101 protein-coding genes, 1 tRNA gene and 1 pseudogene (2 of these 103 running past the window's edge) are annotated in these 115343 nt (G+C 62.9%); 63 read left to right on the top strand and 40 right to left on the bottom strand.

Annotation, left to right across the window (positions count from 1 at the left end; genetic code table 11):
- Positions 1 to 870, bottom strand: the 5' portion of a protein-coding gene (locus RQH14_RS02420) for an FUSC family protein (RefSeq protein WP_311211740.1). Its footprint begins 258 nt before the window's first position; only the first 870 of its 1128 coding nucleotides appear in the window; it begins with the start codon at positions 868 to 870; the stop codon falls past the left edge of the window.
- A gap of 247 nt (positions 871 to 1117) precedes the next feature.
- Here RQH14_RS02420 and pstS point away from each other — a divergent pair, with 247 nt between their 5' ends.
- From pstS to pstB, 4 genes are all read left to right on the top strand, one after another.
- Positions 1118 to 2239, top strand: coding sequence for a phosphate ABC transporter substrate-binding protein PstS (gene pstS / locus RQH14_RS02415; protein WP_311211739.1), 1122 nt, complete (start codon positions 1118 to 1120; stop codon positions 2237 to 2239).
- A 138-nt stretch (positions 2240 to 2377) separates the two neighbouring features.
- Positions 2378 to 3310 (top strand): phosphate ABC transporter permease subunit PstC, encoded by a 933-nt coding sequence (gene pstC / locus RQH14_RS02410; protein WP_024819033.1) that lies wholly within the window; start codon positions 2378 to 2380, stop codon positions 3308 to 3310.
- On the top strand, positions 3311 to 4414 hold the full coding sequence (gene pstA / locus RQH14_RS02405; RefSeq protein ID WP_311211738.1) for a phosphate ABC transporter permease PstA: 1104 nt from the start codon (positions 3311 to 3313) through the stop codon (positions 4412 to 4414).
- A gap of 71 nt (positions 4415 to 4485) precedes the next feature.
- On the top strand, positions 4486 to 5265 hold the full coding sequence (gene pstB, locus RQH14_RS02400; protein ID WP_011772968.1) for a phosphate ABC transporter ATP-binding protein PstB: 780 nt from the start codon (positions 4486 to 4488) through the stop codon (positions 5263 to 5265).
- 172 nt (positions 5266 to 5437) lie between these two features.
- Here the strand turns inward: pstB and RQH14_RS02395 are convergent, their stop codons facing one another.
- Together RQH14_RS02395 and RQH14_RS02390 are read right to left on the bottom strand one after the other, a co-directional pair.
- Positions 5438 to 6454, bottom strand: coding sequence for an inorganic phosphate transporter (locus RQH14_RS02395; protein ID WP_311211737.1), 1017 nt, complete (start codon positions 6452 to 6454; stop codon positions 5438 to 5440).
- A gap of 1 nt (position 6455) precedes the next feature.
- Complete coding sequence (locus tag RQH14_RS02390; protein WP_311211736.1) at positions 6456 to 7073, bottom strand: nuclease PIN; 618 nt, start codon at positions 7071 to 7073, stop codon at positions 6456 to 6458.
- 213 nt (positions 7074 to 7286) lie between these two features.
- Between RQH14_RS02390 and RQH14_RS02385 the strand changes: the two genes are divergently transcribed.
- Positions 7287 to 8003 (top strand): hypothetical protein, encoded by a 717-nt coding sequence (locus RQH14_RS02385; protein ID WP_311211735.1) that lies wholly within the window; start codon positions 7287 to 7289, stop codon positions 8001 to 8003.
- A gap of 234 nt (positions 8004 to 8237) precedes the next feature.
- Here RQH14_RS02385 and RQH14_RS02380 read toward each other — a convergent pair whose 3' ends face one another.
- Entirely contained in the window at positions 8238 to 8897 is a 660-nt protein-coding gene (locus RQH14_RS02380; protein ID WP_311211734.1) for a hypothetical protein, read from the bottom strand.
- A 238-nt stretch (positions 8898 to 9135) separates the two neighbouring features.
- Here RQH14_RS02380 and RQH14_RS02375 point away from each other — a divergent pair.
- From RQH14_RS02375 to RQH14_RS02355, 5 genes are all read left to right on the top strand, one after another.
- Positions 9136 to 9208: transfer RNA gene (locus tag RQH14_RS02375), tRNA-Lys, on the top strand.
- Positions 9209 to 9334: 126 nt separating this feature from the next.
- A complete protein-coding gene (locus tag RQH14_RS02370; protein ID WP_311211733.1) occupies positions 9335 to 11353 on the top strand; it encodes an alpha/beta hydrolase in 2019 nt (672 codons plus the stop codon).
- 62 nt (positions 11354 to 11415) lie between these two features.
- The gene (locus RQH14_RS02365) at positions 11416 to 11970 is read left to right on the top strand and encodes a hypothetical protein (RefSeq protein ID WP_311211732.1); all 555 of its coding nucleotides are present in this window, start codon (positions 11416 to 11418) and stop codon (positions 11968 to 11970) included.
- Positions 11971 to 12062: 92 nt separating this feature from the next.
- Positions 12063 to 12665 (top strand): hypothetical protein, encoded by a 603-nt coding sequence (locus tag RQH14_RS02360; RefSeq protein WP_311211731.1) that lies wholly within the window; start codon positions 12063 to 12065, stop codon positions 12663 to 12665.
- Between the two features lie 84 nt (positions 12666 to 12749).
- Positions 12750 to 13340 carry a hypothetical protein gene (locus tag RQH14_RS02355; protein ID WP_311211730.1) on the top strand — a complete coding sequence of 197 codons (591 nt, stop codon included), beginning with the start codon at positions 12750 to 12752 and terminating at the stop codon, positions 13338 to 13340.
- Positions 13341 to 13407: 67 nt separating this feature from the next.
- Here the strand turns inward: RQH14_RS02355 and RQH14_RS02350 are convergent, their stop codons facing one another.
- Positions 13408 to 14028, bottom strand: a complete 621-nt coding sequence (locus RQH14_RS02350; protein ID WP_311211729.1) for a class I SAM-dependent methyltransferase — start codon at positions 14026 to 14028, stop codon at positions 13408 to 13410.
- Positions 14029 to 14231: 203 nt separating this feature from the next.
- Here RQH14_RS02350 and RQH14_RS02345 point away from each other — a divergent pair, with 203 nt between their 5' ends.
- On the top strand, positions 14232 to 15767 hold the full coding sequence (locus RQH14_RS02345) for an alpha-N-arabinofuranosidase (RefSeq protein WP_311211728.1): 1536 nt from the start codon (positions 14232 to 14234) through the stop codon (positions 15765 to 15767).
- 3 nt (positions 15768 to 15770) lie between these two features.
- Here RQH14_RS02345 and RQH14_RS02340 read toward each other — a convergent pair whose 3' ends face one another.
- Positions 15771 to 16145, bottom strand: a complete 375-nt coding sequence (locus tag RQH14_RS02340) for a hypothetical protein (RefSeq protein WP_311211727.1) — start codon at positions 16143 to 16145, stop codon at positions 15771 to 15773.
- Between the two features lie 151 nt (positions 16146 to 16296).
- Between RQH14_RS02340 and RQH14_RS02335 the strand changes: the two genes are divergently transcribed.
- The 4 genes from RQH14_RS02335 to RQH14_RS02320 all read left to right on the top strand — a co-directional run bounded on the left by RQH14_RS02335 (position 16297) and on the right by RQH14_RS02320 (position 19726).
- A complete protein-coding gene (locus tag RQH14_RS02335) occupies positions 16297 to 16704 on the top strand; it encodes a RidA family protein (RefSeq protein WP_311211726.1) in 408 nt (135 codons plus the stop codon).
- 57 nt (positions 16705 to 16761) lie between these two features.
- Positions 16762 to 17766: a LacI family DNA-binding transcriptional regulator gene (locus RQH14_RS02330; protein WP_311211725.1), complete on the top strand. Its 1005-nt coding sequence runs from the start codon at positions 16762 to 16764 to the stop codon at positions 17764 to 17766.
- Between the two features lie 33 nt (positions 17767 to 17799).
- Positions 17800 to 18900, top strand: a complete 1101-nt coding sequence (locus tag RQH14_RS02325; protein ID WP_311211724.1) for a D-TA family PLP-dependent enzyme — start codon at positions 17800 to 17802, stop codon at positions 18898 to 18900.
- 112 nt (positions 18901 to 19012) lie between these two features.
- The gene (locus RQH14_RS02320; RefSeq protein WP_311211723.1) at positions 19013 to 19726 is read left to right on the top strand and encodes a biliverdin-producing heme oxygenase; all 714 of its coding nucleotides are present in this window, start codon (positions 19013 to 19015) and stop codon (positions 19724 to 19726) included.
- Here RQH14_RS02320 and RQH14_RS02315 read toward each other — a convergent pair.
- On the bottom strand, positions 19658 to 20179 hold the full coding sequence (locus RQH14_RS02315) for a flavin reductase family protein (RefSeq protein ID WP_311211722.1): 522 nt from the start codon (positions 20177 to 20179) through the stop codon (positions 19658 to 19660). The two genes, RQH14_RS02320 and RQH14_RS02315, sit on opposite strands and share 69 nt — an antisense overlap.
- A 200-nt stretch (positions 20180 to 20379) precedes the next feature.
- Between RQH14_RS02315 and RQH14_RS02310 the strand changes: the two genes are divergently transcribed.
- The 9 genes from RQH14_RS02310 to RQH14_RS02270 all read left to right on the top strand — a co-directional run bounded on the left by RQH14_RS02310 (position 20380) and on the right by RQH14_RS02270 (position 26846).
- Positions 20380 to 20682 carry an urease subunit gamma gene (locus RQH14_RS02310; protein ID WP_311211721.1) on the top strand — a complete coding sequence of 101 codons (303 nt, stop codon included), beginning with the start codon at positions 20380 to 20382 and terminating at the stop codon, positions 20680 to 20682.
- Positions 20683 to 20690: 8 nt separating this feature from the next.
- Positions 20691 to 21044 carry an urease subunit beta gene (locus RQH14_RS02305; protein ID WP_311211720.1) on the top strand — a complete coding sequence of 118 codons (354 nt, stop codon included), beginning with the start codon at positions 20691 to 20693 and terminating at the stop codon, positions 21042 to 21044.
- A complete protein-coding gene (ureC, locus tag RQH14_RS02300; protein WP_311211719.1) occupies positions 21041 to 22771 on the top strand; it encodes an urease subunit alpha in 1731 nt (576 codons plus the stop codon). Before RQH14_RS02305 ends, ureC begins: the two co-directional genes overlap by 4 nt.
- Before the next feature lie 16 nt (positions 22772 to 22787).
- A complete protein-coding gene (gene ureE / locus RQH14_RS02295; protein ID WP_311211718.1) occupies positions 22788 to 23261 on the top strand; it encodes an urease accessory protein UreE in 474 nt (157 codons plus the stop codon).
- Complete coding sequence (locus RQH14_RS02290; RefSeq protein WP_311211717.1) at positions 23242 to 23445, top strand: hypothetical protein; 204 nt, start codon at positions 23242 to 23244, stop codon at positions 23443 to 23445. The genes ureE and RQH14_RS02290 overlap by 20 nt, the downstream gene beginning before the upstream one ends.
- On the top strand, positions 23442 to 24110 hold the full coding sequence (locus RQH14_RS02285) for an urease accessory protein UreF (protein ID WP_311211716.1): 669 nt from the start codon (positions 23442 to 23444) through the stop codon (positions 24108 to 24110). The genes RQH14_RS02290 and RQH14_RS02285 overlap by 4 nt, the downstream gene beginning before the upstream one ends.
- A 21-nt stretch (positions 24111 to 24131) precedes the next feature.
- Positions 24132 to 24749: an urease accessory protein UreG gene (gene ureG / locus RQH14_RS02280; RefSeq protein WP_311211715.1), complete on the top strand. Its 618-nt coding sequence runs from the start codon at positions 24132 to 24134 to the stop codon at positions 24747 to 24749.
- Positions 24750 to 25092: 343 nt separating this feature from the next.
- Entirely contained in the window at positions 25093 to 25794 is a 702-nt protein-coding gene (locus RQH14_RS02275) for an urease accessory protein UreD (RefSeq protein ID WP_311211714.1), read from the top strand.
- The gene (locus RQH14_RS02270) at positions 25794 to 26846 is read left to right on the top strand and encodes a nickel transporter (protein ID WP_311211713.1); all 1053 of its coding nucleotides are present in this window, start codon (positions 25794 to 25796) and stop codon (positions 26844 to 26846) included. The genes RQH14_RS02275 and RQH14_RS02270 overlap by 1 nt, the downstream gene beginning before the upstream one ends.
- Before the next feature lie 57 nt (positions 26847 to 26903).
- Here RQH14_RS02270 and RQH14_RS02265 read toward each other — a convergent pair whose 3' ends face one another.
- The gene (locus RQH14_RS02265; RefSeq protein ID WP_311211712.1) at positions 26904 to 27881 is read right to left on the bottom strand and encodes a serine hydrolase domain-containing protein; all 978 of its coding nucleotides are present in this window, start codon (positions 27879 to 27881) and stop codon (positions 26904 to 26906) included.
- Between the two features lie 149 nt (positions 27882 to 28030).
- Between RQH14_RS02265 and RQH14_RS02260 the strand changes: the two genes are divergently transcribed.
- Positions 28031 to 28540, top strand: coding sequence for a sigma-70 family RNA polymerase sigma factor (locus tag RQH14_RS02260; RefSeq protein WP_311211711.1), 510 nt, complete (start codon positions 28031 to 28033; stop codon positions 28538 to 28540).
- A gap of 5 nt (positions 28541 to 28545) precedes the next feature.
- The gene (locus tag RQH14_RS02255) at positions 28546 to 29583 is read left to right on the top strand and encodes a hypothetical protein (protein WP_311211710.1); all 1038 of its coding nucleotides are present in this window, start codon (positions 28546 to 28548) and stop codon (positions 29581 to 29583) included.
- Between the two features lie 83 nt (positions 29584 to 29666).
- Here RQH14_RS02255 and RQH14_RS02250 read toward each other — a convergent pair whose 3' ends face one another.
- Positions 29667 to 32150: an alpha-amylase family glycosyl hydrolase gene (locus RQH14_RS02250; protein WP_311211709.1), complete on the bottom strand. Its 2484-nt coding sequence runs from the start codon at positions 32148 to 32150 to the stop codon at positions 29667 to 29669.
- A 307-nt stretch (positions 32151 to 32457) separates the two neighbouring features.
- Between RQH14_RS02250 and RQH14_RS02245 the strand changes: the two genes are divergently transcribed.
- Positions 32458 to 32655: a hypothetical protein gene (locus tag RQH14_RS02245; RefSeq protein ID WP_311211708.1), complete on the top strand. Its 198-nt coding sequence runs from the start codon at positions 32458 to 32460 to the stop codon at positions 32653 to 32655.
- Complete coding sequence (locus RQH14_RS02240; protein WP_311211707.1) at positions 32652 to 32882, top strand: hypothetical protein; 231 nt, start codon at positions 32652 to 32654, stop codon at positions 32880 to 32882. Before RQH14_RS02245 ends, RQH14_RS02240 begins: the two co-directional genes overlap by 4 nt.
- A gap of 74 nt (positions 32883 to 32956) precedes the next feature.
- On the opposite strand, the gene RQH14_RS02235 is transcribed toward RQH14_RS02240, so the two are convergent.
- The 5 genes and pseudogenes from RQH14_RS02235 to RQH14_RS02215 form a co-directional block, all read right to left on the bottom strand.
- Positions 32957 to 33997 (bottom strand): beta-propeller fold lactonase family protein, encoded by a 1041-nt coding sequence (locus RQH14_RS02235; RefSeq protein WP_311211706.1) that lies wholly within the window; start codon positions 33995 to 33997, stop codon positions 32957 to 32959.
- A gap of 2 nt (positions 33998 to 33999) precedes the next feature.
- Positions 34000 to 34830: an aldo/keto reductase gene (locus RQH14_RS02230; protein ID WP_311211705.1), complete on the bottom strand. Its 831-nt coding sequence runs from the start codon at positions 34828 to 34830 to the stop codon at positions 34000 to 34002.
- 60 nt (positions 34831 to 34890) lie between these two features.
- A complete protein-coding gene (locus RQH14_RS02225) occupies positions 34891 to 35940 on the bottom strand; it encodes an NAD-dependent epimerase/dehydratase family protein (protein ID WP_311211704.1) in 1050 nt (349 codons plus the stop codon).
- Positions 35937 to 36908, bottom strand: a pseudogene (locus RQH14_RS02220) (aldo/keto reductase). The gene RQH14_RS02225 and the pseudogene RQH14_RS02220 overlap by 4 nt, the downstream one beginning before the upstream one ends.
- 35 nt (positions 36909 to 36943) lie before the next feature.
- On the bottom strand, positions 36944 to 37765 hold the full coding sequence (locus RQH14_RS02215; protein WP_311211703.1) for an aldo/keto reductase: 822 nt from the start codon (positions 37763 to 37765) through the stop codon (positions 36944 to 36946).
- A gap of 218 nt (positions 37766 to 37983) precedes the next feature.
- On the opposite strand from RQH14_RS02215, the gene RQH14_RS02210 reads away from it, so the two are divergent.
- On the top strand, positions 37984 to 38868 hold the full coding sequence (locus RQH14_RS02210) for a helix-turn-helix transcriptional regulator (protein ID WP_311211702.1): 885 nt from the start codon (positions 37984 to 37986) through the stop codon (positions 38866 to 38868).
- Positions 38869 to 38941: 73 nt separating this feature from the next.
- On the opposite strand, the gene RQH14_RS02205 is transcribed toward RQH14_RS02210, so the two are convergent.
- Entirely contained in the window at positions 38942 to 39151 is a 210-nt protein-coding gene (locus RQH14_RS02205; protein WP_011773002.1) for a dodecin, read from the bottom strand.
- Between the two features lie 106 nt (positions 39152 to 39257).
- A complete protein-coding gene (locus RQH14_RS02200; RefSeq protein WP_311211701.1) occupies positions 39258 to 40064 on the bottom strand; it encodes an SDR family oxidoreductase in 807 nt (268 codons plus the stop codon).
- Positions 40065 to 40226: 162 nt separating this feature from the next.
- Between RQH14_RS02200 and RQH14_RS02195 the strand changes: the two genes are divergently transcribed.
- Complete coding sequence (locus tag RQH14_RS02195; RefSeq protein WP_024819067.1) at positions 40227 to 40658, top strand: universal stress protein; 432 nt, start codon at positions 40227 to 40229, stop codon at positions 40656 to 40658.
- Between the two features lie 89 nt (positions 40659 to 40747).
- On the opposite strand, the gene RQH14_RS02190 is transcribed toward RQH14_RS02195, so the two are convergent.
- The 4 genes from RQH14_RS02190 to RQH14_RS02175 are packed head-to-tail and all read right to left on the bottom strand — an operon-like array spanning position 40748 to position 45972.
- Positions 40748 to 42727, bottom strand: a complete 1980-nt coding sequence (locus RQH14_RS02190) for a pectinesterase family protein (RefSeq protein WP_311211700.1) — start codon at positions 42725 to 42727, stop codon at positions 40748 to 40750.
- 44 nt (positions 42728 to 42771) lie between these two features.
- The gene (locus RQH14_RS02185; protein ID WP_311211699.1) at positions 42772 to 43668 is read right to left on the bottom strand and encodes a carbohydrate ABC transporter permease; all 897 of its coding nucleotides are present in this window, start codon (positions 43666 to 43668) and stop codon (positions 42772 to 42774) included.
- A 9-nt stretch (positions 43669 to 43677) separates the two neighbouring features.
- On the bottom strand, positions 43678 to 44628 hold the full coding sequence (locus RQH14_RS02180) for a sugar ABC transporter permease (RefSeq protein ID WP_311211698.1): 951 nt from the start codon (positions 44626 to 44628) through the stop codon (positions 43678 to 43680).
- A gap of 33 nt (positions 44629 to 44661) precedes the next feature.
- Positions 44662 to 45972: an extracellular solute-binding protein gene (locus RQH14_RS02175; RefSeq protein ID WP_311211697.1), complete on the bottom strand. Its 1311-nt coding sequence runs from the start codon at positions 45970 to 45972 to the stop codon at positions 44662 to 44664.
- Between the two features lie 308 nt (positions 45973 to 46280).
- On the opposite strand from RQH14_RS02175, the gene RQH14_RS02170 reads away from it, so the two are divergent.
- From RQH14_RS02170 to RQH14_RS02160, 3 genes are read left to right on the top strand one after another with little or no spacing between them, the layout of a single operon-like run.
- Positions 46281 to 47147, top strand: a complete 867-nt coding sequence (locus tag RQH14_RS02170) for a PmoA family protein (RefSeq protein ID WP_311211696.1) — start codon at positions 46281 to 46283, stop codon at positions 47145 to 47147.
- Complete coding sequence (locus tag RQH14_RS02165; RefSeq protein ID WP_311211695.1) at positions 47144 to 48724, top strand: family 43 glycosylhydrolase; 1581 nt, start codon at positions 47144 to 47146, stop codon at positions 48722 to 48724. The genes RQH14_RS02170 and RQH14_RS02165 overlap by 4 nt, the downstream gene beginning before the upstream one ends.
- Positions 48721 to 49752 (top strand): LacI family DNA-binding transcriptional regulator, encoded by a 1032-nt coding sequence (locus tag RQH14_RS02160; protein WP_311211694.1) that lies wholly within the window; start codon positions 48721 to 48723, stop codon positions 49750 to 49752. The genes RQH14_RS02165 and RQH14_RS02160 overlap by 4 nt, the downstream gene beginning before the upstream one ends.
- An 8-nt stretch (positions 49753 to 49760) precedes the next feature.
- Here the strand turns inward: RQH14_RS02160 and RQH14_RS02155 are convergent, their stop codons facing one another.
- The 6 genes from RQH14_RS02155 to RQH14_RS02130 are packed head-to-tail and all read right to left on the bottom strand — an operon-like array spanning position 49761 to position 57818.
- Complete coding sequence (locus RQH14_RS02155; protein ID WP_311211693.1) at positions 49761 to 51446, bottom strand: thiamine pyrophosphate-binding protein; 1686 nt, start codon at positions 51444 to 51446, stop codon at positions 49761 to 49763.
- Positions 51443 to 52234 carry a cyclase family protein gene (locus RQH14_RS02150; protein WP_311211692.1) on the bottom strand — a complete coding sequence of 264 codons (792 nt, stop codon included), beginning with the start codon at positions 52232 to 52234 and terminating at the stop codon, positions 51443 to 51445. The genes RQH14_RS02155 and RQH14_RS02150 overlap by 4 nt, the downstream gene beginning before the upstream one ends.
- Before the next feature lie 7 nt (positions 52235 to 52241).
- Positions 52242 to 53900 carry an NAD(P)/FAD-dependent oxidoreductase gene (locus RQH14_RS02145; RefSeq protein WP_311211691.1) on the bottom strand — a complete coding sequence of 553 codons (1659 nt, stop codon included), beginning with the start codon at positions 53898 to 53900 and terminating at the stop codon, positions 52242 to 52244.
- 32 nt (positions 53901 to 53932) lie between these two features.
- On the bottom strand, positions 53933 to 55708 hold the full coding sequence (locus RQH14_RS02140) for a flavin reductase (protein ID WP_311211690.1): 1776 nt from the start codon (positions 55706 to 55708) through the stop codon (positions 53933 to 53935).
- Between the two features lie 30 nt (positions 55709 to 55738).
- Positions 55739 to 56977: a styrene monooxygenase/indole monooxygenase family protein gene (locus RQH14_RS02135; protein WP_311211689.1), complete on the bottom strand. Its 1239-nt coding sequence runs from the start codon at positions 56975 to 56977 to the stop codon at positions 55739 to 55741.
- A gap of 52 nt (positions 56978 to 57029) precedes the next feature.
- Positions 57030 to 57818: an SDR family oxidoreductase gene (locus RQH14_RS02130; protein ID WP_311211688.1), complete on the bottom strand. Its 789-nt coding sequence runs from the start codon at positions 57816 to 57818 to the stop codon at positions 57030 to 57032.
- A 443-nt stretch (positions 57819 to 58261) separates the two neighbouring features.
- Here RQH14_RS02130 and RQH14_RS02125 point away from each other — a divergent pair, with 443 nt between their 5' ends.
- Complete coding sequence (locus RQH14_RS02125) at positions 58262 to 59230, top strand: AraC family transcriptional regulator (protein ID WP_311211687.1); 969 nt, start codon at positions 58262 to 58264, stop codon at positions 59228 to 59230.
- A 14-nt stretch (positions 59231 to 59244) separates the two neighbouring features.
- Here RQH14_RS02125 and RQH14_RS02120 read toward each other — a convergent pair whose 3' ends face one another.
- From RQH14_RS02120 to RQH14_RS02110, 3 genes are all read right to left on the bottom strand, one after another.
- The gene (locus RQH14_RS02120) at positions 59245 to 60393 is read right to left on the bottom strand and encodes a Fic family protein (RefSeq protein WP_311211686.1); all 1149 of its coding nucleotides are present in this window, start codon (positions 60391 to 60393) and stop codon (positions 59245 to 59247) included.
- A 136-nt stretch (positions 60394 to 60529) separates the two neighbouring features.
- A complete protein-coding gene (locus RQH14_RS02115) occupies positions 60530 to 61231 on the bottom strand; it encodes a FadR/GntR family transcriptional regulator (RefSeq protein WP_311211685.1) in 702 nt (233 codons plus the stop codon).
- Between the two features lie 72 nt (positions 61232 to 61303).
- Positions 61304 to 62107: an alpha/beta hydrolase gene (locus tag RQH14_RS02110; protein ID WP_311211684.1), complete on the bottom strand. Its 804-nt coding sequence runs from the start codon at positions 62105 to 62107 to the stop codon at positions 61304 to 61306.
- A gap of 129 nt (positions 62108 to 62236) precedes the next feature.
- Between RQH14_RS02110 and RQH14_RS02105 the strand changes: the two genes are divergently transcribed.
- From RQH14_RS02105 to RQH14_RS02085, 5 genes are all read left to right on the top strand, one after another.
- Complete coding sequence (locus tag RQH14_RS02105; RefSeq protein WP_311211683.1) at positions 62237 to 63736, top strand: four-carbon acid sugar kinase family protein; 1500 nt, start codon at positions 62237 to 62239, stop codon at positions 63734 to 63736.
- 25 nt (positions 63737 to 63761) lie between these two features.
- Positions 63762 to 64664: an NAD(P)-dependent oxidoreductase gene (locus RQH14_RS02100; RefSeq protein WP_089593287.1), complete on the top strand. Its 903-nt coding sequence runs from the start codon at positions 63762 to 63764 to the stop codon at positions 64662 to 64664.
- A gap of 101 nt (positions 64665 to 64765) precedes the next feature.
- A complete protein-coding gene (locus RQH14_RS02095) occupies positions 64766 to 66232 on the top strand; it encodes a GntP family transporter (RefSeq protein ID WP_311211682.1) in 1467 nt (488 codons plus the stop codon).
- Positions 66232 to 67107, top strand: coding sequence for a class II fructose-bisphosphate aldolase (locus RQH14_RS02090; protein ID WP_311211681.1), 876 nt, complete (start codon positions 66232 to 66234; stop codon positions 67105 to 67107). Before RQH14_RS02095 ends, RQH14_RS02090 begins: the two co-directional genes overlap by 1 nt.
- A gap of 51 nt (positions 67108 to 67158) precedes the next feature.
- Complete coding sequence (locus tag RQH14_RS02085) at positions 67159 to 67551, top strand: DUF1304 domain-containing protein (protein WP_311211680.1); 393 nt, start codon at positions 67159 to 67161, stop codon at positions 67549 to 67551.
- Between the two features lie 15 nt (positions 67552 to 67566).
- Here RQH14_RS02085 and RQH14_RS02080 read toward each other — a convergent pair whose 3' ends face one another.
- Together RQH14_RS02080 and RQH14_RS02075 are read right to left on the bottom strand one after the other, a co-directional pair.
- Positions 67567 to 67986, bottom strand: a complete 420-nt coding sequence (locus RQH14_RS02080) for a VOC family protein (protein WP_311211679.1) — start codon at positions 67984 to 67986, stop codon at positions 67567 to 67569.
- Positions 67987 to 68049: 63 nt separating this feature from the next.
- A complete protein-coding gene (locus RQH14_RS02075) occupies positions 68050 to 69084 on the bottom strand; it encodes an Lrp/AsnC family transcriptional regulator (RefSeq protein WP_311211678.1) in 1035 nt (344 codons plus the stop codon).
- A 111-nt stretch (positions 69085 to 69195) separates the two neighbouring features.
- Here RQH14_RS02075 and RQH14_RS02070 point away from each other — a divergent pair, with 111 nt between their 5' ends.
- The 4 genes from RQH14_RS02070 (at position 69196) to RQH14_RS02055 (ending at position 73619) form a co-directional block, all read left to right on the top strand.
- Positions 69196 to 70614: an MFS transporter gene (locus tag RQH14_RS02070; protein ID WP_311211677.1), complete on the top strand. Its 1419-nt coding sequence runs from the start codon at positions 69196 to 69198 to the stop codon at positions 70612 to 70614.
- Positions 70611 to 71819: an amidohydrolase gene (locus tag RQH14_RS02065; RefSeq protein WP_311211676.1), complete on the top strand. Its 1209-nt coding sequence runs from the start codon at positions 70611 to 70613 to the stop codon at positions 71817 to 71819. The genes RQH14_RS02070 and RQH14_RS02065 overlap by 4 nt, the downstream gene beginning before the upstream one ends.
- 82 nt (positions 71820 to 71901) lie before the next feature.
- On the top strand, positions 71902 to 73266 hold the full coding sequence (locus tag RQH14_RS02060; protein WP_311211675.1) for an acyltransferase: 1365 nt from the start codon (positions 71902 to 71904) through the stop codon (positions 73264 to 73266).
- Positions 73263 to 73619 (top strand): GNAT family N-acetyltransferase, encoded by a 357-nt coding sequence (locus tag RQH14_RS02055; protein WP_311211674.1) that lies wholly within the window; start codon positions 73263 to 73265, stop codon positions 73617 to 73619. Before RQH14_RS02060 ends, RQH14_RS02055 begins: the two co-directional genes overlap by 4 nt.
- A 3-nt stretch (positions 73620 to 73622) precedes the next feature.
- Here the strand turns inward: RQH14_RS02055 and RQH14_RS02050 are convergent, their stop codons facing one another.
- Positions 73623 to 74240, bottom strand: coding sequence for a hypothetical protein (locus tag RQH14_RS02050; protein ID WP_311211673.1), 618 nt, complete (start codon positions 74238 to 74240; stop codon positions 73623 to 73625).
- A 108-nt stretch (positions 74241 to 74348) separates the two neighbouring features.
- Here RQH14_RS02050 and RQH14_RS02045 point away from each other — a divergent pair, with 108 nt between their 5' ends.
- From RQH14_RS02045 to RQH14_RS02035, 3 genes are all read left to right on the top strand, one after another.
- Positions 74349 to 76007, top strand: coding sequence for a sigma-70 family RNA polymerase sigma factor (locus RQH14_RS02045; RefSeq protein ID WP_311211672.1), 1659 nt, complete (start codon positions 74349 to 74351; stop codon positions 76005 to 76007).
- Between the two features lie 396 nt (positions 76008 to 76403).
- Positions 76404 to 86552, top strand: a complete 10149-nt coding sequence (locus RQH14_RS02040) for a hypothetical protein (protein ID WP_396136303.1) — start codon at positions 76404 to 76406, stop codon at positions 86550 to 86552.
- A 91-nt stretch (positions 86553 to 86643) separates the two neighbouring features.
- A complete protein-coding gene (locus tag RQH14_RS02035; protein WP_311211670.1) occupies positions 86644 to 87069 on the top strand; it encodes a hypothetical protein in 426 nt (141 codons plus the stop codon).
- A 68-nt stretch (positions 87070 to 87137) separates the two neighbouring features.
- Here RQH14_RS02035 and RQH14_RS02030 read toward each other — a convergent pair whose 3' ends face one another.
- A complete protein-coding gene (locus RQH14_RS02030; protein WP_311211669.1) occupies positions 87138 to 87506 on the bottom strand; it encodes a hypothetical protein in 369 nt (122 codons plus the stop codon).
- 298 nt (positions 87507 to 87804) lie between these two features.
- Between RQH14_RS02030 and RQH14_RS02025 the strand changes: the two genes are divergently transcribed.
- The 9 genes from RQH14_RS02025 (at position 87805) to RQH14_RS01985 (ending at position 99599) form a co-directional block, all read left to right on the top strand.
- The gene (locus RQH14_RS02025) at positions 87805 to 89367 is read left to right on the top strand and encodes an aspartate aminotransferase family protein (protein WP_311211668.1); all 1563 of its coding nucleotides are present in this window, start codon (positions 87805 to 87807) and stop codon (positions 89365 to 89367) included.
- The gene (locus RQH14_RS02020) at positions 89364 to 90719 is read left to right on the top strand and encodes a lysine N(6)-hydroxylase/L-ornithine N(5)-oxygenase family protein (protein ID WP_311211667.1); all 1356 of its coding nucleotides are present in this window, start codon (positions 89364 to 89366) and stop codon (positions 90717 to 90719) included. The genes RQH14_RS02025 and RQH14_RS02020 overlap by 4 nt, the downstream gene beginning before the upstream one ends.
- Positions 90716 to 91306 carry a GNAT family N-acetyltransferase gene (locus RQH14_RS02015; protein WP_311211666.1) on the top strand — a complete coding sequence of 197 codons (591 nt, stop codon included), beginning with the start codon at positions 90716 to 90718 and terminating at the stop codon, positions 91304 to 91306. Before RQH14_RS02020 ends, RQH14_RS02015 begins: the two co-directional genes overlap by 4 nt.
- Positions 91303 to 93144 (top strand): IucA/IucC family siderophore biosynthesis protein, encoded by a 1842-nt coding sequence (locus RQH14_RS02010; protein ID WP_311211665.1) that lies wholly within the window; start codon positions 91303 to 91305, stop codon positions 93142 to 93144. Before RQH14_RS02015 ends, RQH14_RS02010 begins: the two co-directional genes overlap by 4 nt.
- A gap of 186 nt (positions 93145 to 93330) precedes the next feature.
- Positions 93331 to 94374 carry a LacI family DNA-binding transcriptional regulator gene (locus RQH14_RS02005; RefSeq protein WP_311211664.1) on the top strand — a complete coding sequence of 348 codons (1044 nt, stop codon included), beginning with the start codon at positions 93331 to 93333 and terminating at the stop codon, positions 94372 to 94374.
- Positions 94371 to 95354, top strand: a complete 984-nt coding sequence (locus RQH14_RS02000; RefSeq protein WP_311211663.1) for an ABC transporter permease subunit — start codon at positions 94371 to 94373, stop codon at positions 95352 to 95354. Before RQH14_RS02005 ends, RQH14_RS02000 begins: the two co-directional genes overlap by 4 nt.
- A gap of 7 nt (positions 95355 to 95361) precedes the next feature.
- Positions 95362 to 96321, top strand: a complete 960-nt coding sequence (locus tag RQH14_RS01995) for a carbohydrate ABC transporter permease (RefSeq protein ID WP_311211662.1) — start codon at positions 95362 to 95364, stop codon at positions 96319 to 96321.
- A 76-nt stretch (positions 96322 to 96397) separates the two neighbouring features.
- A complete protein-coding gene (locus RQH14_RS01990; protein ID WP_311211661.1) occupies positions 96398 to 98005 on the top strand; it encodes an ABC transporter substrate-binding protein in 1608 nt (535 codons plus the stop codon).
- A gap of 85 nt (positions 98006 to 98090) precedes the next feature.
- Positions 98091 to 99599 (top strand): glycoside hydrolase family 32 protein, encoded by a 1509-nt coding sequence (locus RQH14_RS01985; protein WP_311211660.1) that lies wholly within the window; start codon positions 98091 to 98093, stop codon positions 99597 to 99599.
- Between the two features lie 102 nt (positions 99600 to 99701).
- On the opposite strand, the gene RQH14_RS01980 is transcribed toward RQH14_RS01985, so the two are convergent.
- Positions 99702 to 101027: a BNR-4 repeat-containing protein gene (locus RQH14_RS01980; protein ID WP_311211659.1), complete on the bottom strand. Its 1326-nt coding sequence runs from the start codon at positions 101025 to 101027 to the stop codon at positions 99702 to 99704.
- A 285-nt stretch (positions 101028 to 101312) separates the two neighbouring features.
- Between RQH14_RS01980 and RQH14_RS01975 the strand changes: the two genes are divergently transcribed.
- The 4 genes from RQH14_RS01975 (at position 101313) to RQH14_RS01960 (ending at position 107379) form a co-directional block, all read left to right on the top strand.
- Positions 101313 to 103898, top strand: a complete 2586-nt coding sequence (locus tag RQH14_RS01975) for a GEVED domain-containing protein (RefSeq protein ID WP_311211658.1) — start codon at positions 101313 to 101315, stop codon at positions 103896 to 103898.
- A gap of 89 nt (positions 103899 to 103987) precedes the next feature.
- Positions 103988 to 105469, top strand: coding sequence for a SpaH/EbpB family LPXTG-anchored major pilin (locus tag RQH14_RS01970; RefSeq protein ID WP_311211657.1), 1482 nt, complete (start codon positions 103988 to 103990; stop codon positions 105467 to 105469).
- Between the two features lie 118 nt (positions 105470 to 105587).
- Positions 105588 to 106559, top strand: coding sequence for a class C sortase (locus RQH14_RS01965; RefSeq protein WP_311211656.1), 972 nt, complete (start codon positions 105588 to 105590; stop codon positions 106557 to 106559).
- Positions 106560 to 106599: 40 nt separating this feature from the next.
- Positions 106600 to 107379 carry an SDR family oxidoreductase gene (locus RQH14_RS01960; RefSeq protein ID WP_311211655.1) on the top strand — a complete coding sequence of 260 codons (780 nt, stop codon included), beginning with the start codon at positions 106600 to 106602 and terminating at the stop codon, positions 107377 to 107379.
- Positions 107380 to 107386: 7 nt separating this feature from the next.
- On the opposite strand, the gene RQH14_RS01955 is transcribed toward RQH14_RS01960, so the two are convergent.
- On the bottom strand, positions 107387 to 108469 hold the full coding sequence (locus RQH14_RS01955) for an FUSC family protein (protein WP_311211654.1): 1083 nt from the start codon (positions 108467 to 108469) through the stop codon (positions 107387 to 107389).
- Positions 108470 to 108602: 133 nt separating this feature from the next.
- Between RQH14_RS01955 and RQH14_RS01950 the strand changes: the two genes are divergently transcribed.
- Together RQH14_RS01950 and RQH14_RS01945 are read left to right on the top strand one after the other, a co-directional pair.
- Positions 108603 to 109079 (top strand): SRPBCC family protein, encoded by a 477-nt coding sequence (locus RQH14_RS01950; protein WP_311211653.1) that lies wholly within the window; start codon positions 108603 to 108605, stop codon positions 109077 to 109079.
- Complete coding sequence (locus RQH14_RS01945) at positions 109076 to 109591, top strand: GNAT family N-acetyltransferase (RefSeq protein ID WP_311211652.1); 516 nt, start codon at positions 109076 to 109078, stop codon at positions 109589 to 109591. The genes RQH14_RS01950 and RQH14_RS01945 overlap by 4 nt, the downstream gene beginning before the upstream one ends.
- A gap of 14 nt (positions 109592 to 109605) precedes the next feature.
- On the opposite strand, the gene RQH14_RS01940 is transcribed toward RQH14_RS01945, so the two are convergent.
- The 3 genes from RQH14_RS01940 to RQH14_RS01930 are packed head-to-tail and all read right to left on the bottom strand — an operon-like array spanning position 109606 to position 111588.
- Complete coding sequence (locus RQH14_RS01940; RefSeq protein ID WP_311211651.1) at positions 109606 to 110025, bottom strand: VOC family protein; 420 nt, start codon at positions 110023 to 110025, stop codon at positions 109606 to 109608.
- 9 nt (positions 110026 to 110034) lie between these two features.
- Positions 110035 to 110661 carry an FMN-binding negative transcriptional regulator gene (locus RQH14_RS01935; protein ID WP_311211650.1) on the bottom strand — a complete coding sequence of 209 codons (627 nt, stop codon included), beginning with the start codon at positions 110659 to 110661 and terminating at the stop codon, positions 110035 to 110037.
- A 6-nt stretch (positions 110662 to 110667) separates the two neighbouring features.
- Positions 110668 to 111588, bottom strand: coding sequence for a DMT family transporter (locus tag RQH14_RS01930; protein WP_311211649.1), 921 nt, complete (start codon positions 111586 to 111588; stop codon positions 110668 to 110670).
- On the opposite strand from RQH14_RS01930, the gene RQH14_RS01925 reads away from it, so the two are divergent.
- On the top strand, positions 111587 to 113002 hold the full coding sequence (locus tag RQH14_RS01925; protein WP_311211648.1) for a PLP-dependent aminotransferase family protein: 1416 nt from the start codon (positions 111587 to 111589) through the stop codon (positions 113000 to 113002). The two genes, RQH14_RS01930 and RQH14_RS01925, sit on opposite strands and share 2 nt — an antisense overlap.
- Here RQH14_RS01925 and RQH14_RS01920 read toward each other — a convergent pair.
- Positions 112965 to 113444: a VOC family protein gene (locus RQH14_RS01920; protein ID WP_311211647.1), complete on the bottom strand. Its 480-nt coding sequence runs from the start codon at positions 113442 to 113444 to the stop codon at positions 112965 to 112967. The genes RQH14_RS01925 and RQH14_RS01920 overlap by 38 nt on opposite strands.
- Before the next feature lie 53 nt (positions 113445 to 113497).
- Here RQH14_RS01920 and RQH14_RS01915 point away from each other — a divergent pair, with 53 nt between their 5' ends.
- Positions 113498 to 114157 carry a helix-turn-helix domain-containing protein gene (locus RQH14_RS01915; RefSeq protein WP_311211646.1) on the top strand — a complete coding sequence of 220 codons (660 nt, stop codon included), beginning with the start codon at positions 113498 to 113500 and terminating at the stop codon, positions 114155 to 114157.
- A gap of 157 nt (positions 114158 to 114314) precedes the next feature.
- On the opposite strand, the gene RQH14_RS01910 is transcribed toward RQH14_RS01915, so the two are convergent.
- Positions 114315 to 115343, bottom strand: the 3' portion of a protein-coding gene (locus RQH14_RS01910; RefSeq protein WP_311211645.1) for an MFS transporter. 597 nt of this gene lie beyond the right edge of the window; only the last 1029 of its 1626 coding nucleotides appear in the window; its start codon lies beyond the right edge, outside the window; its stop codon occupies positions 114315 to 114317.

Here is a 115343-nt window from a genome sequence, read left to right as displayed (position 1 = left end):
GACTTCGGAGATACTGTCGATCGCTTCATCGGACAGTGCGGCATGGTTGATGGCGCTGGTGAGCCGCCGCGCAAACACGCGGCTGTTACGCAGCGCGAGGTCGATGTACTCCAGGGAGTGCTCCAGACCGGCCAATTCGTCGCGGTGCCTCCGGTGCGCGGGTGCCAGGGTTGCCACCTCGCCCGAGGCGCGCAGCGTCTGCCGCATCCGGTCCACCAAAGGCTGGCAGTTGCGGCCGCGGATCAGGGCGTGCCAGGCGATGGTGGAGTCGCTTTCGATCAGGGCCTTGCCGCATTCGCGCAGCACCTCAGCGAGTTCATGCAGGATTTTCTGGACGTCTTTCCTGGGCTCCCGGCGCGGATCCTTCGGCACCAGGATGGTCACCAACAGCGCAAACACGCCACCGATCACGGCGTCGAGGCTGCGCGTAAAGGGCCCCCCGGCCGGCGCCGGGAGCAGCACCACCAGCAAGGACTGCAGGCCCAGTTGGGTGGTGAAAATGGTTCCGCTGTCCAGGAACCTGGCCAGCAGGATGGAAAAAAGCAGGACGATGGCGGCCTGCCAGATCCCGGCCCCCAGCCAGTGGAGCAGCAGGTCACCAACAACAATGCCCAGGGTGCAGCCGAGGCCCACCTCAATCACCCGGCGAAGCCGAGGATCACGGGAGAATCCGAGGGCAATCAAAGAAGACGTCGCGGCAAACAGCGGGCCCTGGTGGCCCAGCACATACTCAGCAAAAGCGTAGGCACCCACGGCGCACACGGTCATCTGGATGGCCGGCGTCAACGAATTCCGGCTGCGGACCAAACCTGTCCGGACTCTGGCGCGCAGGAACCTCTTGCTTGCAGAAAATCCTTTCGCGGCGGCCATGTCGTCCAGTCTATTTGCCCGGCTCGGGTTCCGACGAAGGCACAAACCGCAAGCCGGGTGCCGCTCAAGGTGGCGCGCGCCACATTACCCAATGGTCCGCCGTCGTTCACCTTCTGTTCACCTTTCACCGCAGGTCCCGTTACCTGCGCTCCTTACCTTCAGTAAAGGAACAAAAGGTCCTCAGCTCGCGCACGCCGAAATCTCCGTTCGGCCAGCATCGAAGAATCCCTGGAAGGGGCACATCCAAGTGAAGGCAACTCACTTCGGCCGCAACGCGGCAATTGCGGTCATCGCAGCCGGCGCTCTCGCGCTCACTGCTTGCGGTTCAGACAACGCAACGGGCACCACTGGCGGCACCCAGACTTCAGCATCCGGCACCAAGGTGACCGGCACCCTGACCGGCATCGGCGCCTCCTCCACCGGCGCAGCCATGGACGCTTGGAAGGCCGGTTTCTCTACCGCCAACTCCGGTGCCACGGTCCAGTACTCCCCGGACGGTTCCGGCGCAGGCCGCAAGGCCATCATCGACGGCTCGGCACAGTTCGCCGGCTCGGACGCCTACCTGAAGGACGAGGAGCTCGAGAGCTCCAAGGCCAAGTGCGGCCCCGACGGCGCCATCAACATCCCGGTGTACATCTCCCCGATCGCTGTTGCCTTCAACATTCCGGACGTCAAGGAATTGAAGCTCGACGCCGCGACGGTCGCCAAGATCTTCCGCGGCGAAATCGCCAACTGGAACGATCCCGCCATCACCGCCCTCAACGAAGGCGTCACCCTGCCGGACCTCAAGGTCACCCCGGTGAACCGCTCTGACGACTCCGGCACCACCACCAACTTCACCGACTACCTCGCAGCAGCTGCTCCCGAGGTCTGGACGGACAAGGCTGCCGGCATCTGGCCCGCAACCCTGGCCGGCGAAAACGCCAAGGGCACCTCCGGCGTCGTCAAGACCGTCACCGACACCCCCGGCGCGGTGACCTACGCTGACGACTCTGCTGTCTCCGGCAAGCTGGGCACCGCCTCCATCAAGGTGGGCGAGGAGTTCGTCAAGATCTCCGCCGAAGCTGCTGCCAAGGCCGTCGAAGCCGGCAAGCCCGTTGACGGCCGCGCCGCCAACGATGTCGCCATCAAGCTGGACCGCAAGACCACCGCATCGGGCGCCTACCCCGTAGTCCTCGTCTCGTACCACGTAGTCTGCACCACCTACGAGACCAAGGAAGTTGCTGACCTGGTCAAGGCCTTCGAAAGCTACGTCGTTTCCGACGAAGGACAGAAGACCGCAGCCGATGCCGCAAAGTCCGCGCCGCTCTCCAAGACGCTGCAGGACAAGGCCACGGCCGCTATCGAAACCATCAAGGCCAAGTCCTAGGGTTTCCCCGCGGGTTTCCTGAACCCGGCTGAACACTGAAGTTCCCTGTCCCGCTCTCCGGTGGCCGCCGCGGCACCGGCGCGGGACAGGGAACTTAGCCATGTAAGACCAGTTCACTCCAGACTGAAGGAACGTGAAGTGACCACCAACTCCCTGACAACCTCCCAAGGCGCAGGACGCGCCGGGGACAAGGTTTTCTCCGGGGCCGCCATGGCCGCAGGGTGCCTGATTCTTGCGGTTCTCTTCGGAGTCGCGTTGTTCCTTGTGGTGCAGGCAATCCCCGCGCTCACCGCCCCCGCTGAAGACATCCAGGGCGGCAACGGCTTCTTCGCCTACATTGCCCCGATCGTGGTGGGCACCCTCATCGCCGCAGTCATCGCACTCGTCATCGCCACCCCCGTGGCCATCGGTGTGGCACTGTTCATCTCGCACTACGCCCCCCGCCGGCTCGCCGCTGGCCTGGGCTACGTGGTGGACCTGCTCGCAGCCATCCCCTCCGTTGTTTACGGCGCCTGGGGTGCCGCTTTCCTGGCCAAGGAAATCTCGCCTGCCTACGACTGGCTGGCCACCTACCTCGGCTGGATCCCCATCTTCGAAGGACCGGCATCGGCCACCGGCAAGACCATCCTGACCGCCGGCATTGTCCTCTCCGTCATGGTCCTGCCCATCATTACCTCCCTGTCCCGCGAAATCTTCCTGCAGACCCCCAAGCTGCACGAGGAAGCAGCGCTCGCACTTGGAGCCACCCGCTGGGAAATGATCAAGATGGCCGTACTGCCCTTCGGCCGTCCGGGCATCATCAGCGCCATCATGCTGGGCCTGGGCCGTGCACTTGGCGAGACCATGGCTGTTGCCTTGGTACTCTCCTCCGGCGTCCTGACTGCCAGCCTCATCCAGTCCGGCAACCAGACCATCGCTGCCGAAATTGCCCTGAACTTCCCCGAAGCCAGCGGTATCAAGGTCAACACGTTGATCGCCGCAGGCCTGGTGCTGTTCGTCATCACCCTGGGCGTGAACATGATCGCCCGCTGGATCATCACCCGGCACAAAGAATTCTCGGGAGCCAACTAAATGACCGCCACAGTAGTCCGGAAGCGCTCCGCGCTCACCAAGGGCCAGCTGCCCAAGTTCGCACCTTACATTGTCCTGGCCGTTGCGCTGATCGTCGGCGCGGCCATCCTGGCGCTCATCGGCTTCAACGCCTTCGGCTGGGGCATTGTCTCGGCCATTCTGTTCGCCGTAGGCCTGGTCTCCTGGAGCGGCGCAGTTGAAGGCGCACGCAAAGCCAAGGACAAGCTCGCTACCTGCCTGGTTGTTGGCTCCTTCCTGATCGCTCTCCTGCCGCTGATCTCGGTCATCTTTACCGTGCTGGTCAACGGCATCCCGGGCCTTATCACCCCCGGCTTCCTCGGCACATCAATGAACGGCGTCACCGGCGCGTTCGACAACAAGGCAGTGGAAGAAGGCGCCCCCGTCCTCGGCGGTATCTACCACGCGCTGATGGGCACCATCCAGATCACGCTGCTGGCTACGGTCATCTCCGTGCCCGTGGGCCTGCTCACCGCGATCTACCTCGTGGAATACGGCAACGATCGTCCGCTGGCCCGCGCCATCACGTTCTTCGTGGATGTCATGACCGGCATCCCGTCCATCGTGGCCGGCCTCTTCGCGGCAGCGTTCTTCTTCGCCATCGTGGGCCCCGGCACGAAGACCGGTGCGGTAGCCGCCGTCGCGCTTTCTGTCCTGATGATCCCGGTGGTGGTCCGCTCCAGCGAGGAAATGCTCAAGATCGTCCCGAACGAGCTCCGCGAGGCCTCCTACGCGCTGGGCGTGCGTAAATGGCGCACCATCACCAAGGTGGTCATCCCGACGGCGATCTCCGGCATCGCGTCCGGCGTCACCTTGGCGATCGCCCGCGTCATCGGCGAAACCGCGCCGATCCTGGTGACTGCCGGTTTCGCCACCACCATCAACAACAACGTGTTCGGTGGCTGGATGGCCTCGCTGCCCACGTTCATCTATACGCAGATCCTCAACCCGACGTCGCCGTCCAACCCTGGTCCCTCTGACCAGCGTGCTTGGGGCGCCGCGCTGGTGCTGATCATCCTGGTGATGCTCCTGAACCTCGGAGCCCGCCTCATCGCCCGTCTGTTTGCGCCCAAAACGGGACGCTAGCCGGGCCGGCCGCCCGTCTTCATGCGGCCCACCCTTCACACTTCCAAACCCCCAAGGAACAAAGGAACACCATGTCTAAGCGCATCGACGTCAAAGACCTGAATGTCTACTACGGCAACTTCCTGGCCGTCGAGGACGTCAACATCAACATCCAGGCCAAGTCCGTGACGGCCTTCATCGGCCCGTCCGGCTGCGGCAAGTCCACCTTCCTGCGGACGCTGAACCGCATGCACGAGGTCCTCCCCGGCGCGCGCGTCGAAGGTGAAGTCCTCCTGGACGGCGACAACCTCTACGGCCCTGGCGTGGACCCCGTGACCGTCCGCACCCAGGTGGGCATGGTCTTCCAGCGCCCCAACCCGTTCCCCACCATGTCCATCCGCGACAACGTGCTGGCCGGCGTGAAGCTGAACAACAAGAAGATCTCCAAGGGTGCAGCCGATGCCCTGGTGGAGAAGTCCCTGGTGGGCGCCAACCTCTGGAACGAGGTCAAGGACCGCCTGGACAAGCCCGGCTCCGGCCTTTCCGGTGGGCAGCAGCAGCGTCTGTGCATCGCCCGAGCCATCGCGGTTGAGCCCCAGGTGATCCTCATGGATGAGCCCTGCTCCGCCCTTGACCCCATCTCTACCCTGGCCGTTGAGGACCTCATCAACGAGCTCAAGGACCAGTACACCGTGGTGATCGTGACCCACAACATGCAGCAGGCTGCGCGTGTGTCCGACAAGACCGCGTTCTTCAACATCGCAGGCACCGGCAAGCCGGGCAAGCTGATCGAGTTCGCTGACACCACCAGCATCTTCAACAACCCCGGCCAGAAGGCAACGGAAGACTACGTCTCCGGCCGCTTCGGATAAGGGTTCTTGCAGGTTCCGGCTTCTTGGGGGGAGTCGGCACAGAACGACGGCGACCGTCGCCTTGGGGGTACGGTCGCCGTCGTTTTTTCTTACCCAACTGGGGGACAGCAAACGTCGCAATGGGCGCTCATTGCGACGTTTGCTGTCCCTTAGTTGGGTGCGTGCGTGAAGGTTAGAGGTCCGCGAGGGGTGAGAACGCCAGCTCAAGGATGAAGGCGGCTGCGGCTGTGATCAGGGGCGTGGCAACCCAGAACAACAGGATCCGCCGGACCAAGCGCCTGTTGACGGTGTGGAACCGTTGGTTGACTCCCGCACCCAGCACGGACGCCGTCAGCGTATGGGTGGTTGAGAGCGGCAGATGGAAGGCGATAGCGCCGATGAACAGCATCACGGAGGTCAGTGTTTGCGACACGAAGCCTCGCAGCGGATCCACCCTGATCAGCTTGTGGCCAAGAGTGTGGGAGATCCGCCAGCCGCCGAACATGGTCCCCGCGGTCAGCATGATGGCTGTGACCAACAGGATCCAGAGCGGCACATCGTTGCCGCCGGACAATCCCGCAGCCACCATGGCCAGCAGAATGACCGCCGCTGTGCGCTGGCCGTCCTGGAGCCCGTGGCCGAACGCCACGGCGGCGGCGGAGATGGCCTGCGCCCGGCGGAACCGCCGGTTGACCACGTTCGGCTGCGTGTAGCGGGCAGCCCACGTCACCGGCCACACCAGCAGGTACGCCGCCACGAACGCGATGACAGGCGACAAGACCAACGGCAGCGCCACTTGGGTGAGCAGGACGTTGTCCATGCCGCCTACCGCGTTGCCGCCCACCAGTACGCTTGCTGCACCTGCACCAATCAGGCCGCCCACCAGTGAGTTGGTGGAGGACAGCGGGATGCCGCGCCACCACGCGTACACACCCCACAGGATGGCTGCCGTGAGGGCCGAGGCGAGGATGGTCAGGCCGCTGGTGCCGCTCGGCAGTGTGATCCAGGACTGGGTGAAGGCCAGGATGAAAGTGCCGCTGAGCATGGCACCCACAAAGTTGAAGATGGCGGCCAGGAGCACCGCAATTGAGGGAGTGAGTGCGCGGGTCCGCGTGGACAGCGCGACGGCGTTGGAGACGTCGCGGAAGCCGTTCAGGAATGCGAACCCGGAAGCCAGGCCAACTACCAGGACCAAGATGGCGATGGTCACGTCATGATTCCTTGACGATGATGCTGCCTACCTGGGTGGCGACCTTCCGCATGTCCTTGGTAACTTCCACCAACTGGTCGGCGATGTCCCGGTGCCGTGCGTATTGCGTGGATTTCATGTCTTTGAGCATCTCGGCCACCCAGATCCGGTGGGTCCGTTCTGCGCGCTTGGCCAGCCGGAGGATCTCGATCCAGTAGTCCTCAAGCTCGTCCAGGTCCTCGAGTTTCCGCATGGCATCAACAGTGAGCTCGGCCTGCCGGCTGATGATCTCCAACTGGTCTGCGGCGCGCTTGGGAAGCCGGTCCAGTTTGTAGATGGCCACCAGGTCACCGGCGGCGTCGAGTTTCTCCATGGCTTCGGTGAGGTGGCGGGACAGGGTGTACATGTCCTCGCGGGGGAGCGGGTTCACAAAGCTGGTGCGCATGTGGGTCAGCAGGGCGAAGTGCAGGTCCAAGGATTTGGACTCGTGCTCGTGCAGTTCTTCGGCGAGGCGCTCGTGCTCGCTGGCGGGGGCTCCAAGAATTTCGGAGAGCGTCCCGGTGCCGGCCACGATCACACTGGCCATCTGCGCGAGGAGGACGAGCCCGGCAGGTTCCTGGGGGAAAAGGCGCAGCTTCATATCGCTTTCCGGGCTGGGGACGGATGGGTGTGGGCGGCTTGACTTGACGCAGCCCATTTCGGTCCCAACTTTACCGGTCCGGTGGGGGCGTCCGCTCAGTACACGGGACGAGGCGGGGAGATGTCCCCATCGCAGCGCCTTCGGCACTGTGAAAGACTGGGCAAGCTCCGGATTAATCCACTCAATGGGGGAATTATGCGACTCAATAATGTTGTGAAAATCACCAGCCTCGCGGCAGCTGGAATGCTCGCGCTCAGTGCCTGCGGCACCACCACGGCGGGCTCGACGACGGGTGGTTCCGAATCGTCGTCGTCCTCGTCTCCTTCTTCGTCCGCTTCGGCGTCGACGTCGGCGTCGCCGTCCGCTGCCTCTTCCCAAGGAGCCGGGACCTCGTCTGGTGCTTACACCGCGGCGGCCTGGGCGCTTCCCATCTCAGATGCAGGGGACAAGCTCGGGAACCTCAAGGGCGATAGCTTCAGCGTGGACATCTACCAGGTGGCCACGGATGTGGCGTCCAAGGACAGCATGTTCGTGGACAAGGAAACCAAGGAGAACCTGCTGAAGAAGGGTGCGCCTGTGGTTTACCTGAACTACGTGGTCACCAACACCTCGTCGGCAGACATTCCCCTGAGCCACTCCCTGGTCACCCCTTCGGCCAAGTACACGGACTGGAAGTACCTCGGCGGCATGCCGTCGGACTCCAGCAGTGACGGCTACAAGAAGCATGGGCTTTCCAGCAGCGGGACCAAGCTCAAGGAAAAGGCCCCGTTCGTGCTGAAGCCTGGGGAGTCGTTCAACATTGCGGAGAACTTCGCCTACACGGCCGGCAAGGAAACGGAGATCAAGGCGACCTTGACGCCCCAGGACGCCGCCGGCGATCTCGATCACGACAAGAAGGAAACGGCGGACACCACGGTCACGTTGAAGTAATTCCGGCCCGCGTTGCCCGGGCCGGCCTTAGCGCCGGCCCGGGCAATCTGCGTTCGGGCATAAAAATGGTGCCGAACCGGATACGCCTCTCGGCGGTAGGCCGCTCGAAGCGGCTATAAGTTGAAGCCCGGGGGTTTCGCGGTTCGACACCAGTTTTAGTTTTCACCGTCCGGCGGGCTAAGTCAACATTGACAGTCCGGCGCCGGCGTGGGTACGTTTCGCCCTGTTTGCTGGCTAGTCCAGCTCGCCCAGGCGCCACGCGTTGGCGGCGTGCTCAAGGTCCTCGGCCGTTTTGACCAGCTGGTGCGAGTTGCGGGTCAGCTTGCTCGCGTGGCCTTCATTGCTGTGCTCTGCGCCGTCGGCGAGGGTGGCTTGGCCGAGTGCTACTACGCGGCAGAAAGCGGCGGAACGTTCCAGCGCGACGTCGAACTCGCCGTCGAATGCGCCGGACAAAATGGCGTCAGCCATGGTTTTCATTTCATCGGCTCCGGGCGGCTCCGCAGCGCCGGCCACCACGTTGGAAACCTGCGCGGTATCGCGGCCGGCCCGGAAGTAGACGGAGATCTTCTCGGGGTTCTGGATGGTGGCGGCGCGGAGGGCGTAGAGCCGCCACAGTGCGCCGGGCAGGCTGCGGGCGGGGCTTTCGGCCCACATCTCGGCTATGGCTTCCAATCCCTGCTCGTCGGCCAGTTTCACCAGGCGGTGGGTCACTTTGGGGTCGTCGCTGTCGCGGCCCCGCCTCACCAAGGCCTGCGCAGCAAGGTGGGCAGCCTCGGAAACCCGCGCGGGGTCTGCCCCGCCGGCGAACGGTTCAAAATCGATCGGAGCAAAAGGCTTGGGCTTGTGGTGCCTGTTTGCTCCGCCGTACGCGCGTGGTCCTGGCTGTTCGCTCATGAGTTCACCGTACTCCTGTGCTCTGGTGGGGTCGAGTAACGGTTGCCGGGCTGCGCCCTTGCCGGCGCTGTGCCTTCACCACCCACTTTGCCCCCGCCCAGGGCCCGACACGCCGCGGCTGCCGCGCGCCGCCGTCGAGCGTTCACCCAAAGAAGGTGACGACGGCGTACGTCACCTTGAGTTCCTCGTCTGCCGTGACGTTGGGGTACAGTATTCATGGCTGTTTCTACAGCTGGAGGGGCCTTTAGCTCAGTTGGTAGAGCATCGGACTTTTAATCCGTGGGTCGTGGGTTCGATCCCCACAGGGCCCACCCTCCAAGACAGGCCGGAGACCTTGAGTCTCCGGCCTGTTTTTTATTTTCCCGGTCACGTCCCACACTCTGGTTCCGTCAGTTATGCTATTCGATGGATTAACTATTCACGTGAGGAGGCTCGGCGTGGGGATCTTTGATACGGCGGTGGAGATTGCGTTCGACGATGGCGCCGCCGACGCTTTGATCAGCGCTGCTGATTCCGCGGATCAGGCCCTGCGCTCCGAAGGTAGCTTCCTGGGTGTCGCCACAGGTTATGCGATGGAGGACTTCAAGGGCGGCTATGCGACCTTGTTCGCCAGCGCTTTGGCCGTCCGGGCCGATGACCGTGGCCGGCTTGCCGGTGTCCTCGCGGCGTTGGCGGAGGACGTCACGCAAGCAAAGGTCAAGGCACGGGAAGAGAAGTCCCGGCTGAAGGAACTTGCTGCCTGGCAGCAACGCGCCGATTTCCGTGAACAACACTTTCAAACTTTCCAGGGTGTGGCGAGCGATCCGATGCCCGCGGAATGGCCGGTGGCTGCTCCGACGATTTCAGCGGTGTTTTCGGCGGGGGCCCGGGACCGGTTCGCCGGCGGAGCGGGGGGCGCTATCAGCTCCGCCGATCCTGGAAAGCTGCGCGAATTTGTGTCCCAAACCCGCGCCTACACCAACATCATGGACGCGGAGCTGGGGAGAATCCGGAACGCGTGGAGCGGTTTCACCTCAGCGTGTTCGTGGGTGAATAGCGGCAGTGTCACGTTTGTGTCGGGGTTCGAGGAACTGCTGACTGAGAACGCCGCTGACGCGACGTGGCTTGAGCAGATCGCCGCGGCATTCGAAGCAGCCGGCAGCGGGCCCATGGCCGACACCATGCTCAATAGCGCTCTCATAATGTACGCACCACCGGGGCAAGTCGGTTTGAACGATATCGGGGCACTGAACGCCGCACAACTGAAAGCCTGGCTCGCCGTACCTGCCAACAAGGACCGACTTCAGGGGCTGCTTGAACAGCCAGGGCAGGACCCCGTGGTGATAGCCGAGTGGTGGGGCGGTCTCGGCCACACGATCGTCGACGGGGCAATTGAACCCGGCGAGGCTCAGTTGCTCCTGATCGAGGCCATCCCCGGAGTCATCGGGAATCTGAACGGAATCACCGCGACCGCCCGGAACCTCGCCAACCGCAAGCGCCTCTTCACCGAGCAGGACCGCATCAACGCTGAACTGGCCAGGACGCCTCAACTACTGCCCGCCAGCCAAGGCATGTCCATGACCAACCCGGCTTGGACACGGCTGCAAACGCAGCAGAAAGCGCTGGATGGCATCACCGACGCACTGAGGAACGCGGGCGGAATCAACGCTGTCCTGCTGGGTTTCGATCTGACTCCCGGCTCACCGAAGGCACAGGTCTCTGCGGGTAATCCCGATACGGCTGACAACGTTACCTACGCTGTGTCCGGCATGCTCATTACCCCTCAAAGCGGATTCAACGACTGGGCAAAGAACGCCGCGAACCTCCAACTGCGGCAAAGCCAGGACAACGTTGGTGAATCTTTCGCCGTGGTGGCGTGGATCAACTACGAACCGCCCGTTGTTCCGACCGTGAACAGTGGCGATGCAGCCCGGGCCGGTGCCACCCGCTTCGTCGCTGATCTCCAGGGCTTCAACGCCGTCAGGGAGAGCTTGGGCAACAGGACGCCGGAGACCTTAAACATCTTGGGCCACTCCTACGGCACCACCGTGACGTCCAACGCCCTTGCCGCCGCGGAACTGAACGTCGCTTCCTTCACGATGCTCGGCTCCGCCGGGGTGGAAAAGGAGATTCGGAACGCCAGCGAGCTCCATGTTCCTGCCGGTCAGGTTTACACCAGCCAAGCCAGTGGTGACGGATTGGCCCAAATGGGCCGCTTCCTGCGCCAGGATCCTCGTGTCGAGTCTTTCGGAGCGAAAGTGTTCTCCTCAGAAGAGGCCACTATTGACGGGACCCACTATCAAGGCGCCACGGAACACAACACGCTGGTTCACAGAAAAGACGGCGACGGCTACGGATACCTCGATCAGGACACCACGGCCCTGTATGAAGCTGCCCTGACAACAACCGGCAATGGAGACCGCATCCTGCCGGGCGCGCGGCCTGTCACGCAACCGGCCGGATTTGCTGGCCGATGAACAAGTCCGAAAGAGTGATCCTCATGTCCTATGAATCCAAGGCCCCTCGCAGGACCCGCTGTATGCTTGCCAGCTTGCTGGTTATGCTCTTTGCGCTGAGCGCCTGCACGCCCACGATCACGGAGAACCCCATGATCGGCTCAAGTAGCTCCAGTGACCCTGCAACTGTCAATGCCCAGGTCGAAGAACTCAAGCAAGCTCTCTCGGATCTCCGCGCCTTCAAAACCGAAACTGAAAACGCTGTCGGGCCCCAGACATGGGCGGATAAGAGCCTTCGAAACATGGACTGCAGCACCCCTAAGGGAGAAGAGGGCGTGAACTACAGCGTCATGAGTCAGACGCTTGAAACCCTCGACATGGAATCGTCGGTCAACGTTGTCAAGACGTTTTGGGAATCCAAAGGCTTCACCACCCGCGTTGAATCAAACCCAAAGGACCCAGCAAACATCCGTCTCTATGCCAATAAGAACGGCGGACATCTCGTATCCTTCACGGCTACCACCAATGGCTTCAGCCTCGAGATGAACAGCGCCTGCGTCGCTGGGAATCAGCATGAAATTTACAAGGAATTGGACAGGCAGGAAGCGAGTGCCAGTCCCACGCCGAGTACCAAGTAGAGCTGACACGGGGTGCTGGCTTCTGGGGGTGTCCTTTTCCTGCCTCGTGCTGACTTGTGGGCTGTGGAACAGTTTCCGGAAGAGTGAACCATATGCCCCATGAACCCAAGGCCCGCATAAAGACCAGCCGCATACTCGCCGCGTTAGTCTGCGCGGCCGTTGCACTGAGCGCCTGCACACCCACCACGGAGAACCCTATGACCGGCTCAGCCAATCCCAGCGACCCTGCGACCGTCAAAGCCCAGGTTGAAGAGCTCAAACAAGCCCTCGCGGATCTCCACGCCTTCAAAACCGAAACCCAACAAGCCATCGGACCCCAAAAATGGGTCGATAAGGGCACTCGTAACATGGATTGCAGAACCTCCGACGGGCAAGACGGCGTGAACTACAGCATCCTGACCCAAACGCCTGACCCCGTGGACCTGGAAGCATCAGTAAGCGTGGTCAGAGCGTTCTGGGAATCGAAGGGCTTTACCACCCGCGTCGAAACCAACCCGTTGGACCCTGGTCTCATCCGCCTCTACGCCAATCAGAACGGCGGAAACCTCATATCCTTCACCGCGAATGTCAAAGGCTCCGGCCTGGAAATGGACACTGTCTGCGTCGCCGGAGACCAGCACGAAATCTACAAGGAGCTGTATCCCGAAATTTACGGGACCCCTTCTAGCCCCGGCTCCTCTCCGTCTGCTAATTAGGCTGTCTGATGCGCCAAAGGAGCCGCCTATGTCGCCTCGTGCTGGCTTGTGGGCTGTGGAACAGTTTCCGGAAGAGTGAGCCGCATGTCCTATGAATCCAAGTCCCGGATAAAGACAAGCCGCATACTCGCCGGACTGTTCTGCGCCGCCCTTGCGCTGAGCGCCTGCACACCCACCATGGAGAACCCTATGACCGGCTCAAACAGTTCCAGCGATCCCGACACTGTCAAAGCCCAGGTTGAAGAGCTCAAACAAGCCCTCGCGGATCTCCACGCCTTCAAAACCGAAACCCAACAAGCCATCGGACCCCAAAAATGGGTCGATAAGGGCACTCGTAACATGGATTGCAGAACCTCCGACGGGCAAGACGGCGTGAACTACAGCATCCTGACCCAAACGCCTGACCCCGTGGACCTGGAAGCATCAGTAAGCGTGGTCAGAGCGTTCTGGGAATCCAAGGGCTTCACCACCCGTACCGAAACCAACCCCCGAGAACCGGGCCTTATCCGCCTCTACGCCAACGAGAATGGCGGACACCTCGTGTCCTACTTCGCAAACATCAAAGGCTCCGGCCTGGAAATGGACACTATCTGCATCGCCGGAGACCAGACCGCAATCTACAAGGAATTGGACAGGCAGGAAGCGAGTGCCAGTCCCTCGCCGAGTACCAAGTAGAGCTGAAGAGCCCCGGCCCCTTGTTGACTCTGGGCCGGTGCACAGCAATCACTGCGCGTAGGTGGGTTTAGCCATCCAAGGTCGGAGTGAGCAGCCGCTTCGCGACGATAGCCGCGTGGGGACGCACTCCAGGGTCGACGCGGGAGTGCGTACCGACAATGCTGAAACCGGCTTCCTGCAACAGTCCCGACAACTCCTCCACAGACCAGAAATAGGCGGACGTCACTGCGTGCGGGAACGGTTCACCCGCCGGGCCATCGAAGAAGCCGAGCAGGAGGCTCCCGCCGGGAGTGAGGCAGCGGGCAAACTCGTCCAAAACCTGGCTGACCCCATCAGGGTGAGTGTGGATCAGGGAGTACCAGGCGAGGATCCCCGCCAATGAGTCATCCGGCGTCGGCAGCCGTTGAAGTGACCCGACAGAGAACCGAGCCTCCGGACAGAACCTCTTGGCCGTCTCAATGAACTCCGGTACGAAGTCCACGCCCTGGACGTCCACCCCGGCGGAGTGCAGGAAAGCTGTCCACTGTCCGGGCCCACAGCCGGCGTCGATAACCTTCCCGGGCAATCCCCGAGCCCGTGACAACACCAGCTCCCTATCGACCGGATGCGTGCTGCTGATGGACCCGAACAGCGAGGTGTACTCGGCGGAACGCGCAGAATAGGCGGCTCTCACTGCTCCAAAGGACATGCGTCTCAGCCTAGAGGCAGTTAGCGCCCGAGCATGTTCGAGTCTCCGGCCACACAACGGCTTGCCCGGCGAACAAAGGCGGGAAGGATGCGTCCCGGCAAGAAATCTCTTGACTCCCAGACCAAGGCCACGTCAGCATAGTTTCTATAACGTTGTAAATCAGCAATGCAGACCACGCAGCACAAGCAGACAAGGACCGCCCTTTGGGAACCCCGGAAAACCCCACGGCCAAAATCACCATCGACCCCGCGTTCGTCGTAGGCCCCGTCAGGAGGAAGACCTTCGGCGCCTTCGTCGAGCACCTCGGCCGCTGCGTCTACACGGGCATTTTCGAGCCCGAGCACCCGAAAGCAGACGACGACGGCTTCCGCACCGACGTCCTCGACCTCACCAAGGAACTCGGCGTCTCCACGGTCAGGTACCCGGGCGGAAACTTCGTGTCGGGCTACCGTTGGGAAGACGGAGTGGGACCCAAGGAGGGCCGCCCAACAAGGCTCGACCTCGCCTGGCACTCCAGCGATCCCAACCTGGTGGGCGTGGACGAATTCGCCAAGTGGTCGGAGAAGGCCGGGGTTGAACCCATGATGGCCGTGAACCTGGGCACCAGGGGGACCCAGGAAGCGCTGGACCTGCTGGAGTACTCCAACATCAAGGGCGGAACGGCCCTGTCCGAACAGCGCAAGGCGAATGGCGCCGTCGAGCCTCACAACATCAAGATGTGGTGCCTCGGGAACGAGATGGACGGCTTCTGGCAGATCGGCCACAAGAAGGCCGGCGAGTACGCGCGGGTTGCCGCCGAAACGGCGCGGGCGATGCGCATGGTCAACCCGGACCTGGAACTGGTGGCCTGCGGAAGTTCGGCACCCACCATGCCCACGTTCGGCGAATGGGAGCGCGTGGTCCTCAATGAGACGTACGAGTTGGTGGACCTGATCTCGGCGCACCAGTACTTTGAGGACTTCGGGGATCTGCAGGAGCACCTGTCAGCCGGGCACCGGATGGAGGCGTTCATCAAGGATCTGGTGTCGCACATCGACCATGTGAAGTCGGCGAACAAGTCCGGGAAGCAGGTCAATATCTCGTTCGATGAGTGGAACGTGTGGCACATGTCCCGCGACGAATCCAAGGCGCCCTCGGGAGATGACTGGCCGGTGGCGCCTGTGCTGTTGGAGGACCGCTACACGGTTGCCGACGCCGTGGTGGTGGGAGATCTCCTCATCACGCTGCTGCGCAACACGGACCGCGTCCACTCCGCGAGCCTGGCGCAACTGGTCAATGTGATCGCACCCATCATGACCGAGCCGGGTGGCCGGGCCTGGAAGCAGACCACGTTCCACCCGTTCGCGCTCACCTCGCAGCACGCCTCCGGCACGGTGCTCAACCTCGCCGTCGAATCCCCACAGCTCGCGAGTGAAAAGACTGCCGGCTTTACCGCGCTTTCAGCGGTGGCGACCTATGACGCAGACGCCAAAGAGGCCGTGGTGTTCGCTGTGAACCGCTCGGCGACGGACGCGCTGACGCTGGATGCCGCCGTCGGAAGCCTCAACGCAAGCAAAGTCATTGAGGCCGTCACCTACTCCAACAAGGACCCGTACTGGCAGGCCACTGCCGACGATTCGACGTCGGTCCTGCCGTCCGAGAACGTCAGTGTGAAGCTCGACGGCGGCCGCCTCACAGCCGGTCTTCCGGCCGTGAGCTGGACCATGATCCGGTTGTCACTGGAGGACCAGGTCAACTGAAAGCTAGGCGATCTGCTGCGAGCCGTCGTGGAACATGGGGTACGCGGAGATCGGTGTGACCGTGGCTGACGGAGTTGGCTCCGGTGCCTGCGCTGCAGGTGCCGGGGCCGGCTGGTCAACCGTCACTATCTCCATGGACTCCATGTCCAGGAGCCGCCTGCTCCCGGTGTCGTCCGTGAGCCAGAAGAGGTCGGTCCCCGCGACGGTTTTCACCACGCTGCCCCGGTGATAGAGGCGGCCGTTATGCCAAGCCTCGATGTAGTCACCAGGGCTCAACGGATGCGGTTCTTCCTTGCTGCCCGGCATGCTGCCGAATGCCTGCGCCAAGCTGGCCTGGGTCTTCAGCGCCTGGAAAAGATCCCTGTTTGCAATGCTCATGTCTGCTCCCCTCAGCTGTCGCCGTCCGTTGGCATCAGCATTACGCATGTATGTTGCAGGCGCGTTGCATGGAAATGAGCGGCGTGTGACGGCTGCTGGGGCTTAGGGCACATGATGGGATGTACCCATTCATCCAAAGCGAAGGACCTCCATGCCGGGCGCTGTCACTCTTATTCATTCCGACCGGCTCAGTTCGGCAGCCGAGTACGCCTATGCTGCAACGGCCCCTGCCGGCGCACGGCTGATCTTCCTGGCGGGGTCCTGCCCGCTGAACGAGGACGGCACCACAGCAGGTATTGGGGACTACAGAGCCCAAGCGGAAAAGTCGGTTGAAAACATGCTGCTGGCTTTGGACGCCGCCGGAGCGGGGATCGGGGACGTCATTTCCACCCGCGTCCTTGTTGCATCGGCGCAGCAGTCCGACTTGGTGGCGGCGTGGGAGGTGGTGCGCGCGGCGTTCGGTGACCATGACGTCCCAAGCACCCTCATGGGCGTCACCGTCCTCGGCTACGACCACCAATTGGTGGAGATCGAAGCCATCGCCGCAGTCATCGACTGACTCCATGCCGGCCTGATCTGCAACGATGTATGCCAACAGGACAAAAGGAGCACTTGAATGGCCGTCACCATGAACGACGTCGCGCGGGTCGCCGGGGTCTCGTTGAAGACGGTTTCCAACGTGATCAACAACTACGAGTTCATCCGGGCCACCACCAAGCAGCGCGTCCTGGACGCCATTGACGAGCTGGGCTATGAAACCAACCTGACGGCCCGGAGCCTTCGCTCGGGCAAGACCAGCATGCTCGGATTGGTCCTGGCCGATCTCTCGATTCCGTACTACGCCGAGTTGGCGTCTGACATCATGAAAGCCGCGTGGACCCGGGGCTACCGTGTCCTGGTGGAGCAGTCCGGGAATGAGCCTGAGCACGAAAAGGCGGCGCTCCAGGGCCAGTTCCGCACCCTGACTGATGGACTCCTTTTCATTCCACTTGCCTTGGATGCTGAGCAGATTATTGATGCGGCGGGCAAGAAGCCGTTGGTCCTGCTGGGTGAGTTCGTTCAGGATCCGCGGCTGGATATGGTCCTCATTCAAAACCACCGGGCCGCCGCTGCCGTCACCGCCCACCTGCTGGCCGGCGGCCGCCGTCGTATAGCCGTTGTGGGGGCGCACGACGGCGACACGACAGGCAGCAACGGCCTCCGCCTTGAGGGGTACAAGGCTGCGCTCGCTGACGCCGGCGTTGCGTACGATCCCGCCTTGGTGGTCGATTGCGATTGGCGGCGCGACGGAGGTGCTGAAGCCATCGGGCGGTTGTTGGACAGCGGCGTGGAGTGTGATGCCGTGTTTGGGCTCAACGATGCCCTCGCGCTGGGTGCGCTGCATGAGCTTCTGGTCCGCGGCAGGAAGGTCCCCGAGGAGATCGCCGTTGCCGGTTTCGATGACATCGATGAGGCGAGGTTTGCCTCGCCGTCGCTGACCACTGTGGCGCCGGGGCGGGCGGAAATTGCGGAGCGCGCCGTCGAACTCCTGATCAACCGGATTGAAAACAAGGATGCCGCGCCCGCTGTTCAACAGCCCGAGGCGTCGTTTGAACTGCGGGTCAGGCAGTCGGCGCCGTAGGGCGCCCACGCCCGGGCCGTTAGTGTTTGAGGAATGAACGTGATCCCCGCTGAAGTTGTTACCCCTGCTGTCATGATCGACCTCGATGTCCTGGACCGGAACATCGAACGCATGGCAGCAAGCATGCTCAGCAGGGGACTCAAGCTCCGGCCGCACGTCAAGACGCACAAGACCCTGGAGATCGCGCGCAGGCAGCTGTCAGCCGGGGCCGTGGGGATCACCGTTGCCACGATCGGCGAGGCCGAGGTCTTCGCAGCGGACGGCGTGAAGGACATCTTCATCGCGTACCCACTCTGGGTTGAGGCCACGCACGCTGATCGCCTGCGGGCCTTGACGGCAACGTGCCGCCTGGCCGTTGGCGTGGATTCGGCAGAAAGCGCGACGGCGATGGGCCGGCAACTGGGCGCGGACGCCGGAAGCGTTGAGGTGCTGATCGAAGTGGACAGTGGTCATCACCGCAGCGGCGTTCTGCCGGATGAAGTGGTGGACGTCGCCCAGGCAGCTGCTGGCGCCGGGTTGATGGTTTCCGGTGTTTTCACGTTCCCCGGCCATAGCTACAAGCCGGGTATGCCCACGGGGGCGGCGAGCAACGAGAATGAGGCGTTGGGTTTTGCAGCAGCGGCGCTGACGTCGGCTGGTTTCGAAGTGAAAACCATCAGCGGGGGATCAACGCCCACGGCCATGATCTCCGGCGATTCCGCAGCCACTGAACTGCGTCCCGGAGTTTACGTGTTCGGCGATGCCCAGCAACTGGAGCTTGAACGGTGCACGTGGGACGACATCGCGTTGACCGTTGCAGCCACGGTGGTCAGCCGACATGAGGCAACAGGCGGGAACGTGCGCCGGGTGGTGGTGGATGCCGGCAGCAAAATCCTGGGCAGTGACCGCCCGGACTGGGCCACCGGCTACGGACGGCTTCCCGGATACCCCGAAGCCAAAGTGACTGCGCTGTCCGAGCACCACGCCACAGTTGTGTGGCCGGAATCCTCGGAACTGCCGCCTTTGGGCACTCGGCTCAGGGTCATCCCCAACCACGTGTGCCTGGCCATGAACCTCGTAGATGAAGTTACTGTGGTGCGCGATGGTGCCGTGGTGGAGCAATGGGCCGTGGCAGCACGCGGGCGCAATAACTAGAAGTCTCCGCAGTTCCGTATTAGCGCACAAAAGCTTTACCTAATACATGTCCTGTGACAGAGTGTCATCAAACGTGCTTTTCCGCCTGTTTCGATTGATGACTGGAGTTTCCATGAACCTCTTCTCCGAAGAGCTCAAGCGCCACACCTCGGCCGCCCATGAGCATGCCGAGCAGGCGGGCTTCGTGACGGAGCTGCTGGCGGGTCGGATGGACTCAGGCCAAGTGGCCGCCATGCTGCTGCAGAACGTGGTCATCTATAGGTCGCTGGAGTCAGCCCTGAAGGTCAATCAGGACCCGCGGCTCGCGGCCTTCGCTGACCCAGCCCTCATGCGGGTCGAGGCATTGGAAAAGGACCTGGATGTGCACTATGGCCACGACTGGGAGTCCAAAGTGGCATCAGGCGAACTTTACGTAACGCCCGGCGCCAAGGCGTACGCTGACGAGCTCGCAGCACTCGGTCCGATGTCAGCCACCTATCTCATAGCCCACCACTACGTGCGTTATCTGGGTGATCTTTCCGGTGGCCAGATCATCTCCGCGCTTGTTCAGCGGCACTACGGACTAGGCCCTGAGGGTCTGAATTTCTACGCGTTTGACCATATCGAAAAGATCAAGCCGTATAAGGACATGTATAGGACCCGCCTGGACGAGGCCGACTTCTCAGAGATCGAGAAGCAGGAAATCCTTCACCATGCCGAAGTTGCTTTCGAAACCAACCGGCAGGTCTTCGTGGACCTGATGGAGCACTACCTGGAGCTAGGCCACGGCCCGCACGGACTGGAACAGGGTGTGGAACTCCCGGTTGTGGTAGACCAGCGGGGCTGAATCGGCGGGGCTGAACCGGATATCCGTAACGGTTGCGGCCAACAGCACGGAGCCACCCAGGGGCGCCCGATGGACGATCTCGCACCGCAATGCCCATGGAGCTTCCCTGAGCAGTGGCTCGCCTGTGGCCAGCACTTCCCAGTCCATGTCGCTGGTGAAGCGTGGGGCTGTGGGGTCGGAGAAGGTGCGCACGAGGTCCACTTGGTCCGCGCCCACCAGGTGCACGACGATCGTTTGCGCGGCAGCGATATGCGAAGCTGACCGGCCGCCGGTGACGGAGAAGGCGAGCGTCGGTGGATCCACCGCCACCGATGCCACCGAGGATGCCGTGAGCCCTACGGCTCCTTCCGGCCCTGACGCGGTGATGATGGCAACTCCTGCTGGGTGAGAGCGGAAGGCGGCCTTGAAGAGCTCGCCGACCGGCTCTGCCGGCAAGGGGGTCTGATGGGACATTCATGAACCTTCGGGGGACTGGTTGGGGTTGGCGCCGTTTTGCGGAAGCGCACCTGAACGATCCTAAGACCTCAAGTTAAGTTGAGGTCAATTCGGGCAAATTCGACCCCCGGTTGAGACAGGTTGGAAACGTCGCCGAAACTTCCGCTCCCTACGCTGGTCACATCTGTCACGGACGTGCCCACGTACAAGGAGAATCCATGCATCTTTTGCCCCGCGAGCAGGAGAAACTCATGATCGTGGTCGCTGCCGATCTCGCGCGGCGCCGTCAGGGGCGGGGGCTGAAACTGAACTACCCCGAGGCCGTGGCGATCATCAGCTACGAGCTCATCGAAGGTGCCCGTGACGGCAGGACCGTCGCCGACCTCATGAGCTACGGAACCACCCTGCTCCGGCGCGAAGACGTGATGGAAGGCGTGCCGGAGATGATCCACGACGTCCAGATCGAAGCTACCTTCCCTGACGGCACCAAGCTTGTCACCGTCCACCACCCCATCCGCTAGGAGCCCCCATGATCCCCGGTGAATACAGGCTCCTGCCCGGTTCCATCACGTGCAACAGCGGCCGTGAGGCAATCGCCGTCGAGGTAGTGAACCGCGGCGACCGCCCCGTCCAGATCGGTTCGCACTACCACTTTGCCGAGGCGAACCGCGCCCTTGAGTTCGACCGCGACGCCGCCTACGGCCGCCGCTTGGACATCCCGGCCGGCACCGCCGCGCGGTTCGAGCCTGGTGACCGGAAGACCGTGCAGTTGATCGAAATTGCGGGGGCGCGCGAGGTCTTCGGGCTCAGTAACGCTGTCAATGGAAAGCTCGACGGCGGCACTCGCCTGAGCGGGTCTGTTTCGGAAGGAGACGCCAAGTGAGCTTCAAGGTTTCCCGCAAGCAATACTCCGAGCTGTACGGCCCGACGACGGGCGACGCCATCCGCTTGGCCGACACCGAGCTGTTCCTCGAGATCGAAAAGGACTATACGGTCTATGGCGAAGAAGTGGTGTTCGGCGGAGGCAAAGTCATCCGCGACGGCATGGGCCAGAACGGCCAACTGACCCGTTCGGAGGACATCCCGGACACCGTCATCACCAACGTGATCGTCCTGGACTACAGCGGAATCTACAAAGCCGATGTAGCCCTCAAGGACGGGCACATTTTCAAGATCGGCAAGGCCGGCAACCCGCAGATCGCCGACTCCGTGGACATCGTGATCGGCGCCAGCACGGAGATCATCGCCGGCGAACGGAAAATCCTCACCGCCGGCGGCATCGACACCCACATCCACTTCATCTCCCCGGAACAGGTTCCGGCAGCGCTCTGCAATGGCATCACCACGATGGTGGGTGGCGGCACCGGCCCGGCCGAAGGCACCAAAGCCACCACCATTACGCCGGGCGCCTGGCACATCTCCAGGATGCTCCAAGCCGCCGAGGGACTCCCCGTTAACATCGGCCTGTTCGGGAAGGGCCACGCATCCGCCGTCGAGCCCCTCGCCGAGCAGATCCGCGCTGGCGCGGTCGGGCTCAAAGTGCACGAGGACTGGGGCTCCACCACCTCGTCCATCGACATGTCCCTGCGCGTTGCCGACGAATACGACGTCCAAGTGGCCATCCACACCGACACCCTCAACGAGTGCGGCTTCGTGGAAGACACCATCAGGGCAATCGACGGACGCGTCATCCACACCTTCCACACCGAAGGCGCCGGCGGTGGGCACGCCCCGGACATCATCAAAATCGCCGGCCTGCCCAATGTCCTTCCCGCCTCCACCAACCCCACACTGCCGTACACGCGCAACACCATCGAAGAGCATCTGGACATGCTCATGGTCTGCCACCACCTCAACCCCGACATCCCCGAAGACGTAGCGTTCGCAGACTCCCGCATCCGTGCCGAAACCATCGCCGCCGAGGACGTCCTGCACGACCTCGGCATCTTCGCGATCACCTCTTCCGACTCCCAGGCCATGGGGCGTGTTGGCGAAGTAGTGACCCGGACCTGGCAGGTAGCCGACGCCATGAAACGCCAGCGAGGCGTGCTGAAAGACCCGACTGGCGCTGCCCACGGATCTGCCGAATCGGACAACTTCCGGCTCAAACGGTACGTGGCCAAATACACCATCAACGCGGCCATCGCCCAAGGCATGGCAGACGTCATCGGCTCCGTGGAAGAAGGAAAATTCGCGGACCTCGTCCTCTGGGACCCAGCATTCTTCGGCGTGAAACCCGAGCTCGTCATCAAAGGGGGCCAGATCGCCTACGCGCTCATGGGCGACGCCAACGCCTCCATCCCCACGCCCCAACCCCGCACCATGCGGCCCATGTTCGCCACGTACGGCAAAGCCCTCCAGCAGACGTCCATCACTTTCCTGTCCAAAGCAGCGATCGACGCCGGAGTGCCCGCCGAACTCGGCCTCGAACGCATCATCAAACCTGTCACCGGCATCCGCAACCTCACCAAAGCGGACCTCAAATACAACGGCGAAACCCCGGACATCGTCGTCGACCCCGAAACCTACAAAGTGAGCGTCGACGGCGTCGAAGTCACCTCCCAGCCCTCCGACGTGCTGCCCATGGCGCAGCGCTACTTCCTCTTCTAAACCGTTTAGGATCCACATGATCATCGAAGAAATCCTGGGCAACCTCCACGAACAGCCCAACGCCTACGCCGGGCACCACCAAGAAAAAGTGGTCCTCCCCAGCGCAATGCTCGTCAAACGCATCCAACGCGTCACCACCGACCACGGCAATGAACTCGGCATCCGCCTCCCCACCGGAACCGGCGACCTCCGTGACGGCGACATCCTCGCCGTCGACGACCACAACGTCATCATCATCTCCGTGCTGCCCACCGACGTCCTGGTGATCGGGCCGCGGAGCATCCACGAAATGGGGGTGGTGGCGCACTCCCTTGGTAACCGGCATTTGCAGGCACAATTCTTCGACGCTGCATCCGAATACGGGGCCGAAGTTATGGTCTGCCAGTATGACCACACTGTGGAGGACTATCTGAAGAGCGTCGGCGTCCCCTACGACAGGCAAGAGCGGGTCATGCCGGTGGCCTTCCGCCATGCTGAGCATTCGCACTAATACCGCGGTCCTGCTGCCGTCCGGGGGTGGCCGTGGCTGGGGCGCCGTTCTCGGCGAGCCTGCGGCGGATGATAGGGGCCGTGCCCGCTTCGCGGTGCCCACCACGCCGCGGCCCCTATCCTCCGCCTCCGTCGAGGTTCGCCGCGGCGGCGTCGCGGTTGACCCCGCCAGCGAGGCAGTATGACCTCCTATCAGCTTGCTCTTCAACAGTTGACCGACTCCGCGTTGCCTACGGGGGCGTTTGCTCATTCTTTGGGGTTTGAGAGCTACATACATCGTGAGTTGGTGTGTGATGAGGGGTCTTTTGGGGTTTGGCTGGGTGCTTTTGTGGGGCAGCAACTGACTTATTCCGATGGGTTGGCTCTGCGCTTTCTTTACGAGGGGGTGGATGTGGGGGCTTTGGATTCTGTTCTTTCTGCGCAGTTGTTGGCTCGGGAGGTTCGGGAGGCTTCGCTCAAGATGGGGGGACGACTGTTGGAGATTGGGGGGGAGGTGTTTCCTTCCGGCGAGTTGGCGGCGTATCGGGGGCTTGTTCGGGAGGGGTTGGCTTCGGGGCATCAGCCTTTGGCTTTTGGGGTGATCGCGCGGTCACTGGGTGTTCCGTTTGAGGCGGCGATCTCTGCCTATTTGTTTGCCACCGTTACTTCGCTGACGCAGAACGCCGTGCGGGCAATCCCGCTCGGGCAGAACGCCGGGCAGCGGGTACTTCGCCAGGCGCACGACGCCGTTGCTGCCGCCGTCGAGGATGTAGCACAGCTGTGCTGGGACGACTTCGGGGCCGTCAGCCCCGGCCTTGAAATTTCACAAATGCGGCACGAACGGCAACGCGCCCGCATGTTTATGAGCTAGCTAGTGCAAAGGACAGAAAACATGACAGAACCCATCAAAATCGGCGTCGGCGGTCCCGTCGGAGCAGGCAAAACCCAGCTCGTTGAACGCATCACCCGGCACATGAGCGGCGACATCTCCATGGCCGCCATCACCAACGACATCTACACCATCGAAGACGCCAAAATCCTCGCCGCCAACGGAATCCTCCCCGAAGACCGCATCATCGGCGTCGAAACCGGCGGCTGCCCCCACACGGCCATCCGCGAAGACACCTCCATGAACACGGCAGCCATCGAAGAACTCAAATTACGGCACCCCGACCTGCAGGTTATCTTCGTCGAATCCGGCGGCGACAACCTCTCCGCCACCTTCAGCCCCGAACTCGTCGATTTCTCCATCTACATCATCGACGTAGCCCAAGGCGAAAAAATCCCCCGCAAAGCCGGCCAAGGCATGATCAAATCCGACCTCTTCATCATCAACAAAACCGACCTGGCACCCCACGTCGGAGCGGACCTCGCTGTCATGGAGAGGGATTCCAAGGAATTCCGCGGCAACAAACCGTTCTGCTTCACGAACCTCAAAACGGACGAAGGGTTGGACGCCGTCCTCAACTGGATCCGGCGCGACGTCATGATGCTCGATCTAGCTTCGTGACGGTTCTTGGGGCGGCGGCTGCGCCGGATTTTGGGCCGTGCCCGCTTCGCGATGCCCGCCACGCCGCGGCCCAAAAATCCGGCTACGCCGCCTCTGTGGTTTCGTCACCACGCGAGATGCGCGTATGAACACGACGACGCAGGTAGGTTTCGGCCCGGACGTTTTGGGGAACGTGGCGCTCGACGCTGGGTTGGCTGTGGGCGAGCGGGATGTGCGGGGGCGGTTGGAGCTGGGTATTAGTTTGCGCGGGGGGAGGTCCGTTGCTTTGCGGCAGTTTCATGAGGGCGCTTTGAGGGTGCTTAGGCCGCATTATCTGGATGAGAGCGGGCAGGTTTGTTATGTCATGGTCAATCCTGGCGGGGCGTATTTGGGGGCTGATCTGTTTGTTGTTGAGGTGGAGGTTGGGGCGGGGGCGGATCTGCTGTTGACCACGCAGTCCGCCACCAAGGTGTATCGGACTCCGGGGTCGTTTGCTGAGCAGCGGATGAGTGTCCGGCTGGGGGAGGGCTCGCGGTTGGAGCTGATGCCCGATCAGTTGATTGCCTACCGGGAGGCGAGCTACCGGCAGAATACGCACATCAGTCTCCACCCGACGTCGTGCCTTGTCATGGCGGAGGTGGTAACGCCGGGGTGGTCGCCGGACGGCGCATCCTTCAGATTCGAAGAGGTCCGGCTGCGGAATGAGATCTGGATAGAGAGCGGGAACGGACCAAAACTGTTGGCCCTCGATAACCTGCTGATTCGCCCACCCGTCAACGACGTAACCGGGATGGGGTTCATGGAGGGCTTCAGCCACTTGGGATCTTTGGTGGTGGTGGACCCGCGGGTTGACCAGGGGCTTGCTGATGACTTGGACCGCATTTCCCGTGATTTTGATGCGTACACGGGAGTTTCCTTGACGGCGACTATTGCCGGGACTACTGGGCTTGTGCTGCGATCGTTGTCCAACAGCACTGAGGAACTCAACACATTGCTGGGTGTTTGCTCCGGCGTCCTGCGGGAACGTTGGTACGGGCAGGGACCCTTGAACCTGAGGAAATACTGATGACTGCACTGACCGAGTTCGCCACCATGTACCGGCAGCGGGAGACGTTGTCCCTGCGGGCCCGGCTGCTGTTCACGTTCGGTGCCGTGGCCGCATTGCACGTTGCCGCCGTCGTGCTGTTGCTTGCGGGTACGGCAGGCGCCGCGCAGCCGCTGGCGCTGGGACTGGTGGTCACCGCATATGTGGCCGGCATCAAACACAGCTACGACTGGGACCACATTGCCGCGATCGACAATTCCACCAGAAAGTTCGTGGCACAGCGCAAGGACCCCGTGAGCGTGGGGTTTGCGTTCAGCCTGGGGCACAGTTCCGTGGTGATCCTGGCGGGGCTGTTGGTGGTGGCGGGTGCCACGTTGATTGGGCAGTTCATGGAGGACGGCACCACCGGCAACAAGGTGCTGGGCTTGATCGGCAGCGGTGTCTCCGGGCTGTTCCTGTTGGCGATGGGCCTGTTCAACGGCTCCGCGTTCGTCCGCGCCACGCAGGTTTACCGGAGGGTGCAGGCCGGCGGGGAAGTGCGCCAAGAGGACCTCGAAGCGAAGGGTTTCGTGGCCCGCCTGCTCGCCAAGCCGCTGTCCAAGGTGGAGCGGCCACGGAACATCTATGTCATCGGTTTCCTGTTCGGGCTCGGGTTCGACACTGCCACCACCATCGGGCTGCTGGTCATCACCACGACGGCGTCACTCGCCGGGGTCTCACCGCTCGCCTTGATGGCCCTCCCGCTCGCGTTCACTGCCGCCATGACCCTGTGCGATTCAGTCAACGGCGTGGCCATGATGAAGATGTACACATCAGCTATTCGCAACCCGCGGCGCAAGCTCGGCTTCAACGCCGTCATCACCGGCATCTCGGCAGTCTCGGCGCTGTTCATCGCGGTCATCACGCTGGGTGGGTTCGTGAATTCCGCATTTGAACTTGAGGACCCGCTGACCTTGTGGCTCGGCGGCATTGACCTTGGCGACGCCGGCCTCATCCTGGTGGGACTGTTCGTGCTCGTGTGGGCCGTATCAGCCTGGCGTGGCCGGCATGGGCGGTCAGCGCAACCCATCTAAGTCGCAGTTGAGCGCGTTTAGCGGCCTCAAAACGCGCTCAACTGCTACCTACTTGGGCTAGGAAGCTGCCACCGCGTTGAACAACTCGTTCGTATCCACGCCCAGGTCCGGGGCGTCCAGCACGTTCGTCAGGAACACGACGCAGCGGTCCTGGTCCGGGAACATCCACCACTCGGTCCCGGACCAGCCGGGGTGGCCGTAGATCCCCTTCGCCAAAAGTTCCGACTCGTTGGCGGGCAGCTGGAAACCCAAGCCCGTGTGCCGCAGGGGAGCGGGCCGGGTAGTGATGTGGGAAACCTCCGTGGTGCGGGGCCGGCGCATGGCAGCAAGGGTTGCGGGCCGTACTGCTTTCCCCGAATCCCGCAACAGCTCCGAACCGAGATTGAGCAGGTCCGTGGCGGTGCCGAACAGGCCCGCGCCGGGATGCCTGTGCTGGTACATACCCTCCACGTTCAGACCCGCAGCCTCGGTGCCGTGGACCGTGTGCGGGTTGCAGTCCGAGCTGAACGTGAGCGATCCAGCGCCGGTGTCCGCTGCCAGGGCAAGCAGTTGCTCCTCGAACGGGCGCCCATCTGCCCACTCGGCCATCGCGGCGGCCCCTTCAAAAGCGATGTTGCAGTACTGGACCAGGCTTCCCGCGTAGAAGGCTTGCTCCGCTGAGGTGAGAGTCTCGCGGAGGGGAGTGCCGCCGTCGAGCGCCGGGTCCGCAATACCGGAACGGTGGCTGAGTAACTGCTCCAAGGTCACTGTGTCCGTGCGTCGGGCGCCGAATCCGGGCACGGCCGCGTCAAGGGAGGCACCCAGGGACAACCTGCCCTGCTCCACCTGCCGCATCACGGTCAAGGCGCTGATGGGTTTGGTGACGGAGAAAAGCGCAAAGTGGTCATCGGCCGTGGCTTGCCTGCCGCCGTCGGTCCCGAAGGCCACAACGTCCTCGATGCCGTGGCTGGACGCGATCCCCAGCACAGCAACCGGCACGCGCCCAAGGTCTACCTGCTTACGGGCCCAGTCTGCGGAGGGTCCTGTTTCCATCATGGTTCTTCCACGCTCTCGTTGAGGGCTTTGTGCGTCGAATCTATCGCGGGTGACTGAAGAAACTTGCCAACGCCTGTAACCGTGGCGGCCTGGCCGGAAACTATACAAGTATCCTGCAGTTCAGGGCTCTATATCAGGGGGAAATAATCGTGCTTTCCGAGCGCGAATTGGCGTTCATCGCCATTCACAAAGACAGCTACCCATCCGTCTTCAAATTCGTCTGTCGACGCGTTGAATCCGTCGAGGCAGCGGAGGAGATCGCAGCAGACGTGTTCCGCATCGTCTGGCAGAAGTGGACCGACGACTCACGCCCGGAGCTCCCGTATTTACTGACGGTAGCGCGGAATCTGGTGGGGAACGCGTACAGAACCCGCGACCGGCGGCTGGCGCTGCAGGAAAAGCTGCGGACGACGGCGGTGGAGCGGTTTGGCGGTGAGTCCGAAAACGTCGCGGTACAGGATGCCATGATCCGGTTGCGTGAACAGGACCGGGACATCCTCCAGCTGGCCTATTGGGACGGCTTGAGTACCGCGGAAATAGCGGGCGTGCTGCAGTGCAGTGAATCGGCGGCCAAAGTCCGCCTCCACCGGGCCCGAACGGCGTTCCGGAAACAGATGCCTGCAGGGGCCGAAACCACCACACAAAAGATGGGGGTCTGAAGACAATGGATCCGATCAAGAACCAGATTTCAGCGATTGACCCGCTCACTGTCGATCCAATTGCTGAGCCCAACGGAGAAGAAGCGCTGCACAGGATCCTTTCGGGCTCCACGGTGTTCAGCGACAGCCACCCGGTGGCGGCAGTGGCGTCCCTTGACCAGCGCAGGCGACGTAAGGCACAAATTGCGGGCGGGCTGTTGCTCGCAGCTGCGGCCGTCACGGCGGGAGTGCTGGTAGCCGCCAACCTTGGCTCGGTGAACACCGCGCCGGCACCTGCCGTCACAGTCACCTCCACTGAAGCGACACCCACGCCCAGCGTTTCCGTCACGCCAACACCCACGGCGACACCGTCGGCTACGCCATCAGCGACGCCCACGGCTACGGCAACGGCTGCCGCGCCCACTTCCCCGCCGGCTCCAACCGTTCCCGTGGTGGCACCTACCCCCGTTTCCACCACGACATTGCCGCACGCTTCCCTTTCGCGGACCTTCACCTTCCCCGACGGGCACCTCTCCTTCACGCTTCCGGTTGGTTGGAGCGCATATACGGAGCAGGGGCCCTATCTTTCCGAGGAAACGAAGGCTGCATCCCAAGGGGCCACCATCCTGGACAGTGCAGGCACCAAGGTGGCAATGGTGGGCAGCGGGTTCTACGGAGACGGCACCGCGGGCGAGGTAACCCGGACTGTCTATGACCGGGCTGCCGTCCCAGGGCTGAGGGATATCTCCGGCAATCCTGTGGAGTTTGGTTTCGCGGCCAACCAAGCCAGGTACGTTCCGTACGGAGCGCCGGAGGGCAGTGCCAAAGTCCTGGGTGATATGTCCTATTTCATGGACGTTCGCCTGGCCTCGGAGCTTCAGTCCGGGGAGACGGACTCGGGAACCAACCTGATCAGGATGCCCAACGGATTCATGAACGGCTACGTGCTGTTCGACTTCGACAAGCAGCCCACCTTCGCAACCCCCGAGGCAGCCAAGGCGTGGATGGGCACCACGCAGTACGCCCAGCTCAAGTCCTTGCTCCTGAGCCTGAGCTACAAATAGCCCATCTGAGTAGCAGTTGAGGCCGTTCTGAGAGCTCAAAACGGCCTCAACTGCAACTTACTTTGGGTCGGCGGACGGGTTGGTTAGCGGACGGTGACCAGGTGGCTGGCGGGGTCGTACCGGAAGGTGACCGGGCCGCCGTCGTGCTTCACCGCGATGTTGCTGCCGTTCGGGGCGCCGGCCAAGCCGTAGTTCTCAGCCCAGGAGCCGTTGATGGCGGCCTTGAATTCGTAGCTTCCGGCGGGCAGGTTGGGCACGTTGAGTTGCCACAGCCGATGCGTCGGCTCGTAGGTCATCAATGCCTGCTCACAAGACGGCTGCCAGTCCTCGGTGCAGCCCAGTTCGGTGTTGAGGCTGCCGGCCACGGAAACGGACTCGGGCTGGGTGGGTTCACCCACCACACCGCTGCGCGGCTCACTGGCCGATGTCTGCCCCCGGTTGTCCAGCACCACGGCGCGGTATTCCACGGACGTTCCCGCCTCCAGCGAGGACACGTCATGGAACACTTGGTACGGCGCGTTGTCGTCCGTGCCGATCGCTTGCCACTCGCCGCCGGCCGTACGCGACTGGAACGTTACCTCATAGAACGAGCTGCCGTCGACGTCGGCTGTCACCTTCACACGGGACGCGTCGCCGGCCGCGGTGACTGGCTTCTTAAGCACGACGGCGGGCGCCGCCTTGGACTTCGCGAGTCGCCCCGCTGCTTCGTACACCACGGCGGAAAGCGGCGGGACGGTGACGTTCAGCTTTGCCTGTGCATCGGTTTTCGCATGAGCGGCGGCGTCACCGTAGACCAGGTTGAACGGTTGCTTCGCCTCATACGTGGGAATTGCGGCTGTTTGGGCCGTCTCGCTGTTGTTCACGGCCACGAGGTATTCGCGCTGGTCCTTGGCGTCGATACGGGAGAAGGCGTAGATCCCGGCGTCGTCGGCGGCGTAGCGGTTTTGCTGCGCCCCGGTGCGGAGGGTGGGGTGCTCAGCGGTGAGCGCGGCGAGTTCGCTGATCTTTTTGTACAGCGGGTGCTCGGTGTTGAAGTTGTCCGTGGCGTGGGTGGAGTTGGTGCCCAGGAGGTCGTCATCCAGATACTCCTGGACCTTGCTCGCGAACAGGGTCTGCCGTGAATCCTGGTCGCCTCCCGCGCCCGTGAAGCCTTGCTCGTCTCCGTAGTAGACCACCGGGTTGCCTCGCGAGAAGTACATCAGCTCATGGGCCAGCTCGTCGCGTTCCACCAGTTCGGCGTCGGACGCTCCTGCGTTGTCCTGGGCGATGAACGTGCCGATACGGCCCATGTCGTGATTGCCCAGGAATGTGGGCAGCTGGTAGACGTTGGAATCGGCGTCGGTGTACCAATCATCCCCGTTGAAGAAGTCGGCCAGCCCGGTGGCCTTGCTGCCTTGGGATGCGAAGCTGCGGGCCGCGCCCTGGAAGCCGAAGTCCAGCACAGCCTGCATCTTGTTCCTGGTGGTGAATTTGGACGTGATGCTCTTTGAGGTGTCGAAGACCTCCCCGAACATGAAGAACTCGTCCTTGCCCTGTTCCTTGGCGTAGCTGAGAACCTGGGGTCCGAATTGCTGCCAGAACTCATCGTTGACGTGCTTCATGGTGTCGATGCGGAAACCGTCGATGCCGAAGTCGCGGATCCAGGTTTTGTAAACGTCCATCATCCCGTTGACCACTGTGGGGTTTTCGGTGAACAGGTCATCCAGGCCGAAGAAGTCGCCGTAGAGGGAGTCCTCGCCGGCAAAGTTGGTGTTGCCGCGGTTGTGATAGAGCGTGGGGTCGTTCAGCCAGGACGGAACCTTGACGTCTTTCTCGGCGGCCGGGACCACGGGCGTGTACGGGAACGACGTCGCCGGGTCCAAGGCCGGGAAGTCTTGCGTTCCGGCGTAATCGCGGTCGTCGAAGACGTCGCCCGCAGCCGTCCGGTAGGGCTCGGCTTCCTTGGAAATGTAGGGTGCGGACTGAGTCTCCTGGTACTGGATGACATCCGCCGTGTGGTTGGTGATGATGTCGAAGTACACCTTCATGCCCCGCGCGTGGGCAACATCAATGAGGGTCTTCAGCTCGGCATTGGTGCCCAAGTGAGGGTCGATCTGCGTAAAGTCCGTGACCCAATATCCGTGATAGCCAGCGGAACTGTTCGCTTCGGTCCCGTCACCCTGGACTGCTTTGTTCTTGAAGCTTGGCGTGAGCCAGAGGGCGTTGGTTCCCAACCCTTGGATGTAATCCAGGCGGTCCTGCAAGCCCTTCAGGTCACCGCCGTTGAAGAACCCTTTGCGGGTGGGATCGAAGCCGGACACCATGGGATCCGCGCCCAGCCCGCCGTCGTCGTTGGTGGTGGTCCCGTTGTTGAAGCGGTCTGCCATGACGAAGTAGAAGTTCTGGTCGCTGACCCCTCCGCGGATGGAGTGCTGGGCTGCGGGATCCGGCTTTTTGGCGGCGGGAGCGGCGCCTGCGGGGAGGATCGCTGTGGCGGTGAGTGCCGCCGTCGTGAGGACGACGGCGGCGAGGCGGCCCAGGGGGCGGCGTTGTTGGGGGAGGGCAGGTCTATAGCTGCGAGTTAACAAGTGATGGAACCTTCCGCTAAGCGACAGTGCTGTGGGACAAGTCACAACTGTAAGCGCTTGCGTACTCTTAATCCAGATTCTGCATTAGTTACTGGATGTGAAGAAGTCTGTAGGGCACCAATTACTGGAAGCGTTTGCAGCAGCCCTGGCTGGAAATTCGGGATTTCGGCACTGTGCTCCTGCATCAGCGTCCCCTGGAATGCTATGCATTTGTCCATAACGCAGCCCTTGTGACTTGCATAGGGTTGAAGAGATCTGCTTCACACCACGCAGTGCCCCGATCTACTCCCAAGGATGAGTTTCAACGATGAAGAGCATCGCCCTCCTGCGCGAACGAGCCACCCGCACCATGCCTACCGGTTCCCACTGCCCGGCATCGGGCCTGTGGAGCCCGGAGTCCGATCCGGACGCCGTCCAGGTGTTCCCCGAGGGCCACGTGCTTCCTGCCCACAACGGAGTAGCAACTGTCTGGCGGCGCCGCACGGCCGCCGAAGTGTCAGCGTGACCAGCTCCATCCTGAACCGGCCCGCCGACTACCGGCACGTTCCTGCCGCAGAGTGGTCCGAGCTCAGCTCCGGCGATCCTGTGTGGATTTACGACGTCGCCTGGGGCGCCGGGACAGGCCGCGTTGACGACGTCTCCAAGCACCAGGAACTGCTCTGGGTGGTCCTCGAACCGACGGGCCGCAAGCTGCTCTGCGGCACTGACGACGTCCAGGTCTGGTCCGTCTAAAAAGACTCGCCGAGGTGGCATTTAATACCAATGTCTGAGCGGATCATACGTATTAAATGCCACCTCGGCGGTAGTTAAATCAGCATGCTGGGTGAGCCCGTCTCCACGCGGCCCACGGGGCCGTCCGGCAAGCCGGTGGCCGGGTCCAGCCTGAAACTTACGACGTCGTCCGACCCTTCGTTGGCGACGTACAGCCAGCCTTCGCGGACCAGGTGATGGCGGGGCCAGTCACCGCCACACGGAACGTCCGCAAGGGGCTCAAGCCCAGTGCCGTCGTGGGTCACCTTCAGTACGCAGATGCGGTTGGATCCGCGCACGCCCATGTAGGCGAAGCGGCCATCCGGTGACAACGCGATCTCCGCTCCGGAGTCGCCGTCGAACGGCTTGTTGACGCTGGCCGGAACAACGGCCGTGAGCTCGTACGTGCCATCCGGTTCCATCCTGACAATGGCCACCTCCACCGAATACTCGGTGTCCACCAACACGGACCCGCTGTGATGCCGTGCCATATGCCGCGGGCCCGAGCCCTTGGGAAGCACCACCTGATGATCGGGCTGCAGGCCTTCGCCGGGAGCATACTTCCACACGCGGACCAGGTCATGCCCAAGATCGGTGGTCATCACTCGGCCGTCGGGGAGCATCAGGCTCGAATGCGCGCGACTGGGACGTTCGCCTTCAGTGGGTGCCGTGAAGTGGGGATCGACGGCGGCTGCCGCGCTGGTGCGCGAGGTGATGGCGCCGTCGTGGTCCAGTTCGTAGAGGATGACCTGGCCGTCACCCCAACAGGTGGCCACAATGAAACGGCCGTGGGGATCCACCGCAACGTGGCAGGTGGCCTCTCCGGCAGGCCAGGGCTCACCGAAGGCCTCCAGTTCTGCCTCGCCCGTCCGGCGATAGGCCCGGACCGTTTTACCTTCCTCGGCGACTGCGTAAACCAGCGGAAGCGTGGGGTGCAGCGCAAGGAACGACGGCGAGTTGGCAGCAACCGCTAAACCGGCGGACGTTAGGTGCCCGTGGTCGTCTGCCGAGAGCACGGCGATGCCTTTGCCGTTGCCGTTCCGGTCCGCCGTGTAGGACCCCACCCAGATCAGCGTGTCAGTGGTTTTCGATTCCATGCTTAGTGCCCCTGCACGTCCGAGTCGACGCCTGCGTCAGGTCCGGCGTCGAGGGTTTGCAGTTTGGAGAGGTCTTCCTGATCCAGCTCGAAATCGAACACGTCCAGGTTCTCCTGCATCCGTTCCGGATTGGCGGTCTTGGGAATGGCAACCAGCCCCTGCTGGACATGCCACCGCAGCACCACCTGGCCCGGAGTCTTCCCGTACTTCCCGCCGATGCTTGCCAGCACCGGCGCGTTGAGCAGATCGCTGCTGGCACCCAACGGGCTGTAGGACTCTGTGATGATGCCGTGCCGCTCGTTGTAAGCCCGGGCTGCCGGACGGGGGATGGAAGGGCTGACCTGGACTTGGTTCACCGCCGGCACCACCTCCGTTTCCCGGAACAGTTGGTCAAGGTGCGCCGGTTTGAAGTTGGAGACGCCGATGGAGCGAACTTTCCCGGAGGCCTGCAGTTCCTCGAAGGTCTTCCACGTGGAGACGAACTCGCCGCGGCGCGGGAGCGGCCAGTGGATCAGGAGCAGGTCAACATACTCCAGGCCGAGGCGTTCCAGCGATCCTTCAAGCCCGTCGATGGCCTTACCGGAGCCTTGGAATTCGCCATCCAGCTTAGTGGTGATGAACAGGTCTTCACGACTCACTCCACAGGCGCGGATGCCGTTGCCCACACCCGTCTCATTCCCGTACTTTTTTGCCGTGTCCACGTGCCGGTAGCCATGTGACACCGCCTCCACCACGGCGTCGGCCACCTCGGCGTCATTCAGTGGCCACGTGCCGAGTCCCAGTTGCGGGATTTTGAAACCGTCGTTCACTTCGATCAGTGGGGCAAGTGCCATGGGCTGGGTCTCCTCTGGGTTTCTCTGTTTCTACGCTGACCGCTGGCTGCTTGGCAACAGTTATCTTCGTGACCAGTCATGGAGCCGATCACTCAACTCCATGAAGTCTTCCTTCACTACCTGCAGCTCCGGGTGGGCATCGTGCCACTCCACGATTTCCCGGGCGCCGTCCGCGAACGGGATGGTGGCCCGGTAATCAGGAACCAGCGCCTTGATCTTTGAGTTATCGAACACCACGGAGTGGGAGCGATCGCCCAGCAGGTTGGGGCCAAGCTCCGGGCTGTGGGCGGCGATGGTCTCTGAGGAAACGTGGAAGAGTTCGGGCTCCGCAACGCCGGCTGCCCTCGCGAACAGGCGATAGACCTGATTCCACGGCAGGAACTCATCCGAGGTAATGGTGTAGCTCTCGCCAATAGCCTGCGGCCTGCCCAGCAGTCCGACGAAGGCCTTGGCGAAATCCCTGCTGTGGGTCAAAGTCCAGAGCGAGGTTCCATCTCCATGAACCAGGATGGGCATCCCCGCGCGCATGCGGTGAATGTCGGTCCACCCGCCCACCATGGCGATCTTGGTGCGATCGTAGGTATGGGATGGCCGTACCACCGTCACCGGAAAGTCCTGTTCGCGGTAGGCCTCGAACAGCAGTTCCTCACAGGCGATCTTGTCCCGGGAGTACTGCCAGAACGGGTTCTTCAGTGGGGTCGATTCACGGATAGGCAGTGTTGTTGGCGGTTTTTGGTACGCCGAAGCGGAACTGATGAACACGTACTGACCCGTCCGCCCACGGAACAATTCCATCCCGGCAAGCGCCTGGTCCGGGGTGAAGGAGATGAAGTCCGCAACGGCGTCGAACTCCCTTCCCCCGAGTAGTTCCCGCGCTGCGAGCGGGTCGCGGATGTCCGCGTGGAGGACTTCGGCACCCTCGGGGGTCGGCCGACCGGCTGACCGTCCCCTGTTGACGATGGTCAGCCGGTGACCCAGTGCGACGGCGCGTTCAGCCGCCGCCGCACTGATGACGCCGGTTCCGCCGATGAACAGGATGTTCCGCGGCGCAACGGTGTCCGCCGCCGTTCCGAGGTTGCCGGGGAAACTGGGGTCGCTGAAGCTGCTCACCAGGCGTAGTCTTCGGGGGCGGGGCGATGGCCCGGGAAGATGTCGTCCAGCCGCTTGAGGGCGTCCTCGTTCAGCGTGACGTCCAGTGCCCGGATGGCTGCATCCAGTTGTTCCTGCGTGCGGGGGCCCACGATCGGTGCCGTGACAGCGGGTTGGTGAAGCAGCCAAGCCAGCGCTACGTCGCCGGGCGCGTGGCCCAGTTCGTCCGCGAAATCCTCGTACTGGCGGATCTGGTCCTCGTGCTTCTTGAGGGTTTCCAGGGCCCGGCCCTCAGCACGGCGAACTCCCTGCTCCTCCTTCTTGAGGACGCCACCCAGCAGCCCGCCCTGCAGCGGCGACCACGGAATCAGGCCCAGACCATACTGTTGGGCCGCCGGAATGACCTCAAGCTCCAGTTCGCGCCGGAAGAGGTTGTAGATGGACTGCTCGCTGACCAAGCCGGTTTAGTTCCGCCTCCGGGCAGCTTCCTGCGCCTGGGCAATGTGCCAGCCCGCAAAGTTGCTGCTGCCCGAGTACAGGATCTTGCCTTGCTGGACGGCGACGTCAATGGCCTGCCAGATCTCGTCCCAGGGGGTATCTCGGTCAATGTGGTGGAACTGGTAGATATCGATGTAGTCCGTCTGCAAGCGCTTCAGGCTCGCGTCCAGCGCGCGCCGGATGTTCAGTGCCGACAACTTGGACTCGTTGGGCCGGTCAGTCATGGTGCCGTACAACTTGGTGGCCAGAACGGTCCGTTCGCGGCGCTCGCCGCCCTTCGCGAACCAGCGGCCGATGATTTCCTCGGTCCAGCCGCGGTGCCCGGCCCCGCCGTATACGTTGGCGGTGTCAAAGAAGTTGATGCCGGAATCCAGCGCGGAGTCCATGATCGAATGGGCCGTTGCTTCGTCCGTCTGGGGACCGAAGTTCATGGTGCCCAGGCAGAGGCGGGAGACTTTCAGGCCGGAGCGGCCAAGGTGCGTGTACTGCATGGTTGTTGAGTTCCTTTGTTTTGTACAGTCAGGGCTTAGAGCTGGGTGAAAGCTGCGACGGCGGGATCGGAGCCGATGCGCGCGCCCGCCTCCAGTGCCGTGATGGCTGCCAGTTCGGATTCGGTGAGGGAGAGGTCGGCTGCGCCAAAGTTCTCGCGCATTCTGGTGGAGTCCGCTGATTTGGGGATCACGATGGTTCCCTGTGCCAGATGCCAGGCCAGGATTACCTGTGCAGGAGTAGTGCCGTGGGCTGCAGCCACCAACGCCACCTGCTCGGCGTTCAGGTCCTTGCCCTGCCCCAAGGGACTGTAGGCCTCCACGGCAATGCCCAAGTCGCGGCACTTAGCGGCCAGTGCGCCCTGCTGGAACGTGGGGTGGACTTCGATCTGGTTGACGGCCGGAACCACGGCTGCCTCTTTGAGCAGCGTGTCCACGTGGTCGGAGAGGAAGTTGGAGATGCCGATGGCACGGATCTGCTTGTCCTGGTACAGCTTCTCCATTTCTTTCCACGCCTGGGTGAAGAGGCCCTGCGACGGGACCGGCCAGTGGATCAGGTAAAGGTCGATGACCTCCAGCCCCAAGGCATCCCGGCTGCGCTGAAACGCGTCATAGGCTTCGCCCTGCTCACCGTTGCGGAGCTTGGTGGTGATGAAGAGTTCCTCGCGGGGAATCCCCGAGGCTGCGATGGCAGCGCCTACCCCTGCCTCATTGCGGTACGCGGCAGCGGTGTCGATGTGGCGGTAGCCGGCCTCAAAGGCATCTTCCACTACCCTCTGGGTTTCCTCGGCAGGTACTTGGAAGACACCGAATCCGAGCTGGGGAATGGTGACGCCGTTGTTCAATGTCAGCTCTGGCATGACGGTCTCCTTCGACGGGATGGTTATGGCGTTGACGCTCCAGCTTCTTGGTGTCCCTGGCGGGGACTGGTCAAGAAAGCGTTTTCGGAGGCCCTGTACTGAGCCTATGCAGTTTTGTCCACAGAGTCAGCAATCCAGCCTGATCCTGTTTTTCCTAGGTCTGGGAGTCCTACCCACAATGGTGGTCTTTCACACAGCCCGAACGGCAGAATGGAGGGATGGGTCAAAGCGCCGAGTTCGGTAAATTCCTCAAAGTCATGCGTGCCCGCCTCTCACCCGACGACGCCGGGGCGCAGGAGTCCGGCGGTGCCCGCCGAGTGCCCGGACTCCGCCGCGAAGAGGTGGCACGCCTTTCCGGCGTGAGCACTGACTACTACACACGCCTGGAACAGGGCCGGAACATCCACCCCTCCAAGGCGGTCCTGGATTCCGTGGCCCGCGCACTGCGCCTGGACGCGGGGGAGCAGGCACACATGATGGACCTGCTGGAACACTGTGCCAGCTCGGCAGGAAGCCCCGGCCCCGTGCAAAAGGTGCGGCCGGCCCTGCGGCAGCTGCTGGACGCCGTCGGAGATGTTCCCGCCTTGGTGCTGGGCCGCCGCGCGGATGTCCTGGCCGGAAACCGGCTGGCCCACCTGCTGTTTACCGATTTCGCGGCTTTGCCTGCAGCCGAGCGGAACCTGACGCGGTGGACCATCCTGGATCCGGCGGCCGGAGCGCTGTTCAGGGATTGGAAGACCGTGGCCGCCGAGGCCGTCGGGGCGTTGCGCATGGATGTGGGCCGGCATCCCAACGACCCCCAAACCAACCAGCTGGTGGGCGAACTTGCTGTCCACAGTGAGCATTTCCGTCAGTGGTGGGCCGGGCACAGGGTGGCCACGCGCTCCGCAGGTACGGTCCGGTTGCACCACCCGGTGGTAGGCGACCTGGAACTGAACTTTGAAACCCTGGGTCTCCCGGACGACCCCGACCAGCTCCTTCGGGTCTATTCGGCCAAGGCGGGTTCGCCGTCGTCGGACGCTTTGACGCTCTTGAACTTTGGCGACATGGGCACCCAAGCTGAAGTCCCCGCAACCGAACCCGCCCGCCGAGAAGGCAGTTAATGACAATCCGGAGCTCCGGAACTGTCATCAACTGCCATCTCGCGGGTGGGTAGAGAGGGTGTCAGCGCCAGAGTCAGCGCTCCAGGCGGAAGCCGAGCTTGATGGTGACCTGCCAGTCGGCCACTGCGCCGTCCTCGAGGTGGCCGCGGATTTCCTTGACCTCAAACCAGTCCAGGTTCCGCAGGGTCTGGGAAGCTGTTGCGATGCCATTCTTGATCGCGTCGTCAACGCCTTCGGTGGAAGTTCCTACAATTTCGGAAACGCTATATGTGTGGCCAGCCATGGTGCTCCTCATCAACGTCTTACGAATCTGGAAAATCCGGCCCGCCAGGCAGGCCGTCCAAGCAGACTAGCCCACGGATCTCCGTGCGGCCAGAGCCTGCACTGGCCTAGCTTTCGCGCCAATCATTGCTGGTGATGTGCGAACCGGCCTGCGGTCCCATCTGCAACATTCCACCGTCCACGGGCCAGGACGCTCCATTGACATAGCTCGACGCCGGGGACGCGAGGAAGGCGACGACGGCGGCGACTTCGCGTGCATCACCGGGGCGTCCCAGCGGAACTCCGGGCCTTTCCTTCTGTGTGGGATCCTCGTCTTCCTGCCCGGTCATGGGCGTCGCAATCTCGCCCGGTGCCACGTTGTTGGCGGTGATCCCGTACTCGGCCAGTTCCAAGGCCATGGTTTTGATGAGCCCGCCCAATCCGTGCTTTGAAGCGTCGTAGGCGGAGGCACCCACCCGCGGCTGGAATTCGTGCACGCTGGTGACGGCGATGATCCGCCCGCCGCGGCCGGCCTTCACCATGCGCTTCGCCGCGGTTTGCATGGCCACGAACGCCCCGTTGAGGTTGGTGTCCAAGGTGGACATCCAGGTTTGGAAGTCGAGGTCAAGGAACTTGGTGCCGTCACCGGTTCCGGAGTTGTTGACGAAGACGTCCACGCCGCCGAGTTCCTCAGCGAGCTGGTTGATTGCTTCTACCGTCCCCTGGACGTCTGTGGTGTCGAGGTGATGCACCACGGCTTTCTGGCCGAGGCCGCGGACCTCTTCCGCGGTTTCCTCTGCGCCCTGCTGGTCCGTGTGCCAGGTGATGCCTACGTCCATGCCGGCCTTGGCCAGAGCCACTGCCGTGGCCCGTCCGATGCCTGAATCCGATCCCGTGACAATGGCTGTCACCGGGGAAAATGGTGCGTCGCTCATGGTCCTGCCTTTCGCTCGGGTGATCATTCCGATAGATGTATCCCTACCCAGTGATACTGGGCATAAACACTCCCGGCACAAAAGGGTCATCCCGGCAGATGATGATGGAGTGTAGATTTTCTTGCAGCAGCACCCAGTGAATCCCCACAACCAGGAGTACTCATGTCAGAAGTTATTGTGGTCGGCGTCGACAACAGTGAGACCGCCAAGCGCGCAGCAGTGGCAGCAGCGAAGTTCGCCACCGCCCTCGGCGCCGAACTGCACGTGATCAGCGGCTTCTCCGATGACCGCATCGAAGAATTCGGCAGCGGCAGTGACCGCATCACCGTCTCCTCCGCCGACTCAGCGGAATACGTTGCCCGCAAGGTCTCCGAGGAGCTGGACGTTCCCGCCGGAAACATCAAGTACTTCGCAGCCCGCGGTACTCCGGCCAACGCCCTCATCAACTACGCCGAAACCAACAACGCCTCGCTGATCGTGGTCGGCAACAAGCGCATGAAGGGCCTGGGCCGCGTCCTGGGCAGCATCGCCAACAGCGTTGCCCACGGTGCGCCGTGCGACGTGTACATCGTCAACACGGACGTCGACGCGTAACCACCCGAAGGTAGGTAGCAGAGGCCGTTGTGGAAGTTCACAACGGCCTCTGCTGTTACTTGGCGGGTTACCGCGTTGGGTTCGCCATCTCAAGCACCTGCTGCCGGAGTCCAGTCACCCAGGAAGGTCTCCTTGGTGAACTTCAATGCTTCCTGGTCAGTGAGCTGGGGGTGGAACTCGTTGACGTACGCGCCGGGCCCCGTGTTGTTGTACTCAGCGAAGCGGCCCTCCGTCCAAGCATGTCCGCTCATGTCGGACCAGCCCTGCACCGCGATGTGGCTGCCCAGTTGTGAGTCGCGGATGACGGCCATGGGGTGGGCGTCGGGATCGCTGCTGGCAAACCAGGGGCGGCCCAGGCTGACGGTTCCTGGCGCGGCATCGGATGTGAGGGTGCTGTTCACGATCAGGAAGCCGTACGGGTTGGAGTTCTTGGTGCTGGGGGCAACGATGTAACCGTTGTTGGTGTCACTGCCACGGTTCAGGGAGTGGATGGTGCAGTCATCGAAGACTGCGGTGCCACGGCCGTAGAGGAAGTCCACATCGCCTTCGATGTAGCAGTTTTTCAGATACGTGCGCGCGGTCGCATCCCGGCCGGTGGTGTCAGCCAGGTAGGTGTCCTGGTTGCCCAGGAAGCGGGTGTTGTCGAACGATACCTTGTCCGCCACGGTCCTCACTGCGAGGGCCTGGCTCCCGCCGTTGACGGCTTCGTCGTAGGCATTCTCCACGGTGAGGTTGCGGACGGTGGTGCCCTCCGCCAGGACGTTGAGCGTTGCGCTGCCGGCTGCGCCCCACGTGCCACCGAAGAACTTGGCGCCGTTGGCTGGGAGATCATAGGAAATCACGACGTCGGACGGGTCACCTGTTGCTCCCTGAAGCGTCACGTTGGGCCGGTCGGCCCAGACATTGACCATTTCCCTGTAGAAGCCGGGCTTGATGGTGATGGTCCGGGGCCGGGTGTTGCCCACCGGAATTGAGCCGATGGCCGCCTGCACGCTGGCGAAGTCACCGGTGCCGTCCAACGCTACGGTGACCTCCGTCGTCGTGCTTGGCGTCTGGTTTTCGCGCGGTCCTGCGCCGGAGGAGACCAAGCCGGGAACCTTGGCGGCGTCGTCCTTGGCGTAGGCATAGAACTGCGTGGGGTCGAAGGCGCTGCCGACGCTGTCCTTGCGGCCACGCGTCGCATCGAAGATATTGTCCCTGTTGAGGACTTCCGTCGCTGGATCCTTGGCCACCACTGGATCCGCAACCGCGGTGAAGTAGTTGCCCTCCAGGACCACCTTGGCGGCGTTGCGGCCCATCATTCCGTACTGGCCAATGTCCTGCAGATAGTTGTTGTAGACGTGTGCCGCTGCGGTGTTGTCCAAACTGAAGTTGCGCTGGACGGTGTTGCGGATCCAGTTATGGTGGACTGTCATTTTGGTGACCGCGTTGCTGGTCCAGCCGACACCCAAGGCCTTGTTGTTGTCCGCGAAGACGTTCCACGAGTACGTGAGGTAGTCCGAGTCCTTGCGGGTATCGATCATGCCATCGCCCATGCGCTCAAACTTCATGTGGTCCACCCAGACGTGGTGCGAGGTATCCAACTGGATCCCATCGCGGTCATTGTCCGGGCGCTTACCGTCCCAGTCACCGGGAATGTAGGAATCACGGACCGTGAAGTTCCGGAAGATCACGTTGGACACGTTGATGAGCTTGAACCCGGCATTGACCAGTTCCACGCCCGCGCCGGTGCCAATGAAGCTCTTGTTGGAGGTGACGGGAATCTTCACGTAGTCCTGCGCGGTGATCCTGCCCTTGAGGAAGATGACCAGGGGTTCCTCCGCTGCGGCATAGGCCGCCAGCTCCTCCAGCGACGACGCACTGACGTGCCTGCCGGCCTGGCCGCCGGTGGTCCCGTCCAGTCCGTTGCCGGGCAGGGAAGCGAACCCGTCAGGGCGCTGCTTCCACAGAGCGGCCGGTGCGGACGACTCCGTACCGCTGTGGATGGGCTCCGCCCGGGCGGGCGCAGCGGTAAGGCTTCCAAGAATGACGACGGCGGTGACCGCGCCGAGCAGGCGTCGCAGGCGCATGCAAAACTCCTTTGTCTTGTCAGGTGGGGCTTCAGATGGAGGGACTACTTCAGCCCCGTGGTGGCAATACCGTTGATCAGGTACTTCTGCCCGGCAATGAAGAAGCCGATAATCGGTGCGATGGACACCACCGACATCGCAAACATGGGACCCCACATGCTCTGGCCTTCGGAGTCCATGAAGGCGCGCAGGGCCAGGGGGACGGTGTAGAGGTCCTGGTTCTGGATGTAGAGCAGCGGCCCGAAGAACTCGTTCCACGTGGAGATGAACGTGAAGATCGCGGTGGTGGCCATGGCCGGAACACAGAGCGGCAGGATCACGCGGATGAACGTCCGGAAGGGGCCGCAACCGTCGATCTGGGCGGCGTCGTCCAATTCCTTGGGCAGGGACTTCATGAACTGGACCATCAGGAAGATGAAGAAGGCGTTCGTGGCCATGAAGTTGGGCACGATCAGCGGCAAGTACGTATCCAACCATCCCAGCTGCGAGAAGATGATGTACTGCGGAACCAACAGCACGTGGCCCGGCAACATCAGGGTTCCCAGCATGAGGGCGAAGAACAGCTTCCGGCCCGTGAACTCCATCCGGGCAAAGGCATAGGCCGCCAGCGCGCAGGAGAAGATGTTGCCGATGATGGAGAAGATCACGATGACCATGGAGTTGATCAGGTACACGTGGAACGGCTGGTCCAGGGCGGTCCAGCCCTGTGCATAGTTTGAGAAGTCCCAGTTCTCCGGCCACAGCCCCAACTGCCGGAAGATGTCGTTGCTGGGCTTCAGCGAACTGGAGATCAGCCACAGCAAGGGGTAGAGCATTACCAGCCCCACCAGGCAGAGGATCAGGTGTCGCGAGAAGCGGGTAGCCGGCGTGCCTGTCAAGGCATCTTCGGGCTGTTCCTGCTTGGCCAGCTTGCGCTTGAGGGGTAGATCAAGGAGTGCCATGGGGTTGCCTTAATTGTCGTAGAAGACCCAGAACTTGGATGCGATGAAATTGATGGCGGTGAAAATCGCGATGATCATCAACAGCAGCCAGGCCATGGCCGAGGCATATCCCATCTCGAACTCGGTGAAGCCCTTCTGGTAGAGGTACAGGTTGTAGAACAGCGTGGAATCCGCCGGACCACCCGTACCGCCACTCATCACGTAGCCCTGGGTGAAGGTCTGGAAGGAACCGATGAGCTGCATGATGAGGTTGAAGAAGATGATGGGGCTGATCAGTGGCAAGGTGATGTTCCGGAACTGCCGCCACTTGGAGGCCCCATCAATGGAGGCTGCCTCGTAATACATGCCCGGAACCTGCCGCAGCCCGGCGAGGAAGATCACCATGGGGGAGCCGAAGGTCCACACGTTCAGCACAATCAGCGTGCTCAGCGAGAACTGCGGATCGGTCACCCACGCAGGGCCCTGGATCCCGAACAATCCCAGGAACCCGTTGACGATGCCGTCGTTGCCGAAGATGTAGCGCCACAGCATCACGATTGCCACGCTCCCGCCCAGCAGGGATGGCAAGTAATACACGGAACGGTAGATCGAAAGGCCCTGAAGCCCCCGGTTCAGCACCAGGGCAACCAGCAAAGCAACAGCCAGGGAGATCGGCACCGAGACAAACGTGTAAACGAAGGTGACCTTCAGCGACTGAAGGAGCCGCGGGTCCTCGAACATCGCCTGGAAGTTCGCGAGTCCCACGAAGTTGGGCTCGGTGAAGAGGTTGTAGTCCGTGAAGGCCAGGTACAACGAGGCGAAGAACGGAATGACGGTGAACAGCATCCCCAGGAACCAGGGGAGCAGGAACAGATACCCCGACCGCTGCTTCTTCCGCCGGGAAGGACGGATGCGGGGCTTGCCGTCCGTTGTCGGAGCCGGAGTGGAGGCGCCGGGAGGCTGTTTGGTCAGAACCGACATGGTGCCGCCGTCCTCTCAGGAACAGGTCCGGAGTTATTTGTTGATGGCTGCATTGCTCTTCTCCATGAAAGTCTTTGCGGCATCGGCGGGACTGACACGGCCGAACTCCACCTCGGTGGTCAACTGCTTGAGGGTGTCGGCCACAACACTGGCGCCCTTCGGATACACATACGCAGCAGGAAGTTCGTCTTCCTGGATGGCGGCCATCATGTCCACGAACGTCTTGTCATCGGCACTCAACTTCGGGGTGATGGCATCAGCCACCTCCGGGTTGATCGGAACACCACGCTGGGTGAGGACCTCGGCCGCGCCTTCGGCATCGTTTGTCAGGAAGTCCACCAACTTCGCAGCTTCCTTGGGGTGCTTGGACTTGGCAGCGATGGACCACAACATGGTGGGGTCCGCGGAGTAGCCACGGCGCTCGCCGGTGGTTTCGCCCGGAATGCGCAGCAGGACCACTTCGCCTTCGACGGCCTCGTTATAGCCGCGGAAATTGTTGATGGGGATGATCTGGGAAGCCACAGTGCCCTTGGCCAAGTACGACTGTGCCGGGGAACCACCAATTTGCTCGAAGAACCCAGCCGGTGGGTAGCCGCCGGCCTTGCGAAGGTCCACGCTGTACTGGAACCAGTCCTCAATGGTCTTCTCGCTGACGCCAAGCTTGTTGTCCTTGGTGTAGAAGTCCTCGCCGCGTTGACGGGCGAGGATGATTGGGCCGGTTTCGGTGGCGACGTCGTAACCGGCTCCGTAGACTTTTCCGCCGGTCTTCTGCGTGACTTCCGTGGCAAACCTGGCGTAGTCCTCCCAGCTCCAGGTCTTGTCATCCGGGATGGTGACGCCCGCCTGGTCCGTGATGGTTTTGTTCACCACCATGCCAATGGTGGTGACACCGGTGGCGAGGCCGTAGAGCTTGCCATCCACCTCGCCTCGGCTGAGCGTGGTTTCAGGGACCTTGTCCAGGTTCAGCTCGGGGAATGACTTGAGGTCGGCCAACGTGCCGCGCTGGGCGTACTCCAGGAGGCTGCGGTTGGCCATGGCCAGGACGTCCGGCGGGTTGCCGCCGGCGAAGCGCGTGGCGAGCTTGTCTGCGTAAGGACCGCTGTCCTGGTATTCGGTCTTGACGGTGATGCCCGGGTTCTTTTTTTCAAAGATCCGCAGGGCCGCCTCGGTCATCTTGGCGCGGTTCGCGTCGCCCCAGAACACGAAATTCAACTCCACGTTTCCACCGCTGCCCGACTGCGCGCCGCCACCTCCCCCGCAGCCAGTGAGGGCCAGGCCTGCCGCAACCACCGCGGCCCCCAGGACCATCCTGCGCGGGATAGGAGTGCTTGCTGTCTTCTTCATTGAATGACGCCTTTCTGATGTCCGTGAGTGGACGTGGGTGGTGGTTTTGAGCTTGAGAGTGCAGAAACTTTCTGCACCTTGAGGCCGGAGCTGGGCAGCTGAATCGGCTTGAGGGATCGTTTGGGACGTTCAAAAGTAGCGAGTAAACGATTTCTAGCAAGGAATCGCTGTGACTGTCAACACATCGGGGATGCATATCGAGAAATTACTCAAGAAACTTTCTTAAGATGTTGCCGAACTCTTTCTGTCGTGATTATGCTGATTCCCACACCAGCCAATGCCAGCCAACCCGCCGTGAAGGAGATCCAATGGGTAGCTTCCAACTACGTGGAACGCACGTGATGCAGGAGAATGCCGGACAGGATCTGGCCCCCCGCATGGCTCCGAGGCCCTACCTTCACCCCATCCGCTCGGGGGCCGGAGTGATACTCACCGAGGCCGCCCCCGAGGACCACCCGCACCACCTGGGCTTATCGCTGGCCCTCTCTGACGTGAACGGAACCAATTTTTGGGGCGGGTCGACCTACACCGGGAACGGTCCGGCGGTCCTCCCCAACCACGGGCGGCAAATCCCGTCGGGCTGGCAGCATCTGGACGGGCACTCGGAAGGAGACATCGCCTGGATCAATCACAGCGACCAGCAGGTGGCCAGCGAACGCCGGAGTTACTCCTATCAGGAGCATCCGGTTCGGAACGCGTGGAGCTTTGCGTTTGCCTCGGTGATCCGCCCCGCCGGTGCCGTGGAGCAATTGTCCGTGTCGTCGTCGGCCGTTAAGGGGCGTACAGGAGCCGGCTACGGTGGAATCTTCTGGCGCTTTCCACCCGGGGACGGCCCCGTGCAGGTGCTCTGTTCCGATGGGTCGGGTGTCGAAGCGGCGCACGGTTCCCTGTCCCCGTGGCTCTTGGTGGGACTACGGCAGCAGGGCAAGGATGCCGGCGTGATACTCGCGCAGGACCCCGGGCAGCTCCGTCCCTGGTTCGTCAGAACCGAAGGGTACGTCGGCGCAGGGCCCGCAGTCGCGTGGGACAAACCAGTCACTGCGGACCGGGACAAGCCCCTCACGCTCAACCTCCACGCGGTGATCCACGACGGCAAAGTGGCCACCAGCCACCACGCCCAAGAACTCCTTCAGCAGCACTTTCACTTCAGCAACTCACCCGACAGGACGACATGACAGCCCGACCCCGCGTGCCCGAATACAGCAACCCCATCCTGAACGGTGACTGGCCGGACCCGGATGCCGTCCAGGTTGAGGGCACCTATTACCTCATCGCCTCCAGCTTCAACCGGGTCCCCGGGCTGCCGGTGCTTCGCTCCAAAAACCTGGTGGACTGGGAGCATGCCGGGCATGCCCTTCCGGAACTGCCGCAAACCAACCACTACTCCCTGGTGCGCCACGGAAGCGGTGTATGGGCTCCCGCACTCCGTTATCACGACGGCAAATTCTGGATCTTCTACCCGGATCCGGATCACGGCATCTTCGTCCTGAGCGCGGAGAAGGCCGACGGTCCTTGGAGTGCGCCGCACCTTCTGTATGCCGGCCGCGGCCTGATCGATCCCTGCCCGTTGTGGGACGAGGACGGGCAGGCGTACCTGGTGCATGGCTGGGCGAAGAGCCGCATCGGGGTGAAGAACCGGCTGACGGTCCACCGGATGAGCCCCGATGCCACCCGTTTGCTGGACCACGGAACCCACGTCATCAACGGCGAAGACCTGCCCGGATTCACCACGTTGGAGGGCCCCAAGTTTTACAAGCGCGAGGGTTGGTACTGGATCTTTGCACCTGCCGGCGGGGTTTCCACCGGATGGCAGTCGGTGTTCCGCTCGCGGTCTCCTTTTGGGCCCTACGAGGAACGCCGGGTTCTGGAGCAGGGTGGTTCGCCGGTGAACGGCCCGCACCAAGGCGCGTGGGTCACCACTCCCGAGGGGCAGGACTGGTTCCTGCACTTCCAGGACCGCGGAGCCTTCGGCCGTGTGGTCCACCTCCAACCCATGGGTTGGGATGCGGACGGCTGGCCGTGGATGGGCACAACAGCGGACGACGACGGACCGGGAACCCCGGTTTTGGTCCACCCCTACCCGGCGGGTACTTCGCCGGAAGATGTGGCTCCTCCCACCAGCGACAACTTCAGGTCCCCCGGACTGGGGCCGCAGTGGCACTGGCAGGCCAACCCCAGCAAGGAGTGGCTGTCCACTTGTGGAGGAGGGCATCTGGTCCTGCGTCCGCAAGCCAACGATCCCATCAACCTGCGCGAACTCCCCAACGTCCTGGGCCAGATCCTCCCCGGCGTGCCGTCCACCTTTACCACCACGCTGGAACTGGACGATGTTCCGGCAGGTACCCGGGCCGGCGTCGTGGTTCTTGGCCAACGGTATGCCTGGCTGGGGATCGTACGGACGGGTGACGGGTATGTCCTGGGCAGCGGCACTGGCAGCGAAGGTCCGCAGGAGCTTCCCGTGGGGCGTGCGGTGGAGCTTCCGGGGCCGCGGATCGAACTTCAGATCAGGACGGACGAGACCCCGCGGGCCACCTTTGCCTGGCGTGTTGGTCCCACTGATCCGTGGCAGATCCCGCTGTGGGATTTCGATGTGATGGAGGGACGCTGGATCGGGGCTGAGCTGGGGATATTCACGGCCTCACCCTTGGGTTCGAGCCAAAGCGGCAGTGTTATCGTTGGACCCGTGCGGGTCGAAACTGCGCCGGTCCGCCGGACAACGGCTCCGCGCATTGCCGCTTCAGTTTCCCCATGAGTTCAAGGACTGCCCCGTTGACCGCCACTCCGCGCCCCAGGATTGCAGACGTGGCTGCGGCCGCGGGCGTCTCCGTGCCCACCGTTTCCAAGGTGCTGAACGGCCGTTCGCACGTTTCCGAGGCCACGCGTGCCCGTGTTCAGCAGGCCTTGGAAGAGCTCGACTACACCAAGCGGAACACTGCCACTGAGCCCGGACTGCTGCAATTGGTGGTGAACAACTTCGATTCCCCGTGGGTCCTGGAAACCATGGAGGGAGTGGAAGCTGCAGCTGCGCGGCTCGGCTACACCGTGGCCTACACGCGGGCCGTCAACGCCACCGTGGAGAACTGGCAGAAACTGCGGGAGCCCTCCGGCAACCGCCTGGATGGTGTGATGCTGCTGGCTCCGCGCCAAGGATCAGCCTTGGTGGACCAGGCGCGGGCACTGAAAATTCCGGCCGTCGCCATTGACCCCGAAGGTTCGGAGGGACTGCAGATTCCCAGCGTCAGCCCGGCGTCGTTCTCCGGAGCGTTGGGCGCGGTGTCCCATCTCCTGGGCTTGGGGCATGAACGCATCGGCATCATCACGGGCCGCGTGCACAGCCCCGGCCACGGCCGGGCGCGCTACGCCGCCTACGCCGCCGCCCTGCACGAGGCCGGGCTCCCGGTCCTTCCCGAGTTTGTGCGCGACGGCGACTTCAGCATCGAGTCCGGCCTTCGCCTGGGCGGGGAACTCCTGGATCTCCCCGAGCGGCCCACCGCGATCTTCACGGGCAGCGACCTGCAGGCCCTCGGAGTCATGAACGCCGCAGCGCAGCGATCCCTGAAAATACCTGACGACCTCAGCGTGGTGGGCTTCGATGACATCGCCCAGGCCGCCCTCACCTCCCCGCCGCTCACCACGGTCCGGCAGCCGCTCGCTCAGCTGGCATCGATGGCCGTGGGCATGCTCGCGGAACAGATCGACCAGCCCGGCCTTGGCTCCTCGGCAGCCCTCGAGGTGGCCACGGAACTGGTAGTCCGCGCGAGCACCGCCCCGCCCAACTAGCCCCGCGCTTAGTGGCCCTGGAACGCCTCCGCCAGCCACCACGATCCGCCGTCGGACGCGATCTTGGCGTCGATCACGAGGGGCCGGTCCTGCGTCCCGGCTTCGTAGGCCTCGATCCATGGGCGCACGGCTTCCAGGTCCGCAATGGTCCGTACGGTCACGCCTTCGGCGCCGAATCCGCGGGCTATGGCAGCGATGTCCGTTTCCGGGAACACGACGCTGGAGAGCTCGGCCTCGGTGTGCTCCGACGCGAAGTGGTGGACCTCGGCCCCGTACGCTGCGTCGTTGTAGACGATGCACACCAAAGGCAGTTTGAGCCTCGCGGCGGTCTCCAACTCGCTGATGCCCATCAGGAATCCGCCGTCGCCCGCGCCCAGCACCGGCAGCCGGTGCGGCTGGGCAAGCGCGGCGCCAATGGCCGTGTAAAGCCCCAGCCCGATCGCCTGAAACGCCTGGGTGAAGCAGAATCCGAACTCGTCCGGCACAGCGAGGTACTGGCTGGGGTAGCCCATGAAGTTGCCCGAATCCACGGCCACGATCCGCTCCGCCGGCAGCAGCGAATCCAGTTCCCGGGTGAGGACGCGGGGGTCGATGGACGTCGCCGTGGACAGATCTTCTGTGGAAACGTCCCGCCATCTGGAGCCCTGCTTGATGGCCAGGGCATTGGCTTCGGAGCGGTATTTTTCAGCAGGCTCAGGCTGCACGGTCCGCAGCGCCGGCAGGGCGTCAGCGGCAGTCAGTGCCGAGTCTCCCAGCAGCCCCAGGGTGATGGGCCGGTTGGCGCCGAGCGCGGAATCTTCGACGTCGATCTGCACCACGTTGGTGCCGGTGGAGATGAGCCGCCCGTGCCGCATGGTCCACATATTCAGCGCGCAACCCCACCCCACAATCAGGTCGGCGCCGCTGATGAGCTCCGCCGTCGTGGGCGAAGAGAAGCCGCCGGAAATCCCCAGATTGTGCGAGTCGCCGTTGAACAGCCCACTCGCCACGGCCGACGTCGCCACCAATGCTCCAGCATGCCGCGCTAATTCCAGGATCTCGTCCCGGGCGCCGCGCCCTCCGCGTCCGGCGACGAACACCGGACGTTCAGCGGCGGAAATCAGCGCCACCAACTGCTCAACGGCGGCAGCGTCCGGGCGGATCTTCAAGGGCTCAGGCACGACGACGGCACTCACCTCATCTGCCGTGGTTGAGGATGTGGCACTTTGGACGTCCAACGGCAAGCTCAGGACCACGGTGCGGCGCTCATTGACCGCGGTCCGGAAAGCCCTGACGGTGTCTGCCACAGCTGTGGCTGGGGAGTGGATGCGTTCAGCCACGGCTCCGACGCTGCGGGCCAGCCCGTCTTGGTCGATCTTGAAGTTGGACCGGATCGCTGCGGCCTGGGTGTCGGCGGTCAGCACGATCATGGGAGTGCGGCTCTTCGCGGCTTCACCGATTCCCGTGATGGCATTGCTCAGCCCGCAGCCTTGGTGCGTGGTGACCACTCCCACCTTGCCGGACATCCGCGAGTAGGCGTCGGCCATGGTCGCAGCACCGCCTTCATGCCGGGTGGCAGTGAAAGGGATTCCTTCGGCCATGAGGGTGCCGGTGACGTCGAAGTTGCCGCTGCCCACCACGCCGAAAACATGCCCGACGCCGAGCTTCGCCAGCGTCCTGCCCACCAGGGTGGAAACCCGTACGTGCTCGCTCATGCCTTCTCCACCGCATCTTTTTCAATCAGTGCGTACACGCGGCTGGGGCTGCCCGTGCCGCCGACGATCGGCAGGGGAGCAACCACCAGTGTGGCGCCCGTGACGGGGAGCCGGTCCACGTTGCGCAGTGAGGTCACGCCGTATTTGTCCGCGCCGAGCAGGAACGAATGCACGGGGAACATCGGATCCAGCGCGCCGGCCTGCCCTGCATCGATCCCCACGGTTTCCACCCCGAAACCGCTGATCGAGGCGTTACCGGCAAGCCACTTGGCACCTGCCGCAGAGACCCCTGGAGTGTGGGGTCCGGCGTCGTCCGCGTTGACGAAGGCCGCAGCGTCAGTGCCGCGGGCCGCCCATCCGGTCCGGAAGATGACCCAGCAATTCTCGGGGAACGCACCATGCGCCTCCTGCCACTGCTCAAAATGTTCCGGTTCCAGCAGGAAGTCAGGGTCCGCGGAGACCTCTGTGGTCTTGTCGATCACCACCACGGGACCCACCAACCGGTGCGGCTCGATCTGGTCGACGGATTTTCCGTCCTTGCCGGTGATCCAGTGGACGGGGGCATCCAGGTGCGTCCCCGCGTGTTCACCCACGGTGACGTCGTTCCATGCCCAGGCCGGGCCGGCGTCGTCGAAATTGCTCACCGGCGAGACGGACAGCCCCACCGTGTTCGCGAAGGGTTGCGGAAGGTTCAGGATGGGGGTTTCGGAACTGAGGGGTGTGGTGAGGTCGATGATTTCCACTGAACCACTCGAAAGGGCTGCAGTGAGCCCGGCCAGAACAGACATTGTTCTCCTATCGCTTGCTTGGTTTAAGTGCTGCTTGAAGACGCGAAAATCGTGAAGGTGGTGCGGTCAGTTTTTGGGCCACCAAGTGGCCCGAGCCACCGGAAAGGCCAGGACCGGGGTGGGTTGACGCGCCGATATGCCAGAGACCATCGACGGCGGTTTGGTGGCCTGCCGCCGCGGGGAAAGGCCGCCAGAGCAGGTTTTGGAAGAGCTCAGCGGAGCCTCCATAGGGGTCGCCTTTGACGGCATTGGGATTAGCGGCGGCCAGGTCCGTGGGAGCGATGATGTCTGAAGCGAGAACCGTAGCCTGGGTTCCCGGTGCGAACTGCTCCAGCCGGGCGAGGACCCGTTCCAGATAGCCCTGTTTCAGCTCCTCGGTCCAGCCTTCCTCCACTGTCAGTTCGCCGGCAGCATCACCCACGGGAGAGAACGGAACCTCCTGCAATTGCAGCCACAGCGTGGCCTTGCCCTCTGGAGCCCGGGACGGATCCAGGACGCATTGCTGCCCCACCACCACCGTGGGTTCGCTGGGCAGCAGGCCGGCCTCGGCTTGGGCGCAGGCGATTCCTGTGCTGTCCGAGCCGTTGCTGATGTGCACCAGGGGAACATCGTTGAGCCGGGGATCGACCCACTCCACGGGCTTGTCCAGGGCGAGGTGGATCTGCAGGGCGCCGCGGCCGTTCTGGTAGCGTCCGGCCGCCGCGGCGGTTCCGGCAGGTGGCTGGCGAAGGAGCTGGGTATAGAGGGCCTGCGGGGAGACGTTCGCCAACACCGTGCCGGACGTGACCACGCCCTGCGACGTCCGGACGCCGGTGACCGAGCTGTCTTTGCCGGAACCGCCGGAACCGCCGGAACCCACCAGGATCTCCTCGGCCTCGGCGCCCAGCATGATCCGGACCCCGTTGTCGCGCAGCAACGACTCAAACGCCTCCACGAACCTCGACGCCCCGCCTTTCACAATAGGGAGCCCGAAGCCGTGCATGCTCATGGCCATCACCGGCAACATCACCCCGCCGGTTGCCTGGTCCGGGCCAAGCCCTGCGTGCAGGAGCCACGGAGACCACAGTTGGTCCGCTTCCCACCCGTCAAAGCGGCTGCGGGTGTAGTTCCGGCCGCTCATGACCGCGTCCCGCACGAAGGCTTCGGTCCCGGAGAATCGTCCACGCCGTATGGCTCCGAAGGCAATCTTCGCCGTCTCCTTGAACGATCGAAGCTCCGCCCCGAACGCCCCAAAAACCGTGCCGGCGTTCCGCTCAAGGTCATTCAACATGGCCAGGTAGGCGGACTGGTCGCCGGTGACCTTGAACGCGGCAGCAGTCTCGCCCGGATCCCGATGTGCAATGACAACCCGGTGAACTCCCGTGGCCGGATCCGCGGCGACACTCGCGGTCACCGGGCCGGTGGTGTTGCAGTACTCCAGCCCCCTTGCGTGGAGTTCCTTGCCCAAAGCCGCGTAGGCGCCACCTGAGACGAATAGCGGGTGCCAGGAAGAGAAGGAGTCATGGATGAAGTCAGGCAGGGTCCGCTCGGAGGAATGAATGAAGCCTCCCAGCCGGTCCGAACGCTCGATGATGCAGACGCGCTTTCCGTCCATGGCGAGCTCAGCTGCCGCGACCAGGGAATTGATGCCCGAGCCAATGATCGCGACGTCAACGGAATCGTCCATTTCCGCTCCTTTCAGAAGTGCTCAGAAGGTGGCTAGAAGTCCGGGTGGCTGGCGGTTGCGTGGTATTTGCCGCCGTGGAACACCAGGGGAGCGCCGCCGTCGTAGTCGTATTTCTCCACTTCCCCCACATAGATGACGTGGTCGCCGGCGTCGTGCCGTGAGACCGTGCGGCATTGGAAGGTGGCCACCGCGCCGTCCAGGAGTGGGACGCCGGCGATGCCTTCGGTGCTGTCCGTGCCGGCGAACTTGTCGGTGGCGGGAGTGGCGAACTGGCGGGACAGGACGTGCTGGTCGCTGGCCAGGATGTTGATGGCGAAATGCGTGGCGTTCTCGAAGTCACCCAGGCTTGGCGACCGTTTGCTGGGGCACCACAGCACCAAAGGGGGCTCCATGGAAACTGACGTGAACGAATTCGCGGTCATGCCCACCTTCCGGCCGTCGGCAGCAACAGTGGTCACCACGGTAACGCCTGTGGCGAATTGCCCCAACGCGCCCCTGAAATCACGGACGTCGAAAACGGAGGTGTCTTCCTCTTTGCGGGCCTGCATGAAGTCGGCTGCGGCTGTGGGATCGAACCACCACGGATAGGACGTCCGGGGATCATCGAACCCGGCCACGATGCCCGCTGCCAGCGCCGGGTGTTCAGCGGCTTCGCTGAGGAGGGTTTTCTGGTGGTCCCGGCGAGGCTTAAGGAGGTCGTTGGTCCATTCAACCGCCCACTGGCCCCATCCGCGCCAGAACTCATCGAACGTCCGCTCCATCCAGTGGCGGTCGAACGGCTGCTGGCCCCTGCGAACAATCGCATCGAGGTAATACTTGGCGGCCAGTGTCGCATTGTTTGAGCCCTGCCCGGTGAGGGGGTCGTTGAGGACCACAGCGTCGCCGAGCCCGAACACCAGCTTCCCGTTCCCGAGCTCCCCGACGGCGGACCTCACCGTTGGCGTGATGCGCCCCAGCAGGGTGGCGCCGCTATCGGTCAGTTCCGCGTCGGCGAAGTTTTCGGCCTCGTGCGGGAAATGCTCTCGCAGGATTTCCAGCGATCGCTCCAGCTGCTCTTGCGGGGTCCCGACGTCGGTCCACCGGTCCATGGGGCCGCCCACCACGCCTTCGAACACCATCATGCGGCACGGCCCGGTGACGGTCAGGCCCGGGAAAGTAAAGAACTCGCCGACGCCGGGGGCCATGGACATGCGGATGGCGGCGGCGCTGTTGGAGGTGCCGTCCGGTGACGCGTCGCCCGCGACAGCACCGTCGTCGGCGGTGACGTAATTGTCGGCCGTGACGTAATTGAGCGCCAGGACCCGCTGGGGCCGGTCGAAGGGCGACTTTGCCCTGTCGCGCGGGAAGATCTGGCCGATCTCGCCCTTGCCGGTGCTGACAATGACCAGCTCGTAGTCGCGGGCGAGCTCTTCGAGCATGCGGGGAGTGACCTTCTCAATGCGGAAGTCACCCCCGGCGGCCACGAACGTCTCGATCCACAGGGCACTTTTGATCCGTTGGTCGATGGAGCGGGCAGGACCGTCCAAGGGGGCTTCCCATTCGATAGGTTCCTCAGCATCCACGCGCAGCCGGATGGAGGTGATGCCCGGGACGGTGCCGGCCTCGTAGAACTCCGAGAGCGCTGTCCCCATCTGGGCTTCGGCGTCGAGGGCGGTGGAGAACATGCACTGGCTGGACATGACTTTGCCGGTGCGGATCTGGGCCGCGGAACGGTCGGACAGGAGCGTCACGGCGTAGCCGTCCCGCTGTAGGCCCAAAGCCAGCTGGGCACCGGATTCCCCGGCCCCGACGATTGCTATTTTTCGCATGATTAAGTCCTTGCTGGCAGGGGTGTGCTATTAAACCTTGGCGGCGGAGAGGCCGGCCAGGTAGCCAGCAGCTTTGTCCGGATACATGAACCAGTCCTGGAATTCCGGGGGGTGGTTGAAGCCGTTGGCGAACCGGTGGGCAATGGCCGGCTCGCTGTTCGCTGCGCCCAGGAGTTCAAGGACGTGGGGCGGCGGCGGGGCCAGGAGGGCATTTGTCCAGTGTGCAACGTGCTGGGCGTAATCCCAATAGCGCTCGAAGGTGGCCTGCATGAACTCTGCGTCGTAGGCTCCATTGTCCTGCCGGATGATGCTGTCCAAGTATGACGCCGCACATTTGCTCGCGTTGTTGGACCCTTGTCCGGTGATGGGGTCGTTCAACACCACGACGTCGGCCAGGCCCAGTACCTGACGGCCGCTCGGCAGCGTGGCAATCGGGTGGCGGACGGTGGGTGCGAAGCGGCCTTGGAGGACGCCATGGGGATCGGTGAGTTCCACTTCGGTGGCCCGTTCGGCTTCCCACGGCAGGAACGTCTGCAGGATGTTCGTGGAGTTCTCCAGGTGCTCCTCGGGAGAGAGGCCCTTCCACGTGTCCATTGGGCCGCCCGGAACGCCTTCGAAGACCATGATTTCGCAGGGGCCGGTGGTGGTGAGGGCGGGGAAGACGAAGTACTCGCCAACTCCGGGGATGAGGTTGAACGAGACGGCCGAGTACTCTTCGCGGGGCTTCAGGCCTTTCACGTAGGTCAAGGCAAGGGCGCGCTGCGGGGCGTCGTAGGTGCTGCGTTCGGCGTCGCGGGTGAAGAGTTGCGCGATCTCGCCTTTACCGGCTGCCACGATCACCAGGTCTGAATTCTGCGTGTACTTTTCCAGCTCAGCTACGCCGGCGTCTTCGAAGACCAGCTCGCCGCCCCGCGCGGTGAACTCCTCCATGAACTTGGGGAACTTCACGCGTTGATCGATGGACTTGGCGTGGTTGTCCAAGCGGGAGGCCCAGCTGATGGCCTTCTCACCCGGTAGTTCGGGGTGGGGAATGGTGAAGGAGATGCCGTCCACGGTGGGGGCATCGGGCCAGAAATCCAGCCCCAGGGACCGCTCGTGTTCCAGCGCGTTGTGGAAGATGCACTGGCTGGAGGCCACCTTTCCTTCCTGGATCTCCTGCGGTGTGCGGTTGGAGATCGTGGTGACGTGGAATCCGGCGTCCAGCAGACCGATGCCCAGCTGCAGTCCGGACTGGCCTGCACCCACGATGGTGATGTGGCGTTGCGTCATGGTGTTGCCCTTTTCTCTTGGTCTGTATGGGTGTGGGTTTGTTTTGCGGTTGTCAGTTGGCGGCGAGCAAGGGAATGGTCTCTTCGGCGCGTTCGGGTCCCAAAGCGGAGTAACCGCCGTCAACGGCCCAATCGGCGCCGGTCACGAAGCTCGCTTGGTCGCTGGCGAGGAACGCGACGACGTCACCCACCTCGTGCGGGCGGCCGACGCGTTTGAGTGCGTGGAACGGAGCGGCCACGGAATCTGTCTTCTCAAGGTTCCCGTTGCTGAGGGAATCCATGATGTTGCTCCACACCCAGCCCGGGCTGACCGAGTTGACCCGGATCCCGTCCGATGCGAAGTCCACCGCCATGCTGCGGGTCACCTGCACCAAAGCAGCCTTGCTGGCGGGGTACAACCAGCGGCCTGTCTGCGCCACGGAGCTGGAAATGGACGTGAAGTTGATGATGGCGCCGTGCCCCGAAGCCTTGAGGTAAGGGCGGGCCGCGTTGCTCGCAACTACGGCGCTGACGAGGTTGACGTTCAGTGCGTCGAGCCAGTCGGCGCGGCCGGAAGCTCCGCCATCGTCCTTGTAGGTGCAGGCGAGGTTTACCAGGATGTCCAAGCTGCCGTGTCGGGCTAGGGTCCCGCTGACGAGCTGGTTCACGGCGTCATCATCAGTGATGTCAGTGTGGGAGTAGGTGATTCCTTCGCCCAGCCCGGCGGTGAGCGATGCGCCGTCGGGGTCTATGTCCGCCACCACCACCGTGGCTCCGGCGTCCCGCAAAGCGGTGACCACGCCCTGGCCCACCTTGGTGGCTCCACCGGTGACGATCGCTGTCCTGCCCTTGAGTGCTGACATGTGCCAAACCCTTTCCCGCGATGATGATGTTACGTATATATGACGTGCGTCATATTCGTCCTGCAAGCGACTCTAGGCAGTCGTGGTCGTTCGGAATATCCACGTGGCGCGAGGATTATCCGAATTACGCAGGGTCTTCCTCTTCTTCGTGCCAGCCAACCCAGGCCGCGGAAGTGAGGTGGGTTTCCCTGGCCTGAAGCTCCGCCGCCCAGAGTTCGAAATGACTCCGATCCCATTCATCTCGGCGGTCATGCACGAGCTTGATGTTCTTCACTAGCCCTCACCTCGCTTCCGTCACTGTTGTGGTTCTGTGAGCTGCGTCATACTTGTCTTAAAAGCGACTCTAGACAGTAGCTGCACTCCGGAATATCCGCTCGGCGCGGGGATCATCCGAAAAGCGAAAAGACCCCGTGCAGTGGGAAAACCGGTGAAGTAGGTGGCGGATGGTGAGGATTCTTCCTCGTGACGTTCTGCGGGGGCTGCCCACCATGGCCACCACCGACGTGGACCAAGCGCACGCCAAAATTGCTGAGCTGTTTTGCAGTCACGAACTGTCGCCGCGAACGCGCCAGTCCTCTGTGGATATGAAGCTCCGCTCCCTCCACCGCGGCGATGTGGGGATCGAGTTCCTGGACTACGGCGCGGACGTCCGGATTGCGCCGGAGGGCCTCCAGGACTTCCACCTGGTGCAAATCCCGTTGACGGGGCACGCGTCCATGAAGGTGGGCGCGAGCACAGTGCAGTCGAGTCCGGCGATGGCCACTGTTCCTCCGCTCGACAGGCCCTTCTCCATGAGCTGGGACAGCGGCAGCCCGCACCTCATTGTGTACGTGCGGCGGGCAGCGCTGGAGCGGGTGGCGTGGCAACTCAACGGCGCGGCGCCTGGTGAGCTGGGCTACGGCATGGACCTTTCAAGTGCAGCCGGTCGCGCGTTCTTGAGGGCCGTCGTCGAACTTCATGACGACATGATCAGCCAACCGCAGTCCGCGGCTCCCGCTTTTGTGCAGGGTTTGTTGGCGGACAGCATGATCTCGCGCTTGCTGATGGCGATGGAGTCGCCCGGCGTGGAGGCCCGGGACGCGGCTTCGGAGGGCCGGTTGGTCCGCGATTGCCGCGAACTGTTGGAAAAGCACGCTTTCGAAGAACTCACTGTCCCGGACATCGCCGAGTGCCTGGGCGTTTCGGTCCGCACGCTGCAAACTGCCTTGCGGGCGGAAACTGGCGCGACGCCGTCGGAGTTATTGCGCAGTATCCGGCTGGATCGAGCCCGGGAGATGCTGCTGGAAGCGAGCCCGCGGGAGCAGAGTGTCACGGCCGTCGCTGAGTTGTGCGGGTTCACCCACCAAGGGCGCTTCTCTGCGCTCTACGTGAAGGCCTTCGGCGAGCTGCCCAGCGAGAGCTTGCGCCGCTAGGCAGGAGGCGGAGACTATTCTGAATCGCGCAGAATGCGGGGCAGGAATCCCAATTGATCCAATTCCCGAACCAGAAGTGGCGTTAGTTCACTCGGGGCCAGCCGAAGCCGGTAGGATCTCTTCCCCTTGGCGATCGGTTCAATGACGCCGCGGTCCAGGAGCTTTCGAATGTCTTGACTTCGTGTCGCAGCTGAACCTGTGAATGCTGAACTAAGGTCTGCGGCCTTCACGTCAACTTTGCGCGCGATGATGGTCAAAGCCAGGGCTTCGTCCGCCGTGAAGCGCGACGAGGCGAGGCCTCTTGCGATTGCGGGAACCAACAGGCCTTCCGTAACGAAGTCCTTGTCACCGAGTTTCGCCAACCTTCTGAGGTCTGTCAGTAGTCCTTCGAGGACATACGTCGACCAGCGAATCAGGGACTCGGGTTCGAGGGAATCGGCGTCTTCGAGTCGTTCGTAGTAGAGGGCGCGGTTCTCCCCAAATACGGCCGTTGGGTTCAGCGCCCGGTATCCGGCGGTGTCGGAGAACCCTTGCCGCCGCATGGCGGCGTAAGTCATGAGTCTCCCGACGCGACCATTGCCATTGCCGAAAGGATGAATCCAGACGAACCGATGGTGGGCAAGCGCAATCTTGAGGAGCTCGTAGTTTTGATCTACGTCCGCATTGATGAAGTCGAGGAGTGCCGTCATGTCTCCGTGCACGCTCCCTGGCGAGGGTGGCCGGTGCGATGAACCGCTGATGGTGACATCGGCGAGCCTGTAGGCACCAGGTGTGCGGTCCCCTTCACGTTCCAAACCGGCCACGGAGATGCGGTACAGCTCCCGGACAAACCCGTGTGTCAGTATCGTCCCCCGGCCGACCGCGGAGTCGACGAAAGCCGTTGCTTCTTGGAGCTGGACGATCTCTTGAACACCGTCGTCCCGCTTGATGTCGGCTCGGTCCGCGAGCTGAACGCCTGCAACAGCATCCACAATTGACGTGCGATTGCCCTCGATGCGTGCGCTCATGATGCTCGACAGCAGTTGAAAGAGTGTCCGCAACTGTGTGAAGACCTCGGGAGCGGTGGTTCCTTCACCTAAATCTGCGCGAACCCGTTCAAGGTCGATGATGGCTTTCGCCAGTGGAGAGCTAAAGGGGAACTCGGGAAAATCGAGTGGGTTCACGGGGAGAATGTTCCATAGAGGTTTCCAACAATTAAGAGCATGGCCCGATTATTCCCTAGAAATCAGTGATTTCGCTAGACCCGGCCCGTGCAGGAATTAAATTATCCGGGTCCAACAATTAAGGCGCCTGTGCCAGCTACGCCTCCAGCACGTACGTCTTCAGGTCGTCCAGCGTCTGCTGCATGTGGGCGTCCATGGCCAGGCGTGACTCGTTGGGATTCCGGGACTCCAAGGCCGTGGCGATTTTCCTGTGGTGGCCGATTGCGTGTTCCTGGATCTCCGGGAAAGCCGATGTTTCGGTGCGGCGGGCCTCGAGGACCCGGTGCAGCGGTTCAAAGAGTACAGCGACAAACACGTTGCCGGAGGCGTGAAGAATCACGTCATGGAAGGCGAGGTCGGCTTCCACGAAAGCCGCGAGATCGTTGACTTCGTGGGCGGACTGCATCTTGTCGACGTGTTCGCTGAGTGCCGTGAGTTCGTCGTCAGAGATACGTTCGGCGGCGAGTTCGCAGGCGCCGGTTTCAAGCATGCGGCGGAGCTCGATGAGTTGGATCGCGGCGGCTGCGTCCTTGGTTCCCTCAGATGCCGCCCGCAGTACGGCTTCCAGCGATGCCCACTGGTTCAGGGGATTGACGAACGTGCCGCGGCCGCGCTCCACGCTGAGAATCCGCTGCGCTTCGAGGGTCTTCATGGCCTCACGCACGGTCATGCGGCTCACCTCGTGCTTGGCGCTGAGCTCAAGCTCACCGGGGACCACCGTTCCGGGTGGAAATTCACCCGCGATGATGCGGTCCAGCAACTCATCAGCGACGACGCCGACCAGCGACTTGCGTGCCATGTATCCCCATTTCCTGTACTCCGGCCATCCTCCGTCCCGCGTCTTCCCGGGGCGGGATGGTTGTCAGACATCTTACGCTGGCGGAGGCCAGCTCGTTTCCCAAAATTCCTGCAGCGCCTTGGCACATTCCTCCGGCTTCTCCCAATGGACACTGTGGCCCGCGCCGGGAATGGCCTTCAATTGGCGCCTCGGGCCTGCCGACACGAACGCGGCCATCTGGTCGATGGACCGCACCCGGTCCCCAACCCCGGCGATCACCAGCAGGGGCGCGTGGACGCGCCCGGGTACTGAAGGTTCGACGCCGGTCATGGCGGCCTTGCCGCTGGGGCCAAGAATCGAAAATGGAACGTCGAACCCCTTGCTGAGCTGCTCCTTGTCTCCCTCGGACAAAGGGCCGTACCAGGCCTCCATGCACTTGGCCCTGGTTTCGGCATCCAGAAAGCCCTGGCCCCATTGGGACTGCAACATGGACCGGAATCCTTCATTGGGAGGCGCCGGCACCATGCCCACCAGCGTTACCGTGGCCACCAGATGCGGGGAATCCGCTGCCAATGTCAGGGCCACGCTGCCGCCCAGTGAGTGCCCCACCACGTGCGCAGGACTCCCGCCCAGCCGGTCAAGCGCGGCCGCTACCGATGCAGCCGCGGAGTCCAAGGTCCACGTGAAATCCGGCCGTAGTTCCTCGCCTGGGTGGTAGCCAGGGAGGTCGAGAATCCAGACTTCACGGCCGGCGTCGAGCAGTTCCTTGGCCAGGGGTTTCCAGTACACCGAAGAGGACGCCCAACCGTGGATCAGCACTGCGGGAACCTGCTGACCTGCGGGAATGGCGGGAGTGAGGACGTCCACGAAAGGGAGGGGAACCACGCTGTCGGCCATGCCCCCAGCCTAGTGACGCTGAGCACCTTGCGCGCTGAGGAGCCGTGTGTCACACTAATTCAAATGTTAGATGTCTGACATCTTACATTCATTAAACCGCTACACAGATTTCCCACGATGGAGTGCACAGTGACCCTTGAAGCAGACGTTCTGGCCGCCTTCCCGGCGGAAGTCCAGATTCCCGCTCAGCTGGTAGCCGACGCCGTAGCCGCGTCCGCTGCCACCACCCCGCGCGTTCTGGTTGTCCTCGACGACGACCCCACAGGCACGCAGTCCGTTGCGGATCTCGCCGTGCTCACCCGCTGGGAGGTTGAGGACTTCACCTGGGCCTTCACCCACATCCGTGAGAACCAGACCCAGGCCGCCGTTTACGTCCTCACCAACACCCGCAGTCTGGACCCGGCCGAAGCCGCGGCGCGCAACGAGGAAATCGTGCGCAACGCACTGTCCGCCGCCGCAGGCACCGTCCAACTCGGTTTTGTCAGCCGCAGCGACTCCACCCTCCGCGGCCACTACCCGTTGGAGCCGGACGTCATCGCCGCTACCGTGGCCGCCGCGACCGGCGAGCCCACTGACGGCGTAGTGATCGTTCCGGCATTCCCCGACGCCGGCCGCGTCACCATCGGCGGCGTGCACTACATGAGGGGAGACGCTGGCACACTCACCCCTGTGGCCGAGACGGAATTCGCCAAGGATGCGAGCTTTGGCTTCAAGAACTCCGAGATGGCCAAGTATGTGGAGGAGAAGTCGCAAGGCCGTTTCCCGGCAGGCGACGTCATCGTCCTGGACCTGAACATCATCCGCGCCGGAGCTTCCGCCCAGGACCCCACCATCTCCGCCAAGGCCATCGCCGACGCCCTGGAGCCCGCCACCAACTCCACCCCGATCGTGGCCGACATCGTCACAGAGAACGACTTCCGCGCCCTCGCACTGGGCCTTGAAGAAGCCGAACGCCGCGGCAAGAAACTCCTCTACCGCGTGGGTCCGCCGTTTGTCCGCGGCCGGATCGGCCAGGAAATCCGCACGGCATTGACCTCCGAAGAAGCCTTCGCGGGCAACACTCCCTCCACTGCCGGCGGCATGATCGTGGTCGGCTCCCACGTTGGCGTCACCACTCGCCAGCTCAATGACCTCACAGCCGCGCACAGCTCCGCGCGGACCATCGAGATCGACGTCGAGAAACTCATTGCAGGAACCGAAACCGCTGGTGAAGCAGAAGCCGGCGCCTACATCGGAACCGTCGTCTCCGACGTCGTCGATGCCCTCCACCACGGTGACGTCATCGTCCACACCAGCCGCCTGCTCATCAAAACCGACGACGCCGCAGCAAGCCTGAAGATCGCCCGCACCGTCTCCGCCGCCGTCGTCGCTGTGGTGAACCGGACCCTGAAAACCTTCCCGCCGCGGTTCGTCATCGCCAAGGGCGGCATCACGTCTTCGGATGTCGCCGCCCACGGCCTGGAAATCCGCCACGCAATCGTCCGCGGCCCCATGCTGCCGGGCATCGTCTCGCTCTGGGAGCCGGTGGACGGCCCCGCCAAGGGCATCCCGTACATCGTCTTCGCGGGCAACGTCGGCGACGACCAATCCCTGACTGAAGTCACCCGCAAGCTCAGCGCCACCTTCTAACAGCCAAAATTCACTGGAGAACACCATGACCAGCAGCAACTACACCGTCACCGTCCTGGGCCTCGGCGCCATGGGCCTGCCCATGGCAACCCGTCTCGCGTCCGAGCTCACCGTCCACGGCTTCGACATCGCCGAGCCGCGACTGGAACTCGCCGCAGCCGCCGGGATCAAGACGTTCGCTTCAGCCCGTGAGGCCTCCGATGGCGCTGACGCGCTGCTCCTGGCCGTCCGTAATGGCGAGCAGCTCAACGATGTCCTCTTCGGCGAGAACGGCGTTGCCTCGGTGTTGAAGCCCGGCGCCGTCGTGATCCTCGGCAGCACCGTTGGCACCGAAGCCATCCCCGCCACGGTGGAAAAGCTTGCGGAATACGGTGTGGCACTGGTCGACGCTCCCCTGTCCGGTGGACCCAAGCGTGCAGGCGAGGGCGACCTGCTGATCGTCGTGGGTGCAGAGCCCGAGGCACTCGAAAAGGCCCGTCCCGCACTCGAACTGCTGGCCTCCACCCTGAGCATCGTGGGTGACAAGCCCGGCGACGGCCAAGCACTCAAGACCGTCAACCAGCTCCTCTGCGGTGTCCACATCGCCGCCGCTGCCGAGGCCATGGCCCTTGCCGACGCCCTCGGCCTGGACCAGGCGAAGACCCTCGCCGCCCTCGAGGCCGGAGCCGCCGGTTCCTTCATGCTGTCCAACCGTGGTCCGCGCATCCTCGAGGCCTACTCCGAAGACGGCGCCGAGGTCCTCAGCCGCCTCGATATCTTCGTCAAGGACATGGGCATCGTGGGTAAGGCGACCCGCGCCGCCGGCCTCGCCGCACCCGTTGCCGCCGCAGCTGAACAGCTCTACCTTCTCGGCCAGGCCCAAGGCCTCGCCGCCGCAGACGACTCCGCCGTCATCAAGGTTGTGGCGCCCGCAAAGCGCACTGCCTAACCTCCCCACAAGAACCCGCGACGACGGCGATCCCCCCTTCGCCGTCGCCGCCACCTCCCGCCGGTCTTGCCTAGACTGGTATGTCAAAGGAGACACCCCCAATGAATCCCCTCGTTAACTCGTTGATGGTTCAGGCGGCCGACGCCCCCGCCATCAAACCCGCAGTCGAACTGGGAACACCCCTTCTGCTGACCATCGCCGCAGCCGGAATCGCCTTGCTGTTGGTGCTGATCATCCGCTTCAAGATCCAAGCTTTCGTGGCCCTCCTGGCCGTCAGCATCCTGGTGGGTGTTGCCGCGCAGATTCCACTCAAGGACATCTTCACCGTAGTGACCACCGGAGTTGGCAGCACCATGGGCAAGGTCGCCCTGCTGATCGCCCTCGGTGCCATCCTCGGCCGCATGATCGAGGTTTCCGGGGGCGTGCAGTCCCTGGCCACCCACTTCACTGAGAAGCTCGGCGCCAAGCGCGTCGCTGTCGCACTGACCGCCGTCGGCTTCCTTGTGGCGATCCCCGTGTTCTTCGAGGTGGGCGTGATCGTCCTGGTCCCGATCGTCTACGCCTTCGCCAAGATCGCCAACGTTCACCCCATCAAGTTCGGCCTGCCCATGGCCGGCATCATGCTTTCCATCCACGTCGCTGTCCCGCCGCACCCGGGCATCGTTGCAGGTGCGGGCGTCTTCGGCGCGGACATCGGGCTGATCACCATGATCTCCCTCATCATCTGCATCCCCCTCGGATTCCTGTCCTACTGGGTTGCCAGCATCATGAACCGCAAGGAATACGAATTGCTGCCCGGCGTCAAGCAGCAGGTTGACGAGTTTGGCTCCGACTCTCTGGTCCACGTCGGCCACGACGGTCCCGGCGCCCGCGCCATCGCCCCTCCGCGTCCCGGCCTGATCATGTTTCTGATCGCTGCTCCCATCGCCCAGATTCTCCTCGGCACCGTTGGCACACTGACCATCCCCAAGGACAACTACTGGTACGGCGTGGCCGCGTTCATCGGCAATCCGTTCTTCGCGCTCCTCGTAGCCGTGGCCCTCTCCTTCTTCCTGCTTGCTGTCCGCCGCAACTGGTCACTCAAGGAAACCGGCGAGATCTTCGAAGGCGCATTGCCTCCCATCGCTTCCATCCTCATGGTTGTTGCCGCAGGTGGCGTGTTCGGCGAAGTCCTCCGCACATCGGGCATCGGCGCGGCCCTTTCCCACACCTTGGACAGCCTCGGCCTGCCGGTGATCGTTCTCGGCTTCATCATTTCCCTGGCATTGCGCGCCGCCCAGGGTTCGGCAACCGTCGCCATCGTGACCACTACCGGCCTGCTGACCTCCGCGGTCATGGAAGGCGGTTACACACCGGCCCAGATCGCCGTGATTGTTATCGCGATCGGCTTCGGCTCGCTGGGCCTCTCCCACGTAACTGACGCCGGCTTCTGGACCGTGATCCGCTACTACGGCCTCACCGTGTCCGACGGACTCAAGACCTGGACCGTCCTGACCACCATCCTGGGCCTGGCCGGCTTCGCACTGACCTACGTTGCGTGGATCCTCGTGGGAGGTTTGGCCCACTGATGCGCACCAACCTCGATCACCTGGTCACCTCTGCGCTGGCTGATGGCTCCGCAGTTCCGGCTTTCACCTGCTACGACTTCACTACCGCCCTTGCCGTTGTTGCGGCCGCTGAGGATGCCCGTCTGGGCGTGATCCTGCTGGTCGCTCCGAAGACTGCGTCCACTGCCAATGGACTGAGGCTCATCACGGCCCTGCGTGGCCTGGCTGACTCCGCGAGTGTCCCGGTCTCTGTGCAGCTTGACCACGCTTCGGATCTGCAGGTCATTCGTGATTCTGTGGCCGCCGGTGCTGACTCGGTGCTCGCCGACGGATCGTCCTTGCCCTACGAGGACAACATCGCCCTGGTCCGTGAAGTCCGGGCCGCGCTGGACGCCCAAGGTGCTGCCGACGTCGTGATCGAAGCGGAACTCGGCGGCCTTGCCGGCGACGAGGACAGGGCGTTCGGTGCTGACAATCCAGCGCACGACGCCGGAACGCCAGGTGCGGGACTCACTGACCCGGCGCAGGTGGCTGACTTCGTTGAACGAACCGGCGCGCAACTCCTGGCCGTTGCGGTGGGGAACGTGCACGGCAAGTACAAGGGCGAGCCCGCCATCCGTTGGGACGTACTGCAGGACGTCGCAGCACGGACCGACGTCCCTCTGGTACTCCACGGTGCCTCCGGCATACCCGCCGATCAGCTCGCGAAGGCCCCTTCGCTGCGGGTTGGCAAAGTGAACTTCAACACTGAACTGCGTACCGGAATCCTGTCCACGCTGGAATCTGAAACCGCAGCGCACAGGGCCGATGGCGAGAATCTGCAAGGCCTGCTGTCCAAGTGGAACGTCTCTGCGGCGACCTTCGCCGGCGCCACACTGGAGTTGCTCAGCGCCTGACGGGCAGCGCGGCACCCAAGACCGGCATGACAGGGAGGCTAGGATCAAACCATGATCCTGGCCTCCCTGATTTTTGCGTCGATAGCTGCCCTGCTCCACGTTTACATCTTCACTATGGAGTCCATTACCTGGACCAAGCCCAAGACCTGGAAAACGTTCAGCATCACCTCCCAGGCTGATGCGGAAACCACCAAACCGCTCGCGTACAACCAGGGCTTCTACAACCTCTTCCTGGCCATCGGCGCCCTGATCGGCATCGTCGCAGTGGCCATGGGGGCCCCGCAGGTGGGCTGGACCCTGGTCTTCAGCAGTTGCGGCTCCATGCTTCTGGCAGCCTTGGTCCTCGCCGCGAGCGGCAAAAAGTACCTCCGCGCAGCAACCCTCCAAGGAACCACGCCGCTGCTCGCCGTCGTGCTTGGTGTGCTGGCCGTGACGCTTAGCTAGGACTCTGGCTCTCGGCTAGGATTCCGGCGGCCCGTCCTGGGCCGCGGCTTCGTCCATCCACACCACTTCCCAGTGGTGCCCATCCAAGTCACGGAACGCCCGGCTGTACATGAACCCCATATCCATGGGGTCGTAGGTTTCGGAGCCACCCGCATCAAGGGCCTTGGTAGCCAGGGCATCCACGTCTTCACGGCTGTCGGCAGAAATAGCGACTATTGCCGCCGTCGAGTTTTGAGTGTCCGCGATGGGCTGCTTGGTGAACTCCGCAAACTTCGGGTGGGTCAGGAGCATGGCGAAAATGGTGTCGCTGAACACCACGCAAGCGGCGGTCTCATCGGTGAAGTTCGGATTGATGGAGTAGCCAAGTGCCGTATAGAAGGCCTTGGATGCCTCGAGGTCGCTGACGGGGAGGTTCACGAAAATAGAGGTAGTCATGGCTTCGATCCTGCCGGTGATTTGCCGCCTCGTCCAGACCCCGGTGTCCTGTTGTGGATACCTTTAGGGTGCTTTCCTCCACAGCGGAAGGGGCACTACGGACAAACTGCGTCCCGTCGCGTCAAGCAGATGGCCCAAACGCTTGTAGGTGCGGACAACCGCCTGCCGGGAAATCACTGTGCTGCCCGGGGCGCGCTCTGCCAATTCCCGTTCGAATGCCTGGACTTCCAAATAGTCGCGCACCCACAACGTGACCACCAGGTTCTGCGTTCCCAGCACTTGGGCGCTGAGGCGGCAGTTGTTTTGTGCAGCGAAGTAGCGGCCTATGTCGTCAACGTATTGCGCCGGGATGTTGAGCATGAGCGTGACCTCCCGCAAGCCTCTGTTCGCTGCAGTGGAGGCGTCGCACCTCAGCGTGACGTAGCCGGACGCCAGGAACCGCTCCACCCGGCGTCGTGCCGTTTGCGGTGAAACGCCACAGGCGGCACCCAGGTCGGACCAACTGGCCCGGCCGTCTCTGGCCAGTTCTTCCAGAAGGGCGGCGTCCAATCGGTCAAGTGAGTACCCCGCCGGCATGACCTTGGCCTGCGATGAGACCAGCCGTGCGCGAGCGGGTTCCAGGGTCCCACTACGCCATTCCGAGGCCTGCCGGTACAGCTTGGTGACGAAAACGACTTCGCGGTGAGTGACCCCCGGAAGCTTCGGAAAGGAGTCCGTGACAATGTCCATCAGTTCCTCGTGGCTCGACGCGAAGCAATCCATGAACACATCGTGCGCGCCGGTAACCATCGAAACCGTGCCGAAGGCGGGTTCGGCACAGAGTCGTTGGATCAGTGTCTCTGTTTCGCCGGGGAGCGAAGAGAGTTGGATGAATGCGGACCAGCCGGCGTTGAGGTAGCGCTGGCCTGGAGACGGCGTAATCCATGCCAGCCGCCCCTCGATCAAGGCTTGCCAGCGACGGGCCACCGTTGGACCGGACAGCCCCAGCGCATCTGCAACCCGACTCCATTCCGCCCGCGGATTGATCTGAAGGGCATTAATGATTTCAAGATCAAGCTCGGTAATTGTGGCTGATTCGTTCAATATTTGCTGCCTCATGTTGATTCTGAACAATCCAGAGGCAAGTGTAATCGAGGGCTCTAACGTTGTGACTCGCATCACCACAAGCGCATCCGGCCATTTCAACCGGCACAACACCCAAGGAAACACATGGCAAGCAACACAGCATCAACTGCGGCAGCGGCCACCACCCGCAGGGCCATAGCGGGCATGATCCTGGCAATGGCGCTCATCGAGTCGCTCAGTGGCGTCACCCAGGGGTACCTGAACCCCATCCTGCCTGCGCTGGGACCGGTCTTCGAGATTGACGACCCCACCATCAACGGCATTTTCCTCATCTCCAACGTCAGCTTCGCTGTCCTGACCCCAATCATTTCGAGGCTCGGCGACAGCTACGGTTACCGCCGTGTGCTTCGGTTGTCGACGGGTGTAGTGACTGTCGGTGTCCTGCTGATGGCATTGTGGCCATCGCTGTGGACGGTGACCCTGGGCGTCGTCATGCTCACCTGCGTGGTGGGTTTCATCCCCCTGATGATGGGAATCCTCCGCGTTACCAGCCCCGCCGGCACCCGCACGGGTGTCAGCGTCATGATCGGCATGCTCATGATCATGGTGGGCGCTGGTGGTTTGCTCGCCGGGATCGTTGGAGTCACGGATCCCACCTTGGGGTTCTGGGTCGCTGTGCCATTCGCAGTGATCGCCTTGGTTTGTTCCTTTTTACTGCCCGACGCCGGGATCCCGACTCGTGAGGGCATCGCCCTGGCCCCGCTGTTGGCATGTTCGCTCGGTCTCATCGCCTTTGTTGTGGCACTCTCCATGGCGCCGGAATGGGGATGGCTGGACGCCCGCACGTTAGGGGCAGGTTTGCTGGGCTTCGCACTGCTGGCCTATTGGGCCAAGCGCGACTACAGCGGTGGTGCCGGAAAGCGGTTCATGGACTTGCGCATGCTCGCCAATCCGCGGATCCGAGTGGTTTCCTTGGCAACGTTCTTCTTCGGCTTTGCCTCTATCAGCTACTTCGGCACCAACGGGATCTTCCTGCATTCCAACCCGGACAAGACCGGCTACGGGTTTGGCCTCAGCCCCCTGATGATTGCGATCATTCTGGCCTTGGCTTCTGTTCTTTCGCTGGTGTCCTCATTGATGACGGCAAGGGCCTTGCGACTGTTCGGTGAGCGGGCCACGCTCGTTTTTGCCGGCGTCATGTTGGCAGGCGGATTCCTGGTCATGATGATCGCCCATGGTTCCTTTGCCGGCTACTGCCTCGGCTTCGCGATGTTCAACCTGAGCCTTGGAATGTACCAGGCTGGAACACGCTCCCTGTCGGTGGAGGGCGTTGCTTTGGAGGAAACATCGACGGCCGCAGGGCTTAATGAACTCGCCCTGTCCGTTGGCATCGCTGTAGGAGCAGCCGTGGTCAAGCTGTTGTCGTCAGCCTCAGTGGATTCCGGGCGCATCACGGAAGCCGGATTGCTGACCATATGGGGAACATTGGCCTTCGCGGCCCTGATCGCTGCTGCGGCCAGCGCCCGGTACCCGAAGCGTCAGGCTGCAGGGGTGACGGCATGACCGCCGGGGCGAACAGCGGGACCCGTGGGGCCGCCGTCGTGATTGCATCCCAAGGCGATCTTCACACCTTGCTGGAAAATGAACTGCAGCGATGGAAGCCCGAAATCCTGGACCTGAGCCATGCCATCCATGCGGACCCGGAGGTTGGGGGGCAGGAGTTCCGAGCGGTCAAACGCGTTCAAAGGGTGCTCCGAAAAGCCGGGTTCAGTTTCGATGAAGCCCAACCGACGCAAGGCACCGCCTTCAGCGCAAGCTGCGGAAGTGGGGAACTGGTGGTGGCGCTCTGTGTGGAATACGACGCCTTGCCGGACATCGGCCATGCCTGCGGCCACAACGTCAACGCGGCAAGTGCGGTGGGGGCGGCCTTGGCCTTGGCCGCAGTGGCCGGGGAACTCGACCTTACCGTCAGGGTCTTCGGCACGCCGGCGGAAGAGACCACAGGAGGCAAAGTGGACTTGATCGATGAAGGCTTCTTCGACGACGTTTCCCTCGCCATGATGGTCCACGCCGGCGCAGCCGATGTGGTGGGTGGCTCATCGCTGGCGATGTCTATGTGGGACGTGCTTTTCGAAGGTCGGCCAGCACATGCAGCAGCGGCACCCCATCAAGGCGTCAATGCTCTGGACGCACTGGTCATCGCACAGACGGCCATTGCTTTGGCGAGGCAGCAACTCCCGACAGGATCGATCGTGTCGCTCATTGTCACCGAGGGTGGAACAGCTGTTAACGTCATCCCCGAGCGGGCACGGGCGAGCGTGGAAATGCGGGCTCCTGGAATCGACCAGTTGCGCCTGATCCAGGACAACATCAGGCGGTGCCTGGAAGCCGGCGCCCTGGCGAGCGGGTGCACACTGCAGGTGACGCCGAAGGGCAACGATTACGCAGAGTTGCGCCAAGATCCGTTCCTCACCCAGGCCTACAGACAAGCCATGCAGGCGAAGGGCAGGGAGGTAGCCTTCAACGCGGCTCCTGTGGCTTCCACGGATATGGGCAATGTTTCCCAGATAGTACCGTCCATCCACCCGGTGGTGGGTTACGACGTGCGGGGCGCCGCCCACCACACCGCCGAGTTCGCGGCTTTCGGAGCTTCAGCCGGAGCGGACACGGCCGTTCTGGACGGTTCCTTCGGCATGGCAGCGGCGGCATGCGCAGCCGCTCGAGACCCGGAGCAGCGGAGACTCCTGCTGGGGGGTGGCCGGGACTAAACCGGCCCGCCTGCTGGCTCCGCCCCTTCGACGGGCGGACAATGGAGTCAACACGCAGGTGCGTGGGTTCCAAGGGAGAGCCATGGAGCGGGAATGGCAAGCGCACCCCGGCGCACACCGGGACACGGTGGCGCAGAGGGATCCGGCGATCGACCTTGTCCGATTCACCTGCCTGCTCCTGGTGGTGGCAGCGCATTGCATGATGGCCAACCCTGTTCTGCAGAAGGACGGCACGGTCACCACGGAGAACGTGCTCATGGAGCAAAGCTGGTTTACCCCTGTGGCCTGGGCCCTCATGATCGTTCCACTGTTCTTCGTGCTGGGCGGTGTGACGGGCTTGCAGTCGTGGCGGCGCCTGAAAGCACGCGGCGGTACCGGATTCGACTTCGCCCAACTCCGGCTCCTCCGACTGGTCCGCCCTGCCATGGCATTGCTCGCCGCCATGTGGGGAGGGCTGTGGGTCGCGCTGCTGCTGGGTGTCCACCCCCAGGTCATTCAGCTCATGACAGCCGGCGCCGCCATGCCGCTGTGGTTCCTGGCCGCCTACCTCACGGCCCAGCTCAGCGTTCCATTCCTGGCCAGCTTGCACGAACGCGCACCATTGCTGACCTTCGCCGCGTTGGTGGCGCTGATCATCACGGTCGACTCCCTTCGAGGCGCACTTCCCGTGCTCGCGTTCACCAACCTGATCTTCGTGTGGTGCGCGGTCCAGCAATTGGGTTTCCTGATGGCGGATGGCTTCTTCGAACAGCGCAGCCGTACCTGGCTGGTGGGTGTCATTGTCACCAGCAACCTGTTGTTGGGACTGGTGACGGGGGTGGCGGTTTACCCGGGAAACATGGTGGTAAATATCAATCCACCCAACATGTGCTTGCTGCTGTTGGGCGTCTCGCAGGTTGCGACACTTCAGCTGCTCCGGAACGGCATCACCTGGCTCGCGGGAGTCCGCTGGATCCAGGCGGTCATTGCCGTGGCCGGCCGCAGGTCCATGACGATTTACCTGTGGCATCTTCCGTTGCTGGTGGGCATGTCAGGGTTGTTGTTGCTCACCGACGTGCCCAAACCCGTAGGTGGCACGCCGGAGTGGTGGTGGGCCAGGATTCCGGTTTTCCTTGCCGTGGTCGCGTTGCTGGTGCCGGTGGTGTGGCTTTGTGGGTGGTTGGAGAACCGTCCGACGGCGGCAAGCCACGCGCGGGGTCCCTCGCGTGCCGCTGTGGCGACGGCCGCCGTCGTCGTTTTGATCCCGCTTGCGGACGCCGCGTTAAACGGCCTGACACTTGCCTTGTTGGGTGGGGGAGCGGCGTGCTTTGCCCTTTCAGTCCTGTTGCTGGGGAGGGTTCCGACGCCGGTGCTGCCGCCATCGTCTGGAGTGGAGGTCCCGCAGCACCGCGTAAGAAGGGTGTCCACGTTGCCAGAGCCAGGTTTAAGTGCCAATCTCGAACCATGACCGAGTACACGGATTCACTGGCAGAATCGTTCCGTCCTGGCGTCACCACGGTGCGCAACGATAAATTCCACCGCTATGAGCTGCATGTAGACGGCGAGTTGGCCGTGATTTCACAATTCCTTGATCGGCCCGGTCACATCGACTTCATCCACACAGAAACCAAGCCCGGGTTTAACGGCCAAGGCCTGGCTAAAGTCCTGGCGCACTTCGCGCTGGACGATGTTGTGGCATCCGGCAAGCGCATCATCCCGCATTGCCCGTACATCGCCGCGTACCTGACAAAGCACGAGGGCTACGAACAGGATGTTGATTGGCCTGCCGAGAAGCCGGTAGGCGAACCGGACAACGAATAGGACCTACGCGGGCGTTGGCTGCTCCGCTCTCTTCCTTCGTTTAGGCAACTGGCCCGCCCTGTCCGCCGGGAAGGGCCAGTCCGTCCGTGCGCCGCTGAGGGACACGATTGCGTCATTTTCATCGGAAACCACCTGGCCGCGGCAGGTGGCATGGACCTGCATGGCGCTGACCAGGCTGCCCCCATGGATATGGTCTGCGTCGGTCACCAAATACGCGAAGCTCCGCATGACGGATTGGCCGGGAGCCAGAAGCGCGATCCGAAGATCGCGTTCCACGGGTTCCGAGGTGTACTGGAGGATCTCCATGCCCTCGTTGGTGAAGGAACGCGGCACCAGTGTCACGTCCCGCAGGTGGCTTGCGGAGCTGTTGGTAATCCATGCTGTGAAGATGACGGTGTCTCCCGGAATGGCTACGGGGCGGTCCGCTCCATAGACCAAGGTGGCACGCCCTGCTGTCTTCTTACGGGTGAGCGGCGCTGATCTGTGGGGCGGCAATCCACGAACAATCCCGCTCGGTTGTCGTGTTCCGTCCTTATGGACAGCGCGCATCAGTTTCAGGAGAGGGCGCGGGCGGCGGATGTCCATCATTCCTCGATTCGCACCAGGGTTCAGAAGTGTCATGTCTATTAGTGCGGGCAACGTGGAAAACGTGATGCCAAAACAAAAGTTCTCTACAGGTCCGGAACCCTCGATTCAAGTCACACGGTTTCTGATGTCACACTATTGTTTATGGATCAAGTAGTTGCCGTCACCGCCGACGCCGTGTCACCACTTTCGGCGATGCCCACCGGCAGCGATCCGCAGATCATGGCTCTGGTACGCGAAGGCGTCACGGATGCCTTCGACGTGCTCTATCAGCGGCACATGAAGGTGGCACAGTTTGTAGCCCGTTCCCAGACAGACAACCCGAGCGATGCGGATGATGTGGTGGCCGAGTCTTTCGCTGCGATTTTTCAGCTGCTGACGGAAGGCAAGGGGCCCAAGGAGTTCTTCCGGTCCTACCTCCTGACCGTGGTGCGGCGCACCGCCCACGATCGAAACCGGAAAGCCCGCCGGATGCCCATCGCAGAGGACGACGCCATCCTCGACGCTCCGGTCATGGACAACGATCAAGTAGTCAGCGAACTTGAGTCAAGCATGATGGCCAAGGCGTTCAAATCCCTGCCGGAGCGCTGGCAGGCTGTTCTGTGGCACCTGGATATCGAGGGCCTGAAACCTGCAGCGGCCGCTCCCTTCGTGGGCCTGAGTCCCAATGGTGTTTCGGCGCTGGCGCTCAGGGCCAGGGAAGGCCTGCGGCAGGCCTACCTGCAACAGCACATCGGCCGGACCGTGGATCAGGCCTGCGACGAATACGCCGGCCAGCTGGGCAAGTACGCCCGGAATGCGTTGAAGCGCACTTCCTCGGAGAAAGTCGGCGCCCACCTGGAAGGCTGTGCCAAATGCACGGCCTTGTTGATTGAACTCAATGACATCCAGGGCGGCATGCGCTCCATCCTCTTCCCCCTTCTGACGGGAATCACTTTCACGCCGGCTGGAGCGGCGGCCATCGGATTCGGCGGCACCGTGGCAGCGACAGTAAACGGAGGTGCCGGGAGCACCGCTGTACCGGGAAATATCGCTACCCAGGGCATCCGTGGCCTCAGCAACGCGTGGAAGTTGACGGCCGCACTGGTAGTGGGCGTCATGGCGTTGGCAGGGACCCTCATCTGGTTCCTTCAGCCAAGCCCGGCGTCCCAATCCACGGCTACGTCCGAGGCCGTCTCCAACCTCCCGCCAGCTCAGGAGACGTCGCTGCCCACGGCAACTCCACTCGCCACCGCGTCCTTGCCTGCAGTACCGGAATCTCCCGCGGTCGTGATTCCACGGGCAACAACTCCCTCGCCCGACACTCCGGTCGCAGCGCTGCCGGAACCTCCCGCCGTCGTGTCTCTACCAGCCGCGGTCCCGCAGCGGAAGGCTGTTGTGGTGGACTCCGGTACGGTGACGTCGACGCCGGCACCCAGTGGCGTGCCTCCTGCGGCACCCGCTACCCAGACGGTTGATGCCAGGTTCACAGCTGCCCAGGGGGCGAACCCCACCGAACGGGAACTGAAAGTGCAGTTCGCGCTTGAGGGACAGGGCACGCCGACTACCGGCCACGTGGACTTCACCCTGCCTGGCCAGGCAACGTTCCTGGCTGGGAAAACCCTCGCTCCCGCGGGGTGGACGTGCGCCGGTGTCTCTGGGGGAGACCGCCTGATCCGGTGCAGTACCGACTCCTTGGCCGGCAACGACCTCTCGTTCGTGCTGGGAATAGCCATGCCAGCCTCCGCCGTAACTGGAACGCTGGACTACCGGTTTGCCGGGCAGGGCGTCATCACCAAGAACTTCACCAATACGTTCAGCTAGGCACCACAGGGCTTTCCGGGCTGGTGATGGTCTTCGTTGCGCCCTCCGGCGTTTGGTTCCAGGCTCCTCCGCTCAGCCGACTGCTCAGGCACGGCCGTTCATAAGCAGCTCCAGGCCGGCAGCCCGGCCACCAGCCTGCCACCTGCCCGGCACCTGCCCGGGCACCTGAGGCCGTTACCGATGAGGTCGACTGCCAGTCTCTTTAATCTTTTTTGGATTTTCCGCGTTTTTCGCGTCACGAAGAGTCGTCTCCGTCCACTGGAGTACTGGCGAGTAGCCTAGCTCGATGCCGATTCGCTTCTGCGAGTCGTCCTCTTGCGTGACACAGAAAAGCGAGAGACCGTGAAACACACACGTCCACAAAAGCTGTTGGCGGCAGTAGTCGCCACAGCGATCATGTCCCTGGGGGTGGGCGGCGCCTTAGCGCCGCCGGCCTTGGCGACAGTCCCGGGGTCACCGGGTGTCGCCCAACCCGGAACACCTGTCTATACCGAGGACTTCTCCAACGAGAACGCCACTGGCGGTGCCATCAGCATCCTCAATTACACCGGTGGCACTGAAGCTGCCAACGAAACATACTTCGCCGACGCTCCCTATACTCCGGCCGGCGGACAATGCAATGGCTGGGTGATGAACTCTTCCACCCCGTTGCCCACCTCAGACGCCGGTTGCGTCAACAACCAGCCTGCTGGCTGGGGCCAAATCGGTGAAATGGCGGTGGCCCTCGGCCAGGCCCAAGGGCAAACGGCCACCCAGGCCGCCACTAACCAGGCCCTGTCCGAATACACCAACAATCCCAGCGGCCAGATCGCTGCGGGCGTCCAGTTCCGCACCGAAGCCAACACCATCCCGGCTATTGCCGGTCATTACTACGCGGTATCTGCGTACTTCGCCCAGGTAAACTGCCAGGCGACGCACGCCAAAGAGACTTTCAGCCTGCTTATCAACGGAACCCGACAGGTTCTCAGTACGGGCCTGGACCCCTGTGGCGCCAGCAACCTGGCACGGGTCCACGTCACAGAACTCCAGTCTGCAGCCTTCCAGATTCCCATGGGCACCTCTCCCTCCCTTGGTCTTGAACTGAGGAATGAAGCCACCAGCGGTTCCGGCAACGATGTCGCTTTCGACCTTCCGCAGATCGTGGACGTCACGCCCCAGGTGGACAAGTCCTTCACGCCCTCCCTCATCGGACCGGGCGGAACCTCCACGGTGACCCTGACGGTGACCAACACCGACGACCTGAAGGCCAAGAACGACTGGTTCATCACGGACACCCTTCCTGCCGGCGTCGTTATCGCTCCTACCCCAAATATGGGTGGCACTTGCGTGCAGGCTTCGGGAACCAATCCCTTGGTACGCACGGCAATTGCCGGCAGCAATGTCTTCTCGGTCACCGGCGGCGACATCGCCCTGGGCATGACCTCCTGCACCATTACGGTGGACGTCACGGCAGCGGCCGAGGGCACCTACGTCAACGGTCCCGCCAACATTGCCACCAACCTGAACCCGCCGGCAGACGCCACCTTGGTAGTCAAGGCCCCGCGCCTTGAACTGAGCAAGGCACTGGATGCCACCCGCCTGATGGATTCGGATCAGTTCACCACTGAAATCCGCACCGGCTCGGCTACCGGTCCTGTTGTCAGCAACACTGCCAACGCCACCACAACTGGTACAGGCTCCACCGTTACCGCAGGTACGGGTGTCACCGGCGAATACGTCGCTGATGCCGGCGCAACCTACTACTTGACGGAGTCGGGAACCAACCTCTCGGGTTACAGCAAGGTGATCACCTGCGTTGATGCCAACGGTCTTCAGGCAGGATTGCCCAATGGAGCAGTAGTAGATTCTGCATACTCCTTGGTGCCAGTTGCAGGCGCCGATATCAGCTGTGTTCTCACCAACACGGCCGTCCCGGCACCGGAGTTGGAATTCACCAAGTCCGCTGACGCTTCGGACATCCAGGATCCGTCTGTTGTGGGTGACCAGATCACCTACACGTTCACGTCCACCAACACGGGCAACGTGCCGCTGACGGGTGTCACCATCAACGACCCCTTGGCTGGATTGTCGGCATTGACCTACACCTGGCCGGGAACTGCGGGCACTCTGTTGCCCGGCGAAACCGTGACTGCCATGGCCACCTATGCCATCACCCAGGCTGATATCGATGCAGGACACGTGGCCAACCTTGCCACCACCACGGGTAATCCTCCGACAGGTCCTCCCGTTTCCCCGCCGCCTGCAGGTACCGATACTCCGCTGACTCCGGCTCCGGCCATGGAGTTCAGCAAGTCTGCTGATGCCTCGGATATCCAGGATCCGTCGGTTGTTGGTGACCAGATCACCTACACGTTCACTTCCAAGAACACGGGCAATGTATCCCTGACCAACGTGTCCATCATCGATCCATTGGGTGGCCTGTCTGCATTGACCTACACCTGGCCCGGTGCTGCAGGAACCCTGCTGCCCGGCCAGACCGTCACCGCTACGGCGACGTACGCCATCACGCAGGCCGACATCAACGCCGGTCACGTCGCCAACACGGCGACTACCACCGGCACTCCGCCCACCGGTCCCGCGGTAACACCGCCCCCGGCTGGGACTGATACCCCCCTGACTCCGGCTCCGGCCATGGAGTTCAGCAAGTCTGCTGATGCCTCGGGCATTCAGGATCCGTCGGTTGTTGGTGACCAGATCACCTACACGTTCACGTCCAAGAACACCGGTAACGTTCCGCTGACCAACGTGTCCATCAACGATCCGTTGGCGGGCCTTTCGACGTTGACCTACACCTGGCCGGGTACTCCGGGCGAGTTGCTTCCGGGCCAGACGGTGACGGCTACGGCAACGTACGCCATCACGCAGGCTGACATCACGGCCGGTCACGTGGCGAACTCGGCAACCACCACGGGCACCCCGCCTGTTGGTCCTCCGGTGACGCCTCCTCCGGGAACCACGGACACTCCGCTGACGTCTACTCCGGCCATGGAGTTCAGCAAGTCCGCCGATGCGTCGGCGATTCAGGATCCGTCCGTTGTGGGTGACGTCATCACCTATAAGTTCACGTCCAAGAACTCCGGCAATGTGCCGTTGACCAACGTGTCCATCAATGATCCCCTGGTTGGCCTTTCGGCTTTGGTTTACACCTGGCCGGGCACTCCTGGTGAGTTGCTTCCGGGGCAGACGGTGACGGCTACGGCAACGTATGCCATCACTCAGGCTGATATCGACGCCGGTCATGTCGCCAATGCGGCGACGACCACGGGCACCCCGCCTGTTGGGCCTCCGGTGACGCCTCCTCCGGGAACCACGGACACTCCGCTGACTGCGGCTCCCGCTATGGAGTTCACCAAGTCGGCTGACGGTTCGGACATCCAGAATCCGTCTGTTGTGGGCGATCAGATCAGCTACACGTTCACTTCGAAGAACACGGGCAATGTGAAGCTCACAGGTGTGGTCATTGATGACCCGCTGGCTGGACTTTCACCGCTGGTTTACACGTGGCCTGGTGCCGCAGGTGAGTTGCTTCCGGGTCAGTCGGTGATGGCTACGGCAACGTACGCCATCACGCAGGCTGATATCGACGCCGGTCATGTTGCGAATGTCGCGACCACCATAGGCAACCCGCCCACTGGTCCTGCTGTCACGCCTCCTCCGGCTGGTACGGACACTCCGTTGACGGCTGGTCCGGCCATGGAGTTGACCAAGTCCGCTGATGCTTCGGCGATCCAGGATCCGTCGGTAGTGGGTGACCAGATCACCTACACGTTCACCTCGAAGAACACGGGCAACGTGAAGCTGACTGGTGTTGTCATCAGCGATCCGCTCGCGGGTCTGTCGGCCCTGACCTACACCTGGCCCGGTACTCCGGGCGAGTTGCTTCCGGCCCAGTCTGTAACGGCTACGGCAACGTATGCCATTACGCAGGCTGATATCGACGCCGGTCATGTGGCGAATGTTGCGACCACCACGGGTACTCCGCCCACCGGTCCCGCGGTAACACCGCCTCCGGCTGGTACGGATACCCCGTTGACGCCTGGACCTGCCTTGGAGTTCAGCAAGTCTGCTGATGCTTCGGCGATCCAGGATCCGTCGGTTGTGGGTGACCAGATCACCTACACGTTCACCTCGAAGAACACGGGCAACGTGAAGCTGACAAACGTGTCCATCAACGATCCGCTTGCTGGCCTTTCGACGTTGACCTACACCTGGCCGGGTACGCCCGGCGAGTTGCTTCCCGGTCAGTCGGTGACGGCTACGGCAACGTACGCCATCACGCAGGCTGATATCGACGCCGGTCATGTCGCGAACAGCGCCACGACCACCGGCACTCCGCCGGTTGGTCCTCCTGTCACGCCTCCTCCGGGAACGACGGATACTCCGTTGACTCCGGCTCCGGCCATGGAGTTCAGCAAGTCCGCGGATGCCTCGGCTGTTCAGGATCCGTCTGTTGCGGGCGATCGCATCGTCTACACGTTCACTTCGAAGAACACGGGCAACGTGAAGCTCACCAATGTGTCCATCACGGACCCGCTGGCTGGTCTTTCGGCTTTGGTTTACACCTGGCCGGGCACCCCGGGTGAGTTGCTTCCGGGCCAGACCGTCACGGCTACGGCAACGTACGCCATCACCCAGGCTGACATCAACGCCGGTCACGTCGCGAACAGCGCCACGACCACCGGCACTCCGCCTGTTGGTCCTCCTGTCACGCCTCCTCCGGGAACCACGGATACTCCGTTGACTCCGGCTCCGGCCATGGAGTTCAGCAAGACGGCTGACGCTTCGGATATCCAGTCGCCCTCCGTCGTGGGGGATCAGATCAGCTACACGTTCACTTCCAAGAACACGGGCAACGTGAAGCTCACTGGTGTGGTCATCAATGACCCGCTGCCGGGCCTCTCGGGACTGGAATACACTTGGCCGGGAACCCCCGGCGAGCTGCTTCCCGGCCAGACGGTGACCGCTACAGCAACGTATGCGATTACCCAGGCTGATATCGATGCCGGGCATGTTGCCAACTCGGCAACCACTACGGGCACCCCGCCCGTTGGCCCTCCGGTGACGCCTCCTCCGGGAACAACGGACACCCCGTTGACCCCGGCTCCGGCCATGGAGTTCACCAAGTCCTCGGATGCCTCCGCTATCCAGAACCCGGCGGTTGTTGGTGACCTGATCACTTACGGCTTCACGGCGAAGAACAGCGGCAACGTGACTCTGACCAACGTGTCCATTACGGATCCGCTGGCTGGTCTCTCGGCACTGACGTACACGTGGCTTGGTGCCGCAGGTGAGTTGCTTCCGGGTCAGTCGGTGACGGCTACGGCAACGTATGCCATTACGCAGGCTGATATCGACGCCGGTCATGTCGCTAACTCGGCGACCACTACGGGCACTCCGCCTGTTGGCCCTCCGGTGACGCCTCCTCCGGGAACAACGGATACTCCGTTGACTCCGGCTCCGGCGATGCAGTTCACCAAGTCGGCTGACGCCTCCGCTATCCAGAACCCGTCCGTTGCAGGTGACCTGATCACCTACACGTTCACGGCGAAGAACAGTGGCAACGTCAAGCTGACCGGTGTAGTCATCAATGACCCCTTGGCCGGTCTGTCTTCCCTTGAGTACACCTGGCCGGGTACCCCCGGCGAGCTGCTCCCGGGCCAGTCGGTGACGGCTACGGCAACGTACGCAATTACCCAGGCTGATATCGACGCCGGTCATGTCGCGAACAGCGCCACGACCACCGGCACTCCGCCCGTTGGCCCTCCGGTGACGCCTCCTCCGGGAACAACGGATACCCCGTTGACCCCGGCTCCGGCGATGCAGTTCACCAAGTCCGCTGATGCTTCTGCCATCCAGGATCCTTCGGTTGTGGGTGACGTTATTACGTATACCTTCACCTCGAAGAACACGGGCAACGTGAAGCTCACCGGTGTGGTCATCAACGATCCGCTGGCCGGCTTGTCTGCCCTCAAGTACACCTGGCCTGGTACCCCCGGCGAGTTGCTTCCGGGCCAGACCGTGACGGCTACGGCGACGTACGCCATCACGCAGGCAGACATCGACGCCGGTCATGTCGCCAATGCGGCAACCACCACGGGCACTCCGCCGGTTGGTCCTCCTGTAACGCCTCCTCCGGGAACCACGGACACTCCGTTGACCCCCGGCCCGGCGATGCAGTTCACCAAGTCCGCGGATGCCTCGGGCATTCAGCACCCCTCGGTTGTGGGCGATCAAATCACCTACACCTTCACGGCCAAAAACACGGGCAACGTGACTCTGACCAACGTGTCCATCACGGATCCGCTGGCTGGTCTCTCGGCGCTGGCTTACACTTGGCCGGGCACTCCCGGGGAGTTGCAGGCGGGTCAGACCGTGACGGCTACGGCAACGTACGCCATCACCCAGGCTGACATCAACGCCGGACATGTCGCGAACAGCGCCACGACCACCGGCACTCCGCCGGTTGGTCCGCCGGTAACGCCTCCTCCGGGAACGACGGACACTCCGTTGACCCCGGCACCGGCCATGGAGTTCAGCAAGACTGCTGATGCTTCGGCTGTCCAGGATCCTTCGGTTGTGGGTGACGTTATTACGTATACCTTCACCTCGAAGAACACGGGCAACGTGAAGCTCACCGGTGTGGTCATCAAGGATCCGCTGGCTGGTCTCTCGGCGCTGGCTTACACCTGGCCGGGTACTCCCGGGGAGCTGTTCCCGGGTCAGACGGTGACTGCTACGGCAACGTATGCCATCACCCAGGCTGATATCGACGCCGGTCATGTCGCGAACAGCGCCACGACCACCGGCACTCCGCCGGTTGGTCCTCCTGTCACGCCTCCGCCGGGAACGACGGATACTCCGTTGACCCCGGCTCCGGCGTTGGAGTTCAGCAAGTCTGCCGACGCTTCGGCTGTCCAGGATCCTTCGAAGGTTGGTGACGTTATTACGTACACCTTCTCCGCGAAGAACATCGGAAACGTGAAGCTCACTGGTGTGGTCATCAACGATCCGCTGGCTGGCCTCTCGGCACTGGAATACACCTGGCCAGGCACCCCCGGCGAGCTCCAATCAGGTCAGACGGTGACGGCTACGGCAACGTACGCCATCACGCAGGCTGACATCGATGCCGGTCACGTCGCCAATGCTGCGACCACCACGGGCACTCCGCCTGTTGGTCCTCCTGTCACGCCTCCTCCGGGAACGACGGATACTCCGTTGACTCCGGCTCCGGCCATGGAGTTCACCAAGGCTGCAGATGCCTCCGGTGTTCAAGATCCGTCGGTTGTGGGCGATCGCATCGTCTACACCTTCACGGCCAAGAACACGGGCAACGTCACGCTGACCAACGTGTCCATTACGGATCCGCTGGCTGGTCTCTCGGCACTGGCTTACGCCTGGCCAGGCGCAGAAGGAAACCTCCTGCCCGGTCAGACGGTGACGGCTTCGGCATCGTATGCCATCACGCAGGCGGATATCGACGCCGGTCATGTCGCCAACAGTGCCACCACCACTGGTACTCCTCCCACCGGTCCGCCGGTAACGCCTCCTCCGGGAACCACGGACACCCCGTTGACCCCGGCTCCGGCAATGGAGTTCACCAAGAGCTCGGACGCGTCCGCCATTCAGAAACCCGCAGTTGTTGGTGACCAGATCACTTACACCTTCACGGCGAAGAACTCCGGCAATGTCACGCTGAAGAACGTCACCATTGACGATCCGCTGGCTGGTCTCTCGGCACTGGCATACACCTGGCCGGGTACTCCGGGCGAGTTGCGGCCGGGTCAGACGGTGACGGCTACGGCAACGTATGCGATTACCCAAGCTGACATCAATGCAGGCCATGTTGTGAACGCGGCAACCACTACGGGCACTCCGCCTGTTGGCCCTCCGGTGACGCCTCCTCCGGGAACAACGGACACCCCGTTGACCCCGGCTCCGGCGATGCAGTTCACCAAGACAGCTGACGCTTCCGCTGTTCAGGACCCGTCCGTCGCAGGTGACAAGATCACCTACACGTTCACGGCCAAGAACACAGGCAACGTCAACCTCACCAACGTGTCCATCACGGACCCGCTGGCCGGTTTGTCCGCCCTTGAGTACGTTTGGCCGGGCACTCCGGGCGAGCTGCTCCCGGGTCAGACCGTGACCGCTACGGCAAGCTACGCGATTACCCAGGCGGATATCGACGCCGGTCACGTCGCGAACAGCGCCACGACCACTGGCACTCCTCCCACCGGTCCGCCGGTAACGCCTCCTCCGGGAACCACGGATACCCCGTTGACCCCGAAGCCGGCGATGGAGTTCAGCAAGTCTGCGGACGATTCGGCAGTCCAGGATCCTTCCAAGGTTGGCGACGTCATCACGTATGCCTTCTCCGCGAAGAACACCGGCAATGTCACGCTGAAGGACGTCACGATCACCGATCCGTTGGCTGGTCTTTCGGCACTGACGTACACCTGGCCGGGAACCCCCGGCGAGTTGCTTCCGGGTCAGACGGTGACGGCTACGGCAACGTATGGCATCACGCAGGCTGATATCGACGCCGGTCATGTCGCGAACAGCGCCACGACCACTGGTACTCCTCCCACCGGCCCGCCGGTGACGCCTCCTCCGGGAACGACGGACACCCCGTTGACCCCGGCTCCGGCAATGGAGTTCACCAAGTCCGCTGACGCTTCGGCGGTCCAGGATCCTTCGAAGGCCGGTGACGTGATCACGTTCACCTTCTCTGCGAAGAACACGGGCAACGTCACGCTGACCAACGTGTCCATCACGGATCCGCTGGCTGGTCTCTCGGCGCTGAGCTACACCTGGCCCGGAGCTGCAGGAGCACTGCAGCCCGGTGAGACAGTGACGGCTACGGCAGCGTACGCCATCACGCAGGCTGATATCGACGCCGGTCATGTCGCGAACAGCGCCACGACCACTGGCACTCCTCCCGCCGGTCCGCCGGTAACGCCTCCTCCGGGAACCACGGACACCCCGCTGGTCCCGAAACCGGCGATGGAGTTCACCAAGTCGGCTGACGCTTCGGCTGTTCAGGATCCGTCCGTTGCAGGTGACCTGATTACCTACACGTTCACGGCGAAGAACACCGGCAACGTGACGCTGAAGAACGTCTCCATCAGCGACCCCCTAGCGGGACTGTCGGCACTGAGCTACACCTGGCCGGGTACCCCCGGCGAGCTGCTGCCGGGTCAGACCGTGACGGCTACGGCAACGTACGCCATCACTGTGGCTGATATCGACGCCGGTCACGTCGCCAACTCGGCGACCACCACCGGTACCCCGCCGGTTGGTCCTCCTGTAACGCCTCCTCCGGGAACGACGGATACCCCGTTGACTCCGGCTCCGGCAATGGAGTTCACCAAGTCCGCGGACGTCTCCGCTGTTCAGAACCCCACCGTTGCGGGTGACAAGATCACCTACAACTTCACGGCCAAGAACACGGGTAACGTGACCCTGACCAACGTGTCCATCACGGATCCGCTGGCCGGCCTCTCGGCATTGACGTACACCTGGCCCGGGGTAGCAGGCACGCTGCTGCCCGGTGAGACAGTGAAGGCTACGGCAACGTACGCCACCACCGAGGCTGACATTGATGCCGGCCACGTGGCGAACTCGGCAACCACTACGGGCACCCCGCCCGTTGGTCCTCCGGTGACGCCTCCTCCGGGAGAGACGGATACTCCGTTGACCCCGGCTCCGGCCATGGAGTTCAGCAAGACCGCTGTGGCTCCGGCAACGGATGGTCCGTCGAAGGTGGGTGACGTGATCACCTACAGCTTCACGGCCAAGAACACCGGCAACGTGAAGCTCACCAACGTGTCCATCACGGATCCGCTGGCTGGCCTTTCGGCGCTGACCTACACCTGGCCGGGAACCCCCGGCGAGCTCCTGCCCGGTCAGACAGTGACGGCTACGGCAACGTACGCCATCACCCAGGCCGACATCAACGCCGGTCACGTCGCCAACTCGGCCACCACCACCGGCACTCCGCCCACCGGCACGCCGGTGACACCTCCTCCGGGTGAAACGGACACCCCGTTGACCCCGAACACAGGAGTGGAGTTCACCAAGACGGCCGATGCTTCGGCCGTGGGAGACCCCACCCAGGTGGGTGACGTGATCACATACACGTTCACCGCGAAGAACACCGGGAACGTCCCGTTGACGGGCGTCTCCATCAACGATCCGATGCCGGGCCTCTCGGCCCTGGCGTACACCTGGCCCGGTGTTGCAGGAACCCTGCTCCCCGGTGAGACCGTGACCGCTACGGCAACGTATGCGATCACCCAGGCGGATATTAATGCCGGCGAGGTTGCCAACACGGCGACCGCAACGGGTACACCTCCGACGGGACCCCCGGTCACCACACCACCTGCAAGTGTTGTTGTGACCTTCCCGCCGGTTGTTCCGAGCCAGCCTGAAGGCCCACTGGCCAATACGGGAGCTGTCCTCACCGTGTTGCCCATCAGCCTTCTGGTAGTTGGCGCGGGGCTGTTCCTGTTCCTCGTTGGACGCCGCAAGCGTTCCGAGGCATAGGACAAAAAGTGCGCGGCAATCGGGGCCCCAACCCCGGTTGCCGCGCATTTTCATCAAACGTACAACCCAGAAAGAACCAGGTAGCCACACCATGAAGAAGACTGTCGCATTCATAGCGGGGGCGCTTGTTTCAGCAGCCGCGCTCGCCGGCTGTTCATCAGCGGGCAATGAGGCGGGGACATCGCCGTCGTCAACTACAACCCAGGCCGCCACCATGGGTGAGGCGAAGCCTGCCAACCCGGGCACCGGCATCATCGCGGCCACCAAGATGACTTCCTGCGATACTGCGCAGGGAAAGGTGACGGCGAAGGGGACCGTAACTCCTCCCGAGGGAACCAAGGGCACGGTCAAAATTACTGTCAGTTGGGTGGATTCGAACACCTCGGCCGTCCTCGCCCGCGGGGAGCAAACCTTTAAGGACGCCGCAGCGGGCAAGGCCCTTGACTGGGTAGCCAACGCAGAGGTGACCAAGCCGGCCACAGAGATCAAGTGCGTCTTGGGGGCCACGGTTTTGTAACAGGCACGGTCTTGTAACACGCGCGGTCTGCTGCAGGCACCACGCCACAGCGGTCGATCAGGTATTCACTACCTGGTCGGCCGCTTTCTTTGCCACTGCACCGCGTGCCAGAACAGCAGACCGGCGGTGATCAGCGCGGCAGCCAAGAGAGCATAGGGCGCGTTGGAGAGCATCATGAAGTTCACTTGGGCTGACTCGGCGGACTGGGCGGGCGTGGGGCCCGTCATCATCGCACCGACCGAAGTGGTCAGCGCCCAGAACCCAAGCCAGGCCAAGCCGGCGTCCAGGACCCACAACGCAATGACGAACGGGTTGACCGGAGTGCGCTTGCGTTCCGGATCCGCGGGCTCGGGCACGTGGGGGCTGACGGCCTGCACAGCGTTGCCATGCTCGTCGATTTCGCGGAAGCCGATGCGCTCGTGGACGTGGTCCTTCATAGGGTCCCCAACCGTTGACTGCGGATAGTCTTTGCACTCTACTCCTGTCGCCGCAGCTCCCGGCAGGAAAGTGGGCACCCCGTGCGCGTGGCCCAATGGAGACACTTCATGGCCGAAAAAGTGCCATATTTTGCACCCAAAGCAGCCTGAAGAAAAGTCAATGACGCAGTACCGGACGGTAGATACCCGAGAAACCGCCTTCTAAGCGAAATAGGTCACAAAAGTTTGACGGAAAGGCTTGCCTAAGTAAGGCTTGCCTTTGCTAACAAGCGCCCCAACGCAATGGAAGGAAGCTGACGTGACGTCACCTAGTGTCGAAGAGCGGATCGCTCAGGAGCAGGATTTTGGCTCCAAAGTGGAACTGGCCCTCGCTGCCACCAACCAGCTGTTCAACGCACGAAATTCACCCAGTTACGTCGCTCAGGTCCTTCAGGGGGTCAACGCGGTCTCCACCAAGGTCCAGCGCACCTCCCAGCCGTTTACCGGCGTCGGGCATGCTGAACTGAAGGCCAAAGTAGGCGCCGTGGACCTTGAACGTCCGCTTCCGGATACGGCTGCCGCCCTGGAGGAGCTGGACGAGCTCTACCTCAAGGACGCCATCTACTTCCACGATTCCCGCTACGCCGCGCACCTCAACTGCCCGGTCGTCATCCCTGCGTTGGTAGGTGAAGCAGTGCTCTCGGCCGTGAACTCCTCCATGGACACGTGGGACCAGAGTGCGGGTGCCACCATGATCGAGCGCCGCCTCATCGATTGGACCGCTGAGCGCATCGGTTTCACTGAAGAAGCTGACGGCGTGTTCACCTCCGGTGGCAGCCAGTCCAACTTCCAGGCGCTGCTGATCGCCCGTAACCATGCCGTCGCGAAGCTGCGGGCCGCGAATGGGGACGCACGCCTGCCGCACCTTCTCGACCGACTCCGGATCTTCACGTCCGCGGACAGCCACTTCAGCATCCAAAAGTCCGCTTCCATGCTGGGCCTGGGCTTCGACGCCGTCATCGCGGTCCCCACCACCGAAGACCACCGCATGGACCCCACCGCCCTTGCGGCTGCTTTGGCGGAAGCGCACGACGCCGGGCTGGTACCGATGGCTGTCGTGGCCACTGCCGGGACCACGGACTTCGGTTCGGTTGACCCCTTGTCCGAAATGGCCGCCCTTGTTCGCGCCTACGATTCCTGGCTCCACGTGGATGGCGCCTACGGTGGCGGGCTCATCGTGTCCGGCCGCCATCGGCACCTCTTGAACGGCATCCACTTGGCGGATTCCGTCACCGTGGACTTCCACAAGACCTTCTTCCAGCCCGTCAGTTCCAGCGCTGTGTTGGTCCGGAACGGCTCCATGATGGGCCATGTCACCTACTATGCCGATTATCTGAATCCGGAAAGTGCTGCAAAAGCCGAGATCCCCAACCAGGTGGACAAGAGCATCCAGACCACCCGCCGCTTCGATGCCCTGAAGCTGTGGCTGACTCTCCGCATCATGGGCGCCGACGCCATTGGTGCGCTCTTCGACGAAGCGATCGACCTCGCCGCACGGGTAGGAACCTTGCTGGCTGACGATGCAGAGTTCGAGCTCGCTGCCGCGCCGCAGCTGAGCACTTTGGTGTTCCGCTACCGCCCTGTGATCGGCGGCGTTCAGCTGGATGAGGATGCTGCGGACGCCCTTAACCCGGCCATCCGCGCCGCGATCTTCGCCTCCGGCGAGGCCGTGGTTGCCGGCACCAAGGTGGCTGGTCGCCACTACCTCAAATTCACCCTCCTCAACGCCGAGGCGAGCCTGAGGGACATCCAGGAAATCATCGAACTGATCCGCCGGACGGGCAACGGCCTGCTGGCGAGGACCACGGAGGCTGCAGCGTGAGCACCCAAGACAACGGCAAGATCTACGACGTCGCAGGCATCGGCGTCGGGCCTTTCAACTTGGGCCTGGCCGCCTTGAGCGAGCCCGTGGAGAACCTCGACTGCGTATTCCTGGATCGGCGCGAGTCCTTCGACTGGCACCCCGGCATGATGCTGGAGCCGGCGCACCTTCAGGTCCCGTTCATGGCGGACCTCGTGACGCTCGCCGACCCGACGTCGCCGTTCTCGTTCCTGAACTTCCTCAAGCAGACGGGTCGCCTGTACCGCTTTTATATCCGCGAGAACTTCTACCCGCTGCGTGCCGAGTACAACCAGTACTGCCAATGGGTGGCCGGGCAGCTGGAATCCGTTCGTTTTAGCACGGATGTGCTGGATGTGACGTACGACGACGGCGTGTACCGGCTTGCGGTCCAGGGCCCGGACGGCGCTGAGGTGCTTCGCGCCCGCAAGCTGGTCCTGGGCACGGGCACGTCTCCCTACGTCCCGGACTCCTGTGCAGGGATTGTGGATGCCGGCGGACTGGTCCTCCACAACGCCGACTACCTGTCGAGGAAGAGTGAGCTTCAGTCCAAGCGCAGCATCACCATCGTGGGCAGCGGCCAGAGCGCTGCGGAGCTGTACTACGAGTTGCTTCAGGAAATCGATGTGTACGGCTACCAACTCAACTGGGTCACGCGCTCGGGCCGCTTCTTCCCGTTGGAGTACACCAAGCTCACTCTCGAAATGACCTCACCGGAGTACGTTGACTACTTCCACTCGCTTCCCGGCGAGCAGCGCGATTCGCTGATCAAGAGCCAGAAGAACCTGTACAAGGGCATCAACTCGGACCTGATCGACGACATCTACGATCTCCTCTACACCAAGAGCCTCTCCGGCATGGTGGACACCCAGCTGCACACGCACTCCTCGCTCACTGCTGCAGAGTGGGATGCCACCACCGGCACCCACACTCTCCAGTTGCACCACGACGAGCACGGCCAGGGCTACTCCTTGGAGTCCGAGGCCGTGGTCCTCGCCACCGGCTACACCTATAAGGAGCCGGCCTTCCTGGCGGGCATCCAGGATCGGATCCGCCGTGACGCCAAGGGTCGTTTCGACGTCGAACGCAACTATGGCACCGGCATCGAACCCGGCGAAATCTTCGTCCAGAACGCTGAGCTGCACACGCATGGCTTCGTCACGCCGGACCTCGGCATGGCCGCCTACCGCAACTCCTGCATCCTGCGCGAAATCACCGGCCGCGAGGTCTACCCCGTGGAGCGCAGCATCGCGTTCCAGCAGTTCGGCGCGCCGGCTCCAGTGACTGCTGCAGAGCCTGCTGCCGTCCCTGAAACCGTGGGAGCCACTGTATGAGCTTCACTTTCCGGCCTGTCGATCCTGTGACGGACGCACCTGTCCTCCACAGCTGGGTCAGCCAGGAATATGCGCGGTTCTGGGGTATGGTTTCGGCCACCGAACAGGACGTTGTGGAGGAATACACGCGGATCGCTGAATCCGGCCATCACCAAGCGTTTTTGGGGCTCGACGACGGTGCCCCCGCCTTCCTGATGGAGCGGTACCGGCCGGAGTCCTCGCCGTTGGCGGACGTCTACGAAGTCCAGCCCGGGGATGTCGGCATGCACCTCTTGGTGTCACCGCCCAGCGGTGAGCCGCAGCCCGGCTTCACCACCGCCGTCATGCAGTCCGTGATGGCTGAACTGTTCGCCGACCCCGCAACCCGGCGGGTCGTCGTCGAACCTGACGCCCGCAACCACAAGATCCATGTCCTGAACGAGAAGGTGGGCTTCCGCCCGCACGGTGTGGTGACACTTCCCGCCGTCGATCCTGCCGAAGACCATAAGCAGGGCCTGCTGAGCTTCTGCCCTCGCGAGGATTTTCTCGCTACCCTGACCCCGATTCTGGCCGCGCCTGCCGCGGCGACCAGAGGAGAATCCCTGTGACCACTAATGCTCAAGCCGTGACTACTGCCGCTGTTGATTCCGTGTCCCACCTGACCCCGGAGCGGTGGGCCATCGCCAACCGGCACCTCGTCCGGAAGGCAATCGCCGAGTTTTCCCACGAGCGCATCCTGGTCCCGGAGCTGATCCGCGAGGAAGGCTCCGGCGTCGGGCTTTACAAGGTAGTGAGCGATGACGACGCTACCGAATACCGCTTCCGGGCCCGGCTTTTGCAGCTGGAGCACTGGTCTGTATCCGCCGAATCGATCGTTCGGTTGCGGGATGGCCAGGAACTTCCGGTGGACGCCCTGGACTTCATTGCCGAATTCCACGAGGCACTGGCCATCCGCCAGGAAATGCTGCCTGTGTACCTGGAGGAAATCAGCAGTACGTTGGCCAGCCACGCCTACAAGCAGGGCAAGCCGTTCAGCTCGGCGCAACTGGCAGCGGGTGTCACCGGGGGACGGGACCGGGCCGCGGACTTCCAGGCCATCGAGCACAGCATGACCGAGGGCCACCCATGCTTTGTGGCCAACAACGGCCGGCTTGGATTCGGGATCGCGGACTACCATGCGTTCGCGCCGGAAACGGGTGCCACAGTAAAGCTGCAGTGGATCGCTGTTCACCGCAGCAAGGCGGTGTTCACGTCCAGTGCCGGGCTTGATTACCGGACGCACTTCGAGGCCGAACTCGGCCCTGCGACCCTTGCATGGTTCAACGCGGAACTGTCCGCTTCCGGCCTGGATCCGGAGGACTACCTCCTCATGCCCGTTCACCCGTGGCAGTGGGACAACAAGCTCACGGTAACGTTCGCGGCAGAAATCGCCCAGCGCCATATCGTGAACCTTGGCACCGGTGAAGACGCGTATCAGGCACAGCAGTCCATCCGTACGTTCTTCAACACCGACTACCCGGAAAAGGCCTACGTGAAGACGGCCATGTCCGTGTTGAATATGGGCTTCATGCGGGGACTGTCCCCGCAGTACATGAAGGCAACGCCGGCCATCAATGACTGGCTGCAGGAACTGATCGGCAATGACCAGGAGCTCCAGAACCGGGGCCTGGCCATGATCCGTGAGACCGCGGCGATCGGCTATCACAACCACTACTACGAGGCTGCTTCGGCCAAGGGTTCTCCCTACCGGAAGATGCTTTCGGCCCTGTGGAGGGAAAGTCCGCTGCCGTTGCTCAAGGACGGGCAGCAGCTGGCCACCATGGCTTCGCTGCTGCACGTGGATGCCGCGGGGGAATCGGTGGTTTCGTCGCTGATCCAGCGCTCCGGCCTGGCTCCCACCGAGTGGCTCCGCCGCTACTTTGAGGCCTACCTCGTACCTTTGGTCCACTGCCTCTACGAGTACGAGCTCGCGTTCATGCCGCATGGCGAAAACGTGATCCTGATCCTCGAGGACGGCGTGCCTGTCCGGGCGATCATGAAGGACATCGCCGAAGAAATCGTGGTCATGGGGGACCGGCTGGAGCTTCCCGAGGAAGTATCCCGCGTGAAGGCGGAGATCCCGGCCGAGGAAATGGTCCTGGCCATTTTCACCGATGTGTTCGACTGCATCTTCCGCTTCCTCGGAGCAATCCTTGTTGAGGACGGGACACTGCGCGAGGACGAGTTCTGGGGGACTGCCGCCGCCGTCTTGCGGGAATATCAGCAACGCCACCCGGAACTCGCGGACCAGTTCGCCATGCACGATCTCTTTGCACCGGACTTCGAACTCTCCTGCCTCAACCGCCTCCAGCTGAGGAACAACCAGCAGATGCTTGACATCTCGGATCCGTCAGGTGGACTCCAGATGGCAGGCCGCCTGGCCAACCCGCTGGCAAAGTTCGCCTAAAGAACCCCGCCGAGGTGGCATTTGATGACAATCGTGGTCGCAAACATTGTCATCAAATGCCACGTCGGCGCAGTGTGTGCTTCGAAACCCTTGACACTCCAACGTGACGCGGGATACATTGATGCACGTTATACGAATAACTGATACGAATAACCCTTACGCTGGAACGGCCCAAGGAGGTGCCCCATGGCTAAGTCGAAGCCACATTCCAAGCCGACCATGCACGATGTTGCTGCTGCTGCCGGCGTTTCACAAGCCACCGTGTCCTTGGTGCTGAACTCAGCCGGCGGGTCACGTTTTTCGGACGAAACCCGCCGCAAGGTCAAAGAGGCCGTGGATCAGCTCGGCTACCGGACCAACGCCCATGCGAAGATGCTTCGCGATGGATTGGCCGGCATGGTCGGATTTCTTGGCGACTCTGTGGCGACTTCCCCGTTTGCCGGGGCGATCATTGAAGGCGCGCAAGAACGCGCCTGGGAGGACGGGCTCCTCCTGCTGACCATGAACACCGGCGGCGACAAGGACCTTGAGGCTGCATCCCTTGACGCCATGCTCTCCTACAACGTGGCGGGCGTCGTTTATGGCTCCATGTATCACCGGCTGCTGGAGGTGCCCAAGGCTCTCGCCGGGGTCCCCTCGGTGGTGCTGAACTCACAGGACGGGGCGGGGCGGCTGCCCAGTGTCGCGCCCGACGAGGTGAACGGCGGCTATTCAGCTACCCGCCACTTGCTGGACGCCGGTCACACCCGCGTGGGGATGATCAACATCGAATTGCTCGAAAGTGGGCTCCCCGCCGCGGTTGGTCGCTACGAGGGCTACACGGCGGCCCTTTCAGAAGCAGGGCTGGACGTGGATCCTGCCCTGGTGCGCTTTGGCAGGGGCGGCGAAGATGACGGCTACAAATTTGCCATGGAATTAATGACGGCGCCCAACCAGCCTACGGCGATCTTCTGCGCCAACGACCGGACGGCCTGGGGTGCTTACCAGGCTGTGGCCGATCTTCGGCTTTCGATCCCCGGCGACGTCTCGATTGTGGGTTTTGATAACCAAGCAATTGTCGCTCCGCATCTTCGTCCAGGGCTGACAACCCTTGAACTGCCCTTTGTTGCCATGGGCAGGCGTGCGGTTGACCTGATCCTCCAAGGTGCCGAACCCGATGGCCTGGTGGAGCTGATGGAGTGCCCCCTTATTGAACGAAAGTCAGTTACACACCCTAAGGAGATGCCATGAGCCGCACTATGCCGGCGAAACGCGGGCGTCCGTCTGCGGCACCGGTGACGCAACTTCCGCACCGAAAAATTTCTGCTTCGCTCCGCCTCAGGCGGATTCTTCGGGCCTGGCAGTTATACGTATTACTAACGCCGGCGATCATCTACATCCTGGTCTTCAAGTACTGGCCGATGTATGGCGTGCAGATCGCCTTTAAGAACTACAACCCGGTGGACGGCTTCACGGATAGTCCGTGGGTTGGGCTGGACCACTTCGTCCGTTTCGTGAACTCCTACCAGTTCGGCCAGGTGGTGGGAAACACGCTGTGGATCGCGGTTCTGGGCCTCCTGGTGGCCTTCCCCATCCCCATCATTCTGGCTTTGCTGGTCAACCAGCTTCAGAGCGAGCGGTTCAAGAAATTCACTCAGACGGTGCTCTACTCGCCGGCTTTCATTTCCACCGTTGTGGTGGTGGGCATCATGTTCGTGATCTTGTCGCCACGGTCGGGGCTGGTCAATAACGCAATACAGCTGGCCGGCGGCGAGCCGATCTTCTTCATGGGTTCGGCTGAGTGGTTCCGGCCCGTTTACGTCATCTCGGATGTCTGGCAGAACGCCGGGTTCTCCATGATCGTGTACCTCGCAGCGTTGGCCGCTATCGACCCTGCCCTGCACGATGCAGCGAAGGTGGACGGAGCGTCCAAGCTTCAGCGCATCCGCCACATCGACCTGCCGGGCATCATGCCGGTGGTGACCATTCTCTTTATCCTGGCTATCGGCAACCTGCTGAACGTGGGCTTCGAGAAGGCGTTGCTGATGCAGACACCCTTGAACCTCTCGTCCTCGGAGATCATCCAGACCTACGTCTACCACGCTGGCCTGCAGCAGGCGCAGTTCAGCTACTCGGCCGCCATTGGCCTGTTCAACTCCCTCCTCAACCTCGCGCTGCTGCTCGTTTTCAATACGATCGCGCGCCGGGCCAACCAAGCGACCCTGTGGTGATGCCGAAATGTCCCTGACAACCAAACCCTCAACTATCCGCCCGGGGACCCGCGCTCCCGCCTTGGGCCTCCCGAAGCAGTCGCTGCGGGACAAATACGGCGATCGCGTGTTCAACGTGGCCGCAACGGCGGTGTTGCTGTTGTCCATCCTGGCCGTGGTCTACCCGCTCTACTTCATTGTCATCGCTTCCATCAGCGACCCCAATGCCGTCTATGAGGGGAAGGTCTGGCTGTTCCCTTCCGGTGTAACCACCGAGGGCTACGAACGGATCTTCGCTGACAGCAGGATCTGGAACGGCCTCGGGAACACGCTCATGTACACGATCCTGGGAACCGCCATCAGCGTTACCACCATCCTGTGCGGCGCCTACGCGCTGTCCAGGAAGGACATGCCGGGCCGCAAGATCCTGATGCTCCTGTTCGTGATCACCATGTTCTTCGACGGCGGACTCATCACCAAGTATCTGGTGGTCCGGGACCTGGGCATGCTGGACACCATCTGGGCCGTGGTCCTGCCGGGAGCCGTGGGTGTCTGGAACTTGATCATCGCCAGGTCATTCTTTGAACACACCATCCCGAACGAACTGCGCGAGGCCGCCCAGATGGACGGGGCAACGGACTTCAAGTTCTTCTTCAACATGGTCCTGCCACTGTCCAAGCCATTGATCATGCTGATGATCATGGTGCACGTGGTGGCCCATTGGAACTCGTTCTTCGATGCGCTGATCTTCCTCAACGACGACACCAAGTATCCGCTGCAGCTGGTGCTGCGGAACATCCTGATCCAGTCAGATGTCTCCTCCACCGGGACAACCGGCGGGGACATCGAATCCTATGCGGCGGCGCAGAGGATCGCAGAGCTCACCAAGTACGCCATGATCGTCGTCTCGAGCCTGCCACTCATGATTGCCCTGCCATTCATGCAGAAGCACTTCACCAAGGGCGCCATGATCGGCGCCGTCAAATAGTCGTTCTCCCCGCAATACGGCCCCGGGCGTTCGCCTCTGGACCGCATCTACCCACACCTCAGAACAGGAAATGACCATGGCTATCAGCCGCAAACTCGCCGTTCTTGGCGCCGTCCTGGCCGGAACGTTGACGTTCACCGCCTGCTCCGGCTCTACCCAGGGCACCACGGACATCAAAGACGCGTCCGCGGACTTCGGCTTTCAGGAAAAAGGCTTCCCCATTGTCAGCAAGCAGCTGACGCTGAAGTTCTCCGGGACCAAGGCAGCCCTGGCACCGGACTACAACACCATGACAGTGGTGAAGGAATGGGAAAAGGCCACCAACGTCCACGTCGAGTGGGAGAACCTTCCCGAGACGGTCTTCCAGGAAAAGAAGAATCTGATCCTGGCCAGCGGCGACCTCCCTGACGCGTTCTTCAACACGGGCCTCACGGACGCCGAGATCGCCACGTACTCTGCCAGCGGCACTTTGATCCCTCTGGAAGGGCTGATCGAGAAGAACGCACCAAACCTGTCAAAGCTCCTCTCCGAGCGCCCGGACATCAAGGCCGCGATCACCTCTTCGGACGGGCACATCTACTCCCTCCCGTCCGTGGAAGAACTCGGCCTGGTTCAGTTCCCCAACGAATTGGCCATCAACACCTCCTGGCTCAAGAAACTCAGCATCCCCATGCCCAAGACCATCGATGAGTTCCACGACGCCCTGGTGGCATTCAAGTCCCGGGACGCCTCGGGCACAGGAAAGACCATTCCCCTGAGCTTTATGCCCGGCTCGTGGTGCGGTGACATTGTGGACCTGATTGCCGCACTTGGCGGGACACCGGACAACATGGACCACCGCATCGTCCAGGACGACAAGGTCATTTTCACTGCCACCCAGGATGGCTACAAGAAGGCCATCCAAACGCTGCACGAGTGGTACAAGGAAGGCCTGATCGATCCTGAGTCCTTCTCCCAGGACGACAAAGCCTATTTGGCCAAGGGCAAGGCCGCTACGGAAAACCTCGGCTCATTCGTCTGGTGGGAAATTCCCGAAATGGTAGGCGCGGACCGTGCCGGCGACTACGCCCTGGTGCCGGTTCTTGAGGGCGTTGACGGACAACGAATCGCCAGCCAGTCCAACAACCAGGAAATCGCCCGCGGCGCTTTCGCCATCACCCGGGCCAACAAATACCCGGCAGCGACCATGCGTTGGGCCGACAACCTTTACGATCCCATCCAGTCCGCCCAAGCAAACTGGGGCCCTATCGGTGAGACCCTCCAGAAGGATGCCAACGGCATCCTGACCCAAATCCCGGCACCGGCCGGAACCAGCGAAGGCGAACGACGCCAGAAGGTCGCCCCGGGTGGGCCGAAGGCGAACACCGCCGAAAACTTCACGTCCGTCGTCGCGCCCGAACCACGCGCCGCAGCGCGACAGAAGACTGTCACCGAGCACTACAAGCCCTTCGCGGGCAACGACGGCTACCCGCCCGTAGCGCTCTCCAACGAAGAACTCCAGCAGATCGGCACCATTCAGGCCGACGTCACCTCGCTGGTCAAGCAAAACACCGCGAAGTGGATCGTCACCGGCGGCATCGAGCAGGAATGGGATGGCTACGTCACCCAGCTCAAGAACGTTGGCGTCGACAAAATGATCGAGGTCTACCAAACCGCCTACGACCGCTTCAAGAAGAACTCCTAACCAACACCGCCTGCCGGCAGGCCGACGCTGACCGCGCCGGCCTGCCGGGGCTGGCCCCTCCACCGAGAAACGAGACTCGTCCTTCATGACTGCCGCCACCGCCACGACAACCGACATCTTCCGACCAGCCCTGCATTACAGCGCCGGAAGTACTTGGCTGAACGACCCCAACGGCCTCATCCATCATGACGGCGTTTACCACCTGTACTACCAAAACAACCCCTTGGACTCAGTCTGGGGAAACCTGTCCTGGGGCCACGCAACATCCACGGACCTTCTGACCTGGACTGAGCACCCGGTGGCCATCCCCTGCGACGAAAACGAAGACATCTTCTCCGGAAGCATCGTTTTCGATCGTCACAACACCAGCGGGTTCGGCCAGGACGGAGCAGCGCCGCTGGTGGCCATCTACACCAGTGCTTTCAAAGCTGCTTCCGGGCTGGAAGGCATCCAAGCCCAGTCTTTGGCGTACAGCCTGGACGGCGGTTACACGTGGACCAAACACACCGGAAACCCCGTCCTTAACCGCAACTCCGCTGAATTCCGTGACCCCAAAGTCATCCGCTATTCGGGCATATCCGGTGACTACTGGGTCATGGTGGCCGTTGAAGCGAAGGACTTCCAGGTTGTCCTCTACAAGTCCCATGACCTCAAGTCCTGGGAGTACCTGAGCACGTTCGGGCCAGCGAACGCCACGGGAGGCGTATGGGAATGTCCTGATCTGTTCCCCCTCCCGCTGGACGGCGACCCGAACAACGTCCAGTGGGTCCTGATCGTGAACCTCAACCCCGGTGGCCCCAACCTGGGTTCTGCCGGCCAGTACTTCGTGGGAGAGTTCGACGGCGCCACCTTCACCTCAGCCGCCACGGTGACCGAAGGCCTTCAAGACCCTGACAGGCTGGGCGAATACCGGTGGCTGGACTGGGGCCGGGACTACTATGCTGCCGTGTCATTCGCGGAGGTTCCAGACAACCGCAAGCTCACCATCGCCTGGATGAACAACTGGGAATACGCCAACAGCATTCCCACCTCGCCTTGGCGGAGCCCCATGTCGCTGGTCAGGGAACTGACACTCCAAACCGTTGACGGCGAAGCGCACCTGATCCAGCAGCCAGCGGGGGACTGGGCTGCCCTGGATGCCCCGGTAGCAAACTTCAGCCTCCCCCGGACCACCATCTCCCAGGGCACCGCGATTCTTGATGGTGCCGCAGGAACTGTCCAACGCATCGACGTCTCCTGGACGCCGGGAACTGCCAAAGAATTCGGGGTGGTGGTCCGGGGCGAAGGCGGGCAGGGAACCCGTATTGGCGTCCGGCCTGCGGAAGGAAACCTCGTAGTCGACCGCCGCGAATCAGGCCAGACGGACTTCCATGAAACGTTCGCGTCCATCGACACCGCACCCGTCCGCCTCATCGACGGTCACTACAAGCTCACACTCTTCGTGGACCGATGCTCCGTTGAAGTATTCGCACAAGGCGGGCAAGTCACCATGACCGAACTCATCTTCCCTTCACCGACCAGCAAGGACGTCTCCGTCTATGCTCTGGGAGGCTCGGCCACGATCAATAGCCTGCACATCAGCCAGCACGCGTAGGCCACCCACGCCATCGGAAAGGCCGCCCCTGGCGAAGTTGGCCTGGATAGGTCCCGCGAGGGGTTGGCTTTCGGCGCTTTCACCAGTTGAGAGAGTCGAAAGCTAACCCCTCGGCGAGGAAATGAGCGCCATGATTTCCGTTTGGTAGGCCTGCGATGAGCTCATGGAACCCCGGAACCAGCACACGGCGTGAACGGACGGGTCACCCGGCACCACTATGGGGCGGAGATTGTCCACGGCGGATTCCTCGGTGATGGCTTCCCACGTCCAGGCGGCACCTGAATCGGACGTGACGCCCCGGTAGATTTCGTAGTGCGCAGTGGTGGCGCCCGTCCGCGGATCCACAGGCGTGGAGATGTACACGCGGTTCAGATCGTTCGGGTCCACCGCTCCGAGTCCCGTGTAGTCCTGTTCGTGCGGCAAGAGGCCGGGACCGGCGACGGCGAGCGGATGAAGCTTCCAGCGCGCCCCGTCGAAGCGCGCGTACAGCAGGCGGTGGTCGTCGACGTCGAGCATTTGCTCCCGCTGCAACGGACCGTTGACGTCGTTGGCCCGGCAGGTGATGATGGCAGCCAGTTCCTCGCCCTGCCGGCGCAGGTCAGCAGTCCAACCGTGGGTGAGGATGTCGCCGTCGAGCGTTGTTCCGGCTTCGAAAATGGTGGTCAAAGCCGTTTGGTTGATACCGGCGGAACCGATGACCGGCTTGCTGACCACCTTCCCCTCGGCGTCGTGGAGCGCATCGTCCTGAAGATAGCCGTGGTAGATGCTGTTGTTGAAATCGCGCGGATGGTGGTCCGTGGTGATGAGGTCGATCCGGTCCGTGCCGTTGCCGACGTAGCGCGTGTACCCATTGACGTAGCCGATCTTGGGGCGGGTGAAGAGCTTGCCGCCGTAGCTCCAGGTGCTGCCCGCATCCTCGGAGACCATGAGCGTGGGGTCGTCGTTGATGGCACGGACAAAGTTGTAGACCCGGCCTTCCGCGCTCAGGGAGTGCAGGTTGGAATACGTGGCGCCGCGATCCTGGGCCAGTTCGGTCCAATCAAACTGCTGCTCCGGCTCCCACGCTGAAGCGTCGTGTGGCCGGGTGGAGACGCGCCAGCGGGAGTAGTTGTCCGTCTTGTGCTTGGCATACATGGCTACGTAACGCCCGTCGGGCCGGATCAAGAGCGCCGGGGCGTTGTGGTCATCGGACTCCAGCTGCTCATGGAGTACATGGACGCGGCTCTGGCCGGTAGCAAGATCCAGAACCGCGATTTCTATGTTTCCGCCGCGTTCAGCACCTCCAAGTCCCTCCGGAGACGCCACTGAACCGAGCAGCACGGTGTTGTTGGCTGGGTCGATCAAAGCGCGCTCGTCCTGGAACCAGCACCAGGCGCCGTTGTTGTTGAGGCGTAGTGGGGGCTGCGGGAAAAGGGCGTCGGTGACCATGTCCATCCTTTGCATCGTTTCAATCACCCCATCCTAGCGGCCCTTCCACGAGCTGCGACGCTCAGGGAATGCGCTCTTCCCCGGCTTCCGAAAGTCGACTCTCAAAAGATTTCAAAAACGGTGACACGTTTTCCCTCCCTGCGGTACTTGACGATCGAAGCCGCCTGCCTGAGGGCAGCGGCAAACGATTTGCACACATTCAGCTGTGTCATTCGTCGGCGTTCGATCAATCAACGGGGGCTGCCAGTGACGTGGATGACTCCGAGTTCTGGAAGGAAATCTCCCTTGAAGTCTCCCCTTGGGAAAGCAACGGCATTATTGGCCGCGCTCATGGTGGTCCTTGGGACGCTGTCATTTGGGGTATTTGGCCCTGGGACAGCTGCTCAGGCTTATCAGGTGCCCATTGCCAATCCGACGTTTTCCAATGGCATAGCCACCCTGACCACTCCGGTATCCGGCCTGAACGCCGCCTTTGGCGCATCCGGGTTGACTGAGATTGTGGGGGGTTCAACCCTGGACAGCCGGGGCTACGTGGCCAGCGACTACAGCCCGGGTCTTGCAGGGTCCCGGCCCACGGTGTCCATCCTCACTCACGCGATAAACAACTGCGCGGCGACGGGACCGTGCTCGGATCTGGGTACGTTCACCATTAACTTCAGCCAGCCTGTCATGAACCCCGTGCTCAGCCTCGCGGGCCTGGGCGGCAACGTCAACCACGACGAAGGAACTGACGGCACCATTGACCGGATGTCGCAGATCCACGCAGTCCTTGGGCTCACCACTCCAGGTCTGTCCTTGACCAAGATGTCCGGCGGGAACCTGGCGGTATCCGGCAACTCGATCACGGCGATAAACCACAGCACGTCCGCACGGTGTCAGTCAACGGCCCAATTGAGCCCGGCTGGATCGCCGGATGCCGGGGCAACCGCTGCCTGCGGATCGGTGCGGGTCAACGGCCTCGTGTCCAGCCTGACCTTCGACATGTCCGCTGTCTTCACCCGAACCACATCATCCCTCCCGGGTTACTCGGTGAACGACCGCGATAACTCGACCCACAACCAGGACGGCTTCGTCATGACGCTGACCGCTGCGCAGGATTTTGGCGACGCACCTGCCTCCTACGACCAGAACAACGCTGCGTCAGCCATTCTTTCGGACGTGACCATGGGGGCTTCAGTAACTGAGGACAACGCCCAGGTCGCCAATGGAACCGCATCTCCCAATGCCGGGGCAACCGCTGCTTTGGACCAGGACAACGGGCTTGTCCTCGCTCCGCTGGCGTTGGGTGCCACAAACTACTCCACCTCGGTGGCCCTCAGCGGAGCCAGCAAGGCAGGGACAACCTGTGGGTGGATCGACTTCGACAAGGACGGAATCTTCGATAACCCCGCCGAACGGTCATGTGCTGCGTTCGCTGCCGGTGCTACATCCGCGACGCTGACGTGGGCAACGGTCCCGGCAGGACTGACCGCGGGCACTACGTACGCCCGTTTCCGGGTGGGCTACACGGCCTCCCAGATCCAACTGCCCACCGGAGCCTCGAACTCGGGTGAGGTGGAGGATTACGTCTTTACGTTCGCCCCCGCCCCCGCCCCTTCCATGTCCTTGCTGAAGACCGTCAACCGGACCACGCTCGTGGCCGGGCAAACCGCAACCTACACTTTCGTCGCCACCAATACCGGCAATGTCGCGCTCACTGGAGTCGTCATCGCTGAGACGCAGTTCTCCGGCACTGGCAGTATGTCGGCGTTGGCCTACTCCTGGCCGGGAGTTTCCGGAACGCTCCTTGCCGGCCAGTCTGTCACTGCGACGGCGACGTATGTGGTGACCCAAAGCGATGTGACAGCGGGCGTCTTGACCAACACGGCGAGGGTTACCGGAACCCCGCCGGTTGGAGCTCCGATCACGGCCACCAGCAACGCAACTGTCACTGCTCCGCCCGCCTGGACCATGCAGAAGGCCGCAACCGTTGGCGGCACAGCGACTCCGTCCGTCAGCCCCGGCCAGACGATTGTCTACACCGTGACAGCCACCAGCACGAGCGGCCAAATCAGTGGAATTGTCCTGACAGACAACCTGGCGGATGTCCTGGATCAGGCAACATTCGTTGCCGGTTCGGCCACCCTGAAAATCGGAACGGCAGCAGCCACTCCGGTGGCGAACCCGGCCAACGGTTCAACGACCCTGACGACGACGGCCTTCACCCTCCCTGCCGGCCTCACCGCGACCCTGACTTACTCAGTGGTGGTCAAGGCAGACGCCTGGAGCGAAGAGCTCGTCAACACCGTGACCGGCAGCGGCAGCGTTGCCCCTGCCCGATGCGCAACGGGTGTCACGCCTGTGGCCCCCGAGTGCATGACGACGCATCGTGCAACCGCCAAGTTCTTGATTGAGAAGCTGGGCGAGTCATCAGATTCCTCCTGGGTGCCCATGAGCGGTTCGTCCTGGGCCGTCCGGAGTGACGCCGGCGGCGCACCAGGAGCCGGGACCGACTACACGGTGTCAGCCATTACCGGACAGACAGGCCGGTTCCAGGTAGAAGCCATCCAGCCGGGCACTTACTGGTTGGAAGAGACTAAAGCCCCGTCCGGATTCAATCTGCTGGCCGAAGCCGTCCGCTTCACGGTGGCGCCGGATGGCGCAATCACCCTGGGCCAAGGCGATGGGGCAGGGGTTGTCACCACCGGGGACCAGGACGGCGACGGGATCTTCCTTGTCAGCGTAAGGGATGTCCCGGCGCTGCAGATGCCCGAAACCGGTGGCATTGGCTACTGGCCGTTTGCCTTGGCCGGCTCAGCCACGCTGCTGGCCGCCGCGGTCCTGGCTTCAGGGAACCTCCGCCGCAGGAAAAGCCAGCCAGCCAACAGCTGAACCATCGTGCGTGCCCCGTTTCCCGGGGGACGCATGCCCAAAAATGTTCATTTCCGAACACCGCACCACCACTAAGAAAGAGGACAGAAGTGAGTACTCACAGCTCACGGCGGCTTTTGAAGACCGCCGCCGCCACCATCACGGGGGCGGTGTTGGCAATGTCGTTCTCCATGGCTCCGGCCACGGCCGCTCCCGTTGTTGACGGTGACCAGACGGGTTCCATCACCGTTCACAAGTTTGAGCGCCCGAACACCCCCACGGGTTTGCCCAACAACGGAACAGTGGTTGATACCACCGGACTTAACCCGCTTGCAGGCGTCCAATTCACCATCCAGCAGGTCAACACCATAGACCTGTCCAGCAATGCCGGGTGGGAAGCTGCGCACAACTTGAGCAGCGTCTTCTCGGCGAGCGACCCGGCTGGTTCCATCACTGGCGCAGGCTTTACCCTGGGCTCCGCACAGTCGGACACCACTGACGCTGCCGGTACAGCTGCTTTTGGCGGCCTTCCCGTAGGCCTCTACCTGGTGTCTGAAACGGCGTACCCGCAGGGCGTTACTCCTGCAGCACCTTTCCTGGTCTCCATTCCGCTGACGGACCCGGACAACACGGACAACTGGATCTACGACGTTCACGTTTACCCCAAGAACTCCGTCACGGGTGCTGAGAAGACTGTTTCGGATTCCGCTGACATCAAACTGGGCGACCAGATTGACTACACCATCACCGGTGACATCCCCAATGACGAAGTCATTGACGGCTACAAGATCGTTGACCAGCTGGATACCAAGCTGACCTACATTGATGCCACGGCAACACTGGTTGACGGCACGGTCATCACCGAAGGCACCGATTACACGGTGAACTTCGATGCAGCGGCAAACACCGTTTCGGTAGTGTTCACCCCGGCAGGCCTTGCGCTGCTCGCAGCGCACAACGACACCCGTGTCCAGATGGTTGTGAACACAGCCGTCAACACCATTGGCGAGATCGAAAACGAAGCCTTGATCTACCCGAACCTGGGCAGCTTCACCACCGCTCCGGGCCAGCCCGGCGGTCCCACCGTCACCCCTCCCGTTGTCACCAAGTGGGGTGCCATTACGCTTCAGAAGGTGAACGAGACCGGCGCCGCACTTGCTGGTGCTTCCTTCTCGGTGTACGCCACCGAGGCTGACGCCCTGGCTGGTACCAACCCCATCACGCTCAATGGCTCCAGCAACTTCACCGTTGCTGCCGACGGTACGCTGACCATTTCCGGCCTGCGCTACTCGGATTGGGCCAACGGCGCAGCCGTCGCTCCCGGCGCAGCTGACTACCTCACCTACTACCTGGTGGAAACTGCCGCTCCTTCCGGCTATGAGCTGCTCGCTGAACCGGTCTCCTTCCTGGTGAACGCGGCATCCACCACGGTGGGTGTTGACCTCGAGGTCAAGAACGTCCCGTCCAACGGCGGCTTTGAGCTGCCGCTGACCGGTGGCGTTGGGACCGGTCTGTTGTACGGTGCCGGCCTTCTCCTGGTGGTTGGCGCCGGCTTGCTGTTCGTCCGTACCCGCCGGACCACCAACAGCTAATTTCACGAGCCGGCTAAAGCCGCGCTTTTGGTGAAAACAGAGTGGGGGAGGGCGCATAACCTGCGTGTTCCCCCACTTTGGTTCCTGCATGTACCCGTTTTATCTGCCCAGGATTCAGATGTCACAGCCCCCAGCCCATACCCGCCGCCTGCGAGGCAACCTTTCCCGACACTGGGGCAAACAGCGCTTGTTCATAGTGCTGGCCGCCGTCATCGGTGTGGGGGTGCTTCTGTATCCGACCGCTGCTGCATGGTTCTCGGACAGGGTCCACGCCACGGAAATCAGCGGCTATGTGGACTCAGTGCAGAACCTCAACCCGTCCGAGCAACAGGCGCTGCTGGACGAAGCCCGGAGTTTTAACCAAAGCCTCCCTGCCGGGCCCCTCCGCGATCCGTACTCCCTCAACGGAAAAGGGGAACAGACCGTCATCGGCGCCGGGTCTGAGGCCTACAAGAAGATGCTGGCTGTGGGGCCGGGCGGAATGATGGGGCGCATCAGCATTCCCTCCATCCATGCGGACCTCCCGATATTCCATGGCACAGACGAGGACGCTCTCTCCAAGGGCGTGGGGCACCTGTTCGGATCGGCGCTTCCGGTAGGTGGCGAAAGCACCCACAGCGTTCTTACCGGACACTCCGGCTTTGTCAACGCCACTCTCTTTGACCATGTTGACCAAATGGTCGAAGGCGATGTCTTCAGCATTTCAACCCTGGACGAGACCCTGTATTACAAGGTGGACCAGATCCTGACGGTCCTCCCCGACGAAACCGATGCCCTCCGCAAGGTCGAGGGCAAAGACTACGTCACCCTCATTACGTGCACGCCCAAGGGCGTCAACAGCCATAGGCTGCTGGTGCGCGGCGAACGGACCGATCCGCCATCCTCCGGTGACGGCCAGCAGGTCCTCCCCAGTACTGCGATTGATCCCGGGTTTCCTTGGTGGGCACTTGCCATGGTGGGCATCACGGTGGCTGCTGTGTGGGTGACCCGCCCCCGCGAACGCAAGGATCCGGTGGCGGAGGCCACAATGCCTGAAGCCTCGCCTGAACCCGCCCGTTTGGAAGAACTCCTGGATCGTTCTGAATCCTGAACCAGTGCATTCTGCGCTCCAGCCCTACTAGTCTTGGCGCATGACGACACGAGCCAATGAACTCACTGCCCTGATCACCGGGGCCACCGCCGGGCTCGGTGCTGAATTTGCGCGCCAGCTTGCTGAAGCCGGCCATCACGTGGTTTTGGTTGCCCGCGACGAAGAACGACTGAAGGAAAAGGCAGCGGAGTTCGAACGAGACTTCAGTATTTCGGCGGAGATCATTCCCGCTGACCTGACCACCGACGTCGGGATTTCGGCCGTGGCGGACCGTCTGCGGGACGCTGCCCGGCCCGTGGACGTGCTGGTCAACAACGCAGGCATCGGACTCTTGAAGTCGTTCGAACGCAACGACCTGAACGAGGAACGTCGGCACCTCCGGCTACACGTGCAGACACCCATGGAGCTGTGCCACGCGGCGCTGGAGGTCATGCTGGCCCGGGGCCAAGGCAGGATCATCAACGTGGCGAGCGTTGCCGCCTTCGCCAACCGTGGAACGTACTCGGCGGCCAAAGCGTGGCAGGTGACCTTCAGCCGATGGGCCAATATTGCGTATGCGAAGTCCGGCGTGCAGATAACTGCTGTGTGCCCGGGCTTCACCCATACCGAATTCCATGACCGCATGGGGATGGACAAGTCCGTAGCGCCCCGCTTCCTGTGGCTTACCGCTGAACGGGTAGTGCGCGAAGGGTTGGAGGACAACGCCAAGGGCAAGGGCGTTTCCATCCCGACGCGCCGGTACAAAGTGGTCACCTTCTTTGCCCGGATGTTGCCGGCGAAGCTGACGTCCGGCCCGCCGCGCAGGCCGCTGGAGCCGTAGCAGAGGACTAAACCCGTTCCCGGGGCGCCCGTAACAAGGGCGCACGAACCAGCACAGCTACCGCAATGCCCACCACCGCGCCCACGAACGTCTCCACGGCCCGCTCCATCACCAGCAAGCCCGGGTCCATGGGGGCCGCGAGTTGCGCGATCAGCAGGATCACTGGGGTAAAGAACACCATGGCCCACCCGTAGTGCCGGGCCATAAACAGCTCGGTGGGGAACTGGCACAGGACCACCAGCACGGCCAACACCACGGCGGTGTGGCCCGGGAAGTATTGGAGCGGTGATAGCGGGCCGGGGAAAAGTACGACGGCGACCACCGCCAACCCGAGGAACGTCCCCACTATGCGGTGGATACCGCGGTGGACGCGGCTGGGGAGGTCGGCTCCAGCGAGGGGGACTGCCGCGGCGGCCATGGCCCAGTGCGGATGGCCGCTGCCGCTGAGGACTCCGATGGCCCCGGCCACGCTGACAGCGAGGGCATAGCGTGCAGCGTGAACCATGGCTGCCTGGAGCAATGTTCCCTGCCGGAGTGGGCCGCGGAGGACGGGAACGTCGCGGGCTGCGCCGGTCTCCCATCTGCGGTGCCGGAACCACCCGGTGAAGCCAACCAGGAGGGAGAAGGCGGCGGACCCGGCTCCGATGAGTACCGCCGTCGTGAGTGGGACATTGGTTGGCACCGACGCGCAGGCGCCCAGGGCGAGGATGCCGAAGAACGGGCCGATGGGTTTGAGTCGGACGGCGTCAGCGTAGAGGGAGCCGGCTCCGGCAAAGAGGGTCGCCACCAGCACCAGCCACCAGGAGTGGATGTGGTTGACGGAAAGGAACACGCCAATGGTCAGCCCACCCACCAGGAACAGGGCTGCCTGGGATTGGTGCTTGAGCCTGAGCTGATGCGTTTCATTGCGCCCGTACATCCCCGTCAACGCACCGAACACGGCGTACATCATGAGGTCCGGACGGCCGATAAGGATGAGGACCAGCCCCGGTACCGCGACACTCAGGGCAACGCGGACGGCCGAGAGGCGATCGTTGCTGGCAGGGCCAAGACGGTGGAGCTCGCGGGCATGGTCGATGATGGCGGGCACGGCAAAACACCACCAATCATCGAGGGACTCCCTTGAAAATTATCAGGACGACCCAGCGCCTCGCCATAAGCCCAGTCACAAGCCGTAGCGAGATGGGGCACACGCGGCCGGGAAGGTCTGGGAAGATCAAGGTATGCCCGTTGCTTTCGTCTGCCGCACCCGCTCCGCCATGCCGCCGCAGGAGTTGTTCGATCTATCCCGCGACATTGATGCCCACGTGGGGTCCATGACCAAGAGCCGGGAGAAGGCGGTGGGCGGGGTCACCACTGGTTTGATCTCAGAAGGTGAGACTGTCACGTGGCAGGCGTGGCACCTGGGAGTTCGGTTCCGCATGACCAGCCGCATCACGCAGATGGAGGCACCGGCGTCGTTCTCCGACGAACAGGTAAAGGGCCCTTTCAAGTATCTCCGCCACAGACACGAGTTCCGACCGGACGGTAGCGGAACGCTCATGGTGGACACCGTGGAGTTCGCCGCACCGTTTGGTCCGTTGGGCCGCATGGTGGAGAAGCTGGTCCTGGCCCGCTACCTGCAGGACCTGATCGAGAAACGCAACGAATTCCTGGTGGCCCAAGCGCCACCCGCCCCAACCCCGGACGCCCGGCAATGATCAGGCTCGCGCACGCGGACGATCTTCTGATTTTGCAGGACATCGAGCGTGCCGCGGGCCGGGCTTTCGGGGCGCTGGGAATGGACTCGGTGGCGGACGACGAGCCACCCTCCATCAATGAGCTGCAGGGTTACGCCACCGCGGGCCGGGCCTGGGTTTCCGTCGACGGGCTGGACTACCCGGTGGCGTACCTTTTGGCGGACGTGGTTGACGAGGCCGGGCATGTGGAACAAGTCAGCGTGCATCCGGACTACGCGCACCAGGGCCTCGGCCGTGAGCTCCTGCATGCCGCCCGGGTGTGGACCCGCGGCCATGGAATGCAGCGGCAAACCCTGAGCACCTTCCGGGATGTGCCGTGGAACGCTCCGTACTACCGCCGCCTTGGCTTCGAGGTGCTCGACGCCGGCAGCTGGGGTCCGCAGTTGACCCGCCTGATGGAACATGAGGCTGAGCTGGGCCTGACGCGCTGGCCGCGGGTAGCGATGTGGCGTACAGCTGTCCCTCCCAAGTAGCCCACCACGCACAGTCAGTCCGCTACCAACTCCACCTCGTAGCTGTCCGTGTTGAGCAGGTACGCCGCGTAGTGGTCGGGACCGCCGGCGTGCGGGTATTTCGACTCGAACATCTCATACCAACCGGCGTCCGCGCCGAGCGCCCTGATCCGGTCCACATTCTCGCGGGTGCCTGCGTGGAAGGCTACGTGGTTGACCCCCGGATCAGTGCGGCGGTGGGTTGTTGCGGTGGCGGCATCCGTCTGCTCCACCACCACGTAGGTGCCGCCAAGCTTCCAGCTGCACCCCGTGGGCCACTCCTGGAAGGGCAAGTAACCGAGCTCGCCCAGCAACCAGCCCCACTCTTCCCTTGCCCGCTCAAGGAACGGCACCCAGATCTCAAGATGATGGATGGACCCCATGGGTCCTGGGGATTCCGAAGCAACCTCACGCATGCGCCGAGTCTACGAGGTCCGTGCGCGTTCCACATCGGCTGCGCTCGACGAGTCGCCACGGGCACGGAGTCCCGCGATGACTCCGTCAACATCGGCAGGAGTACGGTTCTGGCTGAGTTTCGTCTTCGCCTCCACCCGGGTGATGACGAGTTCGACGCCGACAATCGCCTTCAGTTGCCCGGCAATGAACCGTTCGGGTGCTTCGTCAACGGTCCAGGGGCGGGGCATGCCGGCCTCATGCTGGTTGGACAGGCGACGCACGTGCCGGCCCAGCCAGCCGGCGTCGTCGTCGTGGATCACCAGTTCGCCGTAGACGTGGGCCGTGGAGTAGTTCCACGTGGGGACCACCCGTCCGTGCTCGGCTTTGGAGGGGTACCAGGACGGAGAAATGTAGGAATCGTTGCCTTGAACGATCATGAGGGCTTCGCCTGTTCCAGCTGAAGACCACTGGGTGTTGTTCCGGGCCATGTGCGCGTGCAGGGCGCCGTGCTCACCGATCGAGGGTTCGTAGACGAACGGCAGGAGGGTGGCGAGCAACCCGTCCGCTGTCATGGTCACGAGGTTGGCTGCTCCGGCGTGCTGGAGCAGCGACTCGACGGTGTCGGGGGAGGGGGCGAAGTGTGCTGGTGTGTACATGGGTTCCTACTTCCTTAGCCTGACGCGGACAGCGGCTCCGGCGCAAAGTATCACTGCGAGGCCACCGACAACGGTGGTCCACGTCAGCGGTTCGCCCAGGAGAAGGCCGGCCCACGCGATGGTCATCACGGGTTGGACGAGTTGGATCTGGCTGACCTGGGCCATGGGCCCGATGGCCAGGCCGCGGTACCAGGCGAAGAAACCGAGGAACATGCTCACCACGCCGAGGTAGGCGAAGGACAGCCATTGGAGAGGCGTGGCTTGTGGCATGCCGGAGCCCAGCGACAGGAGGGTCAGCAGGATCATGGCGGGAGCAGCTACCACCAGCGCCCACGAGATGGTTTGCCACGAGCCGAGTTCCCGGGCCAGCAGTCCGCCTTCCGCGTAGCCAATGGCTGCCGCGACCACGGCTCCGAGCAGCAGGAGGTCTGCCCAATGCAACGAGCCAAATCCGCCGGATTGAACCAGGGCAAACACCAGGGCAGCAACGACGCCAACCGCAGTCAGGATCCAGAAGAGCAACCGTGGACGCTCCCTCCCGCGTATTACCGCCACGGTGGCCGTGGCCGCGGGCAGCAAGGCGATGACGATCGCCCCGTGGCTCGCGGAGGTGCTGGTCAGGGCGAAGGTGGTCAGCAGCGGGAACCCCGCCACGATTCCGCCGGCCACCACGGCCAAACGTATCCACTGTGTGCCGCGCGGAAACCGTTGCCGGGTGAGGGCCAGCGCGAGGGCGGCAAGAAGGGCGGCAACGACGGCCCGGCCCGCTCCAATGAAGAGGGGCGACATGCCCTCCACAGCTACCCGGGTAAGTGGAACGGTGAAAGAGAAAGCAACGACGCCGAGGAGGCCCCACCAGATACCGGTCGAGGTCCGAGTGGATACCACTGGCCGCAAAAGTGTAGTAGCGCTACTATTAGGACTCATGAACAACGATAGCAGTTCCCGGATTGTCGCGCGAGTAAAAGAGTGGATCGCAGGCGCAGCCCCGGGGGCCAAGCTGCCATCAACGCGCCAACTCGTGGCCGAGTACCAAGCCAGCCCCGTAACCGTGCAGAAAGCGCTGCGGACACTCACGGCGCAGGGGCTGATTGAAAGCCGTCCCGGCGTCGGAACCTTTGTGCGGGCCTATCGCACCGCAAGGCCCTCCGACTATGGCTGGCAAACAGCTGCGTTGCGGTCAGCCCAGGCTGCGCGGCCCCTGAACTCTGCCGCGATGCGGAGCGCTTCCAACGACGTTATTGCGTTCCACTCAGGCTATCCGTCCCGCGAGCTGTTGCCTGAACGGCTTGTTCGAGCCGCGCTGACACGTGCCGCAAGGGGAGACGCTGCCCTGTCCCGGCCGCCGGCGCAGGGCTTCCCCGAACTCCAGACCTGGTTCGCGCAGGAGCTCAGTACCTCAACCCCGGTGGGCGTCACTCCGCCCCAGCCGAGCGACGTCGTGATTCTTCCCGGCAGCCAAAGCGGACTTAGCTCCATCTTCCGGGGCCTGGTGGGACACGGGCAGCCACTCCTGGTGGAGTCGCCCAGCTATTGGGGCGCGTTGCTGGCTGCCGGCCAGGCGGGCGTCAATGTCATCCCTGTCCCCAGCGGCCCTGAGGGGCCCGATCCGGAAGAACTGGACCGGGCGTTCGAGGAATCCGGCGCGCGCTTGTTCTACGCGCAGCCCAACTTCGCGAATCCCACGGGAGCGCAGTGGTCGGCGGAACGGGGCGAGGAAGTCCTGCGGATCGTCCAGCGGCACGGAGCGTTCCTGGTGGAGGACGATTGGGCGCACGACTTCGGCATCACCGCTCCGTCCGTTCCGCTCGCCGCCAAGGACGATTCCGGCCATGTGGTGTACATCCGATCCCTGACCAAGAGCGTTTCGCCGTCCATCCGCGTCGCGGCGATTATCGCCCGTGGACCAGCGCGCGAACGCATTATGGGGGCGCAGGCCGCGGAATCCATGTACGTCAGTGGAGTGCTTCAGGCAGCAGCGCTCGACGTCGTCACCCAGCCCGGGTGGCAGACGCACCTTCGCGGACTCAGCCATCAGCTGCAGTCACGCCGAGACCTCCTGGTCACCAGCCTCCGCGAGCACGTTCCGCAGGCGCACCTCAGCCACCTGCCCAAGGGCGGGTTGAATTTGTGGCTGCGGATGCCGGACGGGTTCGACGTCGAACGTCTCACCAAGGATTGTGAGGCAGCCGGGGTGCTCATTGCCGCCGGCACGGAGTGGTTCCCCGCAGAACCGGAGGGACCGTACATTCGGCTCAACTACGCTGGCCCCAACCCTGGCGGTTTCCCTGAAGGTGCCCGGATCATCGGTGAGGCAGTGCAGCGGCAGGTGAAGAGCTAGCGTTCACCCGGCCGTAGCCCGGCCGCCCGGTTTGATCGATCCCATGCTTCTCGCGGGTCATGAGATGGATCTCGTGGCCGTCGGGATCTTTGAAAACAACCAGCCACGCCACCGTCGCATCAATGATGGGTGAGTGCTGCACGTTGTGGCGATCTAAGTGATCCAACCACGCCTCGAGGTCTGCGCGGGTTTCGATGTCGAAGGCCAGCTCCAGCCCTTCCTGGGGGACCGCCTCAGGGTTGGCCCGGAAGGACAAGCCCACCGGGTTTGGGCCGGGCACGTGGCCCGCGGCCCCTTGGACCACACCACTGGCATCGGGGAATTCCATGATGGTCTCCCACCCGAAAATCAAGGAATACCAGCTCCGTGTTGCTTCGAGATCAACCACGGGGAGCTTCACACCACGAAGCCCCAGTGACGGCGGAACCATGTCAGATGTCATCTCAATCACTCCTTATGCAGCAAGACTGAATTAATGCACCTATACTGCACTTCATGAGCGTTGATGACAAGAGTTCCAGCGCGGACCCGAGAATCCGGAGGACCGAACGGGCAGTCGTCGCGGCGGCCCGGGTCCTCTTCGAACGCCAGGGCTACGCCGCCACCACTATGAGCCAGATCGCACAGGAAGCCGACTGCGCCGAGCGGACCCTATTCCTGCGATTCAGCAGCAAAGCAGAGTTACTCAAACGCGTCGTCGACCAGACGTTCCGGGGCCCGGTAGATACGGGGCACCATGAATCAACAGGTCAGCGCGAAGTTGCGGCCGAACAGCCCGCTGGAGAGTCACTGGAATCCCGGCTCCGGGCATACGCTGCAGGAGTGGCTGACACCATGATCCGCACCGGGCCGCTGTTTGCCGTCGCCCGTGAAGCTGAGGCCAGTGAGCCCCTGATTGCTGCCGCTTTCGACGCCGCTCGGCGGGATACCATCGCCGCCTCGCACCGCATGTGGGAGGGCCTTGCCCGCGACGGGCTGATCAGTGCCGACGTCGACGTTGCTTGGGTGGCAGACACCACCGGGCTGCTGGCGTCCGCCGACGCCTACCTCCTCATGAGGACTGCCATCGGCTGGGACCGGATCCAGTTGGAGGAGTGGCTGCTCCGGACCTGGCTGCACTTTGCCAGCCCAAACGGACCGGGACCCGCAGCCTAAGCCGGGGACCCGCCGTCGTACGCCCTTCAGCGGTACGGCTTTTAACAGCCGTAGCCACCAACCTCAAGGAGAGCGCCTTGGGGCTGGTGGCTACGGTGGGCGGCAAGCTGCCGCGAACTATCTGAATCGCTGCGCAGAAGTTGCAGGCAAAGAGTTCCTAAGCGGGGGTCAGGTCCTTGTTGCCTTTGCCGAACACTGCGTCATCAATGGGCTGGCCGTCGAACGGCATCTCGTCCAGGTTGATGAGCGGGTTGGTGTCCTGCGTTGCTACAAGCTCGCGTGCTTCAGCCTGGGTGTCCACGCTGGGCATGGAGCCCGGCAGGGGACGCTGGGCGGATTCACGCAGGAAGTAAATGGCGATGGCGCCCACGATGGACGTGGCCATCAGGTAGTACGCCGGCATCATGTCATTGCCGGTGCCTTCGATCAGGCCCTGGACAATGAACGGGGTGGTTCCGCCGAAGATGGCCACCGAGAAGTTGTAAGCGATGCCCATTCCGCCATAACGGCTGGACGTCGGGAACAGCGCCGGCAGGGCCGAGGCCAGGTTGGCGATGTAGAACGTCACCGGGAAAGCAATCAATGCAAGGCCGGCCAGCGTGGACCAGATTTCGCCAACGCCGATCAGCATGAAGGCCGGGATGGAGAAGACAATGGTGCTGCCTGCGCCGACCCACAGCACCGGACGGCGTCCGATGCGGTCGGACAACTTACCGGTGAGCGGGATGCACACGGCCATGATCACCAGGACCGGGATGGTCAACAGGGTGCCGTGGACGGGGTCGTAGCCCTTGGAATCCGTGAGGTATGTGGGCATGTAGGAGGTCAGTGCGTAGCCAACAGTGTTGGCGGCAGCGGCCAGGATCATGGCCAGCACGATCTGGCGCCAGTAGGCCTTGACGATCCCAATGGGTCCCTTGGCGACAGCAGCATCCTGGGACGCTGCATCCTTGGCGGAGGCTTCCTGGGCGTCCAGGGTTGCCTGGAACTGCGGGGATTCCTCGATCTTGCTACGGAAGTACACGGCGATGAGGCCCAGCGGACCAGCGATCAGGAACGGAATCCTCCAGCCCCACTCCTCCATGGCGGCCTGTCCCAGCGTGAGCTGCAGGACGGAAACCAAGGCGGCGCCAAGGGCGAAGCCAATGTAGCTGCCCATGTCGAGGAAGCTGGCGAAGTACCCGCG

Source organism: Arthrobacter sp. WCS2018Hpa-7, assembly GCF_031843805.1.
Taxonomy (GTDB): Bacteria; Actinomycetota; Actinomycetes; order Actinomycetales; family Micrococcaceae; genus Arthrobacter.
Note: the sequence above shows the minus strand (reverse complement) of the source record. Positions and strands in the feature narration are given on the sequence as shown.

Excerpts from the sequence above, each read along its gene's own strand:
- pstA (WP_311211738.1), top strand. The coding sequence starts at position 3,311 with ATGACCGCCACAGTAGTCCGGAAGCGCTCCGCGCTCACCAAGGGCCAG.
- pstB (WP_011772968.1), top strand. The coding sequence starts at position 4,486 with ATGTCTAAGCGCATCGACGTCAAAGACCTGAATGTCTACTACGGCAAC.
- RQH14_RS02390 (WP_311211736.1), bottom strand. The coding sequence starts at position 7,073 with ATGAAGCTGCGCCTTTTCCCCCAGGAACCTGCCGGGCTCGTCCTCCTC.
- RQH14_RS02380 (WP_311211734.1), bottom strand. The coding sequence starts at position 8,897 with ATGAGCGAACAGCCAGGACCACGCGCGTACGGCGGAGCAAACAGGCAC.
- RQH14_RS02365 (WP_311211732.1), top strand. The coding sequence starts at position 11,416 with ATGCTTGCCAGCTTGCTGGTTATGCTCTTTGCGCTGAGCGCCTGCACG.
- RQH14_RS02360 (WP_311211731.1), top strand. The coding sequence starts at position 12,063 with ATGCCCCATGAACCCAAGGCCCGCATAAAGACCAGCCGCATACTCGCC.
- RQH14_RS02355 (WP_311211730.1), top strand. The coding sequence starts at position 12,750 with ATGTCCTATGAATCCAAGTCCCGGATAAAGACAAGCCGCATACTCGCC.
- RQH14_RS02350 (WP_311211729.1), bottom strand. The coding sequence starts at position 14,028 with ATGTCCTTTGGAGCAGTGAGAGCCGCCTATTCTGCGCGTTCCGCCGAG.
- RQH14_RS02340 (WP_311211727.1), bottom strand. The coding sequence starts at position 16,145 with ATGAGCATTGCAAACAGGGATCTTTTCCAGGCGCTGAAGACCCAGGCC.
- RQH14_RS02335 (WP_311211726.1), top strand. The coding sequence starts at position 16,297 with ATGCCGGGCGCTGTCACTCTTATTCATTCCGACCGGCTCAGTTCGGCA.
- RQH14_RS02330 (WP_311211725.1), top strand. The coding sequence starts at position 16,762 with ATGGCCGTCACCATGAACGACGTCGCGCGGGTCGCCGGGGTCTCGTTG.
- RQH14_RS02325 (WP_311211724.1), top strand. The coding sequence starts at position 17,800 with ATGAACGTGATCCCCGCTGAAGTTGTTACCCCTGCTGTCATGATCGAC.
- RQH14_RS02320 (WP_311211723.1), top strand. The coding sequence starts at position 19,013 with ATGAACCTCTTCTCCGAAGAGCTCAAGCGCCACACCTCGGCCGCCCAT.
- RQH14_RS02315 (WP_311211722.1), bottom strand. The coding sequence starts at position 20,179 with ATGTCCCATCAGACCCCCTTGCCGGCAGAGCCGGTCGGCGAGCTCTTC.
- RQH14_RS02310 (WP_311211721.1), top strand. The coding sequence starts at position 20,380 with ATGCATCTTTTGCCCCGCGAGCAGGAGAAACTCATGATCGTGGTCGCT.
- RQH14_RS02305 (WP_311211720.1), top strand. The coding sequence starts at position 20,691 with ATGATCCCCGGTGAATACAGGCTCCTGCCCGGTTCCATCACGTGCAAC.
- ureE (WP_311211718.1), top strand. The coding sequence starts at position 22,788 with ATGATCATCGAAGAAATCCTGGGCAACCTCCACGAACAGCCCAACGCC.
- RQH14_RS02290 (WP_311211717.1), top strand. The coding sequence starts at position 23,242 with ATGCTGAGCATTCGCACTAATACCGCGGTCCTGCTGCCGTCCGGGGGT.
- RQH14_RS02285 (WP_311211716.1), top strand. The coding sequence starts at position 23,442 with ATGACCTCCTATCAGCTTGCTCTTCAACAGTTGACCGACTCCGCGTTG.
- ureG (WP_311211715.1), top strand. The coding sequence starts at position 24,132 with ATGACAGAACCCATCAAAATCGGCGTCGGCGGTCCCGTCGGAGCAGGC.
- RQH14_RS02275 (WP_311211714.1), top strand. The coding sequence starts at position 25,093 with ATGGTCAATCCTGGCGGGGCGTATTTGGGGGCTGATCTGTTTGTTGTT.
- RQH14_RS02270 (WP_311211713.1), top strand. The coding sequence starts at position 25,794 with ATGACTGCACTGACCGAGTTCGCCACCATGTACCGGCAGCGGGAGACG.
- RQH14_RS02265 (WP_311211712.1), bottom strand. The coding sequence starts at position 27,881 with ATGATGGAAACAGGACCCTCCGCAGACTGGGCCCGTAAGCAGGTAGAC.
- RQH14_RS02255 (WP_311211710.1), top strand. The coding sequence starts at position 28,546 with ATGGATCCGATCAAGAACCAGATTTCAGCGATTGACCCGCTCACTGTC.
- RQH14_RS02245 (WP_311211708.1), top strand. The coding sequence starts at position 32,458 with ATGAAGAGCATCGCCCTCCTGCGCGAACGAGCCACCCGCACCATGCCT.
- RQH14_RS02235 (WP_311211706.1), bottom strand. The coding sequence starts at position 33,997 with ATGGAATCGAAAACCACTGACACGCTGATCTGGGTGGGGTCCTACACG.
- RQH14_RS02230 (WP_311211705.1), bottom strand. The coding sequence starts at position 34,830 with ATGGCACTTGCCCCACTGATCGAAGTGAACGACGGTTTCAAAATCCCG.
- RQH14_RS02215 (WP_311211703.1), bottom strand. The coding sequence starts at position 37,765 with ATGCCAGAGCTGACATTGAACAACGGCGTCACCATTCCCCAGCTCGGA.
- RQH14_RS02210 (WP_311211702.1), top strand. The coding sequence starts at position 37,984 with ATGGGTCAAAGCGCCGAGTTCGGTAAATTCCTCAAAGTCATGCGTGCC.
- RQH14_RS02205 (WP_011773002.1), bottom strand. The coding sequence starts at position 39,151 with ATGGCTGGCCACACATATAGCGTTTCCGAAATTGTAGGAACTTCCACC.
- RQH14_RS02200 (WP_311211701.1), bottom strand. The coding sequence starts at position 40,064 with ATGAGCGACGCACCATTTTCCCCGGTGACAGCCATTGTCACGGGATCG.
- RQH14_RS02195 (WP_024819067.1), top strand. The coding sequence starts at position 40,227 with ATGTCAGAAGTTATTGTGGTCGGCGTCGACAACAGTGAGACCGCCAAG.
- RQH14_RS02190 (WP_311211700.1), bottom strand. The coding sequence starts at position 42,727 with ATGCGCCTGCGACGCCTGCTCGGCGCGGTCACCGCCGTCGTCATTCTT.
- RQH14_RS02185 (WP_311211699.1), bottom strand. The coding sequence starts at position 43,668 with ATGGCACTCCTTGATCTACCCCTCAAGCGCAAGCTGGCCAAGCAGGAA.
- RQH14_RS02180 (WP_311211698.1), bottom strand. The coding sequence starts at position 44,628 with ATGTCGGTTCTGACCAAACAGCCTCCCGGCGCCTCCACTCCGGCTCCG.
- RQH14_RS02175 (WP_311211697.1), bottom strand. The coding sequence starts at position 45,972 with ATGAAGAAGACAGCAAGCACTCCTATCCCGCGCAGGATGGTCCTGGGG.
- RQH14_RS02170 (WP_311211696.1), top strand. The coding sequence starts at position 46,281 with ATGGGTAGCTTCCAACTACGTGGAACGCACGTGATGCAGGAGAATGCC.
- RQH14_RS02165 (WP_311211695.1), top strand. The coding sequence starts at position 47,144 with ATGACAGCCCGACCCCGCGTGCCCGAATACAGCAACCCCATCCTGAAC.
- RQH14_RS02160 (WP_311211694.1), top strand. The coding sequence starts at position 48,721 with ATGAGTTCAAGGACTGCCCCGTTGACCGCCACTCCGCGCCCCAGGATT.
- RQH14_RS02155 (WP_311211693.1), bottom strand. The coding sequence starts at position 51,446 with ATGAGCGAGCACGTACGGGTTTCCACCCTGGTGGGCAGGACGCTGGCG.
- RQH14_RS02150 (WP_311211692.1), bottom strand. The coding sequence starts at position 52,234 with ATGTCTGTTCTGGCCGGGCTCACTGCAGCCCTTTCGAGTGGTTCAGTG.
- RQH14_RS02145 (WP_311211691.1), bottom strand. The coding sequence starts at position 53,900 with ATGGACGATTCCGTTGACGTCGCGATCATTGGCTCGGGCATCAATTCC.
- RQH14_RS02140 (WP_311211690.1), bottom strand. The coding sequence starts at position 55,708 with ATGCGAAAAATAGCAATCGTCGGGGCCGGGGAATCCGGTGCCCAGCTG.
- RQH14_RS02135 (WP_311211689.1), bottom strand. The coding sequence starts at position 56,977 with ATGACGCAACGCCACATCACCATCGTGGGTGCAGGCCAGTCCGGACTG.
- RQH14_RS02130 (WP_311211688.1), bottom strand. The coding sequence starts at position 57,818 with ATGTCAGCACTCAAGGGCAGGACAGCGATCGTCACCGGTGGAGCCACC.
- RQH14_RS02125 (WP_311211687.1), top strand. The coding sequence starts at position 58,262 with ATGGTGAGGATTCTTCCTCGTGACGTTCTGCGGGGGCTGCCCACCATG.
- RQH14_RS02115 (WP_311211685.1), bottom strand. The coding sequence starts at position 61,231 with ATGGCACGCAAGTCGCTGGTCGGCGTCGTCGCTGATGAGTTGCTGGAC.
- RQH14_RS02110 (WP_311211684.1), bottom strand. The coding sequence starts at position 62,107 with ATGGCCGACAGCGTGGTTCCCCTCCCTTTCGTGGACGTCCTCACTCCC.
- RQH14_RS02100 (WP_089593287.1), top strand. The coding sequence starts at position 63,762 with ATGACCAGCAGCAACTACACCGTCACCGTCCTGGGCCTCGGCGCCATG.
- RQH14_RS02095 (WP_311211682.1), top strand. The coding sequence starts at position 64,766 with ATGAATCCCCTCGTTAACTCGTTGATGGTTCAGGCGGCCGACGCCCCC.
- RQH14_RS02090 (WP_311211681.1), top strand. The coding sequence starts at position 66,232 with ATGCGCACCAACCTCGATCACCTGGTCACCTCTGCGCTGGCTGATGGC.
- RQH14_RS02085 (WP_311211680.1), top strand. The coding sequence starts at position 67,159 with ATGATCCTGGCCTCCCTGATTTTTGCGTCGATAGCTGCCCTGCTCCAC.
- RQH14_RS02080 (WP_311211679.1), bottom strand. The coding sequence starts at position 67,986 with ATGACTACCTCTATTTTCGTGAACCTCCCCGTCAGCGACCTCGAGGCA.
- RQH14_RS02075 (WP_311211678.1), bottom strand. The coding sequence starts at position 69,084 with ATGAGGCAGCAAATATTGAACGAATCAGCCACAATTACCGAGCTTGAT.
- RQH14_RS02070 (WP_311211677.1), top strand. The coding sequence starts at position 69,196 with ATGGCAAGCAACACAGCATCAACTGCGGCAGCGGCCACCACCCGCAGG.
- RQH14_RS02065 (WP_311211676.1), top strand. The coding sequence starts at position 70,611 with ATGACCGCCGGGGCGAACAGCGGGACCCGTGGGGCCGCCGTCGTGATT.
- RQH14_RS02060 (WP_311211675.1), top strand. The coding sequence starts at position 71,902 with ATGGAGCGGGAATGGCAAGCGCACCCCGGCGCACACCGGGACACGGTG.
- RQH14_RS02055 (WP_311211674.1), top strand. The coding sequence starts at position 73,263 with ATGACCGAGTACACGGATTCACTGGCAGAATCGTTCCGTCCTGGCGTC.
- RQH14_RS02050 (WP_311211673.1), bottom strand. The coding sequence starts at position 74,240 with ATGACACTTCTGAACCCTGGTGCGAATCGAGGAATGATGGACATCCGC.
- RQH14_RS02045 (WP_311211672.1), top strand. The coding sequence starts at position 74,349 with ATGGATCAAGTAGTTGCCGTCACCGCCGACGCCGTGTCACCACTTTCG.
- RQH14_RS02040 (WP_396136303.1), top strand. The coding sequence starts at position 76,404 with ATGTCCCTGGGGGTGGGCGGCGCCTTAGCGCCGCCGGCCTTGGCGACA.
- RQH14_RS02035 (WP_311211670.1), top strand. The coding sequence starts at position 86,644 with ATGAAGAAGACTGTCGCATTCATAGCGGGGGCGCTTGTTTCAGCAGCC.
- RQH14_RS02030 (WP_311211669.1), bottom strand. The coding sequence starts at position 87,506 with ATGAAGGACCACGTCCACGAGCGCATCGGCTTCCGCGAAATCGACGAG.
- RQH14_RS02015 (WP_311211666.1), top strand. The coding sequence starts at position 90,716 with ATGAGCTTCACTTTCCGGCCTGTCGATCCTGTGACGGACGCACCTGTC.
- RQH14_RS02005 (WP_311211664.1), top strand. The coding sequence starts at position 93,331 with ATGGCTAAGTCGAAGCCACATTCCAAGCCGACCATGCACGATGTTGCT.
- RQH14_RS02000 (WP_311211663.1), top strand. The coding sequence starts at position 94,371 with ATGAGCCGCACTATGCCGGCGAAACGCGGGCGTCCGTCTGCGGCACCG.
- RQH14_RS01995 (WP_311211662.1), top strand. The coding sequence starts at position 95,362 with ATGTCCCTGACAACCAAACCCTCAACTATCCGCCCGGGGACCCGCGCT.
- RQH14_RS01990 (WP_311211661.1), top strand. The coding sequence starts at position 96,398 with ATGGCTATCAGCCGCAAACTCGCCGTTCTTGGCGCCGTCCTGGCCGGA.
- RQH14_RS01985 (WP_311211660.1), top strand. The coding sequence starts at position 98,091 with ATGACTGCCGCCACCGCCACGACAACCGACATCTTCCGACCAGCCCTG.
- RQH14_RS01980 (WP_311211659.1), bottom strand. The coding sequence starts at position 101,027 with ATGGTCACCGACGCCCTTTTCCCGCAGCCCCCACTACGCCTCAACAAC.
- RQH14_RS01965 (WP_311211656.1), top strand. The coding sequence starts at position 105,588 with ATGTCACAGCCCCCAGCCCATACCCGCCGCCTGCGAGGCAACCTTTCC.
- RQH14_RS01960 (WP_311211655.1), top strand. The coding sequence starts at position 106,600 with ATGACGACACGAGCCAATGAACTCACTGCCCTGATCACCGGGGCCACC.
- RQH14_RS01950 (WP_311211653.1), top strand. The coding sequence starts at position 108,603 with ATGCCCGTTGCTTTCGTCTGCCGCACCCGCTCCGCCATGCCGCCGCAG.
- RQH14_RS01945 (WP_311211652.1), top strand. The coding sequence starts at position 109,076 with ATGATCAGGCTCGCGCACGCGGACGATCTTCTGATTTTGCAGGACATC.
- RQH14_RS01940 (WP_311211651.1), bottom strand. The coding sequence starts at position 110,025 with ATGCGTGAGGTTGCTTCGGAATCCCCAGGACCCATGGGGTCCATCCAT.
- RQH14_RS01935 (WP_311211650.1), bottom strand. The coding sequence starts at position 110,661 with ATGTACACACCAGCACACTTCGCCCCCTCCCCCGACACCGTCGAGTCG.
- RQH14_RS01925 (WP_311211648.1), top strand. The coding sequence starts at position 111,587 with ATGAACAACGATAGCAGTTCCCGGATTGTCGCGCGAGTAAAAGAGTGG.
- RQH14_RS01930 (WP_311211649.1), bottom strand. The coding sequence starts at position 111,588 with ATGAGTCCTAATAGTAGCGCTACTACACTTTTGCGGCCAGTGGTATCC.
- RQH14_RS01920 (WP_311211647.1), bottom strand. The coding sequence starts at position 113,444 with ATGACATCTGACATGGTTCCGCCGTCACTGGGGCTTCGTGGTGTGAAG.
- RQH14_RS01915 (WP_311211646.1), top strand. The coding sequence starts at position 113,498 with ATGAGCGTTGATGACAAGAGTTCCAGCGCGGACCCGAGAATCCGGAGG.